The organism is Nonomuraea sp. NPDC048881, from assembly GCF_040649795.1.
GTDB lineage: Bacteria > Actinomycetota > Actinomycetes > Streptosporangiales > Streptosporangiaceae > Nonomuraea.
The window spans coordinates 510,943-618,854 of the sequence record NZ_JBEZGC010000002.1 but is presented as its reverse complement, the minus strand read 5'-3'; the positions used below and the strand labels follow the sequence as shown (position 1 = coordinate 618,854).

The following is a 107,912-nucleotide window of genomic DNA, read 5'->3' as shown; positions in this document are numbered from 1 at the left end:
CCAGCCGAGACAGAGCGCCACGAAAGCACCGAGCAGCATGAACGGCCCGAAGGGGAACTGGGTGTGCCGGTCGCCCCGCCCGGTGAGCAGCAGCGCGACCGCGTACAGCGCGCCGAGCACCTGCCCGGCGAACGCGGCGGCCACCCACGTCTGCCAGCTCATCGCCGCCGCCGCCATGCCGATGAGCCCGGCCAGCTTGACGTCGCCGAGGCCCATCGCGGCCGGCCTGGCGAACCACAACAGGCCGTAGACGGCCGCCAGCGCCGCCGCGCCGAGCAGCGCGCGCGGCAGCTCCCCGGTGGGGAGCAGGGTCAGTGCGATGATCGGGTACGCGGGCAGCGTGATCGCGTCGGGCAGCAGGGTGGTACGCCAGTCGATGACCGCCAGCGCCGTGCCGGCCAGCGCGAGACCCGTGTACGGCGGCCCGGCGAGCCAGGCGGTCAGCGCCGTCACGGCGGCGGTCAGCAGTTCCACGCCCGGCGGCCACGGCGGCGGGGACGCGAGGTCGTCGTAGGCGTCGGCCAGCGCCCTGACCTGGTGTCCGGCGACCAGACCGAGCAGCGCCATCAGTGCGACCACGAGCAGACCCTAATGCGGCGGCCCGGCGGCCGTCCCGGGATCGCGGCGGGCGGCCCGGGTATGGCGTGCGCCAAGAGCGAACCCGCGTCCCGGCGGGCTTTCGCGCCCCGGACGGAGGGCCGCGACGCACGCCGGCGGTCATGGGTTCGGGGGCGATCCCCCAAGGAACTTTGATCGTCCGGGACGGGGTGGCACGCGGCTCCGGGGGTGGTCAGGAACTTACTTTCTGTCGTGGCCCCCCGGAAGAGTGACCGAGAGGAAGACCCATGTTCCGTGGCATCCTGGCCGGCGGCCTCGCGCTGAGCGCCGCAAGCCTCATCATGACCGGCCCCGCCGCGTACGCCGACCTGCAGGCCCCTTACGCGCGGGCCGCGGCGATCGTCGACGCCGACGGCGAGCTGAACAACGGCAAGAACATCCTCAAGACGTGGCGGGCCTCGACCGGCCGCTACTGCGTGATGGTCGACAGGCACGTCACCACGTCCGCCGCGGTGATCCAGATCACCCCGCGGGCGCCCCGCCGCCTGCCGTTCATCGCCTACCGGAACTCGTCGGCGACCTGCCACGAGTCCAACACCATCACCGTCGGCGTCTACGACACCAGCACCGGCCGGCTCGCCGACGGCGGCTTCGACCTGACCATCTCCTGACCGAGAACCGAGGGAGCACCCATATGAACATCATCCGGCGCGCTGCCGGCGTCGCGCTCGTCGCGGCGGCCGTCCTGACGCCCGCGGCGGCGTACGCGGACACGCCCTACGCCCAGGCCTCGGCCACCGTCAGGGCGGACGGCGTGGTGACCGCCAGCAAGAACGTCGAGGAGGTCAGGCGCATGTTCCGCGGGACGTACTGCGTGATCCTCAGCGACGACGTCGACTACGACGGCGACCTGGCGATCCACGTGACGCCGACGGGCCGGTCCAGCTACCCGCGCTCGCTGTCGGTGCAGCGCGGGGCGGCGATCTGCGGCGGCCACTACCGGGCGGTCGCGGTCTACAGCCAGCTCGCCGACGGCGTGGCGGCCGACACCGGGTTCTACCTGACCGTCTCCTGACGACGTCAGCTCCTGACGACGTCAGCTCCTGAGGACGTCCGGCGAACGCCCCCGGCCGGTGACGACACCGGCCGGGGGCGTCGGCTTGTTCGGCTCGCGGGAGAAGCGGTGTTCAGCCTTCTCCGCGGGAGGAGCGATGTTCAGCTGCTTCGGCGGGAGAACCAGCGGCGGCGGGGCGGGGCGGGCTCCATCCTGGCGACGGTGACGCCGCCGAGCTGGTCGACGGTGCCGGACTCGACCGCGGCCAGCGCCTTCAGCACCTCGCCCTCGATCACGAACTGCACCGGCCCGGCCACGTCGACCACGACCGCGGCGGCCTCCTCGTGCACGGCCGCCCGGCAGACCTGGAGCGTGCCGGTCTGGATGGGGCGGGCGTCCTTGCGCCATCTGGTCAGCGCGTCGGTGCCGGTGAAGGCGAGCACCGCGTGCCTGCCGTCCTGGCCGACGAGCTTGGGCAGCGCCATCTCGCTCTCCTTCTCCTGGCGCAGCCCGTGCTCACCGACCTCGGACTCGGTCAGCAGGGCGACCACCGGCACCAGCAGCCGCGCACCGCTCAGGGCGGTCAGCACGTCGGCGGGGCCGCACGCGCCCGACTCGTAGGCGGCCAGGGCGGCGGCCACGGCGGGGGCGGCGCTGCCGTCGTCGTCGGGGTCGAGTGGCTGTGGGATGGTCGGCACAACGAACGAGACTACCCGCGGGCGCCACCGCCCCCGTTCCTGGAGCCACCCTGAAGGCGTTCCCGCGACGCTCGTCAGCGTTCCTGGGATGCTCGGCGGTGTTCTGTCGGGGTTCCGGCGGCGTTCCGGCGGCGTTCCGGCGGGGTTCTGTCGGGGCGGGCTGCTAGACAGGTGCGGTGCGGATCTCTCGGCTCCCCCTCGACGAGCAGACTGCGGCTGTGCGGGCCGTGCTGGAGACCGACCCGGTGCTGGTGCGGGTGCTCGGCGGAGCCCGCTCGCTCGGCCTGCCCGGCTGGTGGCTGGCGGCGGGCGCGGTCGTCCAGGCGATCTGGAACCACGTGACCGGACGTCCGGCGGGCTACGGCGTCAAAGACTACGACCTGATCTATCACGATCCGTCCGACCTGTCGTGGGAGGCGGAGGACCGCGCGATCAGGGCCGGGCGGGAGCTGTTCGGCGACGTGCCGGTGGAGATCTGCAACGAGGCCCGCGTCCATCTGTGGTACGAGCGCCGCTTCGGCGTGCCGTGCCCGCCCTACGACAGCTCCGAGGCCGCGATCGACTCCTTCCCCAGCACCACGAGCGCGATCGGCGTCCGGCTCACCCCGTCGGGGGCGTGGCGGGTCTACGCCCCCTATGGCGTGGCCGACGCCTTCAACCTCGTGCTGCGTCCCAACCCCCGGCAGGCGCCGCGCGAGGTCTACGAGGCCAAGGCGGCGCGCTGCGCCGAAGCCTGGCCCGAGCTGACCGTGCTGCCCTGGTGCGAGCCAGGGCCTGCCGGTCGCCTCGGCTGACCGGTCAGCCGAGGCCCGGCCGGTCAGCCGAGGTCGGCGATGGCGGCGACCGGTCCGCCGCCCGACGGCCCCTGGTGCACGGCGGCCACCGAGACGAACACCGCGGGGTCGCCGGTGACCGAGGCCGCCACCCCGCCGACGGCCGCCTTGATCTGCCGGTGCCAGTGCACGTCGGAGTCGTCCAGCATGATGTTGCGCCGCCCGCGCACCCGCCCCGACGGGTCGGCCTCGCACTTCATGAACACGTTGACCAGCCGCCCGCCGAGGTCGGCGGGGTGGGGGCGGTCCGGCAGCGGCAGCCCGGAGTCCCTGATGGCCGCCCAGATGCCGTCGGCGTCGAGCGCGTCCTGCATGACGCTGTGCCCGATGCGGTAGCGCCCGCCGATGCCGCGCACGTTCCCCACCAGCACGATCTGCGCCCGGTCCAGCTCCACCCCCGACGAGCACGACGCCACCGACGAGTACAGCGACAGGTCCTTGTGGATCTGGTCGGCCCGCGGCATGTCGATCTCGCCGAGCGCGACGGCGATGCCGAGCGCGGTGGTGGAGTTGGACAGGTCCATCGACGGGCCGGTCTCCTCGATGGCGGTGTCCTGGCCGCGGCTCCTGGCCTCGGTGATGGTGGCCAGGGTGAGCAGCGGCGTCTTGGTCTGGACGTAGTGCACGTCGCGCGGATCGTCGATACCGGCGATCTTCATGGCCTCCCGCACCCCGGCGGCCACCTTCTCCACCATCGCCGGACGGCCGATGTCCTCGGGCAGGATCACCTCGCTCATCGCCACGCCCACCGAAAGGCGCGGCTCGTCGCTCATCGGCGCGTCCGCCGTGGTGGCGAAGACGGTGGCGTGCGGGCTGAGGACGCCGTCGGTGCCGCCCGACCACACCAGCGGCACGCTCTCGGGGGACGGGTGACCGTGCTCGGCCAGGACCTCGCGGAAGGCCCGGTCTGCCAGGATGCGCGTGTAGTCGTTGACGCCGCCGTTGCCCTCGGTCTTGCCGATCACCGCGAGCACCCGGCGCGCCTCGATCACCCCGTCCTCGATGAGCCGGGACAGCCCGGAGGCGTCGGTCACGCTCTCGATCGGCACCTTGCGCACTTCAATCGGGTCCGGCATGCGTTGCCCCTTCTCCAGTACCGGCTTCCCCACCGTCGCGACGCTAGCCGAGCGGCCCGGCGGGGTTCATGGGCAATGTCTGCCCATGAACGGCCGCGGCGATGTCAAGGTGCGCTGGCCGGTCAAGCTCTCGGCGGAACCTCGAAGCGCACAAAAGGAGCGAAGGTAGTGTTCCCGGATGTGATTCGCGAAGCCCACGTCAACGGCATCAAGCTCGTCTACCGCGAGGAGGGCGACCCCGCCGCTCCGCCGCTGGTCCTCCTCCACGGCAGGACCGCGAACCACAACGACTGGAACGGCATCACCCAGCACTTCGCCGCCCGTCACCACGTCCTCGCCCCCGACCTGCGCGGCCACGGGGCCAGCGACCGTCCGGGCGAGTACGCGGTGGACACGATGGCCGAGGACGTCGTGGCGCTCCTCGACCACCTGGGCCTCGACCGCGTCCGGCTGGTCGGGCACTCGCTCGGCGGCATGGTCTCCTACCACGTGGCCATGCGCCACCCCGAGCGGGTCGAGCGGCTGGTGCTGGAGGACGTCACGGCGCCGTACCCGGTCGAAGGACGGCAGCCGCTCGTGGAGGACGACTCCACCGGCTTCGACTGGCGGATGATGCACCAGACCGAGCCGTACATCGTCGATCCCGACCCGGCGCTGGCCGCCGAGCTGGGGAAGATCACGGCACCCACGCTGGTGCTGTCGGGCGGACGGCTGAGCCCGTTCGACGCCCCCGGGCTGGCCCGCCTGATCCCCGGCGCCGAGCTGGTCACGATCGAGGCCGGGCACCTCGTCCACGTCACCGAACGGGCCGCCTTCCTGGCCGCGGTGGACGCCTTCCTGGACAGGTGAGCCCAGGCAGGCCATGGCCTCTATGCTGGTCGTCCCCCCACGATTCACGGAGACCCGCTGTGTCCAGCCCCCCATCGGCCCCCCGTCCCGGCATGACCCCGGAGCGGGTCGAGATGTTCAGCGACGCGGTCTTCGCGATCGCGATCACGCTGCTCGTCCTGGAGATCCCCCGCCCGGCGGAGGACGGCTTCCGTGACCTCGCGGGCTTCCTGAGCCATCACCAGGGCTCGTTCGCGGCGTTCGCGCTGGCCTTTCTCATGTTGTGGTTCAGCTGGCGGGCCCACCACACGCTCTTCGACCAGCTCCACCGGGTCTCCCAGCCGGTCCTGCTGCTGCACGTGCCGCTGCTGCTGTGCTCGGCGTTCCTGCCGTACACGATGAACCTGTGGAGCGAGATGTCGGCGGCCGACATCGACGTCCAGGCGTCCAAGGGCCTGGCGCTGGCGCTGTTCGCGGGGACCGAGGCGCTCCTGATGTTCTGCCAGGGCGCGCTGTTCACGCTGGCCCTGTCGCAGGGGCTGCTCAACGCCCACGCGAGCAGGCGGCGCATGGCCACCTCGGCCTGGGTGTACTGGGGCTGCGGGGTGTTGTGGGCGGTCAGCGCGGTCCTGGCGTTCGGCGTCGGCGAGGACTCCACGTTCCTGTGGATGGCCACGCCGCTCGTGGTCGCGATCATCGTGCTCGTTCGCAGGCGGCTCGCCCCCGGCGTGGTTCAGCCGGATGTCACGGGGCAAACGTGACCTCAATGTCACAAAGATCCGCCAAGGTGAAAAGGTGCGAACGAGGCTCAGCGATCACGTAAGGGAACGACTGGGCACGTTCGGTCTCATGGCGCCCTCGATCGTGCAGTGCGCGGTGGGCGCGGCGCTGGCCTGGATCGTCGCCGTCGACCTGCTCGGGCACGCCCGGCCGTTCTTCGCCCCGATCTCCGTGCTGATCTGCGTCGGCGTGGGGCTCGGCCAGCGGCTGCGGCGCGTCGCCGAGCTGGTGGTCGGCGTGAGCCTCGGCGTCGGCGTCGGCGACCTGCTGGTGTCCTGGATCGGCTCGGGTCCCTGGCAGCTCGCGCTGGTCGTCGGGCTGGCCATGGCCGTCGCGCTGCTGCTCAACGGCGGGGCGCTGTTCGTCGCGCAGGCGGGCTCGTCGGCGGTGCTGGTGGCCACGCTGCTGCCCGGCGAGAACGCCGGCGGCCTCGACCGCATGGCCGACGCCCTCACCGGGGGCGTCATCGGCGTCGCGGCGGTCGCGCTGATGCCCGCCAGCCCGTTCACGATCGCGGCCAAACACCTGTCGGGGGTGCTGGACGCGCTGTCCACCGTCCTGGAGCAGGCGGCGGAGGCGATCGAGAAGCGGGACGTCGACCTGGCCGCCGAGGCGCTGGAGGAGGCGCGGACGACGCAGGCCGCCGTCGAGGAGTTCGCGATGGCGCTGGAGACCAGCAAGGAGATCACCATGATCTCGCCGCTGCACTGGCATCGCCGGGCCGCCCTGGCCCGGTACGAGACCGCCGCCGTCCCCGTCGACCTGGCCCTGCGCAACGCGCGGGTGATGGTCCGCCGCACGCTGGCCGCGCTGGGCGAGGCGAGCCCGCCGCCCACGGCGCTGGCCGAGGCGATGCGGGAGGTCTCGGAGGCGGCGCTGCTGCTGCAGCTGGAGCTGGCCGCCGGACGCGATCCCCTGCTGGCGCGGCAGGCGCTGCTCGCGGTGGCCGGCCGGGAACGGCCCGAGCGGCTGGGCTTCTCGGCGCACGTCATCATCGCGCAGCTGCGGTCGATCGCGGTGGACCTGTTGCAGGCCACGGGCCTGGAGCACGAGCAGGCCAGCCAGGCGCTCACCCCGCTCGACGAACCCCAGAGCAGCTAGCACCCCCGCGCACGCCGAAGGCGGGCACCCGTACGGGCGCCCGCCTTCGCGGTCCTGCGGTTACGCGGTTCGCGCTTTCGCGGTTCCGCGGTTCCGCGGGGAGGTCAGACCGTCTGGAGCGCGGCCTCGGCCTCCAGGGTCGCGGCGGTGGCGTTGATCACGGCGGCCACCCGCAGCGCCTCCTGGACCTGCTCACGCGGCATCCCCGCGCCCCGCAGCACCTGCTCGTGCGACTCCAGGCAGCGGCCGCAGCCGTTGATCGCCGAGACCGCCAGGCACCACAGCTCGAAGTCCGTCTTGTCCACGCCCGGGTTCCCGATCACGGTCATCCGGAGCCTGGCCGGCAGCGTCGCGTACGTCTCGTCGCCGATCAGGTGGGTGGCGCGGTAGTAGACGTTGTTCATCGCCATGATCGACGCGGCCGCCTTGGCGGCGGTGAACGCCTCGGCCGACAGGTGGTCGGCGGCGTCCTGCGAGAGCTCGGCGATGACCCGCGCCGACCTGGTGGCCAGGGCGCACGCCAGGACGGCGCCCCAGAGCTGCTGGTCGGTCAACGACGAGGTGGTCGTGACCGAGCCCAGGTTGAGCCTGGTGTCCTTGGCGTAGTCGGGCAGGAGCGACTTCAGGGTGTCGACGCTCACTGGGCCAGCAGCTTCTGGGCGTCGAGGCCGGCCTCGCCCTTGTTCCAGTTGCACGGGCACAGCTCGTCGGACTGCAGGGCGTCGAGGACCCGCAGGACCTCCTTGACGTTGCGGCCCACGGAACCGGCGGTCACCATCGAGAACTGGATCTCGTTGTTCTGGTCGACGATGAACGTGGCGCGCTGGGCGACGCCGTCCTGGCCGAGCACGCCGCAGGCCTGCGACAGCTCGCGCTTGATGTCGCTCAGCATCGGGAAGGGCAGGTCGCGCAGGTCCTCGTGGTTCTTGCGCCAGGCGTGGTGCACGAACTCGGAGTCGATCGAGACGCCGAGCACCTGGGCGTCACGGTCGGCGAACTCGCCGTTGAGACGGCCGAACTCGGCGATCTCGGTCGGGCAGACGAACGTGAAGTCCTTCGGCCAGAAGAACACCACGCGCCACTTGCCCTCGTAGGTCTTGTGGTTGATCTCAGCGAACGCCTTGTCGGGGTCGAGGTCGACACAGGCCGTGAGTTCGTACTCGGGGAAGCGGTCACCGACGGTGAGCAAGTTCCTACTCCTTCGGAGGAAGTGCGGGTCAGGGCACCTACGTTGCCGCACCTAGCATTGATTCGAGAAATCGAGTAGTTGGACCAATCTGAGAGGTGATTCCTATCAGTGAGCCCATGCCCACCCTCGCTCAGCTGCGTTCCTTCCTCGCTGTGGCCGAGCATCTCCACTTCAGGGAGGCGGCGACGGCACTGAAGATGAGCCAACCCACCCTCTCCGGAAATATCGCCTCATTGGAGGAGATATTGGACACACAGCTGCTGGAGCGGACCACCCGCAAGGTGCTGCTCACCTCCGCCGGCGAGCGCGTGGCCGAGCACGCCTGGCGGGTGCTGGCCGCCGTGGAGGACCTGATGGGCGAGGCCGCCCAGAACCGCGAGCCCTTCAGCGGCCCGGCCCACCTCGGCGTGATCCCCACCGTGGCGCCGTACGTGCTGCCCGCGCTGCTGCCCATGTTCGCCCAGCGCTTCCCGCAGCTCAAGCTGACCGTCCACGAGGCCAAGACGGACACGATCCTGGAGGAGGTCCGCGAGGGACGGCTCGACCTGGTCCTGCTCGCCCTGCCGACGGACGTGGGCGGCCTGGTGGAGACGCCGCTCTACGACGAGGACTTCCTGCTGGCCCTCCCCCACGACCACCCCCTGGCCGCGGACCCCGCGCCGCTCGACCGCGACGCGCTCAAGGGCCTGGACATCGTGCTCCTCAACCAGGGCCACTGCCTGCGCGAACAGGCCATAGACGTGTGCCGCGAGGTGGGCGCGCGGGCCACCGCGACCACGTACGCGACCAGCCTGCCGACGCTGGTGCAGCTCGTGGCGGGCGGCCTCGGCGTGACGCTGCTGCCGGAGTCGGCCGTGCCGGTGGAGACCGGCAAGCGGGTACGCCTGGCGCTGCGCCGCTTCGCCGCCCCCGCCCCCGGCCGCACGATCGGCCTGGCCTACCGCGCCTCCTCGGCCCGCGCGGCCGAGTACGACCAGCTCGCCAAGGCCGTCCGCACCGCCATCCGCCAACGCCGCCTCCCGGTCAAGCTCACCTCGTGAACGGGGTCAGCGGGGGACGAGGTGGAAGAAGGAGCCGTCGGAGGGGGTGTGGGCGGGGTCGGAGAGGTCGTCCAGGCGGGTGGCCGCCTCCGGCGGGAGGGTGAGGTCGAAGGCGGCCAGGTTCTCCCGCAGCTGCCGCACCGAACGCGGCCCGAGCAGCACCGACGTGACGCCGGGACGTCCGGCGACCCAGGCCAGGGCGACCGCGGCCGGGTCGGCCCCCAGCTCCGCCGCGACCTCGGCCAGCCCCTCGGCGACGGCCAGGTTGCGGTCGTTGAGCAGCGACTGCGCCCAGCGGGCCGCGCCGGGCATCGCGGCGCCGAGCAGGCGGCCCATGCGGCTGTCCGGGTCGGGGATCTCGCCGCGCCGGTAGCGGCCGGTCAGGACGCCGCCGCCGAGCGCGCCGTACACCACCGTGCCGAGGCCGAACCGGGCGCAGGCGGGCAGGATCTCGGCCTCGACGACCCGCTGGAGCAGCGAGTACTGCGGTTGCAGGCTCACGAACGGCGTGCCGCCCACCCGCTCGGCGGCCCACTGCGCCTCGACGATCTGCGCGGCGGTGAAGTTGGAGCAGCCGAGGTAGCGCACCTTGCCCGAACGGACGAAGCCGTCGAGGGTGGCCATCGTCTCCTCGATCGGCGTGCCCGGGTCCCACTGGTGGCACTGGTAGAGGTCGATGTAGTCGGTGCCCAGGCGGCGCAGGCTGGCCTCCAGGGCGCGGGTGAGGTGCCGCCTGGACAGGCCCCGCCCCTCCGGGCCGACCGGCATGGCGCCCTTGGTGGCCAGCACGACCCACTCGCGCCTGCCGCGCAGCGCCCGGCCGACGATCTCCTCGGTCTCGCCCCGGTGGTAGAGGTCGGCGGTGTCGATGAAGTTGCCGCCCGCGTCGAGGTAGGCGTCGATGACGCGGCCCGCCTCGGCGGCGTCGCCCGCGGCCAGGCCGTGCTCGGTGCCGAAGTTCATGGTGCCGAGGCAGGCGCGGGAGACGCGCAGCCCGGAACGTCCCATGGTCTGGAAGTGCACGAAGATACCCCTAGAATCGGAATGGCTGTTCCGCTTGGATGCGGGGAACGATACGGAACAAGGGTTCCGGATGTCAACGCGATGATGTCGACGCGAGGAGGGCCCATGCGTGCCGACGCCCGGCGCAACCGCGCCCGTGTGCTGGAGGCGGCCGAGGTCGTGCTGGCCCGCGACGGGCTCGACGCCTCGATGCGCGAGATCGCCGCGCTGGCCGGCGTGGGCGTGGGGACGATCTACCGCCAGTTCCCCACCAAGGAGGCTCTGTACGCGGCGATCGTGGCCGACCGGCAGGAGCGGCTGGCCGAGATGGCCGAAGAGCTGGCCGGCGCCGCCGACGCCGGAGCGGCCTTCTTCGAGTTCTTCGACCGCATCGTGGCCTACTCGACGGTCAAGAAGATCCTGGTGGACGCCCTGGCCAGTGCCGGCATCGACGCCAAGGCGGGCGCGCCCGACATCAGGGGCGCGATCGGCGCGCTGCTGGAGCGGGCGCAGCGGGCGGGGGCGGTGCGCGAGGACGTGGGCATGGCGGAGCTGCTCGCCCTGCTCAGCGCCGCCTGCCTGGCGGCGCAGCACCACAACTGGAGCGACGACCTGCGGGCCAGGGCCCTGGCCGTGCTGTTCGACGGCCTGCGCCGGGCTACCCCTGCGACAGGCGCTTGAGCCGGGTCACCGCCTCGTCGATGACCTCGTCCTTCTTGCAGAACGCGAAGCGGACGAAGTGTCGGCCGCGTTCGGGGTGCTCGTAGAAGACCTGCGTGGGGATGGCCACCACCCCGGCCAGCTCGGGCAGGCGGCGGGTGAGCTCCAGGCCGTCGGTGAAGCCCAGCGGCCGGATGTCGGTCTGCACGAAGTACGTGCCCGCCGGCCCGAACACCTCGAAGCCCGCCGCCGCCAGCCCGTCCATCAGCCGGTCGCGCTTGTCCTGGAGCCCGGCGCGCAACGCGGCCACCCACTCCAGCTCGGTGCGCAGCCCGTACGCCACCGCGAGCTGCCAGGGCGCGCTCGCGGTGAAGGTGAGGAACTGCTTGACCGTCGAGACCGCCCGCACCAGCTCGGGCGGCGCGCACACCCAGCCGGTCTTCCAGCCCGTGACCGAGAACGTCTTGCCCGCCGAGGAGATCATGACCGTGCGCTCGCGCATGCCGGGCAGCGTGGCCAGCGGGACGTGCTCGACGCCGTCGAAGGTGAGGTGCTCGTAGACCTCGTCGGTGATCGCGATCAGGCCGTGCTCCTGGCACAGCTCGGCGATGACCGTCAGCTCGTCCCTGGTGAAGACCGTCCCCGTCGGGTTGTGCGGTGAGTTGACCAGGATCGCCCGGGTACGCGGCGTGACGGCGGCACGCAGCTCGTCGGGGTCGAAGGTGAAGCGGCCGTCCACCGGACGCAGCGTCACCGCCGCGAGCCTGGCCTGGGCCAGCGCGATCGAGGCCGCGTAGGAGTCGTAGTACGGCTCGAACGCGATCACCTCGTCGCCCGGCTCGCACAGCGCCAGCACGCTCGCCGCGATGGCCTCGGTGGCGCCCACGGTGACCAGCACCTCGCCCGCCGGGTCGTAGTCGAGCCGGTAGTGGGCCATCCGGTGCTCCGAGACCGCCTGCCGGAGCTCCAGCACGCCAGGCCCCGGCGGGTACTGGTTGGCGCCCGAGGTGATCGCCTGCACGGCGCGGTCGAGCATGGCGGCCGGGCCGTCGGTGTCAGGGAAGCCCTGTCCGAGGTTGATGGACCCGGTCTGCACGGCGAGCGCGCTCATCTCGGCGAAAATCGTCGTGCCGAAGGCGCGCATCCTGGAAACAAGTGGTTCGGTCACGCCCCCACACTATTAGTCTCGTCTCGTGATCATCCGGGTCGTGCTAGCCCTCGCCCTGAGCGTTCCCCTCGTCACGCCTGCCACGCCTCCTCCCGTGGAGTCCGCGCCCTGCCCGGTCGCCGTGCCGGAGCACACCGTCTGCGGGTTCCTGCTGGTCCCCGAGCGCCGCGACACGCCGGGCCGGACCATCAAGGTCGGGTACGCCGTGCACACCTCGACGGCCGCCGGCCGCAAACCTGATCCGATCGTCTACATGGGCGGCGGGCCGGCGTCGTCGTCGTTGCAGCTCACCGGGTTCCTGAGCCAGATGTTCCCCGACCGCGACGTGGTGACGATCGAGCAGCGCGGCGGGAAGTACTCCCGTCCGGTGCTGGGCTGCCCCGAGACGGCCGAGGCGCTGCTCGGACGGCTGCGCAGGCCGCCCGCCGACGTGGGCGCGGCGGCCCGGCGCTGCCGCGCCCGCCTCCAGGAGCAGGGCATCGACCTGCGCGGCTACAACACCAAGGAGATCGCCGCCGACGTGGTCGCCCTGCGCCAGGCGCTCGGCCATCCCTCCTGGAACCTGTTCGGCGTCAGCTACTCCACCCGCGTCATGGCCGACGTCGCCGCGGCCGACCCGCAGGGCGTGCGCTCGGTCGTGCTGGACTCGTTCCTGCCCGAGTCCGTGGCCTGGTACGACGACGCCGACCGCAACCTGAGTGACACCGTGGCCGCGCTCGGCGTGGGCGACGCCTTCGACCGGGTGGTGGCCGGGCTCAACCGCTCCCCCGCCCGGGTGCCGACCACCGATCCGCTGCTCGGCCGGCCGTTCACGGCGACGATGTCCGGCGACGACGTGGCCACCGTCCTGGCCGAGGCGCTGCACGAGGCGGACGTGTCGGCCGTGGCGCCCGCGCTGGTCGGCGGGCTGGCCGAGGGGCACGACGAACTGCTGCGGCCGCTGGCCGACGCGGTGGGCGAGGGGCTGGTGTCGCACGAGTTCGGGCTGTACCACGCGGTGCAGTGCCAGGACGAGGTGCCGTTCAACACCTTCACCACCAAATCCCGACTTTTCACGGTAAACGCGGACAAAGCGGTGTGTGATGCGTGGCAACTTCCCCAATCCGCCCCCGTGAACGCCGTCCCCAAGGCCCCTGTCTACGTCGTCGGCGGCGATCGGGACCCCACCACCCCCGCCAGGACGGCCGGGCCCGCCGCCAGGGCCATCCCCGGCGCCCGGTTCGAGACGTTCCGCGGCAGCCACGCCGTCTTCCTCAGCAGCGCGTGCGCCAGGAAGCACATCGCCGAGTTCGTCGAGTCCCCAGGCGGCGTGTCGCCGAAGCCGTGCGAGCCCGACCCGGGCTTGCCGCCCACGCTCCGGCTCGCCGACACGCACGTCACCGGCGCGCCGTACCGGATCTCGCAGGCGCCCTGGCTGGCCGCGCCCTTCGCGCTGTTCGCCCTCGTCTCGCTCGTCCAGCTCGCCGCGGGCGCGCTGCGCGGCAGGTCGGTGACCGCCTTCGCGGGGCTGGCCGGCGTGGCGTCCGCCGGGCTGACCGGCCAGGCCGTCTACGGTATGGCGAGCAGGAACGAGACGGCCCTGGCCGTCGGCGTCCCCGCCTCGGTCGGCGGCCTGTACACGTGGATCGCGGTGGCCTCGGCCGTGCTGAGCGTCGCGGCCCTGTTCCACGCACGGCGGTGGCCGCACATCGTGGCGGCGGTCACCGGCGCCGGATTCCTCGTATGGTGGTTCACCTGGTTCCTGTGACGCGCATCCGTGAGCTGGACGCCCTCCGCGGCTTCGCGGTGGGCGGCATCATGCTGGTCAACACCTGGCAGCACGCGAGCCACGAGCCCTACACCGGCATCGACCGCACGATCGAGGCGCTGTTCCAGAGCCGCTTCTACCCGATCTTCTCGCTGCTGTTCGGCATCAGCTTCGTGCTGTTCCTCGACCGTTCGGGAAGCCGCTGGGCGTTGGCCCGCCGGCTGGCCTGGCTGGCCTGCTTCGGCCTGCTCCAGCACACCTTCTACGAGGGCGAGGTGCTGACCGACTACGCCCTCTACGGCCTGGTGGTGCTGCTGCCCGCCTCGTTCCTGCCGGGCGGCCTGCCGGTGCTGGCGCTCGGCGTCGTGGCGACCGTCTGGGCCACATGGCACGGCGCGGGCCCGTCGCTCATCCCCGGGCTGTTCCTGGTCGGCATGGGGCTGATGCGGCTGCGCCCGCCGCGGAGCCTGCTAGCCCCCGTGTTCGCGGCCTCGGCGCTGACCTCCCTGGTGCTGACGGCCACCTGGGCGGGCGTCGCGGAGGCGCCGGGGGCGGGCGACTGGACCGTCTACAGCGTGGCCGCGCTGTCGGGGGCGGCGGCGTACGCCAGTGGGCTGCTGCTGGCGCTGCGGCCGTGGTCGTCGGCCCTGCTGGAGCCGCTGGGCCGGATGGCGCTGACGAACTACGTCACCGGCACGGCGGTGATCGCGCTGTGCACGGTCCCGCTGAAGACCGGCGCCACCCGCTGGCCGGTGCTCGCGGTGGCGCTGACGACCGTGGTGGCGCAGACGTTGTTCAGCGGCTGGTGGCTCACCAGATTTCGGTACGGCCCACTTGAGTGGATCTGGCGGTGCCTGACCTGGTTTCGACTGGTGCCCAACCGGTTAGAGTCGGGCCGTGACCACAATCGCCCTCTGCCAGATTCCGGTCTCTCCTGACCCGGCCACCAACCTCAAGAGGGCCAGGGAGGCGCTCGCCCGCGCCGAGGGGGCCGACCTGGCGATCTTCCCCGAGGCCACGCTCACCCGTTACGGCAGGCGCGTCACCGAGCTGGCCGAGCCGCTCGACGGGCCGTTCGTGTCGGGGCTGGCGGAGGCGGCCCGCACCCACGGCCTGGCGGTGATCGCCGGCGTGTTCGAGCCGGGCGAGGGCCCGGCCGGCGCGAAGGTGCACAACACGGCCGTGGCGATCGGCCCCGACGGCGGGATCAAGGCCGCCTACCGGAAGATCCACCTGTTCGACTCCTTCGGCTCCAAGGAGTCCGACCTGGTGGCGCCGGGCGCCGAGCCGGCCGTGGTCGAGCTGGCCGGGCTGCGCGTCGGGCTGGTCACCTGCTACGACATCCGCTTCCCCGAGCTGACCAGGGCGCTGGTCGACAAGGGCGCCGACCTGTTCGCGGTGATCGCCGCCTGGGGGTCGGGCCCGCTGAAGGAGGACCATTGGGTCACGCTGGTCCGCGCACGGGCCCTGGAGAACACGATGTGGACGGCCGCCGTCGGCCAGGCGCCCAACCCGGAGGAGTCGAAGGACGGGTTCGGCGTGGGGCGCAGCATGCTGGTCGACCCGCTCGGAGTGGTCCGGGCCGACCTCGGCACCGGTCCGGGGGTCCAGCTCGTCCGCCTCGACACCGAATGGACGGCCACCGCCAGGGCCATGCTCCCGTGTCTGGATCACCGGGTGCTCAAGGGTCAACCGACCGTAAAGTAGAGCCATGAGCGGAACGCAGATGCAGAAGGTCGTGCCGCCGCGTCTGCTCGTGCCGTACCTGTCGGGCAAGCGCACGGTGATCTCCGGCTACGTCTACCGGGTCCAGGACTGCGTCAGGCTGACCACGCCGGCGGCCCTCTACTACGGCCTCGACCTGTCCTTCGACGGCTCGGAGCTGTTCCCCGAGGTGCCCGAGCTCTACCTGATGCGCTGGCACGCCCGCGACGTCGACACCTACGCGGTGCCCTACGGCCCGCACATGGGAGGCGACTGGAGCGACGTGCCGCCGTTCGCCGGCAACGGGTTCACCACCTCGCCCGACCACGTGGTGCCGCAGTTCCACACCGTCCCGATGCCGATCCCGGCGGGGGCGGAGATCGTCCACGTCACCGACGAGGGCGAGCGGCCCTTCGCCGGCTACGACGGCCTGACCTGGCGGCCCGCCGCATGAGCGAGGAGATCACGCCGGTCGCCTCCGGCTTCGTGGCCCGGTTCGGCGAGCGTACGCTGCCGGCCGCGCTCGGCCCCGACAACGACCAGGTGGTGCTGTTCAGCGAGGTGGAGCTCGACGGCTTCGAGCCCGCCTCGGGCTACTGGCGGCGGGTGGTGGCCAGGTCGCGGCTGGAGTGGCTGGTGCTCGTCCGCACCGTCGGCGCCTTCGGCGGCGAGCCGTGCATCGTCCTCGACGAGGACGACGACGGCCTGCACATCGCCTACACCGGCCACAGCGGCATGAAGGCCGAGGCGCTCGGCTACTGGATGGTCGACCACGGCGCGTACGAGGTGGTCGTGCCGCGCGAGGAGGTCTTCTCCATCCGCGTCGAACGCATCCCCGTGCCGTAGGAGGTCAGCCCAGGGCGCGGTAGCGGGCCAGGCGGGCCGCCAGGCGGTCGGCCGGCGGCGCCTCCAGCAGCTTGGCGATCTCGTGCTCCAGCGCCCGCCCCACGCGCTCACAGAACTGCCTGGGCTCGTAGGCGGCGTCCGGCAGCTCGGGGATCACCCGGTCGACGATGCCGTCGCGCCGCAGGTCGGTGGCCCGGATGTGCTGGGCCTGGGCGATCTCGGGGGCGAAGTCGACCGACCGGTAGAGGATGGCCGAGGCGCCCTCCGGCGGCAGCGGCGACAACCAGGCGTGCTGCGCGCACAACACCCGGTCGGCCGGCAGCAGCGCCAGCGCCGCCCCGCCCGCGCCCTCGCCGAGCAGCAGGCACACGGTCGGCGCGTCGAGGGTGACCAGCTCGGCCAGGCAGCGGGCGATCTCGGCGGCCAGCCCGCCCTCCTCGGCCGACTTCGACAGGTCGGCCCCCGCGGTGTCGACCACGGTGACCAGCGGCAGCCCCAGCTCGGCCGCCAGGCGCATGCCGCGCCTGGCCACCCTGAGCCCGGCCGGGCCGAGCGGCGAGCGCCGGCGCTGTCTTCGCCGGTCCTGGCCGAGCACCACGGCGGGCGCCGACCCGAACCTGGCCAGCGCCAGCACGAGCCCCGGCTCGTTCTCGCCGGCGCCGCTGCCGCTGAGCGGCGTCACGTCGGTGGCGGCCAGCTTGAGCAGCGTGCGCACGCCCGGACGGTCGTCGCGGCGCGAGCGGGTGATCGCCTCCCACGCCTCCACCGGCCGCAGGTCCTCCGCGGGCGGCTCGCCCGCCTCGACGCCGGTACGCGCGGCGCACAGCACGGAAAGGGCCCTGATCGCGACCCGGCGGGCGTCGTCGGCCGACACGACGGCGTCGACCAGGCCGTGCTCGTAGAAGTTCTCGGCCACCTGGACGCCCTCGGGAAAGGGGTAACCGTGCAGCGCCTCGAACACCCGCGGCCCGAGGAACCCGATCAGCGCCCCCGGCTCGGCCGCCGTGACGTGCCCGAGCGAGCCCCAGGAGGCCAGCACGCCGCCCGTCGTCGGGTGGCGCAGGTAGACGACGTACGGCAGCCCGGCCGCGCGGTGCTCCTGCACCGCGACGGTGATCCGGACCATCTGGACGAACGCCAGCGCCCCCTCCTGCATCCGGGTGCCGCCCGAGGCCGGGGCGGCCAGCAGCGGCAGCCGCTCACGCGTGGCGCGCTCGACCGCGGCCGCGATGCGGGTGGCCGCGGCGACCCCGACCGACCCCGCCATGAAGGAGAACTCGCAGACCACGACGGCGACTCTGCGGCCGTCGAGCAGCCCCTCGCCGGTGATCACCGACTCGTCGTAGCCGGACTTCACGCGGGCCGCGGCCAGCTCCTCGGCATAGGAGGAGCCGGGCTCCGCCGGATCGGCGGGCGGCGCGTCCCACGACTTCCACGACCCCCTGTCGAGGACCGCTTCGATCAGTGTGCGCGCGTCCGGACGGCTCACTATCGCTCCTAACGATCAACCGATGATGCCATGGTGACGCACGAGGGTACATGCCGGAGCCGGGAATTGCCGATCATCCCTCCCGCTCTTCGAGCCAGGCGAGCACGGCCTCGCCGTCCTGGCCGAGCGCGGGGGGCGCGGTGTGCTCGGCCGCGGGCAGGCCGTCGAAGCGCAGCGGCGGCCCGGGAAGCTCGATCGGGCCCAGCACGGGGTGGTCCACCTGGACCAGGAGGCCCTGGGAGCGGGTCTGCTCCCAGGCGTAGACCTCGTCGATCGACCTGATCGCGCCCGCGGGCACGCCGGCCTCGCCCAGCCTGGCCAGCCAGTGGGCGCGGTCGTGGTCGGCCAGGGCCTTCTCCATGTCGGCGATCAGCTCGTCCCGGTGTGCGAATCTCTGCCTGTTGGTCGCATATTTCGCCACATCAGGGTCGATGTCGAGTAGCTTGGCGACCTTCTTCCACTGGCCGTCGTTCGCCACGGCGATCTGCAGCATGCCGTCGGCGCAGCGGAAGGCGCCGTAGGGCGCGATGGAGGCGTGGTGGTTGCCGTTGGCGCCGGGGACCTGGCCGCCGACCGTCCAGGCCGTGCCGTGGTAGGAGTGGACGCCCGTGACCGCGGCCAGCAGGGACGTGCGCACCACCCGGCCCCGGCCGGTGCGCTCGCGCTCGTACAGGGCCGCCGCCACGCCGTACGCGCCGTGGATGCCGGCCAGCAGGTCGGCGATCGAGGCGCCCACCCGGTACGGCTCCTCGCGCGAGGGACCGGTCAGCGACATCAGCCCCGCCTCGCCCTGGGCGATCACGTCGTAGCCCGGCCGGCCGCCCTCGGGCCCGTCGTGGCCGAACCCGGTGATCGACAGGACGACCAGGCGCGGGTTGAGCTCGTGCAGGCGCTCGACGGGGAAGCCGAGCCGGTCGAGCACGCCGGTGCGGAAGTTCTCGATCAGCACGTCGCTCTGCCGGACGAGCCGCTCGATGAGCTGCCTGCCCTCGGCGGACTTGAGATCGACCGCGATGGACTGCTTGTTGCGGTTGGCCGCCAGGAAGTAGGTCGAGATGTCGTGGTCGGGCCCCACGAAGGGCGGCCCCCATCCGCGCGAGTCGTCACCCCCGTCCGGATGCTCCACCTTGATCACCCGGGCGCCCAGGTCGCCGAGCATCTGCGCGGCGTGCGGCCCCGCCAGGGCCCTGGACAGATCGAGGACGACGACGTCGCCGAGGGGTCCGAGCAAGGTCAACCTCCAGCTTGCGTTGGGCCGGAAGAATATTCTCTCAGGCGGCCGTCCACCATCGCCTACCCTGGTCCGGTGAAATCCCTGGCCCGCCGCATCCAGGCCCTGCCGCCCTCCTGCGGGCCCGTCCGCCTGGTGGCCGTCGACGGCCCGGCAGGCTCGGGCAAGACCACGTTCGCCGGCCGGCTCGGCGCGGCGCTCGGCTGCCAGGTGATCCACAGCGACGACTTCCCCGTCCACTGGGACGACGGCCCCGGCGCCTGGTTCCGGCTGCTGGACGAGCAGGTCCTGCAACCGCTGCGGCACGGCCGCCCGGCCGGTTTCCGCCGGTACGACTGGGTGCGCGAGCGCTACGCCGACCAGGTCTCCGTGCCGGCCGCGCCCGTGCTGGTCGTCGAGGGCGTCGGCACCGCCCGCCGGTCGGCCGCCCGCCTGCTGGCCTTCACCGTCTGGGTGGAGGCCCCCGAGGCCGTGCGGCTGCGGCGCGTCCTCGACCGCGACGGCCCCGAGCTCGAACCCCGGTGGCGGCAGTGGTTCGCCGCCGAACGGGCCTGGTTCGCCGCCGACCGCACCCGCGAGCGCGCCGACCTCGTCGTCGAGACGTGAACCGGGTCGCCCTCCCGCCCGACTGAGCAGGGTGACGGAAGGACGACATGACAGATGAGCTGCTCGTCGTACGCGCCCAGCTGGGCGAGCGCGCGGCGATCGCCGAACTCGTACGCCGCTGGCACACCCCGGTCTGGACCTACGTCCGGCGCATGCTGGACGCCGAGCGGGCCGACGACGTCGCCCAGGAGATCTGGGCGACCGTCGTGCGCGGCCTGCCCCGGCTGCGCGCGCCCGGACGGTTCGCGCCCTGGCTGTTCACCATCGCCCGCCGGGCGGTCACCGACCGCCTGCGCGAGGAGTACGCGCGGGCGGAGAGCGCGGCCGAGCCGGAACCGGTGACCGAGGACCCCGCCGAGGCCGTCGTCGACCGCGCCGGCCTGCTCGCCGCCCTGTCCGCCCTGCCCCCTCCCGAGCGGGAGATCCTCGTCCTGCACTACCTGGAGGACCTGCCGGTCGAGGAGTGCGCCCAGATCTGCGGCATCCCCGCCGGAACCGTCAAGTCCAGACTCAGCCGCGCCCGCCGCCTCCTGCGCGACCACCTGAAGGAGATCGACCATGACCGATGAGCCGCGCCTGACCGCCGACCAGATCATCGAGCGCCTCGAACCGTCGCTGTCGCCGTGGCGGCGCGTGCGCGCGCTGACCGCCCTGCTCGCCGGGGCCGCCGGGACGGTCTTCGTCTGCGCCCTGTGGTGGACCGAGCCCGGCCCGCTGCCCGGCCGCACCCACCTGGCCTTCGCCGCCCTCACCGCGTTCTGCCTGGCCTGGGCCTGCTACGGCGGCTGGCTGAGCACGCGCAGAACGCCGCTGTTCGCCCGCGACCGGGTGATCGCCGGCTGGATCGCCCTGGCGGCGGCCCTGCTCACCACCGCGCTCGTCGCCGCCGTGGCCACCGGCGCGCTGGCGCTCGGGCTGGCGTTCGTGGCGGTGAGCGCCGTGCTGACCGGGCAGGCCCACGCGCGGCGGGCGCGGCTGCTGCGGCTCAAGCGGGATCTAGGTGGGTGACGTCGTTGAACGCCACCACCTCGAACCCTCCGCCCGCGGCCCGCCAGACCGACACCGACGCGTTCAGCACCGGCGCGAACCGCAGGACGTCGGCCAGGTCGGCGTCGTCCCGCCCGGCCATGACGTGGCGCAGGCCCAGCACCACCGAGTCGTGAGCGACGATCAGCACCCGCCGCCCGTCCGCCGCCGCGCGCAGCCCGTGCAGGAAGTCCTTCAGCCGGGCCACCACGTCGGCCAGCGACTCGCCGCCGGGCGGGCGGTAGGCGTAGGGGCCCTCGGCCCGCATCCGCCGCACCTCGCCGGGGAACCGCTCGCCGATGGCGGCCAGGTTGAACCGGGCGAAATCGCCCGACTCCTGGTCTCTGAGCCGCTCGTCCACGGTGACCGGCAGCGCGCCGGCGCCCCAGGTCTCGTGGGCGGCCTTCCAGGTGTCGAGGGCCCGCAGGTAGGGGGAGCACCACACCTCCTCGGGCGCCTCGCCGGCGGGCAGCCCGGCCAGCATCCGGCCGAGCGCCCGCGCCTGCAGCAGGCCGAGATCGGTCAGCGTCACCTCGTGGTCGCCCCGCTCGTAGACCAGTGGCCGGTCGCCGGCCTGCGCGTGCGCCAGGTTCGCCTGGCTCTCCCCGTGGCGTACGGCGACGATCCGCGAAGGTCCCATGGCCGCCATCCTCGCATCCGGACGCCGTACCTCGCCGAAGCCGCCGGAGCGGGCCGTCGTAGGGTGATCCTCATGACTGAAGTCGCATTGCTCGGGACCGGGCTCATGGGCGCTCCCATGGCCCGCAACCTGCTCAGGGCCGGCCTGCCGGTCAGGGTGTGGAACCGCACGCGGGACAAGGCCGAGCCGCTGGCGGCCGACGGCGCCGTCGTCGCCGGCTCCCCCGCCGAGGCGGTCGAGGGCGCCGACGTGATCGTCACGATGCTCAGCGACGGCGACGCCGTGCACGACGCGATGACCGCCGCCGCGCCCGCGCTGCGCCCCGGCCAGGTGTGGGCGCAGATGAGCACGGTCGGCGTGGCGGCGGTCGGCCGCCTGGCCGCCCTGGCCGCCGAGCACGGGCTGACCTTCGCCGACGCGCCCGTCCAGGGCACCAGGCAGCCGGCCGAGCAGGGCACGCTGCTCATCCTGGCGGCCGCCCCCGAGCCGGCCCGGCAGGCGCTCGCCCCGGTGTTCGACGCCGTCGGCGCGCGCACCCTGTGGCTCGGCGAGGACGGCGCCCAGGGCACCGGCACCAGGCTCAAGATGGCCGCCGTCAGCTACGCCATCTCGATGACCGGCATCGTGGCCGAGGCCCTGGCCCTGGCCAAGGGGCTCGGCGTCGACCCCGGCCTGGTGCGCGAGGTGATCACCGGCGGCCCGCTGGACAACGTCTACTTCCAGGCCAAGTCGAAGGCCATCTTGGAGGGCGACCTGGAGCCGTCCTTCACCGTGCACAACGCCGAGAAGGACACCCGGCTGATCACCGAGGCGGGCGAGTCGGCCGGGGTGCGGCTGGACATGGTGGCGGCGGCCGGCGAGCGCCTGCGCCGCGCCGAGGCGCAGGGGCACGGCGACCAGGACATGGTGGCCACCTACTTCGCCAGCTTCGACGAGGAGTAGCCCCCGCCGGTTCCCTACAGTTCGTCCACCTCCGCGAACGTCCTGCCGCCGGACAGCCTCGGGTAGCCGGGGCCGCGGTCGAAGAAGCGGTCAGTGGGCGGGCGGAGGCGGGCGCGGAGCTCGGCGGTGCCGCGTTCGTCGATGCGGTCGCCGTCCAGGACCACGCCGTAGTCGCCCAGGGCGCCGGCGATCGAGACCTTGCCGTCGCGGACGTCGGCCGCCACCGCCCGCGGGTCGCGGTCGTAGGGGGAGCCCCAGCCGCCGCCGCCCGTGGTGCGGACGCGGATCAGGTCGCCGGCCTGGACGGGGTGGTCGTCCACCAGGCCGTCCATCTCCTTGCCGGCGATCTCCACCCGGAACGGACGCCCGGCCAGGCCGCCGTTGACGCCCCAGCACGACAGGATCGACCGGTCGGCGATCGACATGTACGACGCGTCCCTGAGCATCCTGATGTGCTTGTCGTAGCCCAGGCCGCCGCGGAACATGCCGGGGCCGCCCGAGTCGCAGGCCAGCCCCAGCCGCTCCACCCGGAACGGCCAGCGCGCCTCGGCGAACTCGACCGGGATGTTGCGCGAGTCGGGGACGATGTGGATGGTGTCCTCGCCGTCGGCGTACCAGCGGCCGCCCGAGCCGCCGCCCAGCACCTCGCGCATCAGGTACGGCGTGCCGTCGGCGTCGCTGCCGTAGACGCCGGTGTAGCGGATGGTCTCCTGGTCGGCGGGCATGCGTCCGCCGGTGGCCTTGGCCAGCACCCCGGCCAGCACGCCGAGCAGGCGCAGGATGACGAACGTGCGGGCGTTGGTGGGCGCCGGGAAGACCGGGGTGAGCAGCGTGCCCTTCTCCGGGAAGACCATCCTGATCAGCGGCACGACGCCCTCGTTGACGTCGAGCTCGGCCATGCGCTCGGGCGTGTCGGCGAGGTTGCGCAGCACCGGCGCCAGCCACTTCTTCAGGAAGACGCCGTCGGCGTAGTCGCCCGCGTGGTTGATCGGGCCCTTGGCCTGGGGCGAGGTGCCGGTGAAGTCGATGGTGAGCGGCGCGTCGGCGGCGTGGTCGACGGTGAGCGTGATGCGCTGGGCGTGCAGGCGGGGCTCGTCGACGCCGTCGTGCTCGGCGTAGTCCTCCCAGACGTACGTGCCTTCGGGGATCTTGGCGAGCAGCTCCCTGCGGAAGGTCTCGGTGGTCTTGGAGACGATCGCGTCGAAGCACTCCTCGACGGCCTGCCTGCCGTACCGGTCGAACAGCTCGCCGAGGCGGCGGGCGCCCATGAGGCAGGCCGAGCACTCGGCGTCGAGGTCGCCGGCCAGGGAGTCGGGCATGCGGGAGTTGCGGGTCATGATGCGCAGCGCGGTCTCGTTCGGCACGCCCTGGTCCCACAGCTTGATCGGCGGGATCATCAGGCCCTCCTCGTACACCGAGCGGGCGTGCGAGGGCATCGAGCCGGGCACCGCGCCGCCGATGTCGTCGTGGTGGCCGAACGCCTGCACGAAGGCCACCACGGCCCCGTCGTGGAAGACCGGCACGGTGACGCACAGGTCGGGCAGGTGGCCGATGCCGCCCTCGGACAGGTAGACGTCGTTGTGGAAGTAGACGTCGCCGGGCTTCATCGTCTCGATCGGGAAGTCGCGCACGATCGGCTGGACGAGCGCGCTGTAGGAGCGGCCGGTGAGCTTGCGCAGCCGGGCGTCGTGGATGCCGGCGCGGAAGTCGTGCGCGTCGCGGATCATCGGGGAGCGGGCCGTGCGGGCGATGGCCGTCTCGACCTCCCGCTCGACGGAGGCCAGCGTGCCCTCGACGATCTCCACCAGGATCGGATCAATCACGTCGGATCTCCACATTTCCGTATTCGTCCACCTTCGCGGTGAAGCCCGGGTGCACGGGGATCGTCGATCCGTACTCCTCGATGACCGCCGGGCCCTGGACGGTGGCCCCCGGCCCGAGCGCGGCCCGCTGGTGGATCGGCGTGTCGCGGGTCTCCTCGAAGTGCACAGGACGGACCGACGTGGCCCCCTCCCCCGGCTTGCCGAGCCGCCGGATCGCCGGACGGGTGATGGGACCGATGCCCGAGACGCGCAGGTTGACCCATTCGACGCCGTGGCGCGGGTCGTCGCGGTAGGCGTACCCGTACAACTTCTCGTGGGCGTCGTGGAAGGCGTCGATCACCGTGCGCTTCCAGTCGTCGTCGAGCGGGCCCGCCGGGGCCGCGACGCGCACCTCGAACGCCTGCCCGTAGTAGCGCAGGTCGGCGCTGCGCACGTGGACCGGGTCGTCGAAGCCCTCGCGGTCGAGCGCCTCGGCGGCCTGGCCCTCCAGCTCCTGGAAGATCTGCGCGGCGGTCTTGAGTGCGAGGTCGCGGGTGACGTACGTGCGCACGTAGTCGTTCTTGACGTCGACGGTGAGCAGGCCGAACGCCGAGACGTTGCCCGGGTCGCGCGGGACGACGACGGCGGGCAGGCCCAGGATGTCGATCAGGCGGCAGGCCAGCAGCGGCCCCGACCCGCCGAACGTCACCAGCGGGAAGTCCCGTACGTCCAGGCCGCGCTTGACGGTGAGCTGCCGGATCGCGTTGCTCTGGTTGAACGCGCTGATCTCCAGGATGCCGGTCGCGGTGCGCTCGGGGCTGAGCCCGAGCTTGTCGGCCAGCGCCTCGACGCCCTGGCGGGCGGCGTCGGCGTCGAGCGGGATCTCGCCGCCCAGCAGGTGGGGCGGGATGCGGCCGAGGAACACGTGCGCGTCGGTGACCGTGACCTCCGAGCCGCCCTTGCCGTAGCACAGGGGCCCCGGATCGGCGCCGGCCGAGCGGGGGCCGACCTTCAGCGTGCCCTCGGGCGAGATCCAGGCCACCGAGCCGCCGCCCGCGCCGACCGTGACGATGTCGATCATCGGGATCTTGCACGGGTAACGGCCGACCGTGCCCTCGGTCGTCAGGGACGGCTCGCCGTCGATCACCACGGCCACGTCGGTCGAGGTGCCGCCGCCGTCGAGGGTGATCACCGACGGGTGCCCGGCCGTGGAGGCGATCAGCGCCGCGCCGAGCGCGCCCGCCGCCGGGCCCGACAGCACGGTGGTGATCGGCTGGTTGACGACCTCGCGCGCCGACAGCACGCCGCCGTTGGACTTCATCACCGAGAACGGCATGCCGAGCCGGTTGGACAGGCCGGCGATGTAGCCGCGCACGGCGGGCTTGACCGCGGCGTCCACCAGGGTGGTGATCGAGCGCTCGTACTCGCGGTACTCGCGCAGCACGTCGCTGGAGAGCGAGATCACCGCCTCCGGGTGCTCGCGCCAGAGGATCTCGCGCATGCGGCGCTCGTGCTCGGGGTTGGCGTAGGAGTGCAGGAAGCACACGCCGACCGCGGTGATCCCCTTCGACCTGAGCCAGCGCGCGGCCTCGACGGCCTGCTCCTCGGAGAACGGCCGCACCTCGTTGCCGAGGTGGTCGAGCCGGCCGCCGACCGTCCTGACGAGGTGCACGGGGACGATCCGCGGCGGTTTGACCCAGAAGTAGGAGTTGCCGTAGCCGTCCGGCACACTCTGCCTGGCGATCTCCAGGATGAACTCGAAGCCCTCGGTGGTGATGAACCCGAGGTTGCCGATGCGGTCTTCGAGCAGCTGGTTCGTCGCGACGGTGGTGCCGTGGACGATGGAGGCGACGTCGAGCTCGCCCAGCTTCCCGATGCCCGCGACGAACCCGTCGGCCGGGTTCGCGGGCGTCGAGGGGGTCTTGGTGGTGACGATCTCACCGGTCTGCTCGTCCACCGCCACGACGTCGGTGAACGTGCCCCCGGTGTCCACTCCGATTCGGACGCTACGCATGGCTCCTCAGCTTCGGCGACGGCCGAGAACTTCGTCGATGACCCGGGGCGCGTTCTGGGTGCCGACGTAGGCCGCCAGGCGCACCACCAGCTCTTGGGATTTTGCCAGTTCGGCCTCGACTCTGGCCTTCCCCGACTGGCCGGCCTGCACGCCGAAATAAGCGCCCATGATCGTGCCCACCACCCCGGCCACGCCCGCGAACAACGCGGCGAACTCCTTGGTGGCGAACACCGCGGCGCCGAAGGCGATCAGGATCGCGACGATGCCCGCCACGACGACCAGGAAACCGTACCGCCATCGCGTGGCGTCGGCCTGGGCGGCCGTCACGTCGTCCTGTGTCAGCATCGCGTCGAGCGTCGGTGGATTGTCGGTGACCACAGTTCCTCCTGATAGTCCAGGGGAGAAATGTCCCACGAGGTCATGGAACAAGCCAAGCCGCTAAGCTGGCCTCCTGTGACCGAACTGTCTGCCTTGTCAGCCGTGCCATCCGGAGCCCGGGACGCCGTGCTGAAGTTCTACTTCGGCCCCATGGACTGCGGGAAGTCCACTCTGGCGCTCCAGATGAACTACAACCACGGCCGCCAGGGGCGGCGCGGACTGGTCCTGACCAAGCACGACCGCTCCGGCGGCCCGAAGGTCACCAGCCGGATCGGGCTGGGCCTTGAGGCGATCGAGGTGGAGGACTCCCTCGACCTCGTCGGCCTGGTCACCGCGCACGAGCGCATCGACTACCTGATCTGCGACGAGGCCTGCTTCTACACGGTCGAGCAGATCGAGCAGCTCGCCGACCTGGTGGACGAGCACGGCATCGACGTCTACGCCTTCGGGCTGGCCTCCGACTTCAGATCGGTCATGTTCCCCGGCGCGCAGCGGCTGTTCGAGCTGGCCGACGAGGTGTGCCGGCTGCAGGTCGAGGTGTTGTGCTGGTGCGGACGCCCCGGGCAGCTCAACGCGCGCGTGGTGGGCGGGGTGCTGGCGCGGACGGGCGAGCAGGTCGTGATCGGCGACACCGACGCCTCGCCGGTGCGCTACCAGGTGCTCTGCCGCCGCCACCACCGCTCCGGCCAGCTCGGCGAGGGCGGCGCCCCGGCCTGACCCGCGTGCCTTGAGCCGTGGGCTTCACACCAGCCTGACCCGCGTGGCTCACACCAGCCGGTCGAGGGCGGCGCGGAACAGGCGGCGCTCGTCCTCCGGCAGGGTGGACAGGAAGGCGCGCTCGGCCTCCTCCACGGCCGGCACCGCGAGGCGCATGGTCTCGCGGCCGTGCTCGGTCAGCTCCACCGCGTTCTTGCGGCGGTCGCCCGGATGCGGCCGCCGCGCCACCAGCCGCTTGCCCTCCAGCGCGTCGACCATGGCGACCATCGTCGTGCGGTCGATGCCGAGCCGCTGGGCCGCCTCCTGCTGCGACAGCGGCTCGGGGGCGTCGATCACCGACAGCACCCCGAGCTCCCGCCCGTCGATCCCGTAGGGCGCGAGCGCCGGGCCGGTGAACTCGGCCAGGCGCAGCGCGGCATGCTTGAGCAGGTAACCAAGGCGGCGGCTCGACACCTTCCGATTGTCGCACCGCCGCGGGCGGGGCCGTTCAGACCGCGCAGTAGCCGTCGTCGTCGCATCCGTCGGCCGGCGGGGCGAGCTGGGTGATCGGCGTCTGGCCGGTACGCTCGGCGACCTCGTCGATCGCCGCCGCGAAGGCGTCCTCGGGCTGCGCGCCCGACACCGCGAACTTGCCCTCGAACAGGAACAGCGGCACCCCGCTGACACCCAGCGCGCCGGCCCTGGCGAGATGCTCGCGCACCTGCTCGGCGCCCTCGCCGGTGTCCTGGACGCCGACCTCGCCGGCCAGGCGGCTCAGCACGCCGGGGTCGCCGACGTTCGCGCCCTCGCCGAAGTACGCGCGGAACAGCCGGTCGGCCATCTCCTTGCCGAGCCCCTGGGCGGTGGCGGCCTCGATGAGCCGGTGGGCCTCGAAGGTATTGGCGTTGACGGCCCGCTCGTAGTCCATCTCCAGGCCCTCTTCGACGGCGACGGCCTTGACCCGCTCGGTCATCTGCCGCGCGCCCGGCCCGAACTTGCGCTCAAGGGCCGGGATCAGCGGCTCGCCCTCGACGGGGGCGTCGGGGTTGAGCTGGAACGGGCGCATGGTCACCTCGATCGTGCCGCCCTTGGCACGGAAACGCTCTGCGGCGCGGGCGAACCTGACGTGCCCGATGTAACACCAGGGGCACACGACATCGGAGAAAATCTCGACTTTCACCCCATCGACAACCACGCGGCCCGCACGACGATTCCGCCGGCCGCGGGTCACCCGGCGGCCAGCTCCTCCAGCCGGTACGGCAGGTAGGCCGAGTCGTCCACCAGGGCGGACGCGCCGCGCCACCAGCCGAACCACTCGCCGCTGCGCCACATCCAGTCGACCCGCTCGATGGCGGCCACCACGTCGCCGACGGTCCCCCACCGCTCGCCCAGCTCCTCGCGGGTGACGCCGTGGCGGACGGCCCAGGCCCGCAGCACGCCCGCGGCGGCGGCCGGGATCTCGCGGGCGTACGGGTCGGGCTTCTCGCCGGGCAGCCGGTGGGGCCCGAGCCCGGCGGCCACCCCCCAGCTCCACTGGGCCTCGGCGGGCCTGGAGTAACGCAGCGACTGGAAGTCGAGGTTGGACCCCAGCGCGTCGTCGGGACGGCGGGCGACGACCGCGTCGAGCCGGCCGCCCGCGTCGAAGTGCACCACGAGCCGCTGACCCGGCCTGACCCCCGGCGGCAGCTCGAAGCGGTCCTCGGCCTGCCAGGAATTGAGGTCGACCTCGGCGACGGGCCGGCCCCAGAGCTGGTCGGCGGCGTCGTCGGCGATCCAGGCGGCCAGCATCTCCAGCGCGGTCAGGTCGGTCCACGGCTCGATCGCGACGGCCGTGCGCAACACCTCGTCGGGCGGCGGCAGCTTGCCGCCCCTGGGCCGCGTCCACCAGCCGGCGCCCAGCTCGCGGGCGCCGACGAGGAGCGCGGCGATGGCGGCCAGTTCGGCCGATCGGCGGGTGAGCGACGCGCCGAGCGCGAGCCCGAGCGCGCGGTCGGTCCGCTGGTCGCCGAACACCGGCCGCACCTCGGCGACCAGCGACTCGGCGGTGGGGCGTTCCTCCCCCAGCAGGTCGCGTACGATGCGCCTGGCTTCGTTCCGTGCGTCTTCAGCGTGTGCCTGCCGCATACCGCCACGCTACGCCGGGAGATCCTTTTCCGCGAGGGTCGTCGTGGCGCGTCCCTCAGCCGCGCCGGCCGGCTGTGTCGCGGCCGAGCAGCCGGCCCACGGCGACGCCGGCGAGCGCGGCGGCCGCGCCCATGCCGAAGGCGGCCAGCAACGCCCACGAGCGGGTCTCGGCGGGCCGCGCGGGCGGCCGTTCGTAGACCGCCGGGGCGGCCGGTGCGGCCTCCGGTGCGGTCTGGGCCGCCGGGACCGGGGGCGGGGCGCTGAGGTGGCCCTCGACGGCGGAGAAGAACTCGCCCGCCGTGCGTTTCGCGACCGAGCCGAGCATGCGCTGCCCGACGCCGCCGATCATCCCGCCGATCACCGCGTCGGCGTCGTAGTCCACCCGGGTGCCGCCGTCGATCTCGCTCAGCCGTACCAGGACGGTGGCCTCGACCGTGCCCGGCGCGCCCTGGCCGCGCGCCCGCAGCGTGAAGCTCTCGGGCGCGCGCGGCTCGGCCAGCGCGACCTCCCCCTGGTAGACGCCCTTGATGGACGCCACGCCCGCGTTGACCGTCATCCTGTAGGTGTCCGGCCCGGTCTCCTCCAGGCGCTCGCAGCCCGGGATGGTGCGCACGAGCACCGCCGGGTCCTGAAGCGCGGCCCACACTCGATCTCGCTGTACGCCGATCACGGCGCTGCCCGCCACCTTCATGCGGCCACTCTAGGCACCGGTGACCGGCTGGTTAAGGGCAAGACCTGCCAGTCGGGCGACGCGTCGCGCTGATCAGGGCTGGCAAGATGGTGCTCCATGTGCTGGGGGCGTGGAACGGTCAGGGGCGGGGCCGGGCGTGGCGGGCTGGGGCCGGCCGTGCTCGCCGGGGTGCTGGTGGCGCTGGCCGCCGGGTGTGCCACAGGCGACACCACAGGCGACACCGGCGGGGCCGTGACCGGGCCGTCGGCGAAGCCGTCCGCGACCGGCGTCCCCACGTCCCGGCCCAGTCCGCAGGGCCCGCCGGGGGCGCTGCCGCGCGCCGGCGAGGTGGGCCCGATCAGGGGCGAGAACGGCCTGCCCCCGGTGATCAGCTCGATCCCCACCAAGCGCAAGGTCGTCTTCCTGACCATCGACGACGGCTGGGAGCAGGACCCCGGCTTCGTCAAGCTGGTACGCGACCGGCGCGTCCCCATCACCGCCTTCGCCATGCGCGACGCGGTCGAGGCCAAGGGCAGCCCCGACCCGGCCGGCGGCCCCGGCCGCTACGTGGGCGCCGGCAAGTGGGGGTACTTCCGGCAGCTCCGCGACGTCCACGTGCCCGTCGAGAACCACACCCTCACCCATCCCGACCTGCGCCGCCTGGCCCTCGACGGGCAGCGCCGCGAGATCTGCGGCGCGGCCCAGGTGGTCGGCAAGGAGATCGGCACCCGGCCGGCGTTGTTCCGGCCGCCGTTCGGCAGCTACAACACCGACACGCTGCGGGCCGCCCGGCGGTGCGGGGTGAAGGCCGTGCTGCTGTGGACCGCCACCGTGCAGCCGGGTGGCAAGATCGCCTACCAGGTGCCCGACAAGCGCCTGCGTCCGGGCGACATCCTGCTCCTGCACTTCCGGCCCAACCTGGCGGCCGACTTCCGGGTGCTGATCGACAAGATCAAGCGGCGCGGCTTCGAGCTGGGCAATCTGCGGGCCTACCTCGACGCCGCGGGCGGGGTCCGCCGGGCGGGGTAGTGCGCAATCCGCCCGGCGGGTGACGCGCCGGGACGTACCCGTACGGGATCCTCGAAAAGTAGGCAGAACCGGGGGATGTGACCAACGTCGCATCGCGATGCTCTACGGCCTGTAGTACTACTACAGGTAGAAGTACTACAGCTTGTAGAGCTATGAGCGGGTGGGGATTGATGGACGCGCTTGACCTGGCACGGTGGCAGTTCGGGGTCACCACCGTGTACCACTTCTTGTTCGTGCCCCTGACCATCGGTCTGGGCATCTTCGTCGCGGGCCTCCAGACGGCCTGGCACCGCACGGGCAAGGAGCACTACCTCAAGCTCACGAAGTTCTTCGGGAAGCTGTTCCTGATCAACTTCGCCATGGGCGTGGTGACCGGCATCGTGCAGGAATTCCAGTTCGGCATGAACTGGAGTGAGTACTCCACGTTCGTCGGTGACGTCTTCGGCGCCCCGCTGGCCATGGAGGCGCTGCTGGCCTTCTTCATGGAGTCCACGTTCCTCGGCCTGTGGATCTTCGGCTGGGACCGGCTGCCGAAGAAGGCGCACCTGGCCAGCATCTGGGCCGCCGCGATCGGCTCCAACCTGTCGGCCTACTTCATCCTCGCCGCCAACGCCTGGATGAAGCACCCGGTCGGCTACGAGGTCGTGGACGGCAAGGCCAGGATGACCGACCTGTGGGCGGTGCTGACCAACTCCACGGCGGTCGCGCAGGTGCCGCACGTCATCGGGGCCGCGTTCATCGTGGCGGGCGGGTTCGTGCTGGCGGTCAGCGGCTACTGGCTGCTGCGGACGCGCGCGCCGATGTGGCGCAGCGCCGCCCGCGGCGCGCTGGTCATGACGGCGATCGCGGGGGCGGTCGTCGCGGGCACCGGCGACATGTCGGCCAAGCTCATGTACGAGCAGCAGCCCATGAAGCTGGCCGCGGCCGAGGGCCTGGAGCGCGACACCGCGGGCGCGGCCTTCTCCCTCGCGCCCGGCATCGAGATCCCCAAGGTGCTCAGCTTCCTGGCCACCAACGACCTCAACGCCACCGTCCAGGGCACCGAGGACCTGCAGAAGCGCTTCGAGCAGCAGTTCGGCCCCGGCGACTACCGGCCCGACCCGACGATCGTGTTCTGGTCGTTCCGCGTGATGATCGTGTTCGGCATGGCCACCGCGGGGCTCGCGCTGCTCGGCCTCTGGCTGACCCGGCGCAGGCGCGAGGTGCCGTCCTGGCTGGCGCGGGCGCTGCTGCTGGCGCTGCCGCTGCCGTTCGCGGCGGTGATCGCGGGCTGGCTGCTGAGTGAGATCGGCCGGCAGCCCTGGACGGTCGCCGGCGAGCTGCTGACCGCCTCAAGCGTCTCGCCCGGCGTGACCCTGGCCGAGGTCGCCATCTCGCTGACCGTCTTCACACTCCTGTACGGCGGCCTGGCCGTGGCCGAGGTCGTCCTGCTGGCCAAGCACGTGCGCAAGGGCGTCGAGGAGCGGCAGCCCGCTCCCGAGGCGCAGCCGCTCGAACCGTCGCTGATGTACTAGAGGGACCAGACCATGATCAACCTGTGGTTCGTCATCATCGCCTTCCTCTGGACCGGGTACTTCGTCCTCGAAGGCTTCGACTTCGGCGTCGGCCTGCTGGCGCCGCTCCTCAGCAGGAACGCCGCCGAGCAGCGTCAGAGCCTGCAGACCATCGGCCCGGTCTGGGACGGCAACGAGGTGTGGCTGATCACGGCCGTCGGCGCCATGTTCGCCGCCTTCCCCGCCTGGTACTCCGGCCTGTTCAGCGCGTTCTACCTGCCCGTCACGCTCATCCTGGTCGGCCTGATCGTGCGCGGCGTCGGGCTGGAGTGGCGCGGCAAGGTCGCCAACCCGATCTGGTGCGACCTCGGCATCCTGGTCGGCAGCGGCCTCCCGGCGTTCCTGTGGGGCGCGATCTTCGCCGACGTGCTGTTCGACAGCGGCCCGGCGGCCCTGCTCGGCGGCGCGTTCACGCTGACGCTCTGCGTGCTGCACGGCGCGGTCTTCCTCGCGCTGCGCACCACCGGCCCGGTGCGCCGCCGGGCCAGGACCGCCGCCATGGCCGCGGCGGCGGTGGCCATCCCGGTGGCCGTGCTGGCCCTGTCGAACCTGGGCTCGCTGCCCGCCCTGGCCGCCATGGCCGCGCTGGCCGCCGCGGCGGCGCTGATCTGGCGGCGCAGGGAGGGCTGGGCGTTCGGCGCGACCGCCGCGGGCATCGTGCTGGCCACGCTGGCGGTCTTCATGGAGCTGCGCGTCGCGCCGCTGCCCGGGCTGACCCTGGCGACGGCCGCCTCGGGGCCGTACACGCTGACGATGCTGAGCTGGATCGGGCTGATCACGCTGCCGTTCGTGCTGGTCTACCAGGGCTGGACGTACTGGGTGTTCCGCAAGCGGGTCATGCTCACGGCGGCGTAGGGCGCCTCAGCCGACCGTGCGCATCTGGTTCGTGCGGTGGTCCTTCAGGTGGAGGTCGCCGCCGAGCCGCTCCTTCAGCAGCTCCAGCACCTTGCGGCTGGACAGCACGGTCCACAGGTTGCCGACCAGGTGCGGGTTGTACTCGGGGGCGGCGTCCATCCAGGCGTCCTTGCCGGACTGGCTGGCGAACGTCGTGACGAAGAACTGGCCGTCGGCGGTCCGGCAGTAGCCCGTACGGATCTCGGCGGCGTCGACCTGCATGCGCGGCTTGCAGCCGACCTTGGCGGCGAGCTGCTCGACCGTCTGGGGCGCCGCCGCCCGCGGGGCGTTCCGGCCGGCCGCCGCCGGGCCTCCGGAGCCGCCGCCGGCGGAGCAGGCGGCGACCAGCCCGGCCAGCAGCGCGAGGACGGCCAGACGTGGAAGTGTCGTCATGTGCGGAGATACGCACGGCCTCCCGCGCCGGTTCAGCGCAGGACGGCGCAGCCCCGGGCGCGCAGCAGATCGAGCACCGGCGGGTCGTCGTAGAGCTTGTTCCAGCGCAGGTCGAGCTTGCGCAGGCCGGTCAGCTCGGCGACCGCGGCGGGCAGCTCGCGCAGCCGGTTGTTGCGCAGGTCGAGATGGGTGAGGCCGGACGGCAGCGCCGGCAGCTCGCTCAGATGGTTGTCGCGCAGGTCGAGCACGCGCAGCTCGGTCAGCGCCGCGAGGGCGGCGGGCAGCCGGGTCAGCCGGTTGCCCTGCAGGTGCAGCTCGCTCAGCCGGCCGAGCCCGCCGACGGTCTCGGGCAGCGTCTCCAGCCGGTTGTTGTACAGGCGCAGCTCCACCAGCGACGCCATCGACCCGAGCGCGTCCGGGAGCCTGGTCAGCCGGTTGTCGGTGAGGTTGAGGTAGGCCAGCCGGTCGAGGCGGCCGAGCGCGGCCGGGACGTCGGTGAACCCGTTGTCGCTCAGGTAGAGGTAGTCGGTGAGCGGCAGGTCGCCGACCTCGGGCGGGATCGAGGCGAGCCGGTTGTGGCCGAGGTCGAGCATGCGCAGCCGGGCCAGGCCGCCGATGGCCGCGGGGATCTCGGTGAGGGCGTTCTCGGCGAGGTTGAGGGATTCGAGCCCGGTCAGCTTCCACAGCCCGGCGGGCACGGAGGTCAGCCGGTTGCCGCCGAGCGCGAGGTGGCGCAGGCGCGGGCCGAGGTCGCCGGTCAGGCGCTCGATCCGGTTGCCGTAGAGGAAGAGGGTCTCCAGGCCGGGCGGGCAGTCGGGGACCTCGCTCAGCTCGTTGCCGTCGAGGTGCAGGGCGCGCAGCGCGGCCAGGCCGGACAGGCGGGGCAGCTCGCGCAGCCGGTTGCCGTCGAGCCGCAGCTCCTCCAGCGCGGCCAGCCCGGCCACCCGGGCGGGCACGTGCGTGATCTCGTTCCAGGCCAGGTCGATCGTGCGCACGTCGTCGGGCACGTCGGGGAAGCGGGTCAGGCCGGCGCCGGGAGCGAGCATGGCGCCGATCATCGCATACGCAGCCCGAACAGGTCGGACGGCGAGATGGGCATGCGGTCGATCTCGATGCCCTCGGCGTCCTCGATCGCCGAGGCGATGACCGCCGACACCGGGATCACGCCGGCCTCGCCCGCGCCCTTGATGCCGAGCGGGTTGAGCGGCGAGGGCGTCTCCAGGTGGGCGGTCTCGATCGGGGGGATCTCGGTGGCGTACGGCATGAGGAAGTCCATGAAGGAGGCGTTGACGAGCTGGCCGTGGACGTCGTACTCCATGCGCTCGTACAGGGCGCCGCCGATGCCCTGGGCCACTCCCCCGTGGATCTGGCCCTCCACGATCATCGGGTTGATCAGCCGGCCGCAGTCGTGCACGACGGCGTACCTGACGACCCTGATCTCGGCGGTGTCCGGGTCGGTCTCGACGATGGCCGCGTGCATGCCGGAGGCGAACGTGGACCGGATCGGCGAGTAGAACTCCCGCCCCTCCAGGCCCGGCTCGTCGCCCTCGGCCACCGGCGGGCGGGCTGGGTCGGCCGCGCCGGAGAACTGGGTCGCCCTGGCCGTCTCCTCGTCGAAGGCGTACCGCAGCGGGTTGGCCAGCACCGCCACCGTCGAGAGCGGGATCGCGGCGGTCGGCGCGCCCACGACGTGCACCAGGCCGTCGTCGATCTCCAGGTCGGCCGGGTCGGCCTCCAGGGCGTCGGCCGCGATGCGCAGCGCCTTCTCCTTGACCTTCCGGCAGGCCAGGGCGATGGCGTTGCCGCTCATGACGGCCGCGCGGGAGGCGAAGGTGCCCACCGCGTACCCGAACCTGCGGGTGTCGCCGGTGACCACGCTGACGCGTTCGATGGGCACGCCCAGCTCGGCGGCGGCGATCTGGGCGAAGGCGGTCTCGTGCCCCTGCCCCTGGGAGGTCAGGCCGGTCGAGACGTGCACCCGGCCGTCGGAGGTGATCTGCACGTGCCCGCCCTCGTACGGGCCGACGCCCGTGCCCTCGACGTAGCAGCCGATGCCGATCCCCCGGCCCGGCCGCCGCTCGAAGGAGTCCCAGCCGATCAGCTCCTTGATCATGCGGAGCATCTCCGGGTAGTTCCCGCTGTCGTAGATGAGCGGGCGGCCGTCCTGGAACGTCATCCCCTGGTCGTAGGGGAACTCCTCGGGCCGGATGAGGTTGGCCGCGCGCACCTGCGTGCGGTCCTTGCCCAGGTAGCGGGCGATCTTGTCCATGGTCCGCTCCATGCAGAACACGCCCTGCGGCCGGCCGGCCCCCCGGTACGGCGTGACCTGCACGGTGTTGGTGTAGACCGCGGTGAACTCGACCCGGTAGGCCCCCGGCTTGTACGGCCCCAGCAACTGCGTGGAGGTGACGATGGGCACGATGATCCCGTACGGCGTGTAGGCGCCGTGGTCGTGCAGGATCGTCACGTCCAGGCCCAGGACGCGGCCGTCGTCGTCGAAGCCGACGCGCACGTGGTGGATCTGGGCGCGTTCGTGCGCGGAGGAGATGAAGTGCTCCCTGCGGTCCTCGGTCCACTTGACTTCGCGGCCGAGCGTCATCGCGGCCCACGGCACCAGGATCTCCTCCGGCCACGGGTGCACGATCTTGACGCCGAAGCCGCCGCCGACGTCCGGGGCGATCACCTCGACCTGCGGCAGCGGCAGCCCGAGCGCGGCGGCGACGGCCATGCGCACGCTGGTGGAGGTCTGGGTGCTGGAGTGGACGCGCAGGTCGCGGCCGTCCCAGCGGGCGTGCACGCCGCGCCCCTCCAGCGGCATGCTGGCGCTGCGCTCGATGTCGAGCCGGAAGGCCAGCGTGTGCGGCGCGCTCTCGACGGCCTCGCGCGCGCCCCTGCCGTCGGCCCCCGGCACCTCCTGGACGAGGTGCGCCCCTACGTTCCCCGGCACGTCCTCGTGCACGAGCTGGGCGCCCTGCACCGCCTCGGCCAGGCCGACGACCGGCTTGAGCGGCTCGTAGGCGACCTCGATGAGCGCGCAGGCGTCCTCGGCGGCGTACCGGTCGGCGGCCACGACCATGACCACGGGCTCGCCGACGTGCCGGACGACCTCCCTGGCCAGCGGGTACGCCGTGCGCCCGTGGGTGAGCGCCGGGTGCGGGATCAGCAGCGGCAGCGGCCGGCCCACCCGCTCGGGCAGGTCCTCCCAGGTGTAGATCGCGACCAGGCCCGGCACGTCGAGCGCGGCGGACACGTCGATGTCGCCGACGCGGGCGTGGGCGTGGGGTGACCGGACGAACGCGGCGGCGAGCGCGTCGCGGCCCAGGTCGTCGAGGAAGCGGCCCTGGCCGGTGAGCAGCCTCGGGTCCTCCCGCCGCCGCACCGGCTCACCGAACATCCTGGTCGTCATGACTCCCCCAGCAAGCTCACGACTCCTCCGCCAGCAGCTCGGCGGCGCGGTGGACGGCCTTGACGATGTTCTGGTAGCCGGTGCACCGGCACAGGTTGCCGGACACGCCTTCGAGCACCTCCTCGTGGGTGGGCGCCGGGTTCTCGGCCAGCAGGGCGGTCACCGTGCACAGGAAGCCCGGGGTGCAGAAGCCGCACTGCAGGCCGTGGCACTCGGCGAAGGCCCGCTGCACCGGTGAGAGCCCGTCCGGGCCGGCCAGGCCCTCGACGGTGGTGATCTCGTGCCCGTCCACGGTGACCGCGAAGGTCAGGCACGATCGGACCGGCTCGCCGTCGAGCAGCACCGTGCAGCAGCCGCAGACGCCGTGCTCGCAGCCGACGTGCGTGCCGGTCAGGCCGAGGTCGTGGCGCAGGCAGTCGGACAGCAGGCGGCGTCCGGGGACGCTGACCCGCCTCGCCGTGCCGTTCACGGTCAGCGTGATCTCATGTTCCACCGGTCGCCGTCCCCTCCCGTGCCGCCTCGCGCAGGGCCCGTTCGGCCAGCACGCCCACCAGGTGCCGCCGGTAGGCGGCGGTGGCGTGGATGTCCCCTTCGGGGTCGGTCCCGTCCCGCACGGTCCGCGCGACGGCCGGCCAGTCGACGCTCGCGGCCGGCCGGTGGCCGCACGCGCCGGTCACGTCCATCGGGACGGGGACCGGGCCCACGCCGACGCAGGCGACCCTGGCCGCGGCGACGCGCAGGTCGTCGTCGAGCGTGACCACGGCGCAGACGCCGGCCAGGGCGTAGTCGCCGTGCCGCCGGGACACCTCCTCGAACGCCGTCCCGGCGCGTCCGCCGAGCGCCGGGAAGTAGGCCGACACGGCCAGCTCGTCCGGCCGGACGCCGGACTCCATGGGCCCGACGAAGAACTCCCGCGCCGGCACGTCCCGCTCGGCGATGCCCGCGGGGGTCCACCGGGCCAGCCGCACCGAGCCGCCCAGGACGGCCAGCACCGCGGGCAGCTCGGCGGCGGGATCGGCGTGCACCAGGCTCCCGACGACCGTGCCCCGGTTGCGGATCACGGGGTGGGCGACCAGCCGCAGCGCCTTCGTCAGCAGCGGGTGCGCGCCGGACCGGGCCACCCGCGAGTGCCGGGCCAGCGCGCCCACCCGCACCCCGTCGCCGCCCGCTTCCACCGTGTCCAGGGCGGTCAGGCGGTTGATGTCGACGATGTGCTCGGGCGCGGCCAGCCGCATGTTGAGCATGGGGATCAGGCTCTGGCCGCCGGCCAGCACCTTCCCGTGCACCTCGGCGAGCGTCCGCAGCGCCGCCTCCAGGTCGCGGGGGGCGTGGTGGGTGAACGGCGGCGGCTTCACCCGGCCTCGCCCGGGGCCGGTCTCCGGGCCGGCCCCGGTGGGCGCCCGGCTATGACGCGCAGCAGGTGGTAGCCGCCCACCACCACGACGGTGCCGAGCGCGATGCCCTCCAGGGAGAATTCTCCGCCGATCATGTGCGTCACCGGTCCGATCGCCAGGATGATGCCCGCGCCGATCGGGACCATGTTCACCGGGTCGGCGAAATCCACCCGGTTCTCGATCCAGATCTTGGCGCCGAGTAGTCCGATCATGCCGTACAGGATGACGGTGACGCCGCCGAGCACGCCGCCCGGCGTGGCGGCGACCAGCGCCCCGAACTTCGGGCACAGGCCGAACAGGATCGCGATCAGGCCGGCGATGTAGTAGGCGGCCGTGGAGTAGACCTTGGTGGCCGCCATGACGCCGATGTTCTCGGCGTAGGTGGTGGTGGGCGAGCCGCCGACCGCGCTGGTGACGACGGTGGCGGCGCCGTCGGCGATGATCGCCCGGCCGATGTAGGGGTCGACGTCGGTGCCGGTCATCTCGCCGACGGCCTTGACGTGGCCGACGTTCTCGGCGATGAGCGCGATCACCGCGGGCAGCACGAGCAGCACGGCGGAGAACCGGAAGTCGGGCGCGTGGAAGTCCGGCAGCCCGAACCAGTCGGCCTTGGCGACGGCGTCGAAGCTGACCCGGTCGTGCGGGAAGGCCGTGGCCACGCAGTACGTGCCCTCGGCCGGGCAGGCGGCGCCGGCCGCGTCGCGCAGGTTCTGGCCGGGCAGCACGGAGGTGACCGGCCCCGCCATCCGGTCCAGCACCCAGGACAGCGCGAACCCGGTGACCAGCCCGATGAGCACTCCGACGCGCCCGGCGAACCCCTTGAACGCCACGATCACCACGAACGTCACCAGCATCGTGATCAGCGCCACCCACTGGTCCTGCCCCCAGTAGACGTCCGCGACCACGTACGCCAGCCCGAACCCGATGAGCATCACCACCGCGCCGGTGACGACGGGCGGGAAGACCCGGTGGATGATCTGCACCCCGAGCACGTGCACGGCCAGCCCCGCCAGCGCCAGCACGAGCCCGGCGACCAGGATCGAGCCCGTCACGATGGCGTCGGCGACGCTCTGGTCGGTGCTGACGGCGGCCCTGATGGCGAACACGCCGCCGACGAACGACGCGCTGGTGCCCAGGTAGCTGGGCACCTTGCCCTTCACGATCAGCAGGAACATGATCGTCGCGACGCCGGACATCATCACGGCGACGTTCGGGTCGAGCCCCATCACCAGCGGGAACACGAACGTGGCGCCGAACATCGCGATCACGTGCTGGGCGCCGAAGCCGATCATGCGCGGCCAGCTCAGCCGCTCGTCGGGCCTGACCACCTCGCCGGGCGCCAGATGCCTGCCGTCACCGTGTCTGGTCCATCCGAAAACCATCTGCGCCCTCTCTTCCGGGCCGGCGACCGTGCCTTTGCGGGCACATTAGGACCGCTGGGATGCGGCTACACGGGCATGATCTGCCAAATATCCCGCGGTCACCAGAGCGAACCTCCGTACGGGGAAGTCGCCGGCCGGTCAGAGAGGGGGTTATCGGCCTGTTTCGGGCACCGGTTCGCGGCGCGTGGCGCGCAGCAGGTGGTAGCCGACGAGCAGCACGATCGTGCCGAGCGCGATGCCGCTGAGGGAGAACGTGCTGGTGATCGGGAAGGCGACCGGCCCGATGGCGATGATGATGCCCGCGCCCACCGGGACCAGGTTGACCGGGTCGGACAGGTTCACCTTGTTCTCGATCCAGATGCGGGCGCCGAGCAGGCCGATCATGCCGTACAGGATGGTCGTGACGCCGCCGAGCACGCCGTCGGGGGTCGCGGCCACGAGCGCGCCGAACTTGGGGCACAGGCCGAACAGGATCGCGATGACCGCGGCGATGTAGTAGGCGGCCGTGGAGTAGACCTTGGTGGCCGCCATGACGCCGATGTTCTCGGCGTACGTGGTGGTGGCCGGGCCGCCGACCGAGGTGGCGACCACGGTGCCGACGCCGTCGGCCATGATGGCGCGGCCCATGTAGCCGTCGACGTCCGCGCCGGTCATCTCGCCGACGGCCTTGACGTGGCCGACGTTCTCGGCGATGAGCGCGATCACGACCGGCAGCACCAGCACGATCGCCGATACCTCGAACACCGGCCCGTGCAGCGACGGCAGGCCGATCCAGTCGGCGTCGGCGACGCCCTGGAGGTTGACGCGGAAGTGCTCGGTCACCTTGCCGGTGGCGTCGGGGGCCAGGATCTTGCCGCCCACCACGTCCCAGACCCACGACAGCACGAACCCGAAGACCAGGCCGAGCAGCACGCCGATGCGGCCGAGGAAGCCCTTGAAGACCCCGATGAACACGAACGTGGCCGCCATCGTGAGCAGCGCCACCCACGGGTCCTTGGGCCAGTAGACGTCGGCCGCGACGTAGGCCATGCCGAAGCCGATCAGCATCACCACGCCGCCGGTGACGATCGGCGGGAAGACGCGGTGGATGATCCGCACGCCGAGCAGGTGGATGGCCAGCCCGCAGCCGGCCAGCACGACGCCGACGGCCAGCAGCGCGCCGGTGACGGTCGCGTCGCCGCCCCCGGCCGCCCTGATCGCCACCACGGCCCCCACGAAGGACGCGCTCGACCCGACGTAGCTGGGGATCTTGCCCTTGACGATGAGCAGGAACAGGATCGTCGCGACGCCGGACATCATCACGGCCAGGTTCGCGTCGAGCCCCATGACCAGCGGGAACACGAACGTCGCGCCGAACATGGCGATGACGTGCTGGGCGCCGATGCCGACCATCCGGGGCCAGGAGAGCCGCTCGTCAGGCTTGACGACCTCTCCCGGCGTCAGATGTTTCCCGTCGCCGTGCAGCTTCCACCCGAACACCGCGAACCCACCTCAATCTTCCGCCTGACCAGCGGCGACGTCTTCCGAAGTATGTCGGAGAGCACAATAAGGGGTGTCACGACCATCCGGATACGGTGGGCCGTTATTGCACGTGGATCGTGAACCCGTCGCCGCTCACCACCTGGCCGGTACGGATCTTCGCCGTCTTCCGCAGCTCGACCTCGCCGTCGACCTGGACCAGGCCCTCGGCGATGAGGTGTTTGGCCATGCCGCCGGTCTCGGTGACCCCGCAGTACTTCAGCAGGTCGCACAGCGGGATGTACTCGGAACGCAGTTCGAAATCCAGATCCACGAGCCCCAAGCCTAGATGCCGCGCATGCGCAGCACGTGCAGGGCCAGGGTCAGGTTGAGCCGCAGGTGGGGGTCGTCGGTGAAGTTGCCGAGCAGGCGTTCCAGCTTCCCGATCCGGTAGCGCAGCGTGTTGTAGTGGAAGTGCAGCCGGCGGGCGGTCTCGGCGACGTTGAGGTTGGTCTCCAGGAGCACCTGCAGCGTGCGCCGCAGGTCGGCGTTCTCGGCGTCCTCGTCCCAGGCCAGCGGGCCCAGCGTCTCGCGGACGAACGCGTGCAGCTCGCCGGTGTCGTTCACCAGCGACAGCAGCCGGTAGACGCCGAGCTGGTCGAAGTGCGCGACCGCGCCCGGCCCGTGCAGCTGCCGGCCCACCCGGGCCGCCTTCATCGCCTGCGCGTACGCCTCCGGCAGCGTCCCGGCCCCCGGGCTCGGCCGCGAGGTGCCGGTCGAGAACGTCGCGGGCGGCACGTCGGCGAACGCCGAGGCGGCGTCCTTGGCCACCCTGGCGGCGTCGAGCGAGGCGTCCACGACGGCGACGACCTCGTGCGAGAACCCGGCCACCGCGCCGCGCGGGTCGTGCCGCCGCACGGCCGCCGTCCAGCAGGACACCAGCCGGTCCTGGGCGCTGCGCTCGTCGCCGTCGGGGTCGAGCTCGGCCACCAGCACGATCACCGGGCGCGCCAGGTCCCAGCCGAACGCCCTGGCCCTGGCGTCGACCCGCTCGGGCGTGCCGGCCCGGCCGGTGAGCACGTCGCGCAGGAAGTCGGCCCGGTACTTGCTCTCGACCGCGTTGACCGCCTCCTGCCGGGTCACGACCAGCGCGGCGACGGTGGCGGCGCGTTCGAGGATGCCGATGTCGCTGTCCCGGATCGCGCCGGTGGCGCTGTAGGCGACGATCCGGCCGTGGTGGTGGCCGCCGGCCAGCACGGGCGCCGAGGCGAACGCCCTGCCGCGGCCCGGCGTGTCGGCGGTTCGCGCGGGCGGCGGGCCCTCACGGGAGATCGACTCGCGCAGGGCGGCGACGTGCTCGGCCGCCCCGGCGGTGGCCAGGACCTGGCCGGAGCCGTCCACGGCGGCCACGGCCACGTCGAGGAGCTGGGCCACCTCGGCGGCGACCTCGTCGAGCCCGCCGCCGGCCAGCACCACGTGGACCAGCGCCCGGTGCGCCTCCTCGGCGCGGGCCAGCACGGCGGCCTGGCGGTTGAGTATGTCGGTGAGCACCTGGTTGAGGATGTCGTCGAAGCCGACGTCGTTGGGCAGCAGGATGAGCGGGAAGCCGAGCCGGTCGGCCTGCTCGGTCATCTCGGCGGGCAGCTCGTCCACGTACCGGCCGAGTTTGATCGCCAGCGCGGCCAGGCCGCGTTCGTCCAGGTCGGCGACCAGGCGGCCGAGCGACTGCGGCGTGTTGCGCAGCGGGTAGCCGGTGGTCAGCAGCAGCTCGTGCGGCTTGACCCAGGCCAGGATGTCGGGCACCTCCATGACGTTGAGCCGCTGCACGATGCGCCCGAGCCCGCTCTCCCCCGCGATCAGCCTGGCCTCGGCCAGCGTCGAGACGCCGAGCACCTCCCCGACCGAGACGCCGTGGATGATCGTTCCGGTGCTGGCCAGACGCACGGGGGGCTCCATGTGGTGATTGTGACTCCCCAGATGGTCTGTCAGGAAGAGCCAACCTTCCCGCTGACTGTTGGCAAATTTCTCCGTACGGAGGGTTCTCCGGCCGTTCTACGGTCAGGACCAGGGTCCGATGGGAGGTTCGGTGACCGTCAGTACTCATGCGCGGCGTGCCCGGGTCCGCGTGACGGGCGCGGCCAGCACCGCCGTGCGTCCCGTGCTGGAGGCCCCGCGCAGCCCGGCCCGGGTGCTCGCGGCGTTCTCCGCGGGGATATACCTGGAGGTCAGGACCGACTGCGAGCCTTCGGTGATCGCCCTCATCACCGGCGAGGCGGCCCGGCTGCCCAACTCGGTGTTGCTGGCCACGCCACTGCCGAAGGTCACCGTGGGTGACGACGCCGCCGTCGGCGACCGCGGCATCGAGCTGGGCTCGCTGAGCCTCGGCGTGCGCCGCTGGTGGGACCCGGCTCCGGCGCTGGGCCCGGTCGACCCGCTGAGCCTGGCCGACGTCGTCCTGGACGGCCCCGGACGGCCCGGCCTGGCCGGGAACGACGCCGTCGAGCTGTTGGCGCGCAGTTGCGCGCAGGCCCGGCTGCTGGGCGCGGTGACGGCGGCGGAACGGCTCGTGGGGCTCGGTCCCGGGCTCACGCCGAGCGGCGACGACGTGCTGGCCGGGCTGCTGGTGACGCTGAGGCACCTCGGCACGGCGACCGGCACGCGGCGGGCGGTCTGGCTGGCCGACTGGCTGGCGGCGACCGTCACCTACGACGCGCGCACCCGTACGACGCCGATCTCGGCGACGTTGCTGCACTGCGCGGCCAGGGGCGAGGCCAGCCCTGAGGTGACCGGCGTGCTGCGCGGCATCGCGGGCAGGCAGGCGCTCGAACCGGCGCTGCGGCGCCTGCACCGGCTCGGCCACACCTCGGGCGCCGACCTCGCCCAGGGCATCTCGATCGGGCTCGCCTCGGTCCGGGCGTTGAGCGGGCGCCCGTGAGCGACGACCTGATCCAGCTGAGAAAAGGGACGTACCACGACTCCGTCACCTTGATGCGAATAAGTCGTGCGCTGACCGAAATGCCGGGCGTGGAGGTGGCGATGGTGGCCATGGCCACCGAGCTCAACCTCGCCATCGTCCGCGACCTCGGCTTCGAGCCCCCGCCCGCGGGCCCCGGCGACCTGCTCATCGCCCTGCGCGGCGCCGACCCCGCGCGGGCCGTCGAGGAGCTGGACGCCCGGCTGACCGCGCGGGCGGCCACCACCGCCGCCGCCACCGCCACCAAGGCCGCCACGGTGTCCGGGGAGCAGCCGCCGCTCACCACCTACTCGGCCGCCAGGACGCCGGCCGACCTGGTCCTGGTGTCCGTGCCCGGCGAGCACGCCTTCTGCGAGGCCCGCGACGCCGTCGAGGCCGGACTGCCGGTGATGATCTTCAGCGACGGCGTGCCGCCGGCCCAGGAGCGGTGGCTCAAGGAGCTGGCCGAGGAGCGCGGCGTCCTGGTCATGGGGCCCGACTGCGGCACCGCCTCGATCGCGGGCGTCGGGCTGGGCTTCGCCAACGTGCTGCGGCCGGGGCCGGTCGGCCTGGTCGCCGCCTCCGGCACGGGCGCCCAGCAGGTGTCCTGCCTGCTCGACTGGGCGGAGGCCGGGATCAGCCACATCCTCGGCGTGGGCGGCAGGGACCTGTCGGCCGAGGTCGGCGGGCTGGCCACGATGCGCGCCCTGCGGCTGCTCGACGACGATCCGGCCACCGAGCTGATCGTGCTGGTCGGCAAGCCGCCCGGTCCCGGCGTGGCGGGGGCCGTCCGGGAGGTGGCGGCCGGGCTGCGCACGCCGGTGGTGGAGGCGGTGCTGCCGGAGACCGACCTCACCGAGGCGGCCGGGCGGGCGCTGCGGGCGCTGGGCCGCGGCGTGCCCGGATGGCCGTCGTGGCCGGGGGCGCTGCGCGGGGAGCCGCGCAGTGTCAGGGGGCTGTACGCGGGCGGCACGCTGTGCGCGGAGGCCGCCGTCCTGGCCGGGCCCGGCGAGTTCACCGACTTCGGGGACGACGCCTACACCAGGGGCAGGGCGCATCCGATGATCGATCCGACGCTGCGCCTGGAGGCCCTGTCGCGGGTCCGGGCGGACGAGGTGGTGCTCATGGACGTCGTGCTCGGCCACGCCGCCGACCCCGACCCGGCGGCCTCGCTCGCGCCGGCGGTCGCCCGTACGCCGGCCACCGTCGTGGTGGCGCTGGTCGGCAGCGCGGGCGATCCCCAGGACCTGCACCGGCAGGCCGCGGCGCTGCGCGAGGCCGGGGCCGCCGTGTTCGTCTCCAACGCCGAGGCCGCCCGCCACGCCCGGAGCCTCCTGTGACCCCGCCCGCCGTGCCGCCACCCGCACTGACGCGCGCCGTGCCCCCGCCCGCCGTGCCCCCGTTCGCCGTGCCCCCGTTCGCCGTTCGTCGCCTTGCCGGGAGGGTGTCGTGAGCCTGTTGTCGGGGCCGCCGCGGGTGATCACCGTCGGCGCTGGGCTGCTCGACGAGGCGCTGGCGGCCCAGGCCGTGCCGACGACGCCGGTGGCCTGGCGGCCGCCGCTGCCCGGCACCGCCGACGCCCTGGCCAAGGTGCTGGCCGACCCGCGCAGGACGGCCGCCAACGAGCTGGCCGTGCGCAGGCTGACGAGCGCGCGGCCGTACCTGGTGGGCCTGCGGCGGGCCGCCGAGGTGCTGCCCGCGGGGACGTTCCTGCACGCCGGGCCGCCGATCGAGTGGGACCGCGCCTCGGGCCCGATGCGCGGCGCGCTGATCGGCGCGATGTTGCTGGAGGGCCTGGCGGGCGACGAGCGGGAGGCCGAGGCCGGGCTGGCGGCGGGCGCGGTCGCGCTGCGGCCCTGCCACGAGCACGCCACGGTGGGCCCGATGGCGGGCGTGGTGAGCCCGTCGATGTGGCTGCTGGAGGTACGCGACGAGGAGCACGGCGGCACCGCCTACTGCTCGCTCAACGAGGGCCTGGGCAAGGTGCTCAGGTACGGCGCGTACGGCCCCGAGGTGCTCGACCGGCTGCGCTGGATGGAGGAGGTGCTCGGCCCGGTCCTCGCCGCGACGCTGGCCCGTACCGGCCCGATCGACCTGCGCTCGCTGATCGCGCAGGCCCTGCAGATGGGCGACGAGCTGCACAACCGCAACCGCGCGGCCACCTCGCTGCTGCTGCGCGAGCTGGCCCCGGCCCTGGTGGAGGCGGCGCCCGAGCAGGCGGCGCAGGTGCTGCGCTTCGTCAACGGCAACGACCACTTCTTCCTCAACGCGGGCATGGCCGCGGGCAAGGTGAGCACGGACGCCGCCCGCGACATCCCCGGCTCCTCGCTGGTCGTGGCCATGGCCAGGAACGGCACCGACTTCGGCGTGCAGGTCTCCGGGCTCGGCGGACGCTGGTTCACCGGCCCGGCCGGGGTGCCGGACGGCCTCTACCTCGGCGCGTACGGCCCCCAGGACGCCAACCCCGACATCGGCGACTCCACGATCACCGAGACCTCCGGGCTGGGCGGCTTCGCGATGGCCGCCGCGCCCGCGATCGTGCGCTTCGTCGGCGGCGAGGTGGCCGACGCGGTCCGGGCCACCCGCTCGATGTACGAGATCACGCTGGCCGAGCATCCCGCGTACCAGATTCCCGGGCTCGGATTCCGCGGCACGCCCGTCGGCATCGACGTGACGCTCGTCGCCAGGACGGGCATTCTGCCGGTCGTCAACACCGGCATCGCGGGGCGCGTGGCGGGCACCGGCCAGGTCGGCGCGGGGCTGGTGGAGCCGCCCGCACAGGCGTTCACCAGCGCGTTGATCGCACTCGCCGCTGAGTAAGTGATCAGTTTGAAAAGCCGTATATCTGCAGGTCAGAGCGGCTGTAAAGGCTCTTCGCCTTCCATTACCGATTTTCCGCCGATATCGTGGCGAACCTCATAATCTGCAAGTAGCGCATGGCGCACGGTGGCGCGTACGGCGATCCACCGCTCGAAGCGGTCACGCTCTGATGTGACGGATGAGGCTGAATGGGGGCGGCAAGATGGCAGCCGACCGCTTGCTCGGCGGGCCCGGCCCGGACCAGGGTGCGCCGGGGGGTGACCCGCAGAGCCAGGGGCGTCTGGTCGGCAGGCGTTACCGGTTGATGTCGCCGGTCGGCCGGGGCGGCATGGGCATGGTGTGGCACGCCCATGACGTGCTGCTCGACCGGGACGTCGCGGTCAAGGAGCTGATCCTGCCGTACGGGCTGGATCAGGCGGGCAAGCAGATGGCCCACCGGCGCATGCTGCGCGAGGCCAGGTCGGCGGCCCGGCTGACGCATCCTGGCATCGTCACCGTCCACGACGTCGTCGAGGAGGACGGCCGGCCGTGGATCGTGATGGAGCTGGTCCGCGCCTGGTCGCTGGAGCAGGCCGTGCGGCAGAGCGGCCCGCTGCCGGTGATCCAGGCCGCCGAGATCGGCATCCGCGTGCTCGACGCGCTCCGGCACGCGCACGCGGCCGGCATCCTGCACCGCGACGTCAAGCCGGGCAACGTGCTGCTGACCTCCGACCGCGTGGTGCTGACCGACTTCGGCATCGCCGCCATCGAGGGCGACGTGACGATCACGCAGACCGGGCTGCTCATGGGCTCGCCCGCGTACGTGCCGCCGGAGCGGCTGTCCGGGCAGCCGACCGGGCAGGCGGCCGACCTGTGGTCCTTCGGCGCGACCCTGTACGCGGCCGTGGAGGGGCGGCCGCCGTACGAAGGGCCGGACGCGATCGCGGTGCTGGGCGCGGTGCTCACCCAGGAGCCGATCAGGCCGCAGCGGGCCGGGGCGCTGCTGCCGGTGATCGAGGGCCTGCTGCGCAAGAACCCGGCCGAGCGGCTCACCGCGGAGCAGGTCGCCGACCTGCTGGAAGCGGTGCTGCGCGCCCACGGCTCGGCCCGTCCGCGGCCGCCCGAGACGCTGCCGGCCGAGTCGGACCAGACGCCGCTGGGGATGTTGCCGCCGCTGGAGCACCCGTCCGGGCCGATGCCCTCGCGCATCGTGGAGACCCCTTCGGGGCCGGTGCGGGTGCCGTACGACCCGCTGGCCGGACCGGCGGGCGGGTACGCGATGCCGCCCTACGACGGCCTGTCGAGCCCGTCGGGCAGCCATCGCACCGACCGGCTGCCGTCCCCGGCCGGCGGCTTCGACGCCTTCGGCGGCCCGTCCGGCCCGCACCGGATGGAACCGCCCGCCGCGGACCTCGACGACCTCGACGACCTCGGCGCGCCCGTCCCGCCCGCGCCGCAGCCGATCCTGCCGCTGACGACGGACAGCAGGGCGGCCGCCGTCCCGGCCCCGTGGCCGCTGGCCTCGGCCGACGAACTGCGCGAGCACTCGCGTGACCTGTCGCACGACATCAGCCACAGCCGCCTGGCGACCCTGCCCGGCTCCGGCGCCGGGTCGCGCTCCGGCCCGTCGGGCACCGGCGCCACCCGGACCGGTTCCAGCCGGACCGGTTCCTCGCGCATCGGCGCCACCCGGACCGGGCCGGCGCGCAGCGGCCCCTCGCGCGGCGGTTCTTCGCGGGCGGGCACCAGCCGCCGCAGGGTCCAGGAGGGCGACGGCCCCTGGATGCGCGGCGGCCGGCCCACGCCGTTGCTGATCGCCGGTGCGGTCGCGGGCGTGGCCGTGGTGATCGGCGCGATCGTGGTCATCCTGTCCGGCGGCCCGCCGCAGGTCTCGCCCGGCACGCAGTCGGCCGCCGCCACCAGCCAGGCGCCGCGGAAGACCGGGCCGTCGCCGGTGCCCGACGGCTACAAGGAGCACACCCCGCCCGGCTTCGCGGCGGCGGTCCCGGACGGCTGGAAGCTGGCCGCCTCGGGGGACGCGGCCACCTTCACCGGCCCCAAGGACTCCGGCACCCGGATCGTCGTCGAGCAGGCCGCCCCGCAGGCCGACGGGCTCGCCGAGCTGAGCCGGCGCGAGGCCGACGGCGGCGTGGAGGGCTACATCCAGGTGCAGCTCCAGGCCACCGACTACCGCGGCTGGAAGGCCGCCGACTGGGAGTACACCTACACCTCCAAGGACGGCGTCCCGATGCACGCCCTGACCCGGTACGTCACGCTCGACGACAAGACCGCCTTCACGATCTCGTTCGACATGCCCGAGCTGAAGTGGGACGACCAGGCCGAGGCCCGCAAGACGTTCCTGGACACCTTCCGCCAGACCACCTGACCCATATTGCACTGATCATTCCAAAACGTGCTAGCGTGCTCGTCATGGCACGACCACGGACGTTCGAGGAGGACCGCGCCGTCGAGGCCGCCATGCGCGCGTTCTGGGACGCGGGCTACGAAGGCACCTCGACCCAGGACCTGTGCGAGGCCACCGGCCTCGGCCGCAGCAGCATCTACAACACCTTCGCGAACAAGCGCGACCTCTACGAGCGGGCCCTGCGCCGCTACCAGGAGGAGCGCACGTCCGCGCTGATCGAGCTCATGGCCTCCGACCGGCCCGCCGTGGAGAAGATCAGGACCGTGCTGTGGCAGGCGGTCGACCCCGAGGCCGGCGACCCGGCTGGCTGCCTGGCGGTCAACGCCCTGGTGGAGCTGGCTCCGCACGACCCGGAGATCGCCGTCCTGCTGCGCCGCGACGGCGAGCGGCGGGTGGAGGCGATGCGCGGCGCGATCGAGCGCGGGCAGGCCCTCGGCGAGATCGGCGCGGACAAGGACGCCCTGGCCCTCGCGCACTTCGTCGTGGCCACGGTCAGCGGCCTGCGCGTCGCGGCCCGGGGCGGGGCGGGCCGGGCGGTGCTCGCATCCATCGCGACGACGGCGCTGACCGCTTTCTGACCTTTCCTGCGCCTCCATCACTTTTCGTGCCCGAATTTTGTACTGAGCGTTCTAAAATTGAGGGAGTTCTCATGCCGCTGGCGGTGTTCATCCTGGGGCTGGCGATCTTCGCCCAGGGCACCTCGGAGCTCATGCTGGCCGGACTGCTGCCGGAGATGGCCGCCGACCTCGGCGTGTCCGTCCCCGACGCGGGGCTGCTGATCTCGGCGTTCGCGATCGGGATGCTGGTGGGGGCGCCGGTCCTGGCCGTCGTGACGATGCGCTGGCCGCGCCGGACGGCGCTGCTGACGTTCATGGCGGTCTTCGCGCTGACCCACGTCGCCGGGGCCCTGACCACCAGCTACGGCCTGCTGTTCGCCACCCGCGTGGCGGGCGCCTTCGTCTACGCCGGGTTCTGGGCGGTCGCGGCGTCCACGGCGGTCGGCCTGGTGCCGCCGAACGCCAGGGGGAAGGCGATGAGCATCGTGGCGGGCGGGCTGACCGTGGCCACCGTCGTCGGGCTGTCCCTCGGCACGGTCATCGGCCAGCACCTCGGCTGGCGCGCCGCGTTCTGGGCCGTGGCCGCGCTGTCGGCGCTGGCGGCCCTGGGCGTGCTGGCGACGATCCCCGGCGGCCGTCCCGAGCGGGAGGCCGCGCCGGGCGTCGCCGAGCAGCTGCGCTCGATGCTGAGCCCGCGCCTGTGGCTCGCCTTCGCCACCACCGCCCTGGCGACCGGCGGCCTGCTGGTCTCCTTCAGCTACCTGAGCGCCATGCTCGTGGACACGACCGGCCTGCGGGCCGCCTGGGTGCCCGCCGTCCTGGCGCTGTACGGCGTCGGCGCGGTGATCGGCATCACGATCGGCGGGCGCACCGCCGACACGCGCCCCTTCCCGACCCTGTACGCGGGCATCGCCGGGCTGGTCGTGACCTCGGTCCTGCTGGCTCTGGCCGCGCCGGTCGCGGTGCTGGCCGTGCCGCTGGTCCTGTTGCTCGGCGGGTTCGGCTTCGCCACCAACCCGACGCTGAACACCCGCGTCTTCACCCTGGCCAAGGACGCCCCCACGATGGCCGCCGCGATGAACGTCTGCGCCTTCAACGTCGGCATCACCGTCGGCCCGTGGCTCGGCGGGCTGGCCATCGGGGCGGGTGCCGGATACCCGTCCGTCGGCTGGATCGGCGCCGTGCTCGGCGCGGCGGCGCTGGGCGTGGTGGCCCTGTCCGCCCGTCCGGGCCGGGAGCCGGTCGCCGCGGCCCACCGGGCCGAAGCCGTCCCGAGGGCGTGAGGTACGGTCCTGGCCATGGAACTGGCGAGCATCCACTTCTATCCCGTCAAGTCCACCGCCGGGCACGACGTCCATGAGGCCGACGTGCAGCCGTGGGGGCTGGCCGGCGACCGGCGTTACCTGGTGACCGACGGCCAGGGCGGCATGCTGACCGCCCGCGAGCACCCCAGGCTGCTGGCCTGCGTGGCCCAGCTCGACGGCGACATCCTCACCCTGACCGGCCCGCACGCGCCCCCGCTGCGGGTCACCCCGACTTCCACCATGACCACCGTGGACGTCTGGCGCACACCCGTGGAGCTCACCGACTGCGGCGACGACGCGGCGCGCTGGCTGTCGGACCTGATCGGCCGCCCGGCGCGGCTGGCCTGGCTCGACGACCCGGCCCGACGTCCCGTCAACCCCGAGTACGGCCTGCCCGGCGACCGGGTGAGCCTGGCCGACGGCTACCCCCTGCTGCTGACCACGACCGCCTCACTCGGCCGGCTCAACGACTGGATCGCCGAGACGGCGGCCGAACGCGGCGAGGAGGTCCCCGAGCCGCTGCCCATGCACCGCTTCCGGCCCAGCGTGGTGATCGACGGGGCGGAGCGGCCGTTCGCCGAGGACGAGTGGAAGCGGCTGCGCATCGGCGCGGTCGCCTTCCGGGTGACCAAGGGCTGCGACCGCTGCGTGCTGACCACGATCGACACCGCGACGTACACCAAGGGCAAGGAGCCCATCAGGACGCTGTCCCGCCACCGCAAGTGGGACGGCAAGGTCTGGTTCGGCATCAACCTGATCCCGGACGCCCCCGGCACGATCACCGTGGGGGATTCCGTCACCATCCTCTGAAAAAGACACCTTTCCCAATAGAAATGGATGCCTGTCCTCTTTGGGGGGATGTCGGGGGCTATGCGAGACTTCACAGGTGACCAGCGCCCCCACGAAACCCCCCGTCTCCCTGCCTGACCTCGTCAGCGTCCAGCGTCGAACCCTGGTCGTCCTGTCCGCCGCGCAGATCGTGGGCGGCGTCGGGGTGGCCGTCGGCCTGGCGCTCAGCTCGGTGGTCGTGGACGAGCTGTCCGGCTCGACCGTGATCAGCGGGTTCGCCGGAACCGCGACCGTGCTCGGGGCGGCGCTGCTCGCGCTGCCGACCGCGCGGCTGTCGAGCCTGGGGGGCCGCCGGGTGGGCCTGTCGCTGACCTACCTGGCGGCGCTGGCGGGCTGCGCGCTCTCGGTGGCCGCGATCAGCCTGGGCAACTGGCCGCTGCTGCTGGCCGGGCTGGTGCTGGTCGGCGGCGGCAGCGCGGGCAGCCTGGCGGCCCGCTACTCGGCCACCGACCTGTCGCCGCAGGGCCACTCGGCCCGGCACCTGTCGCTGGTGGTGTGGGCCTCGACCGTCGGCTCGGTCGCCGGGCCCAACCTGGCCGAGCCCGCCGACCGGATGGGGATCGAGGCCGGGCTGGCGGCCAAGGCGGGGCCGTTCGCGTTCGCGGCGCTGGCGTTCGCCGTGGCGCTGGTGATCATCATCGGCGGCCTGCGCCCGGACCCGCTCAAGCTGGCCCGCACGCTGGACGGCGCCCCCGAGCCCGGCCCCGGCCGTCACCGCACGATCAGGACGGGCCTGCGCACGCTGCGCGAGACCCCCATGGCCCGCCGCGCGCTCGTCATGATCGCGGTGGCCCACACCGCGATGGTCTCGATCATGTCGATGACGCCCGTGAAGCTCCACCACGACGGCTCGAACCTGAACGTCATCGGCCTGGTGATCAGCCTGCACATCGCCGGCATGTACATGTTCTCGCCGGTCGTCGGCTGGCTGGCCGACCGGGCGGGCAAGGTGCCGGTGCTGGTGCTCGGGTCGGCGCTGCTGCTGGCCGCGGCCGTCCTGGCGGGCACGGCGGGGCACCGGGTGTGGCAGGTGACGACGGCCCTGGTCGTGCTCGGGCTCGGCTGGTCGTGCGGGCTGGTCGCCGGGTCGGCGCTGGTCACCGAGTCGGTGCCGATCGACCGCCGGCCCGCCGTGCAGGGCCTGTCCGACCTGCTGATGAACGTCTGCGGCGCCACCGGGACGATCATCGCGGGCGCCATCGTGGGCATCCTGTCCTACGGCGTGCTCGGCCTGGTCGTCGGCGTCATGGTCACGCTGGCCGGGCTCTGGCTGGTCTCGGCCCGGTACCGCGACAGACCGGCCTGAACGGTCACTTGGCGTCGGCGTAGCACCCCACGGCCACCGTCTCCATCGGGAAGCGCACCGGGGTCGAGCCGAACAGCAGCCTGCTCGCCTCCGCGGCCGCCGCCGTCACCGCCGCGGTGACCTCCTCGGCCTGCTCCAGCGGGCAGTGCACCATGACCTCGTCGTGCTGGAAGAACACCAGCCTGGCGGGCTCGGGCAGCAGCCCGCGCAGCACCGCCAGCAGCGCCAGCGCCCATTCGGCGGCCGTGCCCTGCACCACGAAGTTCCTGGTGAACCTGCCCCGGTCGCGGGCCGCCCGGCCGCCCTCCGGGCCGGACACCAGCTCCTTCCACCGCCCGGACGGCGGCGGGCTGGTCCGCCCGAGCCACGACCGCACCAGCCGCCCCTCCTCCCCGGCCTTGGCCGCGTCCTCCACGAACTGGTACGCCTTGGGGAAGCGCTGGCGCATGACGGCCAGCAGCTTGGAGGCGTCGCCGCTGGTGCCGCCGTACATGGCGGACAGCATGGCGATCTTGGCGTTCCCGCGCTCGCCGCCGAACGACTGGGCCAGCGCCGAGTACAGGTCGATCTCCCCCGCCGCCCTGGCCAGCCCGCCGTCGCCGGCCATCGCGGCCAGCACCCTCGGCTCCAGCTGGGCCGCGTCGGCGACGACCAGCGTCCATCCCGCGTCGGCCACCACGACCCGGCGCATCACCTTGGGGATCTGCAGCGCGCCGCCGCCACTGGTCGCCCACCGGCCGGACACCACGCCGCCGACGACGTACTCGGGCCGGAAGCGCCCGCCGCGCACCCACTGATCGGCCCACACCCAGCCGTGGAAGCTGTAGAGCCGGGCCAGCTCCTTGTAGGCCAGCAGCGGCGCGACGGCGGGATGGTCGATCTTCTTCAGCTCCCACGACCGGGTCGTCTTCAGCGCCACCCCCGCCCCCTTGAACGCCTTGACCAGCTGCTGCACCGAGTCGGGGTTGACCGGCCGCCCGAAGGCCGCCGCCACCTCGTCGGCCAGCGCCTGCAGCTTGGCCGGGCGCATGCCGTGCACGGGCCGCGGGCCGAGCAGGTCGGTGAGCAGCGCGTCGTGCACGTCCAGGCGCCAGGGCATGCCCTCGTGCGACATCTCGGCCGCGACCAGCGCGCCCGCGGACTCGGCGGCGACCAGCAGCCGGAAGCGGCCGGGCTCGGGCAGCGCCTCGATCCGGCGGAGCTGGTCGGCCAGCACCTCGGCCACCGCCTCGGCACCCAGCGGCTCCGGCGCGAACAACGTGCCGGGCACGCTGGGCTGGTCGTCGGGCACCGGCAGGCCGTGCAGCCGGGCGTGGGCGGCCCGCGCCGAGCGCGGCTCGCCGTAGCGGCCCTCGTGGGCGAGCAGCAACCCCTCGGTGAGCGCGAGGTCGTGGCAGCGCGCGACCCGCACGCCCTGCTCCAGCAGCTGAGGGTACGTCTCCCGCGTGTCGGCCCAGACCCACCGCGGCCCGCCCCCGGACTCCAGCTCCCGCACCGCGGACGCCGGGTCGGCCGCGCGCCGGGCCGTTCCTCCGACGGGGAGCACCGTCTCCCCCGCTACCACGACATACACGCACATAAGGGTGCCAAACGGCTACGACAAATCGATGTGCACCTCGTCCTCCAACGGCGGCCGGAGCTCCTGCTCCAGGCAGCCGGTGGCGGCGAAACAGCGCAGGGTCAGCCGGTCGGGCGTGACCGACACGTGCAGGAACTGCTTGAAGAACGGCGGCTGGTCCCAGTCGGACAGCTCCGACAGGAAGCGGTGGAACACCTTGTCCACCGGCAGCCTGAACGGCCACGGCCAGGCGCCGAGCAGCCGCGCCGCCCAGCGCATCCGCCGGGTCACCGTGACCGCGCCCTCGACCGGCCGGGCCGGACGGTTGCCGATCCGGCTGGACATGATGCACACCGCCTCGTCGGGGGTGAGGCAGAGCCACTTCATCCGCAGGCGGCGGGCGTAGAGCTGGCTGTAGAAGGACAGCGAGTCGCCGCGCAGCGGGTAGCACTTGAAGTCGTCCTCGGCCACGCCGGCGACGTCCACCCTGCCGATGATGTGGGTGGCGTGCATGAAGGCGCCGCCGCCGCCGGTCACGATGTACTGGATCACCCGGTCGCCCACCTTGACCGGATAGCGCTGGTAGTTGTGCACGTCTCCGCCGATGGCCGCGACGTACCGGTGGGCCGGGTCGCGCACGATGTCATCGATCGTGCCGCCTTCCTCCAGCGGTGACGGCTTGTGCACGTTGCCGGTGTAGATGGGCTTCCCGGTCACCAGGATCTTCGGCCGCGGGTCGAGCGAGACGCGGCGCAGCCAGGCCGTCTGGGCCTTGTCGATCACGTTCTTGATGCCGGTGTCCACACCCACGACCAGCAGGCTGTCGCTCTCGATCGCCCAGTACGGCGCCGGCTGCGCGGCCTGCTGTGCCGGCCGTCCCCGGAGCTCGCGCGCCTCGGCCAGCCTGCCCTCGTCGATCGTCTCCGGCCTGCGCCACAGCAGCCCGCGCAGCCCGCGGTCCGGCTTCGGCTTGAGCGGCGGGGCGTCGCAGAAGACCCGCATGAAGCCGCCGAGCCCGTCGTACCAGTCGTGGTTGCCGGGGATCGCGTAGATCGGCGCCTCGTAGTCCTTGTACGGGCGGAAGAACTTGTTCCCGTACTCGTTGCCCGACCCCGTCGGGTAGATGACGTCGCTGGCGATGACCGCGAACGAGGTGTCCTGCCCGAGCCTCAGCATCCCGGGGACGACGGCGTACTGGGAGGCGTCGCCCTCGCCGGTGTCGCCCAGAATCAGGAAATTGAAATTTCCCCCGACGCCGGGCTTGATGCGAAATTCCGGATCTATCCCGCGGGCTTCCTGAGCCGCGATCCACCGTTTCCGCACCTCCCCCGAAGGATCACCGAACAAGGTCGCCAGGATCTCGTTCCTGGACAACCAGAGCGTGCGTAAATTCAGCCAGGTGAATCCGCCCTTGTCCGGTCTGAGCTGGGCGAACGTCCCCGGTTGCGCACAGGACCAGCCGGCCCCCGCCTCCGACACCCGTGACGAATGCTGCTTCCCGCGCTCGGCCGCGACTTCCACCATGACCACATCTTTACCGGCATCCACCATTCGCGCACACTCCACGCTCCGTACTCCCGGAAACACAGATGGTGCGGCATGGTGTAACCTCACGTCCCCAAGCAAGCCCTTGGGACGCGGAGGTGGGCTCCCATGAACCGGAACGGCCCGGACGACGCGACCAGGATGGGCCGCCCCGACGCGGCGGCCGTGCAGGCGTTACTCGCCTACGCCCTCACCCTCCCCCGCCGGGGCGGCCGGGGCGTCGACCGGGCGCTCGAGGCCGTCGCCCAGAGCCGGGCGCTGGCCGCCCGCTCCCCCGCCGAGCACACCGGCCTGCTGGCCCACTGCCTGCGCACCACGGCCAGGCTGCTGCTCGACCGCTCCCGCGCCACCGAGGCGCTGCCCATGGCGCAGGAGGCCGTGGCGCTCAGCCGCGGGCTGGACGGCGGCCACCTCGCGGTCTCCCTCTACCGGCTGGCCGAGGCGTACGAGGCCCTCCACCGCTACAGCGACGCCGCCGAGACGCTGGCGGAGGCCGATCAGATCCCCGGCGGCGACTGAGGGACCAGCACCCCCGGGTTGAGGATCCCCGCCGGGTCCAGCCGGTCCTTGACGGCCTGGAGCACGCCCACGCCCAGCGGGCCCAGCTCCGCGCCGTAGGCGTCCCGGTGGTCGCGGCCCACCCCGTGGTGGTGCGAGATCGTCCCGCCGGCCTCGACGATCGCCGCGTTCACCGCCTCCTTGGCCCGCTCCCACTGCTCGACCGGGTCGCCCTGCTGCGGGGTCACGACAGTGAAGTACAGCGAGGCGCCGGTCTCGTACACGTGCGAGACGTGGCACATGACCAGCGGCGAGCCGAGCGCGCCGAGCAGGGCCAGCCGGACGGCGTCGTACAGGCGCGGCAGGTTCGACCAGAACCCGGCCGTCTCCAGGGTCTCCACGGTGGCGCCCGCGCCGAGCAGCGAGTCGCGCAGGTACGGCGCGGAGAAGCGGCCGTGCTCCCACGCCTGGCCGGGCTCGGGCCCCAGCGGCTCGCCGCCGTGCCGGGCCAGGACCGCGGCGGCCGCGGCGTGCCGGTGGCCGATCCAGTCGCCCTCGACGCCGAGGATCACCAGGCAGCCGGAGCCGCCGCCGCCGATCGCGTCCGGCCGGGCCAGGCCGATCATGGTCTCGGTCTCGTCGGAGAGCCGCAGCACGGTGGGAAGCGGGCCTTCCTGGGCGAGTGACCGCACGGCGGCCGTCCCCGCTCGGAACGACTCGAACCGCCAGCCCTCGTAGCGGCGCTCGGCCGGCCGCCTGCGCACCCGCAGGCGCAGCGACGTGATGACGCCGAACGCCCCCTCCGAGCCCAGGACGAGCTGGCGCAGATCGGGCCCGGCCGCGGACTTGGGCGCGCGGCCCAGCTCCAGCGTCCCGGACGGCGTCGCCAGGGTGAGGCCGACGACCATGTCGTCGAAGCGCCCGTACCCGGCCGAGGCCTGGCCGCTGGAGCGGGCCGCGGCGAAGCCGCCGAGGGTGGCGTACTCGAAGGACTGGGGGAAGTGCCCCAGCGTGAGGCCGTGCTCGGCGAGCAGCCGCTCGGCTTCGGGGGCGCGCACGCCCGGCTCGAAGTCGGCCACCATCGACTCGGCGTCCACCGAGCGCAGCCGGTCGAGCCGGCCCAGGTCGAGCGCGATCACGCCGGTGAAGCCGGCCCGCGCGGCCACGAGCCCGCCGACGACGGAGGTGCCGCCGCCGAACGGCACGACCGCGACCCGCTCGGCCGCGCACAGCCGCAGCAGCTCCTCCACCTCCTCGTGCGAGCCGGGCAGCACGACCGCGTCGGGAGCGTCGGAGCCGTCTCCCGCGCGCATCCGCAGCAGGTCGGGCGTGGACTTGCCGCGCGTGTGCCGGAGCCTGGCCTCGTGGGAGGTCAGCACGTGCGCGGGCCCGGTGACGGCCGCGAGCGCGGCCAGCACCGGCTCGGGCAGCGCGACCGGCGGCAGCCGGACCTCCTCGATGGCGGCGGCCGGGGTCTCGGGCGCGCGCACGCCGAGCAGGTCGTGCAGCAGCTTGCGGATCTGTTCGGGCAGCTCGCGGGCCTTGGCGGGGTCGCCCCAGCCACACCACAGCATGGGTTCACCGGTCACGCATACACTGTGACACATGACGTCGAACCGTCACAATGAGGGTGTGCTGGACGCGGCCCGCGCCTGCGTGCTGGCCTACGGCGTGCGCAGGACCACGCTCACGGACGTGGCCAGGCGGGCGGGCGTGTCGCGGATGACGATCTACCGCCGCTGGCCGGACGTGCGCTCGCTGGTCGCGGACCTGATGACGCGGGAGTGGGTCGCGGTCGTGTCGGGGCTCGACCTGTCCGATCCGGTGCCCGCGATCGTGGCGGGCGTGCGCGGGCTGCGCGGGCACCCGCTCTGGCGCAAGATCGTGGAGGCGGACCCCGAGCTGCTGCTGCCGTACCTGCTGGACCGGCGGGGGGCGAGCCACGAGGCGGTGCTGGCCCTGCTGGAGCCGGCCGTCGGCGGGCCGGCCAGGGCGCGGGCCGTGCTGCTGGTCGCCCAGTCGTTCCTGCTGTCGGCCCCCACGATGCTCGACCCCGTGACGCTCGACGACCTGGACGCCGAACTCGCCGCCCTGCTGGAGGCCTACCTTGGATAGCTCGCTGAACGCCCGCAGAAGGACGTACGAACTGGGCGTGGTCGCCGACGGGCGGCGGCTGGACGTGCTGGTGGTGGGGCTCGGCGCGACGGGAGCCGGCGCGGCCCTCGACGCCGCCTCCCGCGGGTTGAGCGTAGCGGCGGTCGACGCGCACGACCTGGCCTTCGGCACGTCGAGGTGGAGCTCCAAGATGGTCCACGGCGGGCTGCGCTACCTGGCCAAGGGCCAGGTGGACGTGGCCTACGAGAGCGCGGTCGAGCGCGGCATCCTGCTCAGGACGACGGCTCCGCACCTGGTCAAGGCCCATCCGTACCTGCTGCCGCTGACGCCGGCGGTCTCCCCTCGGCAGGCCGCCCTGGTGATGACCGGCTACCGGCTCGGCGACGGGCTGCGGACCGCGGCGCGCACGCCGCGCCGCCTGCTGCCCGGCCCCACGCGGCTCGGCGCGGCGCGCGCCCACACGCTCGCGCCGGTGCTGGCGCGCGACGGCCTGCGCGGCGGCCTGCTGTCGTGGGACGGCCGGCTGCTCGACGACGCCCGCCTGGTCGTGGCGCTGGCCAGGACCGCCGCCGGGCACGGCGCCCGCGTCCTGACCCGCTGCCGCGCCCTGCGGCTCACGGACGAGGGCGCCGAGGTGCGCGACGAGCTGACCGGCGAGCGGTTCACCATCCGGGCCAGAGCGGTGGTCAACGCGACGGGCGTGTGGGCCGGGCAGCTCGACCCGGCGGTGCGGCTGCGGCCGTCCCGGGGCAGCCATCTCGTGCTCGACGCCGGGACGCTGCCGGGGCTGATCGCCGGCATGCACGTGCCCATTCCCGGAGAGAGCAACCGATTCGCGCTCGTACTCCCCCAGGGCGACGGCCGCGTCTACGTCGGACTGACCGACGAGCCGCTGGACGGGCCGGTGCCCGACGTCCCCGAGGTGCCCGCCGAGGACGTCACGGCGCTCCTGGAGGTGCTGAACGGCATTCTGGAGGCTCCGGTGACCCCTGAGGCGGTCGCGGGCGCGTACGCGGGCCTGAGGCCGCTCCTGGCCGCGGACGGCCGCACGGCGGACCTCTCGCGCCGGCACGCGGTGCTGTCGGACGGCGGCGTGGTCACGGTCGTCGGGGGCAAACTCACCACATACCGGCGAATGGCCGAGGACGCCATCGACCGGGCTGTCTCCCTCAAAGACCTCAGCGCCGGACCGAGCCGGACGAAGCACATCCCCCTGGTCGGCGCGGGCCCGCAGCCGGACGGGGTGCCGCCCCGGCTGGCCGAGCGGTACGGCAGCGAGGCCGCGGCGGCGTACGAGCTGGTCAAGGCCCACCCCGAGGAGGTCGGGCTCGGCCTGACCAAGGGCGACCTGCTCTGGTCGGTCCGGCACGAGGGCGCGCTCGACGAGGCCGACCTGCTGGACCGCAGGACCAGGATCGGCCTGGTCGCCGCCGACCGCGACCGGGCGCTGCCCGCGACACGCGACGTGCTCGGGACCAGGTGACCCCGGCCCCGAACCCCGCCGATGCGTTAGGTTATCCTTACCTAATTCTTCGGGAAGGGGGAGGCGTTGGCGAGGGGATGCGAGCATCCGGCGGGCTGCCACACGGGAGCCATGCCCACCCTGGCCAGCGCCACCGTGGGAGCCAGGCTCTGGCTGCTCGTCGAGTACGCCGGGCCGTGGCCCTCCCACCTGGAAAGCTTGCAACTTCCTGAAGAAATCTCCGAACTCGTGCGCAGAGCGCTCGAACGCGGTATCAGGCCCCAGCTCATCAGGCGGCCGGGCAAGCGAACCCGCCAGCGGGACCAGGGGATCCGTGTGCTATTGGCCTACGCGGCGGGCGACCGCCCCTGGTTGGCCGGCGGCGTCGTCGCAGGTCCGGACGATCTTGACCTGGACGCCTTCGTGGCCGGAGTGCTCCCGGAGTCCTGCATACTTGAAGACGAGCCGGTATTTCTGGTCTGCACGCACGCCAAGCGCAATGCGTGCTGCGCCCGCATTGGACTACCCCTCGCTCGGTCGCTGGCCGAATCTTTGCCGGACAGAGTGTGGGAAACGTCACACGTTGGCGGCGATCGCTACGCCGCCAACCTCGTGTGCTTGCCACACGGAATTTTCTACGGCAGCATGTCTCAGGCTGCTGCACTGGCAGCGGCTAACGCGTACCGGTCGGGCGAGATCATTCTCGACCGTCTCCGGGGGCGCGCAGGCATCCCTGAGCCATTGCAAGCCGTCGAGCATTTTGCCCGAGCCCATACGGGAGAGTGCTCCGTCGGCGCAGTGGCCGTGGAATCCTCCAGGTCGGACGGCGACGTCACCGAAGCAGTCGTGCGCTGCGGAGACGTCCGGTTCCAGGTTGTGGTTGAGCCATCGGCGTTCACAGCGCCGTGTGGTACGGCTTGCGCCGAGACGATCACCACCTACCGGCTGGTTTCGCTGGACAGGCTCACGCCTGTGCGGTACGCCACGCCCGCCCTCGCCTGACTAGGGAACATCACGGCCCGTCCTTGCGTTGGAACAGTGACGCCAAAAGCGTCCAATGCGGCTCAATTACCGAAATACCTCTCACGAAGGTGGTTTTCTCATGTCTCAGGTACGTCGGCAGCTCGCCCGCCCGCGCCCCAGCTGGGGTTGGCAGGATGATGCCGCGTGCCGGGGTGAGGATCTCGTGCTCTTCTTCGGCCCCGACGGGGAGCGGCAGCCCGAGCGTGACGTACGTGAGCGGAAGGCCAAGGCGATCTGCGCCGGGTGCCCTGTCCGCAACGAGTGCCTAGACTACGCGCTGTCCCGGCCGGAGAAGTACGGCACGTGGGGCGGTCTCAACGAGGACGAGCGCGCCAGCGAGCGTCGCCGTCGCATGCGCCGCGCCGCCAGCGCCGGCATCTCCGCCGCCTGACACACCTCGGCAGCATCAACGATCATCGCGTGATCACTCAGTTGTCCCGATGAACCGGAGCCTGGCCTTCCATGTCCAGGCTCTGGCGAACCCGGTCGGGGCAACTGCCTGATCAGGCCCGAGATCGTCATCCCGCACAAAGCATCGCCCGGCCACCCCCGCCCGACCCAGGGCAGGGGTGGTCGTCGCGTTTCCCGTCGTGCGCGCCTTTCGTCCGGGCATGTACGTAGATAACCGGGCTCTCGCGTGTCCGATTCCTCCGCGAGCGTCCCTGAAGGTCGTCTCCTGTTCGGAATGCCGTCATGTGCCGCCTCTAGCGTGCCCGCCATGAGACGCATCACCACCCTGACGTGCGCGGCGGCCCTGGCGCTCGCCCTCGCCGCCCCGGCCACCGCCGCCCTGGCCGACCCCGCCCGGCCCGGCGACCGCGGACCCGCCGCGTTCGGCCGCGCCACGCTGACCGGCTTCGCCGCGCTGCCCGCGCAGACCTACGTGCCCGGCAGCGAGCCGTCGGGCTCCCTCCTCGGCGCCGCGCCGGTCAACGGCGTCACCCCGCCCTTCCCCGGCCAGCCCGTGCAGGGCTTCAGCGGCATCGCCCGCCGCCACGACGGCACCTTCGACGTGCTGTCCGACAACGGCTTCGGCAACAAGGCCAACAGCGCCGACTTCCTCCTGCGCGTGCACCGCGTCAAGCCGGACTTCGCCGCCAGGACGGTCGAGGTGCTCGGCGGCTTCAACCTGACCGACCCGCGGGGGCTCGTCCCGTTCGCCCTGACCCGCCAGGACCGTACGCTGACGGGCTCCGACTTCGACGTCGAGTCGATCGTGCGCGCGACCGACGGCACGTACTGGATCGGCGACGAGTTCGGGCCGTTCCTGCTGCACTTCGACCGCAAGGGCCGGCTGCTCGACGCCCCGATCGAGCTGCCCGGCGTCAAGGCCCCCGAGAACCCCTGGCTGAACGGCGCCCAGCCCAATCTGGCCAGCTCCAAGGGCTTCGAGGGCATGGCCAGGTCGGTGGACGGCCGCCGGCTCTACCCGCTGCTCGAAGGCACGGTGAACGGCGACCCCGCGGGCACTCTGCGGATGAACGAGTTCGACCTGCGCAAGCGCGCATACACCGGGCGCACGTGGACGTACCGGCTGGAGGACCCCGCGCACTCCATCGGCGACGCCGTCGCCGTGGACGCGAACCGATTCCTGATCATCGAGCGGGACAACCTCCAGGGCGACGCGGCCAAGGTCAAGCGCGTCTACCTGGCCGACACGCGCGACCGCGACCACGACGGCGCCCTGGACAAGACGCAGGTGGCCGACCTGCTCGACCTGGCCGACCCGCGCGGCCTCGGCGGCGCGCCCGGCACGTTCCGGTTCCCGTTCCAGACCATCGAGGACGTCGTCGTCCTCGACGACCGCACCCTGGGCCTGCTGGACGACAACAACTTCCCCTTCTCCAGCGGCCGCACGCCGGGCCGTCCCGACGACAACGAGTTCATCACCGTCCGGCTCTCGCGCGGCCTTCAGGCCGATCCGCGAATTCTCCGGTAGAAGCATGTAGAGAAGCGTGGGACGGCTCCGACCTCCTGCTGACAAGAGCCCGCAGAAGGAGTTCGACATGCAGTCCACGGTTCAGACCGTCACCTCGGCCGACGGCACCCGCATCGCGTTCGAGAGCAGCGGCGAGGGCCACCCGGTGATCCTGGTGGGCGGCGCCTTCAACGACCGCACCACCGTCGCCGCCCTCGCCGCCGCGCTCGCCCCCGGTTTCCACGCGATCGCCCACGACCGCCGCGGCCGGGGCGGCAGCGGCGACGCGCCCGCCTACGCCGTCGAGCGCGAGATCGAGGACCTCGCCGCGCTGATCGAGCACGCGGGCGGCTCGGCGAGCGTCTTCGGCCACTCCTCCGGCGCCATCCTCGCGCTGGAGGCCGCCGCGTACGGGCTGCCGATCGCCCGCCTGGCCGTCTACGAGCCGCCGTACGTCGTGGACGGCGCGCGCACCGCGCCCGGCGGCGACTTCGCCGAGCGGCTGCGCGCCCTCGTCGAGGGCGATCGCCGCGACGAGGCCGTGGCGCTGTTCCTGACCGAGGGCGCCGACGTGCCCGCGGAGGTGGTGGCGGGCATGCGGTCGGAGCCCGTGTGGGGCTGGTTCACCAGCCTGGCGCACACGCTCGCCTACGACGCCGCCGTGTGCGGTCCGGGGCAGTCACTGCCGGTCGAGCGGCTGTACGGCATCACCGTGCCCACCCTGGCGATCGGCGGCGACCAGTCCCCGAAGTGGATGCTGGACGCCGTGCGGGCCGTCGCCGACGCCGTGCCGGGCGCCCGGCACGTGGTGCTGCCCGGCGAGGACCACGGCGTGCTCGGCCGGCCGGAGGCGCTGCTGCCGACGCTGACGGACTTCCTGTCCTGAGCGGATCCGTCCAGAATGAAACGATCCTGAGCGGGATCATTCGCTTCCGGGGGGTTTGCCGAGGGCGTCGCGGAGCTCCGCCGCCGCCTCCGGGGTCAGCAGGGGGTGGGAGTAGAGGTCGAGCAGGGTGAGCGCGAGCAGGTGGGCGCCCTCGGGGCTGAACACGTCCACGCCGAGGCCGCGGGAGACGTGCTTGTGCAGCACGCCGACCGACAGCGACATGGCCGTGGACACGGTCGCGCGCGCCCTGCGCCCGGCGAACGGCTCGTCGGTGCGGGTCTCGTCGAGCTCCGCCAGCCACCGCTCGCTCAGCTCGGCGATGCCGTCGAACAGCGGCGCCGCCCAGCCCTCGGCCAGCGCCCGCGCCACGTACAGCCGGTAGGGCGCCAGCGCGTCGAGCGCCGCGGCCACGGGGTTGCGCCCGGCGGGCACGGCGCCGGCGCGGACGTCGTCGTCGATCCGCCGGACGAGCCTGATCAGGTGTTCGTCGCACGCCTCGCGCAACGCCTGCTTGGAGCCGTAATGGTGGCGCAGCAGCCCCGGGGACACCCCGGCGGTCCCGGCGATGGCGCGGGTCGTGGCCCCCTCGAAGCCGTGCTCGCCGAAGTGCAGCAGCGCCGCCTCCCTGATGCGGGCGCGCGCGGTGAGGTCTTCGGGCTCGGTCATGCGGTACGGCTCCCGTCCGGACGTGCGGATCGTGACGACCCTACACGCGGGCGCACGAAGCGGACGGCGATAAGGTGCCCTGCATGCCGGATTCAGCGCTCGTGACCGCGGACGACCTCGACCAGGCCGTCGCCCTCGCCGTCGACACGCTGCGGGACGCGCCGCCGCAGGCGTGGGAGGCGAAGGCGGGCTCACTGGAGTGGACCTGCTGGGAGACCGTCGAGCACCTCGCCGACGACCTGTTCGCCTACGCCGCCCAGCTCGGGCTCAGCGTGCCGCCGCTGGACACGTACGTGCCCTTCGTGCTGGAGCGGCGCAGGCCCGGCGGCCCCAACAACACCATCCACGCCGACCGCGCGGCCGGGCCCACCGGGCTGCTGCAGGTGCTCCAGACCTCCGGCGCGCTGCTGTCGGCCATGGTCCGCACCGCGCCGCCGCAGGCGCGCGGTCATCACATCTTCGGCATGGCGGACGCGTCGGCGACCGCCGCGATGGGCCTGGTGGAAACGCTCGTGCATATGCACGACGTGTCCGAGGGGCTGGGACTGGCCTGGGAGCCGCCCGCCGACCTGTGCTCGCGGGTGCTGGCCCGCCTGTTCCCCGACGTCCCCGTGGACACCGCCCCCTGGGCCACGCTGCTGTGGGCGACCGGCCGCGGCGAGCTGCCCGGACGGCCGCGCCTGACCCGGTGGCGCTGGTACAACGAACCCCGCTGATCAGACGGGGGATCAGACCGGGTGCTCAGACGATCAGGTCGTCGAACTCGCCGTCCTTGGCCCCCAGGACGAACGCGCTGATCTCGGCCTGCGTGTAGACCAGCGCGGGGCCGTCGGGGAACCGGGAGTTGCGCATGGCGATCTCACCCGTGGGCAGGCCCGCGACCTCGACGCAGTTGCCGTTGGGATTGCTTCGCCTGCTCTTGCGCCACACGACGGGGAGGTGACCGGCGGGCGTTCCGTTCCGGAACTCGTGCATGGGGGAAGCTCCTAGCGATCTTACGGATGCACGTGCATCCGCGTTTGCGCTGACCATACGACAGCACGACAGACTCCATATACCGGATGACCAAAAATCCGACTATGGAGTGGATCACAGGAGTTTCAGCAGCTCATCCGGAAATGAGCTGTTCCAGAAAGCGCCGTGTCTGCTTCGGCTCCAGGGCCTGGATGCTCAGCCGGTCCATGACCTCCATGTAGTGGTCGGAGTCGGCCGGCTTGTCCAGATAGAGGGCGCTGGTGAGCTGCTCCATGTAGACCACGTCGGGCAGCTCGCGCTCGGGGAAACGCAGGATGCTGAACGAACCGCCGGCCGCCGCGTGCCCGCCGCTCTCGAACGGCATCACCTGGACGGTGACGTTGCGCTCCTCCGTGGCGTCGAGCAGGTGGCGGATCTGCTCCCGCATGACGCCGGCCCCGCCGAGCCCCCGCCGCAGGACGGCCTCGTCGATCACGGCCCACAGCTTGAGCCCGCTCTCCAGCCGCTTCTGCCGGGTGGTGCGCAGGGTGACGCGGCGGTCGAGCTCGGGGTCGAGCGCCTTCTCGTTGCCGAGCCGGATCACGGCCTTGGCGTACGCGGGCGTCTGCAGCAGGCCGGGGACGAACTGGTTCTCGAACGTGCGGATGGCCGAGGCGGCCCCCTCCAGCCCGATGTAGACCTCGAACCAGCCGGGCAGCAGGTCGCCGTACTTGTGCCACCAGCCCGGCGCGTTGGCCTGCCGGGCCAGGGCGAGCAGCGGCTCGCGGTCGTCCGGGGCGGTGACGCCGTAGAGGGTGAGCAGGTCGGCGACGTCCCGTTGTTTGAAACTGACCTGACCGAGCTCAAGTCGGCTGATCTTCGCATGAGATGCGCGAATGGAGTACCCGGCATCCTCCCGGGAGATACCCTTCTCGGTACGGAGCCTGCGCAGTTGCGTACCCAGCAGGATCCGCAGCACCGTCGGGCTTCCCGGCGTGTAGCTGAGAAGCTTTCCCTCCGCGCTCTGTGCGCTCACTCGACCGCTCCTAGATCATCTGCACGTGCAGATGGTATTCGCATCGGTAAAACACGAAAAGTCTTGCATCACTACCCACACCCCGTAAAGATGGGCACTGGATCACCAGACCGCGCTTCGGGGGCCAGAATGACGACTTTCGACGCTCGGCCGCAAGCCGCCATCGGTTCCGGGCCACCAGGGTGGCTCGCCACCATTCTGGTGGATGGGCGCGCCGGAGAGTGCGACGCGGTGTTCCCCTTCCACGAGCGCACCGCGTTCGAACCGGCCTGCGTGGCGATGGCCCGGCGGTTCGTGGACCAGACGCTCACCTCGTGGGCCGCCGCCGACCTGGCCTACGACGTGCAACTGGTGGTCTCCGAGCTGGTCACGAACGCGATGCGGCACGGCGGCGGAGCCGTGCAGCTCCGGCTGCTCTTCCGCCGGCCCGAGCTGGCCTGCGTGGTGACCGACCACAGCCAGACCGTCCCGGTGGCGGCGCCGGCCGACGTGTTCGCCGAATTCGGGCGCGGGCTTCGGCTGGTCGACGCGCTCTGCAGCGCGTGGGGCTGGTTCGCCCCCGGCGGCTCGCGGAAGCTGGTCTGGGCGGTCCTGTCCGCATAGACACCGGTACGAGCGGCGCCGTCCGGTGAGGGTCACCGCCGCTCCAGGAGGTCGAGCACGTCGTCGTCGGTGAGCTGGTCGAAGTGTTCGTACCACTGGCCGACCGCCCTGAAGTCGATCGGGGTCAGCAGCACCACCACCTCGTCGGCCTCCGCACGCATCATCTCGACGGTCTCCTCCGCGCCGACCGGCACGGCCAGCGTCACCCTGGCGGGGCGGGCCGCGGCCACCGCGCGCAGGGCGGCCCGTGCCGTCACGCCCGTGGCCAGGCCGTCGTCCACGACGATCACCTCACGTCCGGCCAGCGGCGGCAGCGGCCGGTCGCCCCGGTAGGCCCGCACCCGCCTGGCCAGCTCGTGCCGCTCCCGCTCGACCACGTCGGCCACGTCCTCGGGCGTCAGGCCCAGCCGGTCGAGCATCGTCAGGTCGAACACCGGCTCGCCGCCCTCGGCGATCGCCCCCACGCCCAGCTCGGGAGCGGGCGGGTAGCCGATCTTCCGGGTGACGAGCACGTCCAGCTCGCCGCCGAGCCGGCGGACGACCGGCACGGCCACGGCGACCCCGCCGCGCGGCAACGCCAGCACGACGGGGTCGCGCACCTCCGGCAGCCGCTCGGCCAGCAACGCCCCGGCCTCGGCCCGATCCGCGAACACCCGCATGACCTGTGCATACCCGCACGACCGGCTCTACTCGCCTTCCTCCCGCACCAGCCAGGAGGAAGGCGAGAAAGCCGGCCGGGGACGGTCAGGGGCGGTAGCGGCTGGAGCGGCGCATCTCCTTGTGGATGATCTTCCACTTGTTCTGCTGCTCCTTACGCAGCCGCGCATCGGTGCGGGACGCCATCCAGGCGGCCTCGCGCTGCAGCTTGCGCCAGCTCTGCAACCGGCGTTCGGGCAGCTCGCCGTTCTCCATGGCGTCCAGGACGGCGCAGCCCGGCTCGCTGACGTGCCCGCAGTCGGCGAAGCGGCACCGCTCGGCCAGCTGCTCGATGTCGGCGAAGACGAGGTCGACGCCCTCGCCGATGTCGTAGAGGCCGATCCGGCGGATGCCCGGGGTGTCGATGATCAGGCCGCCGCCGGGCAGCGGGATCAGCTCCCGGTGGACGGTGGTGTGCCGCCCGCGCCCGTCGGCCGCGCGCACTTGCTGGGTGTCCATTACGCCGGTCTCGGCCAGCGCGTTGACCAGGGTGGACTTGCCCGCGCCGGAAGGCCCGAGCACGACCGCCGTACGCGAGCCGTGCAGGTAGCTCGCGGCCAGCGAGACCCCCTCCCCCAGCACCGAGGAGACGGCGTGCACGTCGACGCCCGGCGCGGCGGCGCGCACGTCGGCCATCAGCTCGTCGAGGCCCGCCTCGAACAGGTCGGACTTGGTCACCAGCACGACGGGCGTGCCGCCGGACTCCCAGGCCAGCGCCACCAGGCGCTCGATGCGGCCGAGGTCGGCGAAGTCGGTCGAGTGCATGGACGGCTCGGCCACGAAGACGACGTCGACGTTGGCCGCGAGCACCTGGCCCTGGCCGTCGCCGGACAGGCCGCCGGTCGAGTGGCGGCTCACGCCGCCCCGGATGAACGCGGTGGTCCTGGAGAGCACCTGGTCGAGCTCGTACCGGCCTTCGGGCAGCCATCTGAGCGCGACCCAGTCGCCGACGCACGGCAGGGCCACCGGGTCGTCGGCGGAGGAACGGCGCACGCGGGCGCCGTAGCGGACGTGGTGCTGACCGTCGGCGGCGATCACCTCGGCGGCGCCGCGGTCGACGCGGGCCACCCGCGCCGGGACGGTGTCAGCAGGAAGCTCGGCGGCGCGCAGATCGGTCCAGCCGAGCAGGGAAAGGTCGTAAGACAAGACGGTGAAACCTTTGATCGAGAAGGAAACGGGCAGCTCAGACGAGGGCCCGGAGGTAGACGGACGACAGGCGGAACAGAACGACCCGCATAGCCCTCACCTCCTCGATCAGTTACGAATGCGACTCTAACCACCCTGTCCCGGCAGATGCAATCGCATTATGTTCGGCGATCCGTTGAACCCCGCCAGGGCGGCCGAGCGTACTCCCTCCCGACGGACGCGAGAAAGGGGAATGATGCGGATCAGCACGTATCCCCCGCCCTCGGCCGAGGGGACGGCCCCGGTGGGCAAGCCGCGCCTACGCCATCTGATCCGGCGGGTGCGACCGGACGACGAGGTGGTCGTGTCCGCGCTCTACCGGGAGTACCACCGGCCGCTGCTGGCCTTCGTGGTACGGCTGACGGCGGGCGACCGGCAGTGGGCGGAAGACGTGGTGCAGGAGACGATGATCCGGGCCTGGCGCAGCGCGGAGCGGCTGGACCCCGACTCGGTCTCGCTCATGCCCTGGCTCGCCACGGTGGCCAGACGCATCGTGATCGACGACCGGCGGCGCAGGGAGGCGCGCCCGCCGGAGTCGGGCGACGGGGCGCTGGACTGCGTGCCGGTGCCGGACGAACTGGAGGGGCTGCTGCGCCAGGTGGTCGTGTCGGAGGCGCTGAAGGCGTTGTCACCGGCGCATCGCGAGATCCTGAACGAGACGATCCTGCGGGACCGGTCGGTCAACGACGCCGCCGCCGCGCTCGGCATCCCGGTGGGCACCGTGAAGTCGCGGGTCTACTACGCGGTCCGCGCGCTGCGGGTCGCGCTGGAGGAGCGGGGGGTGACGGCGTGACCTCGCAAGTCGAGCACACCGACGTGGGCGCCTACGCCCTCGGCCTGCTGGAGGAGGACGACCGGCTGGCCTTCGAGTCCCACCTGCGCACCTGCCCCTCCTGCCGCTTCGAGCTGTCGGACCTGGCGGGGGTCGCGAGCGTGCTGCACGGCATCGGCCCCCTGGAGGACGCCGGCCCTCCTCCCCGTGAGGGGCAGGCCGGCGTGGTCGACCTGCTCCAGCGCAAGAAGGCGGCCGACCGGCGGGCCCGCAGGGGGACGTTCCTGCTCGGGATGGCCGCGGCGGTCGCCCTGGTGGCCGGCGGGCTGACCGTCGGCACGCAGCTCACCGGCGGCGGCGACCCGCCGCAGGCGATGGCGGGACGCGCCGACCACATGGGCCCGGCCGAGCAGTTCTACGCCGACGGCACGCCGATCGCGGGCAAGGGCGTCGGCGGGGTGTCGGGCGGGCTGGTGGTGGAGTCGAAGGGCTGGGGCACGCACGCCGCGCTCAAGCTGTCGGGGGTGAAGGGGCCGCTGGAGTGCGAGCTGGTGTCGGTGGGCAAGTCGGGCGAGCGGCGGGTGATGACCGGATGGTCGGTGCCGGCGCCGGGTTACGGCGTGCCGGGCTCGCCGGCCCCGCTCTACATGCACGGCGGCAGCGCCACGCCGCTGGCGGAGATCGACCGCTTCGAGGTGGTCACCAGGACGGGGACGACCCTGCTCACCGTCAGGACCTGAGGTCGCGGACCCGCGCGAGGCCCTTCCGCCGCGGGCGGGAGGGCCTCGCCGCGTTCAGGCGGACGCGCGGTCGGCGGTGACGACGGCGTCGAGCAGGCCAGGGAACGCCTGGTCGAACTCGGCCCTGCGCAGGGTGTTCAGGCGGGAGGTGCCGGCGTAGTGCTGCCGGATGAGGCCGGCCTCGCGCAGCACCCGGAAGTGGTGGGTGGCGGTGGACTTGCTCACCGAGATGTCGAACCCGCCGCAGCTGATGTCGCCGGCGGCGGTGGCGAGCTGGGTGACGATGCTGCGCCGGACCGGGTCGACGAGGGCTTCGAGAACCCGTTGCAGGGTGACTTCGCGCAGGTCGGGGTGGTCCGGGGTGCGGTCGGCGTCCATGGGTCCATAGTACGACATCCATCGAAGTTTGACGGCAGTCGTACTTCGGCGGTTGAATGGCGGCCTCTGACGCGGAAGGACGATGTGATGACCAGGACGGTGCTGTTCCACGAGCTCGGCGGGCCCGAGGTGCTGGAGCTGGCGGACGTGGCGGCCGGCGAGCCGGGGCCCGGCGAGGTGCGGATCCGGGTGGACGCGATCGGCCTCAACCGGGCCGAGGCGCTGTTCCGCAGCGGCCACTACATCGAGCCCGTACGGAGTTTCCCCGCCCGGCTGGGCACCGAGGCCGCCGGGGTGGTCGAGGCGGTGGGCGCGGGCGTCACCGGGTTGCGGGCCGGGCAGCCGGTGAGCACGGTGCCGGCGTTCTCGCAGAACGACTACGGCGTGTACGCCGGGCGGGCGGTCGTGCCGGCGGCTGCGGTGCTGCCCCGTCCGGAGGGGGTGGACCCCGTGGAGGGCGCGGCCGTGTGGATGCCGTACGTGACGGCCTACGGCGCGCTGGTGGAGGTGGGCGGGATGCGTCCCGGGGACACGGTGGTGCTGAACGCCGCCTCCAGCAGCGTGGGCCTGGCCGCCATCCGGGTCGCCGACCGCATGGGCGCCACGCCGATCGCGCTCACCCGCACCGCGGCCAAGAAGGAGGCCCTGCTGAAGGAGGGCGCGGCCGAGGTGATCGTCACCGGGGAGGAGGACGTGACCGAGCGGGTGCTGGCGGCCACGGGCGGGCGCGGCGCGGAGTTCGTCTTCGACGCCGTGGCCGGGCCGGGCGTGACGGACCTGGCCAGAGTGGTCGCCCCCGAGGGGCTGCTGCTGGTGTACGGCGCGCTGAGCGGCGAGCCGACGCCCTATCCGGGGATCGACCTCGGCATGCCGGCGCTGAACATGCGGACGTACACGATGCACGAGACGACGCGGGTGCCCGAGCGGCTGCGGCGGGCGGCGGCGTTCGTGGCGTCGGGGCTGCGCTCGGGGGCCTTCCGGGCGGTGGTGGACCGCACGTTCGACCTGGAGGAGATCGTGCGGGCCCACCGGCGCCTGGAGTCGAACGCGCAGTTCGGCAAGATCGTGGTGACGGTCCGGCACTGACCGTCCGGCCGCCCGCCGCGAGGGGCGGGACGGGCCGGACGGGCGGGCCGCTGGATCAGGACAGGCCGGGGGCCGGGAACTGGGCGGTCAGCTCGCTGACCTCGTGGTGGACGCGGGTGATGACGTCCTCGGCGTCGCCCTTGGCCAGGGCCGTGACGACCTCGTCCATCCAGGCGCCGATCTGCCGCATCTCGGCCTCGCCCATGCCGCGCGAGGTGACCGACGGGGTGCCGATGCGGATGCCCGACGGGTCGAACGGCTTGCGGGTGTCGAACGGCACCGCGTTGTAGTTGGTCTCCAGACCGGCCCGGTCGAGCGCCTGGGCGGCGGGCTTGCCGCCGATGCCCTTGGGCGTCAGGTCGAGCAGGATCAGGTGGTTGTCGGTGCCGCCGGAGACCAGGTCGAAGCCCCGGCTGGACAGCTCCTCGGCCAGCGCCTTGGCGTTGGCGACGACCTGGTGGGCGTAGTCGCGGAAGGACGGCTGGGCGGCCTCGTGCAGCGCGACGGCGATGGCGGCGGTGGTGTGGTTGTGGGGGCCGCCCTGGAGGCCGGGGAAGACGGCCTTGTTGAGCGCGGTGGCGTGCTCGTCGCTGGTGGCCATGAGCATGGCGCCGCGCGGGCCGCGCAGCGTCTTGTGGGTGGTCGTGGAGATCACGTCGGCGTGGCCCACCGGGGACGGGTGGGCGCCGCCCGCGACCAGGCCGGCGATGTGCGCGATGTCGGCCGCGAGCACGGCGCCGACCTCGCGGGCGATGGAGGCGAAGCCCTCGAAGTCGATCGTGCGCGGGATCGCGGTGCCGCCGCAGAAGATCAGCTTCGGCCGGTGCTCCAGGGCCAGCTCGCGGACCTCGTCGAGGTCGACGCGGCCGGTGTCGCGGCGCACGCCGTAACGGACCGGGTTGAACCACTTGCCGGTGGCCGAGACCGACCAGCCGTGGGTCAGGTGGCCGCCGAAGGGCAGGCCCATGCCGAGCACGGTGTCGCCGGGCTGCAGGAAGGCCAGGTAGACGGCCAGGTTGGCGGGCGAGCCCGAGTACGGCTGGACGTTGGCGTGGTTGACGCCGAACACGGCCTTGGCCCGCTCGATCGCCAGCGTCTCGATCTGGTCGATGACCTGCTGGCCCTCGTAGTAGCGCTTGCCCGCGTAGCCCTCGGAGTACTTGTTGGTCAGCACCGTGCCGGTCGCTTCGAGCACGGCCTTGGACACGTAGTTCTCGGACGCGATCAGCTTGACGGTGTCGGCCTGGCGGCGCTCCTCCGCCTTGATGAGCTCGGCGAGCTGCGGGTCGGCGCTAGCAAGAGAACTCATGACTCCCCTGTCATCATTGACAATTGGCGAAGACCCAGGCGCTCGGCCTCCGCTCCCGGTTGATTCGCTCCCTGGTGGTCGATCCCACCGAATGCGCCAGTCGCGTCGCCCTAGACGATAGCGGATGCGCAACCGGCCGCTCGTCCCGCTACTTGGTCCGGCTCACGCCCGGCCAGAGCCGGTCGACCTCGGCGTTGAGGATGGCTCCGATGAGCACGGCCAGGGCGGTGATGTACAGCCACAGCAGCAGCGCGATCGGGGCGGCCAGGGAGCCGTAGACCGACACCGGCGAGAACCAGGCCGCCAGCACCGCCCGCAGCACGGCGGCGCACACGATCCACAGGAACAGGGCCAGGATCGCGCCGGGCAGCTCCCGGTACCACTTGGTCCGCACCGGCACGCTGACGTGGTAGAGCACGGTGAGGAACAGCACCGAGCCGCTGATCACGACGGGCCAGTAGAGGATGTCGATGAGGATGCCGTACTCGCCGGGGAGGGCATCCTTGAGCAGGGTGGGGCCGATGACCAGGATCGGCATGACGATGATGCCGATGATCAGGCCGACGACGTAGAGGCCGAACGACATCAGCCGGGTGCGGATGATGCCGCGCTCCTCCCCCAACCCGTACGCGACCGAGATGAGGTCGACGTAGACGTAGAGCGCCCGCGAGCCCGACCACAGCGACAGCAGGAAGCCCAGCGAGATGATGGACACCTTGTTGGCGTCGTCCCTGAGCACGTCGGTGATGAGCGGGTTGATCACCTTCTTGACGGCGTCGTCGGTGAACAGCAGCCCGGCCTGCTCGATCACCCAGCTCTTGACCTCGGTGACGACGCCGCCGCCGAGCCAGGTGCCGAGCTTGCCCAGCACGCCGATCAGGCCCAGCACGAACGGCGGCAGCGACAGCAGCGCGAAGAACGCGGCCTCGCCGGCCAGGCCGGTGACCCGGTAGTTGACACCGGCGTTCGTGGCCGCGCGCACGATCGCCCACGACTTGGTGTCGAGCACCCAGTTCAGCCTGGCCCGGGCGTTCGAGGCGAGCCGCCTCCTGGACCGGGAAGGCGCATTGGTGGACGTCATGGCACCCAACGGTATTTCGCAGTGACTCTCCGGGACAGCTTACGTCCCGGCTCCTGCCCTAGTCGTTGTCCACGATGCGCGCGCCCAGCGGGAGGAGGGAGACGGGGATCAGCTTGAGGTTCGCGATGCCCATGGGGATGCCGATGATGGAGATGAACAGGGGGATCGAGGTGACCACGTGCCCGATCGCCAGCCAGATGCCCGCGACCACGCACCAGATGACGTTGCCGATGAGGGAGAAGACGCCGGCGTCTGGATCGCGCACGACCGTACGGCCGAACGGCCACAGAGCGTAGGCGGCGATCCTGAACGAGGCGATGCCGAACGGGATGGTGACGATGAGGATGCAGCAGATGATCCCGGCCACGGCGTAGCCGATCGCCAGCCAGATGCCGGCGAACACGAGCCAGATGACGTTCAGAATGGTCCGCATGCTCACAGCATGTCACCGGCCGTGCCGCCGACGTCATCCGGTACGACCCTGAACTTACCCTGACCTGGGCGGCCGCCCGCTCCCCGGCGGCCCAGCGAACGCCTGGGCGATCTCCATCCAGGCGCGGGCGGGCTCGCCGGCCGGCTCCAGGGCGGTGTCCGACAGGTGCACGCGCTGGGTGACGAGCAGGCAGAAGTCGAGCATCGGGCCGCGTACGGCGGCGGGCGCGTCCGCGGGGCCGGCGGTCCACAGGTCGCCGCCGGGGGTGGTGAGCTCGACGCGTACCGGCCCGGCGGGCTCGGGCAGGCCGCGGGCGGCGAAGCTGTAGGGCCGGGCGCGGACGCCGAGCAGGGCCACGTGCCGCAGCCGTTCGGTGGGCTCCCGGGCGACGCCGAGCGCGTCGGCCACGTCCTGGCCGTGGGCCCAGGTCTCCATCAGGCGCGCGGTGACGAAGGACGCCCCCGACATCGCCGGCCCGAACCACGGCACCCGCACGCGCGCGCCGAGCGTCGCGAACGCCTCCAGCGACCGGGCGCGGGACGCGCGGAACCAGGCGTGCAGCTCCCCCGGCGGCAGGCCGCGCGCGGCCTCGGCGAGCTCGTCAACCGAGCCGGCCCGCGCGGCCAGGGCACGGAAGCCGTCGGGGTCGGTGACCGACACCACGGCGGCGTCGTCGAACCAGGCCAGGTGGCTCACCTGGTCGCGCACCGCCCAGCCCGCGGCGGGCGTGGGCGTCTCCCAGTCGGCGGGGCGCAGCGGCGCCAGCAACGCCTCCAGGGAATCGCTCTCGGCCCGGAGGTCGGCCAGCAGTCCGGCCATGAGGTCCACGCGCGCCAGCCTAACCCGAACAACGTTCTGGGAGAATAATGCAGACGTGATCTGCGAGAGCTGCAAGGACAAGCGTCACGACGACTGCCGCGGCGGCTCCTGGTGCGACTGCCAGCACCAGAGCGAGGAGCGGCCGCAGGAGTCGCCGCTCGACTGGCCGCGCCAGGGTTAGGGGCCCGCGGAGTCCAGACTCTGGACCCCATCTTGGACATCCGGGATCTCCGGAGTATCTTCAAGGTATGCCAGCGGACCCCATGCTCGTCGGTCGACGCCACGTCGACCTTCAGCGTGTCCGCAGTGCCATCTGTTGCGACGCCCGCTAACTCATCTTCTTTACCGCAGAGCGCGTCGCACCCACCTGAACCCCTGCACTCGACGACGAGGCAGGAGGAACGCTGCGCGCGCCCACAAAACGAAGGACGCGCAATGAGCACCCCTGCCAGCCGGCATCACAAGCGCCCGCGCGGCGAGGGCCAATGGGCCCTCGGTTACCGGGAACCGCTGAACAAGAACGAAGAGAACAAGAAGAACGACGACGGGCTCAACGTCCGCCAGCGCATCATCGACGTCTACGCCAAGCGCGGCTTCGACTCGATCGACCCCGCCGACCTGCGCGGCCGGATGCGCTGGTACGGCCTCTACACCCAGCGCAAGCCCGGCATCGACGGCGGCAAGACCGCGATCCTGGAGCCGGAGGAGCTCGACGACCGCTACTTCATGCTCCGCGTGCGCATCGACGGCGGCCAGCTCGACCTGCGCCAGCTCCGCACGATCGCCGACATCGCCAACGAGTACGCGCGCGGCACGGCCGACCTCACCGACCGGCAGAACATCCAGCTCCACTGGATCGAGATCGAGTCGGTGCCCGACATCTGGGAGCGCCTGGAGGCCGTCGGCCTGTCCACCACCGAGGCGTGCGGCGACACCCCGCGGGTGATCCTGGGCTGCCCGCTGGCCGGCATCGACGCCGAGGAGGTGCTGGACGCCACCGACGACATCCAGTCGATCAACCGGCAGTTCATCGGCAACCCCGAGTACTCCAACCTGCCGCGCAAGTTCAAGAGCGCGCTGAGCGGCTGCCCGGCCCACTGCACGGTGCACGAGATCAACGACGTCGCCTTCGTCGGCGTCGTCAACGAGCACGGCGAGGCGGGCTACGACCTGTGGGTCGGCGGCGGCCTGTCCACCAACCCGATGCTGGCCAAGCGCCTCGGCGTCTTCGTCAGCCCCGACCGCGTCGACGACGTGTACGCGGGCGTGATCGGCATCTTCCGCGACTACGGCTACCGGCGGCTGCGGCACAGGGCCCGGCTGAAGTTCCTGGTCAACGACTGGGGCGTGGAGAAGTTCCGCGAGGTGCTGGAGACCGAGTACGTCAAGGAGAGCCTGCCCGACGGCCCGGCGCCCACCCTGCCGCGCGGCAGCCGCCGCGACCACGTGGGCGTCTACCCGCAGAAGGACGGCAACTTCTACGTGGGCTTCGCGCCCAAGGTGGGCCGTCTCGACGGCGACAAGCTCCACGTGATCGCCGACATCGCCGAGCGGCACGGCTCCGGCCGGGTGCGCACCACCGTCGAGCAGAAGATGGTCGTCCTCGACGTCGCGCCGGACCGGGTGGAGTCCATCGTGGCCGAGCTGGAGGCCAACGACCTGCAGGTCAACCCCTCCACGTTCCGCCGCCAGACGATGGCCTGCACCGGCATCGAGTACTGCAAGCTCGCCATCGTCGAGACCAAGGCCACCGCCGCGCACCTGATCGACGAGCTGGAGCGGCGGCTGCCCGACTTCGAGCAGCCGCTCACCATCAACGTCAACGGCTGCCCCAACTCCTGCGCCCGCATCCAGGTCGCCGACATCGGCCTGAAGGGCCAGCTCGTCGTGGACGAGAACGGCGACCAGGTCGAGGGCTACCAGATCCACCTGGGCGGCTCGCTCGGCGTGAACTCCGGCTTCGGCCGCAAGGTGCGCGGACTGAAGACCACCGCCAAGGCCCTGCCCGACTACGTCGAGCGCGTGGTGAGCAACTACGACGCCCAGAAGAAGGAGGGCGAGTCCTTCGCCGACTGGGTGCAGCGCGCGGACGAGGCGGACCTGAAATGACCACGCGAGCGGTCCCCTTCCACTGCCCGTACTGCGGTGACGAGGACCTGGAGCCCTACGAGGGGGACGGCGGCTGGTACTGCCGCGCCTGCGCCCGCGCCTTCAAGCTGAAGTTTCTCGGAATCGGAGTGAAGATATGACGCTCGTCGACATCGAGGTGGGTTTGCGAGATCAGCGTGGCACGCTCGACCTGCAGGACATCGTCGAGTCCGCCGCCACGTTCCTTGAGGGCGCCCCGGCCCGGGAGATCATCCGGTGGGCCGCGGCGACGTTCGGCGACCGGTTGTGCCTGACGTCCTCCATGAGCGACGCCTTGCTCATCGACCTGGTGAGCCGCGTCAAACCGGGCGTGGACGTGCTGTTCATCGACACCGGCTACCACTTCGCCGAGACGATCGGCACCCGGGACGCCGTGCGGCAGGTCTATGACGTCAACGTGATCGACATCAAGCCGTCCAGGACGGTCCAGGAGCAGGATCGCGACCTCGGGCCGCGCCTGTTCGGCCGCAACCCCGACCTGTGCTGCTACCTGCGCAAGGTCGAGCCGCTCAACCGGGCGCTGGAGCCGTACCTGGCGTGGATCTCCGGCATCCGCCGGGACGAGTCGTCCAGCCGTACGGACACCAAGGTCGTCGAGTGGGACGCCAAGCGCCAGATGGTGAAGGTCAACCCGATCGCCGCCTGGACGCAGGAGGACGTCGACAACTACATCGCCGACAACGGCGTGCTGATCAACCCCCTGCATTACGACAACTACCCCTCGATCGGCTGCGCGCCGTGCACGCGCCAGGTCGCCGAGGGCGAGGACCCGCGCAGCGGCCGCTGGGCGGGGCTGGGGAAGGTCGAATGCGGCATTCACCTGTGATCCCCGGCAGGGGCCGCGTCCCGTTGGCAGACGGGCCGGCCCCCGGGCGCGTGCCACTGGTGGCGGTCGCGCACGGGTCGCGCGACCCGCGTGCCGCCGCCACCGTGGCCGCGCTGCTGGACCGGGTGCGCCTGGCGCGTCCTGAGCTGCCGGTGCGGGTGGCCTACCTCGACCACTGCGCGCCCACGCTGGGTCAGGCGCTCGACGGGCTGAGCGAGGCCGTGGTGCTGCCGCTGCTGCTCACCGAGGCCTACCACAGCCGGGTCGATCTGCCCGCCGCGCTCAACGAGGCCCGCGCGCGCGATCCGCGCCTGCGGGTCCGCTACGGCACGACGCTCGGGCCGCACCCGCTGCTGCTGCCGGCGCTGGAGCGGCGTTTGGCGGAGGCGGGCGTGCCGGCCGGCGACCCGGAGACGGCGGTCGTGCTGGTCTCGGCCGGGTCGAGCGACGCCAGGGCCAACGAGGTGATCGCCGGCATGGCCCGCGCCTGGCGGCGCGCCGGCTGGTGGACGGTGACCGCGGCCTACGCCTCGGCCGCCGGGCCGACGCCCGGGGAGGCCGTCGCGCGGCTTCGGGCGGCGGGCGCGCCGCGGGTGGCCGTCGCCCCCTACCTGCTGGCTCCCGGCTTCTTCGCCGACCGAATCCGCCGGACCACCGCCCCGGCCGTCTGCGCCGACGTGCTCGGCCCGGCGCCCGAGCTGGTGGACGTGCTGCTGGAGCGGTACGAGTCGGCCCTGCGCGAGCGCCTGCCCGTGGCCGGCTGAGCCCTCAGCACCGAACTCTCAGCACCGGGCGCTCAGCACTGGGCCGTGATCGCGCCGGTCCTCGGATCGACGCTGACCACGTCGGGCCGGCACGCGCGGGTGCGGGCGTCCACCAGCGTCAGCCGCCAGTCGGCGGGGTAGGAGGCGGTCCAGGCCAGCAGCTCGTCGGCGCGCTCGGCGGTCATCGTGCCGGTGCCCGCGTCCGCGGCCTTCACCACGGCGGCGCTCAGCTCGTTCACGCCGTCGCGGGCCGTGGCGTCGCCGAACCAGCCGGGCGGCTGCCGGACCGTGGGCCCGCACGCGCCGGTGGCGACCAGGTCGCCGTTGAGCCAGACCAGCCCGTAGCCGCCCGACGGGCAGGTGAGGGCGAAGGACACCTTCCCGGCCTTCGACTCGAAGGTGAACGTCTCCCGCCTGCCGCCCTGGGTGTAGCCGTGGAAGAGCGGCGGCCGGGGCCGGGCGCGCGCCGGCGCGGGCTGGGCCAGGGCGCCGGCCCACACGTCCCCGGCGGCGGGGGTGGACACGGGAACGGGCCGGGCGTCCACGGTGAGCACCGTGACGGCCGTGACCGTCAGGGCCGCCGCCGCCACCGAGGCCGCCGCCCGGCCCCGGCGCCGCCGGATGCGGCGGGCGCGGGCGTCCACGTCGGCCAGCCGCACCCCGCCCGGGGGCGCGTCGGCGGTGTCGTGTTCGAGCAGGTCACGCAGGTCACGCAGGTCACGCAGTCGCTGTTCCGTCATCGTCAGCTCCCCGTCTCCGCCGCGGCCCTGGCCGCGGGGTCGAGCCGCAGCTTGGCCAGCGCGCGGCTGGCCTGGCTGCGTACGGTGGACACCGAACAGCCCACGATCTCGGCGATGGCCTCGTCGGGCAGGTCCTCGAAGTACCGCAGCACGACCACGGCCCGCTGCTTGGCCGGGAGCGCGGCCAGGGCGGCCCTGAGCGCGTCCCGGGTGCCGAGCCCGGCCGTGTCGTCCGCTTCCTGGGGGCGGTCCGGGAGCTCGCCCGTGGCCACCTCGCCCCGCCAGCGCCGCCGCCACCAGGAGGCGTGCGTGTTGGTCAGGATGCGGTAGACGTACGGGTCGGGGTTCGCGCCGACCCGCCGCCAGGCCAGCCAGGCTCTGGCCAGCGCGGTCTGCGTCAGGTCTTCGGCCGTGGCCCAGTCGCGGCACAGCAGGTACGCCGTCCTGAGCAGGCGGGCCGAGCGCTGCTCGACGTATCGCTCGAAGTCGGCACGATCCCGCATCGAGGGGTCCTCACTGTCCGGTGATGTTCACCGATCACTACGCCGAAGACCCCCGCCCGCGTTGCACGGCCTCAGTAACCCCCATGGTCGCGGCGGCGGTCGCGGCGCTCGCGCTCCAGGGCGCGGTGCTCGTCGCGGATCTGCCGGCCGACCTCGCGGGCGTCGTCGCGCATCTGGCGGCCGACCTCGCGCCAGTCGTCGCCGTGCAGCGCCCGCCAGTGCTCCCGCCAGGCGGCCAGGCCGCGCTTGACCGGCTGGGCGCGGGAGTCGCCGAGCACCTTGACGTCGCCCATCACGGCGTAGGCGCGCACCCGGATCACCGGCACGTTCATGCCGGGGGCCGCCTCCAGCACGTCGACCTTCTTGTCGCCCATCACGGCGACGCCGTCGAGGTCGACGTTCACGCCGTCGGGCACGATGATCTTGACGTCGCCCATCACGGACACCGCCGTGACGTCGACCACGTCCGTGCGCACCTCGGCCTCGCGCAGGTCGAGCAGCACGTCGCCCATGACGGCGACCGCGCCGAGCTCCTGCTCGATGCGCCAGGTGCCGCGCCGCTTGGTGTCGCCCATGATGCCGACGAACCAGCGCCGCTTGCCGCCCTCGCGGGCCGGGGCGGGCGTGGGCGCGGGCCCGCGGCCCACGGGCAGGTCCTGGGTGAGCAGGGCGAGCTCGGCGTGCGTGGTCGCGGTGTAGGCGGCCTCGGTACGGTCGGTCAGCTCGGCGAGCGTGAGCCGGCCCTCGACCGAGGCGACACGGAGCTGTTCCACGACGGCCTCGCGCTCGGCGTCCGACGCGCGCACCTCACCCGGATCTGTCATAGACGCAACATATCGCGTCTTGGGCCGGTTGGGGCTCCTCCCCTGGGAGGAACATCCGTACACCCTTGGATGGGTCCCGGGGCCCACGGACCGCCCGTCAGCGTGCTCCGGCGACCGCGGGCTGCGAAGACGCTAGGGTCCTGTCATGCATGAGGAACAGCTCTATCGCGCGGCGTTGAACGGCGAGACCGAGACCGTGGGCAAGCTGCTCACCGGCGGCGCCGACCCCAACAAGGCCAGCGAGGGCGAGGAGGCCGGGCTGCCGCTCTGCGCGGCCGCCGCCTGGGACCGCGTCGAGGTGGCCGAGGCGCTGCTGGCGGCCGGGGCCGACGTCAACGGCCGCGAGGCCGGCGGCTGGACGGCGCTGCTCTGGGCCGCCGCCAACGGCCACGCCGCGACCGCGGGCGTGCTGATCGAGGCGGGGGCCGAGGTCGACGCGGCCAACGACGACGGCGACACGCCGCTCACGCTGGCGGCCAGGCGCGGGGCACTGGGCGTGGTCCAGACGCTGCTGGAGGCGGGCGCCGACCACGAGAAGTTCGACGGCGACGGCGACAGCCCGCTCGACATCGCGGCCGACTGGGTGGGCGTGCACCTGGAGTCCGCGCTGCTCGACCAGATCGCCCAGGAGGGCTGGGAGTACGTCGTCGGCCGCCAGTACGCCAAGGACGGCACCGAGCTGGTCACCGTGGCCGGCCGCTCCCCCGACGGCTCGCAGACCGAGCAGGTGCAGGCCCAGCGGGGCCACGCCGCCGTGGCGACCGTCCTGGAGGACGCGGCGGGCGTCCACACGCCGGTCGACCAGCTCGTCGCCAGGGCCGTCGCCCACCGCGACGTCGACGAGGACGCCGAGACCTGGTGGATCGTGGCCGACTCGCTCGGCCGGCGGGCCGACGACGAGACCTACGAGGCCCTGTCCCGGCTGTGCGTGAGCGAGGACGCGCGCGAGCGGGAGTTCGGGGTCGACGCGATCGCCCAGTTCGGGTTCGCCGACGGCGAGAAGCCCTACCTCGACCGCACGCTGGCGCTGCTGCAGAAGATGGTGACCACCGAGGGCAACCCGCAGGTGCTGCGCTCGGTGCTGGCCGCGCTGGGGCACCAGGGCGACCCGCGCGCGCTGCCCGCCGTGCTCGACATCATCGGCCGGCCGGGCCACAAGCGCACGATGACGGACGCCATCGCGCTGGCCGACGTCCTGCCCGCCGACCACGAGGAGGGCCTGTCGCTGCTCATCGAGATGTCCCGGGACGAGGAGGCCGAGATCCGCGACTGGGCCACGGCCGGGCTGGCCGGGCTGTCGGCGGACACGCCCCGCATCCGGGAGGCGCTGGCCGACCGGCTGGCCGACGCCGACCTGCGCACGGTGGCCGAGGCGGCGCGGGGGCTCGCGGCGCGCGGCGACGAGCGGGCCGAGCAGGGCGTCAGGCGGGTGCTGGAGGAGAGCGACGACGACTACGCCAGAGACCTCGTCACGGGGATCGGCGGGGAGTGACCCTGTCGCCCCCGGCGGCCGCCCGCTGGGCGGGGCCGCCGGGGGCCGGGGTTCTGGCCCTGGAGCAGGGGCCGCCCGCCCACCCGGTCAGTCCGACAGGGCGGTGCGGAGCTGGTTCAGCACGGCGCGCAGGATGCGGGAGACGTGCATCTGCGAGATGCCGAACTCGGCGGCGATCTCCGACTGGGTCATGTTGCCGTAGAAGCGCATCAGCAGGATGTTGCGCTCGCGCGACGGCAGGGCGTCGATGAGCGGCTTGACGGAGTACTTGCCGAGCAGCGTGTCCAGCGACTCGTCCTGCGAGGGCAGGAAGTCGCCGAGGTCGGCGCCGTCGTTGTCGCCGCCTACGGGGGCGTCCAGCGACAGGGCGCTGTAGGCGGTGGAGGCGTCCAGGGTGAGCAGGACGTCCTCCTCGGTGATGTTCATGTGCGCGGCGAGCTCGGAGACGGTGGGCGAGTGGCCGAGCGTCTGGGTGAGGTCGGCCGTGGCCTTGTTGAGCTCCAGCCGGCGCTCCTGGTAGACGCGCGGCACCTTGACGGCCCAGGTGCGGTCGCGGAAGTGCCGCTTGACCTCGCCGACCATCGTGATCATGGCGTAGCCGCGGAACTCGTGGCCGAGCTCGGGGTCGAAGCCGTTGATCGCCTTCATCAGGCCGACGTAGGCGGCCTGGCGCAGGTCCTCCATCGGCTCGCGCTGGTGGCGGTAGCGACGGGTGACCTCGGTGACGAGGGAGTCGTACATGGTGACGACGCGCTCACGGATGCGGGCCTTGTGCTCGTCCGAGGCTTCCGGCCTGTTCATCTCAGCCAGAAGCTGTTCGGCGGTCATTTCGTCGAGTGCGATATCCAGGACGGCCATCTGAGTAGCTCCATATGCCCGAAGGCGGCCCCGTCCATGGAAAAAAGCCCAGGCAGAGGCACGCCACGTTTGAACGTGAGTTGAAGCCCTCTGCTGGACTTCGGATCAAAGGATTCCCTATGGATCCCGATTTATCACCCTATATTAGGTCACAGATCGATCACAGCTTACCAGCTCACGGTCCCGACAGGGCGGGAGCCGAGGTCAGGAGGTCGCGGGCCAGCGCGAGGTCGCCCGTCAGCTCGGCGGGGAAGGCGTCCGGCTCGCCCCTGCCGCCCAGCAGGAAGCAGAACGCGACCACGTCCGCCGTCAGGTGGGCGTCCGGCGTGCCGGGGGCGGTGTCGGCGACGCCGAGCGGGATGCGCCAGTCGCCGCCGCCCGCGCCGGTGAGGGTGAGGCGCAGGGTGCGGCCGGAGCCGTCCAGGCCGGACAGGAGCATCGTCCAGGGCAGCAGGCGGGCGCACAGGTCGGCCGTGGGGCGGATGTGCTCGGGCACCGGGTCGGGCAGGCGCACCCCGGCCGCCGTGGCGGCGTCGGCGGCGTGCACCCACGTCTCCAGGCTCCTGGCCAGGACGTGGTCGCGCACGACCGTCTCCATGCCGTCCACCGTGGCCGGGGTGGCCGGGTCGAGGCCGCCCAGGTGGCGGCAGAGGGCGTCGGCCTGGGCCCGCCAGTCGCGCCTGGTCTGCTCGGGGCTGCGGGCCCGCTCGTACGCCTGCACGTCCGCCGTGCGGCCGGCCGCGTCCCGGGCGGCCAGCGGCGGGCCGAGCACGGGCGCGCCGACGGAGGCGGCCAGCAGGCCGTCCTTGGCGGCCAGGTGGGCCACGAGCTCCTGGAGCGTCCAGCCCTCGACGATGACGCGCGCCCAGTCGTCGTCCGCGGCCGAGGCCAGCAGCGCGTCCATGGCGGCGACGCGGCCGGCGTACGGCAGCGCCCAGCCGGCGGTCGGCGCCGCGGGGCGGCGGCGGGCCCTGGCCCCGGCCAGGAGCTGCGGACGCAGGGAACGGACCGGCACCGCCGGGTCCTCCATCAACGTGTCCAGATACAGGCGCTCGACAGGATCCATCACGCTTCTTCCTCCGCCAGGGCGTCGGCCAGGCGCCGCAGCGCCAGCCGGATGCGCGACTTGGCCGTTCCCTCGGGCACGCCCAGCTCCTCGCTCACCTGCCGGTACGTCCGGCCGCCGAAGTAGGCCAGCTCCACCGGCCGGCGCAGCCCCTCGGGCAACGACGTCACCGCCTGCCGCACGCGCTCGGCCTCCTCGGCGGCCAGCACGGCCTCCTCCAGCCTGGCGGGCTCGCGTTCGAACAGCCGCGGCCCGAGCGCGGAGACGCGGCGGCGCTCCTCGGCGCGCACGTGGTCGACCGCGCGGCGGTGGGCGATCGTGGCCAGCCAGGCGCGCAGCGGGCCGCGTCCGGGGTCGTAGGCCAGCGGGCGCTCCCAGAACACCAGGAACACCTCCTGCGTGATGTCCTCGGCGATCACGCGGTCCCTGGTGACCCGTAAGGAGAGCCCGAAGATCAGTGCGGACAGCCGATCGTAGACCTCCCCCAGCGCCGACTCGTCGCCGCCGACCACCCGCTGGTGCAGCAGGCGGTCGTCGTACGGTGCCTCCACTGGCACCACACTCCCGTGGTCCGGACCGAGGCGGGCGGGTGCGCCGCGACCCGAGCATGTCACCATTCGCCGGAAATGTTGAGGCGGACGCCCCCCGCCACCCGCTCCGCGGCCCCGCGATAGTGTCGAACGGACGACGACCGGAGGGATCACCCGCCATGGCCACCACCCGCACCGCCACCACGCAATGGAAGGGCGCCCTGCTCGACGGCTCGGGCACCGTCTCGCTCGACAGCTCGGGCGTGGGCACGTTCGAGGTCTCCTGGCCCTCCAGGGCCGAGGCCGCGGGCGGCCGCACCTCCCCCGAGGAGCTCATCGCCGCCGCCCACTCCTCCTGCTTCTCCATGGCCCTGTCGCACGCCCTGGCCGGCGCCGGCACGCCGCCGGAGTCGCTGCGCACGAGCGCGGACGTGACGTTCCAGCCGGGCGAGGGCATCACGGGCATCGTGCTCACCGTGCAGGGGCACGTTCCGGGCATCTCGGCCGAGCAGTTCCAGGAGGCCGCCGCGACCGCCAAGGCGAACTGCCCGGTCAGCAAGGCGTTGGCGGGCACCACGATCACCCTGAAAGCCGAACTCCTCTAACAGGAACGCATTCGCGTGCGACAATTGGGTCACATGCGCGAGGTCTGGCCGGGCGAACCCTATCCACTCGGCGGCACCTGGGACGGCGTCGGCACCAGCTTTGCCGTGTTCTCCGAGGTCGCCGAGCGGGTCGAGCTGTGCCTTTTTCACGACGACGACAGCGAGGAGCGGGTGCCGCTCCCGGAGGTCGACGGCTTCGTCTGGCACGGCTACCTGCCGGGGATCCAGCCGGGCCAGCGGTACGGCTACCGCGTCCACGGGCCGTACGAGCCGTCGCAGGGGCGTCGCTGCGACCCCTCCAAGCTGCTGCTCGACCCCTACGCCAAGGCCATCGACGGCGAGCTGACCTGGAACGAGGCGCTGTTCCCCTACTACTTCACCGATCCGTCGGTGCGCAACAGGGAGGACAGCGCCCCGTACATGCCGAAGAACGTGGTGATCAACCCGTTCTTCGAATGGGGCAACGACCGGCCGCCGCGCATCCCGTACCACGAGACGGTGATCTACGAGGCGCACGTGCGGGGGCTGACCATGCGCCACCCGGGCGTGCCGGAGGACCTGCGCGGCACGTACGCCGGGGTCGGGCATCCGGCGATCATCGAGCACCTGCTGTCCATCGGGGTGACGGCGGTCGAGCTCATGCCGGTGCACCACTACGTGCCCGAGCACTTCCTGGTGGCCCGGGGGCTGACCAACTACTGGGGCTACAACACGATGGCCTACCTGGCCCCCCACGGCCGCTACTCCGGCTCCGGCACCCGCGGCCAGCAGGTGCTGGAGTTCAAGGCGATGGTGCGGGCGCTGCACGAGGCGGGCATCGAGGTCATCCTCGACGTGGTCTACAACCACACCGCCGAGGGCGACCACATGGGCCCCACGCTGGGCTTCCGGGGCATCGACAACGTCAACTACTACCGCCTGCACGACGGCGACCGGCGGTACTACCTCGACTACACCGGGTGCGGCAACTCGCTCAACGTGCGCTCGCCGCACGCGCTGCAGCTCATCATGGACTCGCTGCGCTACTGGGTGCTGGAGATGCACGTCGACGGCTTCCGCTTCGACCTGGCCTCGGCCCTGGCCAGGGAGCTGCACGACGTCGACCGGCTGAGCGCGTTCTTCGACCTCATCCAGCAGGACCCGGTGATCTCGCAGGTGAAGCTGATCGCCGAGCCCTGGGACGTCGGGCCGGGCGGCTACCAGGTCGGCAACTTCCCGCCGCTCTGGACGGAGTGGAACGGCAAGTACCGCGACATCGTGCGCGACTTCTGGCGGGGCACCAACTCCGCGCTCCCCGAGTTCGCCTCCCGCCTGACCGGCTCGGCCGACCTGTACGAGTCCTCCGGCCGCCGCCCGGTGGCCTCGATCAACTTCGTCACCTGCCACGACGGCTTCACCCTGACCGACCTGGTCTCCTACGATCACAAGCACAACGAGGCCAACGCCGAGGAGAACCGCGACGGCACCAACGACAACCGGTCCTGGAACTGCGGCGCCGAGGGCCCGGTGGAGGACCCGCACATCGTCGCCCTCCGCCGCCGCCAGCGCCGCAACTTCCTGACCACGCTGTTCCTGTCGCAGGGCGTGCCGATGCTCTCCCACGGCGACGAGATCGGCCGCACCCAGCGGGGCAACAACAACGCCTACTGCCAGGACAACGAGCTGGCCTGGATCGACTGGTCGATGCTGCACGCCGAGTCCGACCTGCTGGAGTTCGTCAAGACGCTGTCGAAGCTGCGCCGCGAGCACCCGGTCTTCCAGCGCCGCCGCTTCTTCCACGGCCGCCACCCCGACAACGGCAAGCGCGACCTGGTCTGGCTGACCCCGGGCGGCAAGGAGATGACGGCCGGCGACTGGCACACCGGCTACGCCAAGTCGCTGATGGTCTACCTCAACGGCGAGGCCATCACCGAGCCGGGCCCGCGCGGCGAGCGGATCGTGGACGACTCCTTCCTCCTGCTCATCAACGCCCACCACGAGAACCTGTCGTTCACGCTTCCGGGGCCGGAGTTCGGGGCCGAGTGGCTGCCGGTGCTCGACACCTGTCACGACGTGGTGGAGGAGGCGTTCGGCGACGAGCGGTGGCGGGCGGGCGACCTGGTGGCGGTGACCGGCCGGTCCTTCCAGGTCCTGCGGCTGCCCAGGGAACCGCAGACGCCCTAGCTCCATCGACCACCTGGCTGTATTGACCCGCCGGGCCGTCAGAAGACGCGGGCGATGCCGGCCGTGACGAGGAGCAGCGCGAACGTGGTCACCCCGGCCACGCCGTGCAGGACCACGGCGAGCACCGGGAAGCCGGTGGCCCGGCGCTGGTGGCGTCCGCCGCCGAGCCAGCGGGTGAACATCGTGAAGCCCAGCAGCGCGGCCACGGTGAGCCCGCAGAGGGCGAGCCAGGCCAGCGGGGCGCGGCCGGTCAGCAGGTAGGCCACCCAGCAGGCCAGCGACGCGGCCGCGAGCGCCGGATGGGACAGCAGCAGCGTCACCGGGAAGCGGGTGACCTTGGCCTCCTGGCGGCGCAGGCCGCCGGCCGAGAGCCAGCGGTAGAGCAGGTAGATCCCGATCAGTGCGGCGATCGTCCATGTGACGGCGGTGAGCAGGCCCATGTCCCCTCCCGGCGAGGCTCTGCCGCCACCGTATGCAGACTCCAGGCCTTTCGTCCTTCAGTTACTCAAAAGTGCTGTCAGCCGCAAAACCCCCGGGGACGGTTTGTCGGTGGGGTGTGCCAAGGTAGAGGAGTGCGGCGCATCTATCCCGACTTTCAAGACAATCCGGACATCCCGCAGGCTTACGCCTACCCCGAGGGGCGGCCCTGGCTGCGGCTCAACATGGTCTCCAGCGCCGACGGCGCGGCGTGGCTGCAGGGGCGCTCGGGCGGGCTGTCGAGCAGGGGCGACAAGCGCATCTTCGCCATCCTGCGCGGGTTGTCCGACGTGATCGTCGCGGGGGCGGCGACCGTCCGCACCGAGGGCTACGGCCCGGTCAAGCCGCGGGCCTCCTGGTCGTCGATCCGGGCCGGGCGTCCCGACGTGCCGCCGATCGCGGTGATCACCCGCAGCCTCGACCTCGACCTCGACGGCGAGCTGTTCACCGACGCGACCAACCCGACGATCGTGATCACCTGCGAGTCCGCGCCCGCCGAGCGCCGCAAGCTGGCCGGCCGGCGGTCCGACCTGATCATCGCCGGCGACGACGGCGTCGACATGCGGCTGGCCGTGCGTGAGCTGCACGAGCGCGGCCTGACCCGCGTCCTGTGCGAGGGCGGCCCGCGCATCAACGCGCAGCTGTCCGCCGACGACCTCATCGACGAGTTGTGCCTGTCGGTGAGTCCCATGCTGGTCGCGGGCGGCGCGGCCCGCATACTGAACGGCGTGGCCGCGCAGGTCCCGCTTGACCTCCGCCAGGTCCTGGAAGAGGAGGGGGTCCTCTTCTGCAGATACACGAGGGAGCAGAGCCCATGACCGAGCAGCCCGTCGAAGAGCCGGAGCCGGTGCCCAACCTCCCGGTCCGGCCGCCCGTGCCGCCGATGCTGGCCAAGCCGGTCAAGGCCATGCCCAAGCAGGACGGCACCCTGTTCTACGAGCCCAAGTGGGACGGCTTCCGCTGCATCGTGTTCAGGGACGGCGACGAGGTCTACCTCGGCAGCCGCAACGAGCGTCCGTTCACCCGCTACTTCCCCGAGCTGGTCGAGGCGGTCAAGGCCGAGCTGCCCGGCAAGGTGGTGATCGACGGCGAGATCGTGCTGCCCCGGGGGGCGCAGCTCGACTTCGACGCCCTCCAGCAGCGCATCCATCCAGCCGCCTCGCGGGTCAAGCTGCTCTCGGAGCAGACGCCGGCCCAGTTCATCGCCTTCGACCTGCTGGCCGTGGGCGACGAGTCGCTGATGGAGGAGCCGTTCGCCGAGCGGCGGCGGCGGCTGGAGGAGCTGTTCCCGCACCAGGGCGGGTCCGTCCGGCTGACGCCGGTCACCACCGCCGACGAGCAGGCGCGCGAATGGTTCGACGCCTTCGAGGGGGCGGGCCTCGACGGCATCATCGTCAAGCCGGGCGACCAGCCGTACGTGCCCGACAAGCGCACGATGTTCAAGGTCAAGCACGAGCGCACGGCCGACGTGGTGATCTGCGGCTACCGCGAGCACAAGACCGGGCCCATCGTCGGCTCGCTGCTGCTCGGCCTCTTCGGCGACGACGGCCGGCTGCATCACGTGGGCGTGGCGGCCTCGTTCCCCATGGCGCGTCGGGCCGAGCTGGTGGAGGAGCTCAAGCCGTACCTGGCGGAGCTGAGCGAGCACCCGTGGGGCCACTGGGCCGAACAGGCCACGGCCAACGCCGGGCAGCCGGCGGCGGGGCCCGCGACCGGCGGGCAGCGGGTGCCAGGCGCGGTGTCGCGGTGGAACGCCAAGAAGGACCTGTCGTTCATCCCGCTCCGGCCCGAGCTGGTGATCGAGGTGGCCTACGACCAGATGGAGGGCGACCGGTTCCGGCACACGGCGCACTTCCGGCGGTGGCGGCCCGACCGCACGCCCGAGTCGTGCACGTACGAGCAGCTGGAACGGCCGGTCAGCTACGACCTCGACGACATCCTCGCCCGTTAGGGGGCAAAGCGGTCTAGTCTCTCCCTTATGACCACCGGTGATGAGCTCAAGGCGGCCGTGTCCGCGCGGCGCGACCTCGGCCCCGACTTCGAGGACGCCCTGGTGGAGTCGTTCCTCGACAAGGTGGGCCAGGAGGTCGACCGGCGGGTCGACGAGCGCCTGGCCGGCACGGCCCCGCGCGCCAAGGCGCCCGCCAGGGGGTCCGACGGCCAGCGGCTGGCGCTGGCGATCGTCTCGCTCTCGCTGGGCACGCTGTCCACGGTGGCGCTCGCCTTCGCGGGAGGCGGACGGGCGATGGCGCTGATCCCGATCTGGGTCGGAATCATCATCGTGAACGTCGTCTTCAACGGCTCCCGCGAGAAGTAGCCCCCTCCGGGGGGCTTCCGGGTCAGGTCAGCCAGATGAGGCCGGCGAAGCGGCCGCTGGGCTGTTCGCGGCGGTGGGAGTAGAGCTCGGCGGACTCGATGGTGCAACGCGCGTCGTGCCGCACGTCGGCGACGCCCGCCGCCCTGAGCTGGGACTCGATCCCGGCCCGCAGGTCGAGCGCCGGGGTCCCCCACGACGTCGTCGACCACGTCGGCGGCACCTTCGAGGCCACCTGCCCGCGCAGGTCCTCGGGCACCTCGTAGCAGCGGCCGCAGGCGCCGGGGCCGATCAGCGCCACCATCCGGCCCGGCCGGGCGCCCTTGGCCGCCATGGCCTCGACCAGGGCGGTGGCCACGCCCGCCTCGGTGCCGGGACGTCCGGAGTGGGCGGCGCCGACCATGCGCGCCTCGGGGTCGGCCACCAGCACGGCCGGGCAGTCGGCGCCCAGCGAGGCCAGCGCCAGGCGCGGCTCGGTGGTGAACACGCCGTCGAGCGGCGGCGGGTCGTCGCCGAACGGCTCGCTCACGTAGGCGACGTCGGCGCTGTGGACCTGGCGCATGTAGACGACGGCGCGCACGCCCAGCTCGGCCGCCAGGCTCTCGCGGTTGGCCCGTACGGCCGCCGGGTCGTCGCCGACCATGCCGCCGAGGTTGCGTGAGCCGTACGGCGGGGCGCTGACCCCTCCGTGGCGGTCGGTGACGACGGCGTGCACTCCGGGGGCCAGCAGCATGCCCCGATCCTATCCGGGCTGCGGCGAGAAGCCGGGGCTGCCCGGGGAGTCGCCGGGCTGCGGCGAGGAGCCGGGCTGAGGGGAGGAGCCGGGGCCGCCTGGGGAGGAGCCGTGCAGGATGGCGCCGGGCGGGCGGCCGAGCTCCAGGTACATGTTCACCTCGTCGAAGCGCCATTCGCCCACCTCGACCACGTTCGGCAGCCGCCCCCACTCGCGGAACCCGAGGCTCTGGTACAGCGCGATCGCGCCGTGGTTGTTGCCGCGCGCCCGCAGCGTGAGCGTCTCGATGCCGGCGGCGCGGGCGTCGTCCGCGAGACCGGACACGACCACCCGGCCGAGCCCGAGCCCGCGTGCCTGCGGGTGGGCCATGACCTTGCCGATCTCGCCGGAGTGCCGGAAGACCGCCTCCTGGCCGCGCCGCCACAGGCCCATGGCCTGCACCGTGCCGTCGACCGTGGCGAGGGCGAGCCGCCCCTCGCCCTTCCTGGCCATCGCGAGCGTGGACTCCACCCAGGGGTCGGTCTCGTCCCTGGTGGGCGGCGCGAGGTAGCCGACCGCGCCGCCCAGCTCGACGACGGCGTGCAGCACGCGGTGGACGGCGGCGAGCAGGGGCTCGTCGGCGGTTTCCGGCCAGGTCAGGTCGATTTTCACGGAAGACCATTATGCCCCGATCCATCCGGGACTGGCCCGCATATGGCAAGCAAGCATATGCTTGGGCGCGTGCCTGATTACCGCAATCTCATCGGCGGCGAGCTGGTCCCCGCGGACCGGACGATGGACACCGTCAACCCCGCCACGGGCGAGGCGTGGGCCCGGATCCCGGCCAGTGGCGCGCCCGAGGCCGAGGCCGCCGTGGCGGCGGCGCGGGCGGCCTTCCCCGCCTGGTCGGCCATGCCCGCCCTGGGCCGGGCGCACTTCCTGCGCAAGGTGTCGGAGGTGTTCACCCGGCACGCCGAGGAACTGGCCCGGCTGGAGACCCGCGACAACGGCCGCATCCTGCGCGACACGCTCAAGAAGGACCTGCCGGGCATGGCGTACCTGTGGCAGCTGGCCGCCGGGCAGTGCCTGGAGGCGGTCAAGGGCGACACCGTCCTGCTCGGGCCCGACACGCTCGGGCTGACACGGCGCGAGCCGTACGGGGTGGCGGTCTGCATCATCCCCTGGAACTCCCCCATTTCCACCTTCTCCGCCAAGGCGGCCTACGCCCTTGCCGCCGGGAACACGGTGATCGTCAAGCCCGCCGAGCAGGCCGGCGCGTCGGTGCTGCGGCTGGGCGAGCTGCTGGCCGAGGTGTTCCCGCCGGGCGTGCTGAACATCGTCAGCGGGCTCGGCGAGGAGGTCGGCGACGCGCTCGTCCGGCACCGGGACGTCGGCAAGATCAGCCTCACCGGCTCCACGGCCACCGGCCAGGCCATCACCCGGGCCTCGGCGGACGCGCTGAAGCCGCTGACGTTCGAGCTGGGCGGCAAGTCGCCCAACATCGTCTTCCCGGACGCCGACCTGGATGCCGCCGCGCAGGGCGTCACCGTGAACTCCGTCTACACCGGCAACGCCGGGCAGGTGTGCGTGGCCGGCTCGCGCATCCTCGTCCACCGGTCGATCTGGGACGACCTGCTCGGGCGGATCAGGCACATCTGCGCCGGCCTGGTCCTGGACGACCCTCTCGACCTGGCCACGACCATGGGCCCGATCGTGTCGGCCGGGCAGTTCGAGCGGGTGCGCTCGTACCTGGAGACGGCCGAGAAGGAGGGGGCCGAGCTGGTCTTCGGCGGGCGGTCGGGGGCCGAGGTGGTGCCCGGCCTGCCGGGAGGCTACTGGGTGGCGCCCACGCTCTACACGACCGAGGACAACGGCCTGCGCATCTGCCAGGAGGAGATCTTCGGGCCGGTGGCGGTGGCCATCCCGTTCGAGAGCGACGAGCAGGCGCTGGAGATCGCCAACGACTCGCCGTACGGGCTGGCGGCCGGGGTGTGGACGCGGGATCTCGGACGGGCGCACCGGTTCGTGCGGGATCTGCAGAGCGGCACCGTGTGGGTGAACACCTACCGCCAGATGCCTCCGGGCCTGCCGTTCGGCGGCGTGAAGGACAGCGGGTACGGCCACGATTCCGTCGTGGAGTACACCCGGGAAAAGGCGGCCATCATCCAGATTTAGTTAGATAGATTCCCTCCATGAGCGAGGGGATCAACGACCAGTCCGAGCTGACCGAGCTGTCCGAGGCAGCCGCCCAGTCGCGCGCGTCCGTGCTGCGCAGCCGAGCCGAATCGTACATCGCGCTGTCGCGGCACGAGGCCGCCATCGCCGATCTGACCGAGTCGATAACGCTGGTCCCGGACAACGCCCGCGCCTGGCGGCTGCGCGGCGAGAGCCATCGGGTCATCGAGCGGTACGAGGCCGCTCTGGCCGACTTCGACGAGTCGTTGAGACTGGAACCCGACAGCGCGTACGCGCTGGGCTCGCGCGGGCAGGCGTACGCGGCGCTCGGCCGGCTGGAGGAGGCGATGGACGACTTCGACCACGCGCTCACCCTCGCCCCCGAGTCCCTGTGGATCCTGGAGGCCAAGGCCGACGCCCTGGTGGACATGGACCGGCTGGACGAGGCCCTGGACGAGCACGCCAAGATCATCGCGTTGAACGAGGAGCTGGCGTACTCGTGGGTGGCGCGCGGTGACCTGTACCAGCGCATGCACCTCTACAGCGAGGCCATCGCCGACTACACCAGGGCCCTGGAGGCCGACCCCGACCACGTGCGGGCGCTCAGCCGGCGCGGCGAGGCGCTGCGCATGACCGACCGCTACCAGGAGGCGCTGGCCGACCTGAACCGAGCGGTCGAGCTCGACCCCGACAACGACCGCGCGTTCGGCAGCCGGGGCGCGGTGCTGAGCGAGATGGGCGACAACGAGGCCGCGCTGCGCGACCTGGACCGCGCCATCGAGCTGGACCCTGAGTACATCTGGGCCTACCGGGTGCGCGGCGAGATCTTCCAGGAGATGGAGCGGCACGAGGAGGCGGTGAACGACTTCACGCTGGCCCTGCGCCTGGAGTTCGGCGACGACTAGGCCGTCGCGAGCGGCGGGCCGCCCCGGAGGGCGGCCCGCCGTTGTGATGGCATCTCTTTGACAGCGCCTTCGGTCAGAGCGCCAGCAGGGCGTTCACCGGCAGGCGGCTGTCGGACAGCGGCCGTACGGCGATGCGCAGCAGGGCCAGCGCGTTGTCGTCGCCGGCGATGCGGTTGGCGCTGAGCCCGCCGCACGCCTGGCAGTGGTGGATGATCAGCCACTCCCCGTCCGGCCTGACGGTGACGCTGAGCGCCGCCATCGGGCCCCGGCAGCCCGCCCGCCGGTCCCCCGGGATCCGGTGGTCGACGTGCAGGCTGGTCAGGCAGTGCGGGCAGTGGTTGCGGTGCGCCGTGCCGGGCGCGTCCATCGGTACGTCCAGCCGGCAGCCGACGCAGCGGAACGCGTCGCCGCGCTCGTCACGTCGCACGGCCTTGGGCTGTTGCGGCCTGGCCCGGCCAGGGTTCCTCCTGGGCATGTCACAGGTCGCCGAACGCTTCGAGCGGGAACGGCGGCTGCGCGAGCGGGCGTACGGCCATGCGCATGAGGATGAGCTGGTTGTCGTCCCCGCAGATCGGGTTGGACGTCAGCTCGCCGCAGCGCGAGCAGCGATGGATGATCATCCAGTCGCCGGTGCGGAGGACCGCGATGGAGATCGGGTTCATCCGCGACCGGCACTCCGACGGGCCGCCCTCCACCCGGTCGAGCACGTGCAACGAGTGCAGGCAGCTCGGGCAGTGGTTACGGCGGACGCCGCCGGGCGCGTACGCGGCGACGGTCAGGCCGCAGCGGACGCAGGCGAAGGTGTCGGTGCTGATGATGGAACGAGGTTTGCCGTTGGCAGACAACCTGGGTTCTCCTTGCCGGATTTGTCGTGAAAAAAGGCAGCAAGGGAGCGCCGAGCGGGCCTCACAGGCACGCTGGTGCCACAGGCGGTCCGGCCCATTGAGGCCAGGACTTCAGATGCTCGTCCTCAGGCCCTGGAACACAGGGAGGCGAGCACACCCGTGGCACGAGAGAGGCGCGCTGGGCGCCGTGCCGGTCATCAACCCACCTCCACAAGTCGCACCGAACAGGACGATTGCCAGGCTAACCACCCCCTCCGGCCGCGCGCCAACGGTTTTTCGCGGGCCCTGGAGATCGACCGAATATCGTTCTAGTGTTCGTCCATGGGGATCGGGCTGACCGAGGAACACCGGGCGCTGGCGGCCTCCGTGCGGGGGCTGGCGGGCCGTACCGTCGAGCACCGGGCGCTGGCCGGGCAGGGGCTGCTGGGGCTGCACCTGCCGGAGGAGCACGGCGGGCAGGGGTACGGGCTGGTCGAGTTGTGCGTGGCGCTGGAGGTGCTGGGCGAGCTGCGGGTGGCGGGGCCGTACCTGCCGGGTGTGCTGGCCTCGGCGGCGCTCGCCCGGTCCGGGAGACCGCCCGCGCCCGGCCTGCTGCGCGGGCTGGCCGACGGGTCGCTGACGGCGGCCGTCGCGCTCGGGCCGCTCGCTCTCGGGTCGGCCGGGGCCGACCTGTTCCTCGTTCCGCACGGTGACGGGTGGGCGCTGCTCGACCGGGCCGGCGTGCGCGCCGAGCCCGCCGAGGGCGTCGACCTGGACCGGGACCTGTGCACGGTCACGGCCGTCACGGGCCGCGACGTCCCGCCGGAGCGTCTGCTGGGGCCGGTGCCGGTGCGGGAGCTGGCCGCGGTGCTGCTGAGCGCCGACGCGTGCGGCACCGCCGCCTGGGCGGTCGGCACGGCCGCCGCCCACGCCAAGGTACGCGAGCAGTTCGGCCGCCCGATCGGCCAGTTCCAGGGCGTCAAGCACCGGGTGGCGGCCGCTCTGGTCGCCTTGGAGCAGGCCCGCGCCGCCGTCTGGGACGCCGCCCGCGCCTTGGACACCCCACCCACGGACGGGCCGGGCGCGTCCGGCGCGTCTCGCGGGCCCGGCGAACCCGGCGGGCTCGGCGGGCCCGGCGGGCTCGGTCAGCCCGGCGGGCTCGGTGACGACGTGCGGCTGGCCGTCGGGGTGGCGGCGGTGCTGGGGCCGGACGCGGCGGTGCGCTGCGCGGCCGACGCCATCCAGGTGCTCGGCGGCATCGGTTACACCTTCGAGCACGACGCCCACCGCCACTACCGCCGCGCCCTGTCCGGCCGCATGCTCGCCGGCGACCCGGGGCCGTGGGCCGAGCAGGTCGCCGAGCTGGCGCTCGCGGGCGCCCGCCGCGCGATGGAGCCCGACCTGCCCGAGGAGTCCGTCCCGCTCAGGGAGGCGATCAGGGCGGAGGCCGAGTCGTTGCGGCGCGAGGAGCCGCTCGCCCGGCTGGGCCGGTTCGCGCGGGAGGGCTGGATCATGCCCTACCTGCCCAGGCCGTGGGGCCGCGCGGCCACGCCGCTGGAACAGGTGATCATCCACCAGGAGTTCCGCGACCTCAAGCGTCCCAACCTGGGGATCGCCGCCTGGGCGGTCCCGTCCATCGTCACGTACGGCACCCCCGAGCAGCGGGACCGTTTCCTGCCCAGGACGTTCACCGGCGAGCTCGTGTGGTGCCAGCTGTTCAGCGAGCCGGGCGCCGGATCCGACCTGGCCGGCCTGTCCACCAGGGCCGCCCGCGTGGCGGGCGGCTGGTCGCTGACCGGCCAGAAGATCTGGACGTCCCTCGCCCAGTACGCCCACTGGGGCATCTGCCTGGCCCGCACCTCCCCCGGCAGACCCAAGCACGAGGGGATCACGTACTTCCTGGTGGACATGTCCGCCCCCGGCGTCACGGTCAGGCCGCTCAAGGAGATCAACGGGGACGAGATCTTCAACGAGGTCTTCCTCGACGACGTCTTCGTCCCGGACGACCTGGTGGTGGGCGAGGTGGACGGCGGCTGGCGGGTGGCCCGCGACACGCTCTCCCACGAGCGGGTCGCGCTCGGCGACTCCTGGGGGCCCGGCTCCCGGCACACCGACATGATCCGGCTGGTCGGGACCCTGCCGCCGCTGCGGCAGTCGCAACGCGAGCAGGCGGGCCGCCTGTGGGCCGAGGGCCAGGCGATCTCGGCGCTCGGGCTGCGCGTGACGCTGTCCAGGCTGGCCGGGGCCGACCCGGGGCCCGCCTCCAGCGTGCGCAAGCTGCTCGGCATGCGGCACGCGCAGGCGGTCTCGGAGTTCTGCTGGTCGCTGGCGCCGTCCGACCGCCACTGGAACCGCGTGATCCTGACCACCCGGGCCTTCACCATCGGCGGCGGCACCACGGAGGTGCAGCTCAACATCATCGCCGAGCGCGCGCTGGGCCTTCCCCGCGATCCGTGACGCCCGCCCGCACGCACCTGATCTCGGCCGACATCGCCAGGTGACGGGCGGCGAGCCCGGGCATGGCGGTCACCCCGAAGGCGGTCCGGTCCACGCGGGCGGCGACCACGACGGTGAAGCCGTTCGCGGTCACGTCGCAGCGCTCAAGGGTGAGGGTGAGCGGGCGCGCGACGCCGGTGACGGTGAGCGTGCCGGTCAGCGTCCCGTCGCCGGTGGGCCCACCGGCGAAGGTGATGAGGGGGTGGCGGTCGGCGTCGAGGAAGCGGGGCGAGCGCACGGTCTCGTCGCGCCGGTGGTTGCCGGTGTGGAAGCCGGCGGCGTCGATCTCCACGCGCACGCGGGAGTCGGCGAGCGGTTCGGCGACGTCCACGGTGCCGCCTCTGACGTCGAAGGTGCCGCGGGCGCGGGCGAGGCCGTACAGGTGCCGGGTGGTGAAGTGGATCGCGGAGTTCTCGGTGTCGATCTCGTAGCGGCCCAGCGGGGGGAGGTTCGTCATGGGTTCCATTGCACGGCGGCGGGGTGGCCGTGCGGCAGAGCGGGCCGTCGCTGGTGGGGGCGACGATCGGCGGGAGCGCATGCGACTTTCGTATGGTTTCCCACTTACCCGATATTTACGGCATGCGGGGATGTCGTAGCGTTTGCGGCATGGGTGCAGGGGCGTGTCGCCGTTCCCGCGTGCTGGACGTGGTCATCGCGGGCGGATTCGCGCTGCTGGACACCGGCTCGACGCTGCTCGGGCTGTCGTGGTGGCCCGAGCGTCCGGGTCCGCTCGCCTGGGCGCTGCTGGCGGTCCAGGCGGCCGCGTGCCTGTCGCTGGTGGCCCGCCGCCGGGCGCCACTGACGGTCCTGGGCGTGCTGGGGACGTACACGCTGGTGGTGACGTTGCTGATCTCGCCGGCCGGGGTGCTGGTCCCGGCCGGGCAGGAGAACGTGTGGGCGCCGTTCGCGACGATCGCGGCGGCGTACGGACCGCTCTACGACCGCAGGGACCGGCGGATCGCCGTCGCCGCGCTGGCCGCGTACACGATGGTGATCGCGCGGGTGTGGGACCCGTCGGCAGGGGTGCTGGTCGACGGGGTGCTGCGCACGGCCGTCGGCCCGCTGCTCGCGCTCTACCTCGACGGACGGCGGCGGGTGCTCAGGATGCTGGTCGAACGCGCCGAACGGGCCGAACGCGAGCGGCACCTGCTGGCCGAGCAGGCCCGCGCCGAGGAGCGCGCCCGGCTGGCCGGCGAGATGCACGACGTCGTCACCCACCGGGTGAGCCTCATGGTGCTGCAGGCCGGCGCGCTGCGGGTCACCGCGGCCGACGAGCACACCCGGCAGACCGCCGAGGAGCTGCGGGCCGCGGGCTGCCAGGTGCTCGACGAGCTGCGGGACCTGATCGGCGTCCTGCGCACCGCGCCGGAGCCGGACGTGCCGCCGTCGGCGGCCGACTTCGCCGCGCTGGTCGCCGAGTCCGCCTCCGTGGGCACCCCGGCCGAGTTGGTCGAGGAGGGCGACCGGGCGCTGGCCTCGCCGGTGGTGGGGCGCACGGCGTACCGGATCGTGCGCGAGGCGCTGACCAACGTGCGCAAGCACGCGCCGGGCGCGCGGGTGGAGGTGCGGATCGAGTACGGCCAGGCGCGGGTGCGGCTCACGGTGCGCAACACGCCGCCGACCGGCCTGCCCGGCGGTCCCCTGGCCGGCACCGGCTCCGGCCTCGGCATCGCCGACCTGCGGCGGCGGGTCGAGGTCGTGCACGGCACGCTGCGCGCCGGGCCGGCCCCCGACGGCGGGTTCACCGTCGAGGCCGTTCTCCCGGCGTACGTGGCGACATGATCAGGGTCGTGGTCGTGGACGACGAGCCGATGGTCTGCCGTTTCCTGCGCACCATCCTCGGCTCGGCGCCTGACATCGAGGTCGTGGACGAGGCCCACGACGGCGCCGCCGGCGTCGAGGCGGTCGTGCGCAGCCGTCCGGACGTCGTGCTGATGGACCTGCGCATGCCCCGCGTGGACGGGCTCACCGCGATCGAACGCCTGGCTGAGCTACCCCGGCCGCCGGTCGTCGTGGTGCTGACGACGTTCGACGCCGACGAGTACGTCCTGCGCGCCCTGCGCGCGGGGGCCGCCGGCTTCCTGGTCAAGTCCACGCCGCCGGAGGACCTGATCGGGCTCGTCCGAGTGGCCGCCGAGGGGCACACCGTGCTGTCGCCCATCGCCGCCCGCAGGCTGGTGGCGGCCTCGGCCGCCGCGGACCCGGCCCGCGCCCGCGCCCGCGAGCTGCTGGAGTCGCTGACCGGACGCGAGCGCGAGGTGCTGGCCTGCCTCGGCGAGGGCCTGTCGAACGCGCAGATCGCCGCCCGCCTCCACCTGGCCGAACCCACCGTCAAGGGGTACGTGTCGCGCCTGCTGGACAAGCTGGGCTGCCACAACCGCACCCAGGCGGGCCTCATCGCCCACGACGCGGGCCTGACCCGGTAGGCGCCGCGGGCGGCGGGTTCGGCGGCGGGTTCGGCGGCGGGTTCGGCGGCGGGTTCGGCGGCGGGTTTGGCGGCGGGTTCGGCGGCGGGTTTGGCGGCGGAGCAGCGAGGTAGGTGATAAGCCGCAAAGGGGGACAAAAGCCATGAGTAATCCGCAACAGCCCGAACTTCGCCGGTCGGGTAAGTCCGGCGCGAACTCGAAATCCGCCGACGCCGTGCCGGAGTCCAAGAGCGGCGGCAAGCGGGCCGGCCGTCCGCACGGCAGCGACAAGGGACACAAGGGCGGCGGCAAGGGCGGCGGCGTGCCTCCGGGCCAGCACCCGCCGTATCCGGGGTGAGCGGGATGAAGGGCAGCCTGCAGTTCATCGGCAACGCGACCACGCTGATCCGCTACAACGGCTTCACGCTGCTGACGGATCCCAACTTCCTGCACCGCGGCCAGCGGGCGTACCTGGGCTACGGCCTGAGCTCGCGCCGGCTGAAGGACCCGGCCATCGACGTGTCGGACCTGCCGCCCATCGACGCGGTGGTGCTGTCGCACCTGCACGGGGACCACTGGGACCGGGTGACGGAGAAGGGCCTGGACAAGGGCACCCAGATCATCACCACCCGGCAGGCGGCGCGCACGCTGCGCCGCCGCGGCTTCGGCCGCAGCACGGGCCTGGAGGTGTGGGAGCAGCACGAGCTGAGCGGCCCGCAGGGCAGCGTGACCGTCACCGCCCTGCCCGCCAGGCACGCGCCCGGCCCCGCCGAGACGCTGCTGCCGCCGGTGATCGGGACGATGCTGGAGTTCCGCGGCCCCGAGGGCCTGGTGGAGCTGCGCCTGCACATCAGCGGCGACACCCTGCTCGACCGCCGTCTGGAGGCGATCCCGCGTCGCTTCCCGGAGGTCGACCTCGCGCTCGTGCACCTGGGCGGCACCCGCCTGCTCGGCACCCTGCTGGTCACCATGGACGGCGAGCAGGGCGCGACCTGGGTCGACCTGATCAACCCGCACACCGTGGTGCCGGTGCACTACGACGACTACGGCGTCTTCAGCTCACCGCTGGACGACTTCCGGCACCACATCGAGCAGGTGGGCCTGGCCGACCGGGTGGTCTACCTGGAACGCGGCGAGACCCGCGAACTGGCGCCGCACCACCTCGTGCGCCGCTGACCGCTCGCTCCACACCCGTCCGGGCCCCGCACCCGCCCGGACGGGCACCCGTCCGGAGCCGCACCTCTCCGCGGCCCGCACCCGCACCCGCACCCGTCCGAACCTGCACCCGTCCGAACCCGCACCCGTCCGAACCTGCACCTGTCCGAACCTGCACCCGTCCGAGGCGCGGCACCCGACCGAGGCCGTTTCGGGACGGGTGCTTCGGCGTTTGGCCTGGGATGAAGTTTCTTCTACCCGGATGGGGAATCCCCTACCGGGGGCGGAAGTTTACATATCCGATTTCTCCCCCAGCGGGAGGTACCGGAGTTACCTTCGATCTCGGCCGCACCTCCTGTGCCGCCGCACGGCCGGGCCGTCGGGTCCCGTCCCAGGCGCCGGGTCCGGCCGTGCGGCCCACAGCCGCCGCCCTGTTCAGGAGAGCTTGGCCAGCTTCTCCGACGTCCGCTTGAACGCCTTGCCGGTCCACTTGTAGGTCTGGCGGACGAGCAGGTCGGGGCAGCACCGGGGAGCCTTGTCGCTGACCACCTTGCCGCTCAGGCGCACCTCGCCGTTCTGGACGGCGACGGTCTGGGTCTTGAAGTACCGGTTCTTGCCGAGCGTGCCGATCAGCCGCGGGGCCGAACGCCGGGACGCGCCGTCGTAGACGAAGGCCAGCACCGGGTTGCCCGCCGTGGGGCTCGGGCAGGACGAGGTGACGACGGTGTCGGGACGCCCGTCCCGCGTGAGGTCGCCGACGGCGGCGACCCGGGCACGGACGACGTACCACTTGTCCTTCGGCCCCGGCTTGGGGCAGTGCAGCGCCCGCTCCACGACGGGCGCCCAGTCGATGCCCTGGAACGGGTCGGTCGCCGCCGGGCCGGTCGCGGCGAAGGCGGCGCCCGTGGCGAGGATCGGCGCCAGTGAGGTCGACAGGGCGACGGTCGACGCCCAGACGCGGAGTCGGCGGGCCATCGGGCTGCTCTTGTGCGTGGCGCTTGAGTTCATGACCGTTTCGATGCGGGAAACGCCTGACAAGTTCGGCCCGAACCGCGTGACTTACGGCGTCATGCCGTCCGGAGCGTCTTGTCCGTCATGCCATCCGGTGCGTTTCGCCAGGCGGAAGGGGTGCAGGGGTTTGTGGGGACTCGACCACATTTTCGGAAGCGTCGTCCCAGCGTTACGCGCGACACGCCCAGACCTGCGGCTCGCATCCTGTACCAGCTCACGATCGCCACCACCGTTATCGATCTGAGATGTTCGCTTATGTCTCCACCTCGCCCCCTGCCCAGGCAGCCGCCTGGCCGAGGCCGGAACGGAAGGACACCTCACATGCGCCCAGCCACCCGAGCAGCCCTCACCACCCTCGCCGTCGCGTGCTGCACCTTCAGCTCGCTGCCGGCCTGGGCGGCGCCGGCCGGGAACGCGCCGTCGTGCGTGACCGTCTGGCAGAACACCGGGACCATCACCAAGACCGGCTACGCCCGCAACGACTGCGGCTACCGGCTCCGACTGAAGATCATCTGGGCGCGTGGGACGGACGGCGCCTGCCAGACCGTGGACCCCGGCGAGACCATCTACTCGCGCGTGCCGCGCGGCGTGCGCACCTTCGACGGAGCCGACACCTGCTGACCGGCTCCCGCGAAAAGGCCGGCCCCACGACGGGGGCCGGCCTTTCGGGTTGCCGACACCGAAGGTCAGCCGTCGGTGACCGGGACTCCCGCCGCGCCCGGCAGGTGAGTGATCACTTCTCCTCCGGCGCGTTCCTGGCCTTGCTGGGCTGGACGCGCTTGGGCTCGCCCGGCATCTTCGGGTAGTTGGGCGGGTAGGGCAGGTCGCCGCGGTCGTCGGCGGCGTACATCTCCAGCAGGGGCTCGATCGAGTACGCCCGGTCGTCGATGGCCGCGTGCACGTCGCCCAGCTTGGCGTAGCGGGCCGGGACGGTGCGGATGTCGAAGTCGCGCGGGTCGGCGTCGGCCAGCTCGTCCCAGGTCAGCGGGGTCGAGACGGGGGCGTGCGGCTGGGCCCGGACGGAGTAGGCGCTGGCGACGGTGCGGTCTCTGGCGTTCTGGTTGAAGTCGATGAAGACGCGGTCGCCGCGCTCCTCCTTCCACCACGCGGTGGTCACCAGGTCGGGATCGCGGGCCTCGACCGCCCTGGCCAGCGCGATGCCGGCGTGACGCACCTGGACGAAGTCCCAGCGGGGCTCGATGCGCACCGCGATGTGCACCCCGCGGTTGCCCGAGGTCTTGACGAACCCCGCCATGCCCAGCTCGTCGAGCACCTCGCGGGTGCGCTCGGCGGCCCGGCGCGCGGCGTCGAACTCCAGGCCGGGCTGCGGGTCGAGGTCGATGCGCAGCTCGTCGGGGTGCTCGACGTCGGCGGCCCGCACCTGCCAGGGGTGGAAGTCGATGGTGCCCAGGTTGGCGCAGTAGGCGATCGCGGCGACCTCGGTGACCCGGAGCGAGTCGGCGGTGCGGCCGCTGGGGAAGGTGACCGTGACCGACTGCAGCCACTCGGGATGCCTGGGCGGCATGCGCTTCTGGTAGATGGCCTCGGTCTGGACGCCGTCGGGATGGCGCTTGATGTTGGTCGGCCGGTCTCTGAGCGCGCGCAGGGCCCCTTCGCCGACGCTCACGTAGTACTCGACCAGCTCCCGCTTTGTCGCCCCGATCTCCGGGAAGTAGACCTTGTCGGGATTGGTGACCTTGACGGTCCGCTCCCCCACCTTGAGCTCTATGAACGGCGATGCCATGCCACCGAACCTACTCCCCCGCACCGACAGAACAGCCGACGACAGAGCCGACAAACAGGGCCGACGACAGGGCCGACGTGAGAGGTGGGCCCGTCCCGGAGCCGCGTCGGTGGCGGGACCGGGGCTCGACGGGACGGACCTAAGATCATCCATCGCCGTTCCGGGCGCTGGCGCGCCACCCGGCCGGCCATCTCGGGTCGCCAGCGGCGCCAGCACGGGCGTGGGCTGTGCCGCTACGGCGAGCCGCGGACGATCTCACCCCTTGGCAGGAGGCGATGACACCCCCTTACCGACAAAGACGCGAATTCGGCCGAGAAAGGATGCTTCACCCTGCGGAGATCTCTTTTTGCCGGATCTCGTAGTCTGGACGCATGGACAAGGTGGTCAAGAGCGAGGCCGAATGGCGGGCCAGGCTCTCTCCTGAGGAGTTCCACGTGCTCAGGGAGGCCGGGACCGAGCGCCCGTTCACGGGGGAGTACGTCGACACCAAGACCGAGGGCGTGTACTCGTGCCGCGCCTGCGGCGCCGAGCTGTTCCGGTCCGACACGAAGTTCGAGTCGCACTGTGGATGGCCGAGCTTCTTCGAGCCGTCGGGGTCGGAGGCGGTGAGACTGATCGAGGACAACAGTCACGGCATGGTGCGCACGGAGGTGCGCTGCGCCCGCTGCGACTCCCACCTCGGTCACGTCTTCCACGGCGAGGGTTATCCGACGCCGACCGACGACCGTTACTGCATCAACTCGGTCTCGCTGAGGCTCGAACCCAAGGGGTGATCGATCAGCGACAGAGCGTACCGATCGTCCACAGGGGGTAGGGGCCTGCTTGTGGGCCGTGTCCATCTTCGCCACCGCTGGGTGACGATTGAGACGATCGGGCGTGTCGTGACTCAGCGGTGTGAGGTGTGCTCGAAGACGAGGGTCCGGGTGCGCTAGCCCGCCTCGGGGGCTCTCGCGGTTTCCCGGCGCGCGTCAGTTCGGCCGGGGGTACGTGACACGGCAGCTGTGATCGGACGGGCCCAGGATGTTGGCGAGGACGGGGTTCCCGTTCTCGCCGAACTCCGCCTGCACGAACACGATCGGACGCTTCACGCCGTTCGCCCTGAGGTACTCCAGGCCGCGTTTGCACAGCGTGATGGCCGCGGCGGAGTTGTCGGCGCTGTCCGGTAAGTTCGTGTAAATGCGCAGATATCCGCCTACGGTGCGGATGTCCTTGAGGTGTTTCATCGCCTTGTCGCCCCGCCCCCAACGGGCGCGGAAGTACTCGGCGGCCTCCCGGTCGGTGTGCCGCGACGGTCCGTCGGCCTTGTAACCGGCCGAGTCGCCGCCCTTGGCCGCGCCCGGGTCGTCGGCCTCGGGCAGGCTGACCTGGGCGTCGCCGGTCTCGGTCTTTCCCGTGACGGTGTCCGGCTTGCCCTGGACGGCGTCCGGCTTCGCGGCGGGGTCGGCGGCGCCGGTCCGGGCGGGCGTCCCTGAGCCGGCGGGGTCGGCGGCGGCCGGCGTGCTCGGCCGGGCCTGGCCCTTCGGCAGCTCGCGCGCCTCCGCGGCGCCCTTGCCGCTGGCCGGCGCCCGTCCCGGGTTCGCCGGGACGCCGCCCTCGGCCGCCGGGTCCTGCCGGGCCGTGGCGCCGTCCGCGCCGGCCGGGGCTCCGGAGGCGGCGACCGTCCCGCCGAACGCGCCGTTCAGGCCGAGCAGCAGCGCCACTCCCCCGGCCAGCGCCACCGCGCCCGCGGCCAGGCCCCGTGTTCCCGCACGCCCGCGCCGCCGCCGCCCACGCCGCCCGCGTCCCGCACGCGCCTCCGCCGGGCCGCCGGTCACCCGCGCGTGACCCGCACGTGCCTCTGCCCGGCCGCCGGTGCGAGGCTCCGCCCGGTCGCCGGGTTGCTGGGCGGACGGTGTCGTGTCCCGTAACGCCGCATGACGGCCTGGCGCGCGCCGGCGCCCGGGGCCCTGACCTTCCGCGGACTGTTCCACCCGGCCCTCCTAGCCCCTGCGTGGACCGTGCCACCGACGTCACGCCACCGAAAGGGAATTCACCCTCGATTGTGACAAAGGGGATAGATCACTTCAGGGAGATCGTCAAGTTGGCCCCGACGTTCCTCGCCGCCCCGGGCCGCCCCGGGCCACCGTGACCGCTAGGGCAGGGCCGCGACGAGCTCCTGCACCGGCTTGCGGGCGCCCGTGTAGAACGGGATCTCCACGCGGGTGTGGCGGCGGGCCTGCGCGCCGCGCAGCGTGCGCATCAGGTCGACGATGCGGTGGAGCTCGTCGGCCTCGAACGCCAGCATCCACTCGTAGTCGTTGAGCGAGAAGCAGGCCACGGTGTTGGCCCGCACGTCGGGGTAGTCGCGGGCCATCCGGCCGTGCTCGGCCAGCATCGCCCGCCGCTCGGAGTCCTCCAGCAGGTACCACTCGTAGGAGCGGACGAACGGGTAGACGCTGACGTACGCCCGCGGCTCCTCCTCGGCCAGGAAGGCCGGGATGTGGGACTTGTTGAACTCGGCCGGCCGGTGGAGCGCCATGGCCGACCAGACCGGCCTGCTGTGCCGGCCGAGGCCGGTGCGGCGGAACCGGGAGTAGACGTCCTGGAGGTCCTCGGGCGTGGGAGCGTGCCACCAGAACATGTAGTCGGCGTCGGCACGGAAGCCGGCGACGTCGTAGACCCCCCTGGTCACGACGTCCTTGCCGGCCGCCTGTGCGAGCAGCTCCTCGACCTCGTCGGCCATGTTCTCCCGGTTGCCCGGGACCTGCTCGGTCACCTGGAAGACCGACCACATGGTGTAACGGATCACCTGGTTGAGATCGCGGGCCT

General features: G+C 72.6%; 117 protein-coding genes (2 of these 117 only partly in view). 62 read left to right on the top strand and 55 right to left on the bottom strand.

The genetic code is table 11. The features are described 5' to 3' along the window. Window positions 1–579, bottom strand: the 5' portion of a protein-coding gene (locus AB0C33_RS08475; protein ID WP_358284962.1) for an A24 family peptidase. The gene continues 3 nt to the left of window position 1, outside the view; only the first 579 of its 582 coding nucleotides appear in the window; the start codon lies at window positions 577–579; its stop codon lies beyond the left edge, outside the window. Window positions 580–845: 266 nt separating this feature from the next. On the opposite strand from AB0C33_RS08475, the gene AB0C33_RS08470 reads away from it, so the two are divergent. Beyond that, on the top strand, window positions 846–1,229 hold the full coding sequence (locus tag AB0C33_RS08470) for a hypothetical protein (protein WP_352363953.1): 384 nt from the start codon (window positions 846–848) through the stop codon (window positions 1,227–1,229). A gap of 23 nt (window positions 1,230–1,252) precedes the next feature. After that, on the top strand, window positions 1,253–1,633 hold the full coding sequence (locus tag AB0C33_RS08465; protein ID WP_358284960.1) for a hypothetical protein: 381 nt from the start codon (window positions 1,253–1,255) through the stop codon (window positions 1,631–1,633). 140 nt (window positions 1,634–1,773) lie between these two features. On the opposite strand, the gene AB0C33_RS08460 is transcribed toward AB0C33_RS08465, so the two are convergent. Continuing rightward, window positions 1,774–2,310 carry an SseB family protein gene (locus tag AB0C33_RS08460; RefSeq protein WP_358284958.1) on the bottom strand — a complete coding sequence of 179 codons (537 nt, stop codon included), beginning with the start codon at window positions 2,308–2,310 and terminating at the stop codon, window positions 1,774–1,776. A gap of 218 nt (window positions 2,311–2,528) precedes the next feature. On the opposite strand from AB0C33_RS08460, the gene AB0C33_RS08455 reads away from it, so the two are divergent. Further along, the gene (locus AB0C33_RS08455) at window positions 2,529–3,104 is read left to right on the top strand and encodes a nucleotidyltransferase family protein (protein WP_358284956.1); all 576 of its coding nucleotides are present in this window, start codon (window positions 2,529–2,531) and stop codon (window positions 3,102–3,104) included. 23 nt (window positions 3,105–3,127) lie between these two features. Here the strand turns inward: AB0C33_RS08455 and AB0C33_RS08450 are convergent, their stop codons facing one another. After that, on the bottom strand, window positions 3,128–4,219 hold the full coding sequence (locus AB0C33_RS08450; RefSeq protein WP_358284954.1) for a ring-opening amidohydrolase: 1,092 nt from the start codon (window positions 4,217–4,219) through the stop codon (window positions 3,128–3,130). Window positions 4,220–4,399: 180 nt separating this feature from the next. Here AB0C33_RS08450 and AB0C33_RS08445 point away from each other — a divergent pair, with 180 nt between their 5' ends. From AB0C33_RS08445 to AB0C33_RS08435, 3 genes are all read left to right on the top strand, one after another. Next, entirely contained in the window at window positions 4,400–5,068 is a 669-nt protein-coding gene (locus AB0C33_RS08445; RefSeq protein ID WP_358284952.1) for an alpha/beta fold hydrolase, read from the top strand. Between the two features lie 59 nt (window positions 5,069–5,127). Beyond that, a complete protein-coding gene (locus AB0C33_RS08440) occupies window positions 5,128–5,808 on the top strand; it encodes a TMEM175 family protein (protein ID WP_358284950.1) in 681 nt (226 codons plus the stop codon). Between the two features lie 88 nt (window positions 5,809–5,896). Continuing rightward, on the top strand, window positions 5,897–6,928 hold the full coding sequence (locus tag AB0C33_RS08435; protein ID WP_358284948.1) for an FUSC family protein: 1,032 nt from the start codon (window positions 5,897–5,899) through the stop codon (window positions 6,926–6,928). Between the two features lie 104 nt (window positions 6,929–7,032). Here AB0C33_RS08435 and AB0C33_RS08430 read toward each other — a convergent pair whose 3' ends face one another. Continuing rightward, window positions 7,033–7,569, bottom strand: a complete 537-nt coding sequence (locus tag AB0C33_RS08430) for a carboxymuconolactone decarboxylase family protein (RefSeq protein WP_358284946.1) — start codon at window positions 7,567–7,569, stop codon at window positions 7,033–7,035. After that, window positions 7,566–8,117, bottom strand: coding sequence for a peroxiredoxin (locus tag AB0C33_RS08425; RefSeq protein WP_357964755.1), 552 nt, complete (start codon window positions 8,115–8,117; stop codon window positions 7,566–7,568). Before AB0C33_RS08425 ends, AB0C33_RS08430 begins: the two co-directional genes overlap by 4 nt. Window positions 8,118–8,233: 116 nt before the next feature. On the opposite strand from AB0C33_RS08425, the gene AB0C33_RS08420 reads away from it, so the two are divergent. Then, on the top strand, window positions 8,234–9,157 hold the full coding sequence (locus AB0C33_RS08420) for a LysR substrate-binding domain-containing protein (protein WP_358284944.1): 924 nt from the start codon (window positions 8,234–8,236) through the stop codon (window positions 9,155–9,157). Between the two features lie 6 nt (window positions 9,158–9,163). On the opposite strand, the gene AB0C33_RS08415 is transcribed toward AB0C33_RS08420, so the two are convergent. After that, window positions 9,164–10,180 (bottom strand): aldo/keto reductase, encoded by a 1,017-nt coding sequence (locus tag AB0C33_RS08415; protein WP_358284941.1) that lies wholly within the window; start codon window positions 10,178–10,180, stop codon window positions 9,164–9,166. Between the two features lie 105 nt (window positions 10,181–10,285). Here AB0C33_RS08415 and AB0C33_RS08410 point away from each other — a divergent pair, with 105 nt between their 5' ends. Next, window positions 10,286–10,840, top strand: a complete 555-nt coding sequence (locus tag AB0C33_RS08410; RefSeq protein WP_358284939.1) for a helix-turn-helix domain-containing protein — start codon at window positions 10,286–10,288, stop codon at window positions 10,838–10,840. Here AB0C33_RS08410 and AB0C33_RS08405 read toward each other — a convergent pair. Continuing rightward, the gene (locus AB0C33_RS08405) at window positions 10,818–11,987 is read right to left on the bottom strand and encodes a pyridoxal phosphate-dependent aminotransferase (protein ID WP_352363926.1); all 1,170 of its coding nucleotides are present in this window, start codon (window positions 11,985–11,987) and stop codon (window positions 10,818–10,820) included. The two genes, AB0C33_RS08410 and AB0C33_RS08405, sit on opposite strands and share 23 nt — an antisense overlap. Before the next feature lie 25 nt (window positions 11,988–12,012). Here AB0C33_RS08405 and AB0C33_RS08400 point away from each other — a divergent pair, with 25 nt between their 5' ends. The 5 genes from AB0C33_RS08400 to AB0C33_RS08380 are packed head-to-tail and all read left to right on the top strand — an operon-like array spanning window position 12,013 to window position 16,284. Then, complete coding sequence (locus tag AB0C33_RS08400; RefSeq protein WP_358284937.1) at window positions 12,013–13,734, top strand: alpha/beta hydrolase; 1,722 nt, start codon at window positions 12,013–12,015, stop codon at window positions 13,732–13,734. Continuing rightward, window positions 13,731–14,672, top strand: coding sequence for a DUF418 domain-containing protein (locus AB0C33_RS08395; protein WP_358284935.1), 942 nt, complete (start codon window positions 13,731–13,733; stop codon window positions 14,670–14,672). The genes AB0C33_RS08400 and AB0C33_RS08395 overlap by 4 nt, the downstream gene beginning before the upstream one ends. After that, the gene (locus AB0C33_RS08390) at window positions 14,632–15,441 is read left to right on the top strand and encodes a carbon-nitrogen hydrolase family protein (protein ID WP_358284933.1); all 810 of its coding nucleotides are present in this window, start codon (window positions 14,632–14,634) and stop codon (window positions 15,439–15,441) included. The genes AB0C33_RS08395 and AB0C33_RS08390 overlap by 41 nt, the downstream gene beginning before the upstream one ends. A 4-nt stretch (window positions 15,442–15,445) precedes the next feature. Next, a complete protein-coding gene (locus tag AB0C33_RS08385) occupies window positions 15,446–15,892 on the top strand; it encodes a hypothetical protein (RefSeq protein ID WP_358284931.1) in 447 nt (148 codons plus the stop codon). Then, window positions 15,889–16,284 carry a hypothetical protein gene (locus AB0C33_RS08380; RefSeq protein ID WP_352363918.1) on the top strand — a complete coding sequence of 132 codons (396 nt, stop codon included), beginning with the start codon at window positions 15,889–15,891 and terminating at the stop codon, window positions 16,282–16,284. The genes AB0C33_RS08385 and AB0C33_RS08380 overlap by 4 nt, the downstream gene beginning before the upstream one ends. Before the next feature lie 4 nt (window positions 16,285–16,288). On the opposite strand, the gene AB0C33_RS08375 is transcribed toward AB0C33_RS08380, so the two are convergent. Together AB0C33_RS08375 and AB0C33_RS08370 are read right to left on the bottom strand one after the other, a co-directional pair. After that, window positions 16,289–17,773 carry a carboxyl transferase domain-containing protein gene (locus AB0C33_RS08375; protein WP_358284928.1) on the bottom strand — a complete coding sequence of 495 codons (1,485 nt, stop codon included), beginning with the start codon at window positions 17,771–17,773 and terminating at the stop codon, window positions 16,289–16,291. A 73-nt stretch (window positions 17,774–17,846) separates the two neighbouring features. Next, window positions 17,847–19,004 carry a CoA transferase gene (locus tag AB0C33_RS08370; protein WP_358284925.1) on the bottom strand — a complete coding sequence of 386 codons (1,158 nt, stop codon included), beginning with the start codon at window positions 19,002–19,004 and terminating at the stop codon, window positions 17,847–17,849. A gap of 75 nt (window positions 19,005–19,079) precedes the next feature. Here AB0C33_RS08370 and AB0C33_RS08365 point away from each other — a divergent pair, with 75 nt between their 5' ends. Genes AB0C33_RS08365 through AB0C33_RS08355 form a run of 3 tightly spaced genes read left to right on the top strand, consistent with a single transcriptional unit; the run spans window position 19,080 to window position 20,618 of the window. Next, the gene (locus AB0C33_RS08365) at window positions 19,080–19,610 is read left to right on the top strand and encodes an AAA family ATPase (RefSeq protein WP_358284922.1); all 531 of its coding nucleotides are present in this window, start codon (window positions 19,080–19,082) and stop codon (window positions 19,608–19,610) included. 47 nt (window positions 19,611–19,657) lie between these two features. Further along, on the top strand, window positions 19,658–20,179 hold the full coding sequence (locus AB0C33_RS08360) for a sigma-70 family RNA polymerase sigma factor (RefSeq protein WP_358284919.1): 522 nt from the start codon (window positions 19,658–19,660) through the stop codon (window positions 20,177–20,179). Continuing rightward, window positions 20,169–20,618, top strand: a complete 450-nt coding sequence (locus AB0C33_RS08355; RefSeq protein ID WP_358284917.1) for a hypothetical protein — start codon at window positions 20,169–20,171, stop codon at window positions 20,616–20,618. Before AB0C33_RS08360 ends, AB0C33_RS08355 begins: the two co-directional genes overlap by 11 nt. On the opposite strand, the gene AB0C33_RS08350 is transcribed toward AB0C33_RS08355, so the two are convergent. Then, window positions 20,596–21,276, bottom strand: a complete 681-nt coding sequence (locus AB0C33_RS08350) for a histidine phosphatase family protein (protein WP_358284914.1) — start codon at window positions 21,274–21,276, stop codon at window positions 20,596–20,598. The genes AB0C33_RS08355 and AB0C33_RS08350 overlap by 23 nt on opposite strands. Before the next feature lie 72 nt (window positions 21,277–21,348). Between AB0C33_RS08350 and AB0C33_RS08345 the strand changes: the two genes are divergently transcribed. Then, entirely contained in the window at window positions 21,349–22,218 is an 870-nt protein-coding gene (locus AB0C33_RS08345) for an NAD(P)-dependent oxidoreductase (RefSeq protein ID WP_358284911.1), read from the top strand. 14 nt (window positions 22,219–22,232) lie between these two features. Here AB0C33_RS08345 and AB0C33_RS08340 read toward each other — a convergent pair whose 3' ends face one another. Genes AB0C33_RS08340 through AB0C33_RS08330 form a run of 3 tightly spaced genes read right to left on the bottom strand, consistent with a single transcriptional unit; the run spans window position 22,233 to window position 26,379 of the window. Then, window positions 22,233–24,041 carry a hydantoinase B/oxoprolinase family protein gene (locus AB0C33_RS08340; RefSeq protein ID WP_358284909.1) on the bottom strand — a complete coding sequence of 603 codons (1,809 nt, stop codon included), beginning with the start codon at window positions 24,039–24,041 and terminating at the stop codon, window positions 22,233–22,235. Further along, window positions 24,034–26,034, bottom strand: coding sequence for a hydantoinase/oxoprolinase family protein (locus tag AB0C33_RS08335; protein WP_358284907.1), 2,001 nt, complete (start codon window positions 26,032–26,034; stop codon window positions 24,034–24,036). The genes AB0C33_RS08340 and AB0C33_RS08335 overlap by 8 nt, the downstream gene beginning before the upstream one ends. Window positions 26,035–26,040: 6 nt before the next feature. Further along, entirely contained in the window at window positions 26,041–26,379 is a 339-nt protein-coding gene (locus tag AB0C33_RS08330; RefSeq protein WP_352363898.1) for a hypothetical protein, read from the bottom strand. Window positions 26,380–26,514: 135 nt separating this feature from the next. Here AB0C33_RS08330 and AB0C33_RS08325 point away from each other — a divergent pair, with 135 nt between their 5' ends. Next, complete coding sequence (locus tag AB0C33_RS08325; RefSeq protein WP_352363896.1) at window positions 26,515–27,129, top strand: thymidine kinase; 615 nt, start codon at window positions 26,515–26,517, stop codon at window positions 27,127–27,129. Between the two features lie 48 nt (window positions 27,130–27,177). Here AB0C33_RS08325 and AB0C33_RS08320 read toward each other — a convergent pair whose 3' ends face one another. From AB0C33_RS08320 to AB0C33_RS08305, 4 genes are read right to left on the bottom strand one after another with little or no spacing between them, the layout of a single operon-like run. Then, window positions 27,178–27,582, bottom strand: a complete 405-nt coding sequence (locus tag AB0C33_RS08320) for a MarR family transcriptional regulator (RefSeq protein WP_358284905.1) — start codon at window positions 27,580–27,582, stop codon at window positions 27,178–27,180. 34 nt (window positions 27,583–27,616) lie between these two features. Next, window positions 27,617–28,288: a DsbA family oxidoreductase gene (locus AB0C33_RS08315; RefSeq protein ID WP_358284902.1), complete on the bottom strand. Its 672-nt coding sequence runs from the start codon at window positions 28,286–28,288 to the stop codon at window positions 27,617–27,619. 47 nt (window positions 28,289–28,335) lie between these two features. Then, complete coding sequence (locus tag AB0C33_RS08310) at window positions 28,336–29,232, bottom strand: hypothetical protein (protein ID WP_358284900.1); 897 nt, start codon at window positions 29,230–29,232, stop codon at window positions 28,336–28,338. Window positions 29,233–29,287: 55 nt separating this feature from the next. Further along, the gene (locus AB0C33_RS08305) at window positions 29,288–29,923 is read right to left on the bottom strand and encodes a carbon monoxide dehydrogenase subunit G (protein ID WP_358284899.1); all 636 of its coding nucleotides are present in this window, start codon (window positions 29,921–29,923) and stop codon (window positions 29,288–29,290) included. A gap of 96 nt (window positions 29,924–30,019) precedes the next feature. On the opposite strand from AB0C33_RS08305, the gene AB0C33_RS08300 reads away from it, so the two are divergent. The 3 genes from AB0C33_RS08300 to cydB all read left to right on the top strand — a co-directional run bounded on the left by AB0C33_RS08300 (window position 30,020) and on the right by cydB (window position 33,339). After that, entirely contained in the window at window positions 30,020–30,931 is a 912-nt protein-coding gene (locus AB0C33_RS08300) for a polysaccharide deacetylase family protein (protein ID WP_358284897.1), read from the top strand. Window positions 30,932–31,101: 170 nt separating this feature from the next. Next, on the top strand, window positions 31,102–32,445 hold the full coding sequence (locus AB0C33_RS08295) for a cytochrome ubiquinol oxidase subunit I (RefSeq protein ID WP_358284895.1): 1,344 nt from the start codon (window positions 31,102–31,104) through the stop codon (window positions 32,443–32,445). Between the two features lie 12 nt (window positions 32,446–32,457). Then, window positions 32,458–33,339: a cytochrome d ubiquinol oxidase subunit II gene (gene cydB, locus AB0C33_RS08290; RefSeq protein ID WP_358284893.1), complete on the top strand. Its 882-nt coding sequence runs from the start codon at window positions 32,458–32,460 to the stop codon at window positions 33,337–33,339. A 6-nt stretch (window positions 33,340–33,345) separates the two neighbouring features. On the opposite strand, the gene AB0C33_RS08285 is transcribed toward cydB, so the two are convergent. From AB0C33_RS08285 to AB0C33_RS08245, 9 genes are all read right to left on the bottom strand, one after another. After that, window positions 33,346–33,771: a hypothetical protein gene (locus AB0C33_RS08285; protein WP_358284891.1), complete on the bottom strand. Its 426-nt coding sequence runs from the start codon at window positions 33,769–33,771 to the stop codon at window positions 33,346–33,348. 32 nt (window positions 33,772–33,803) lie between these two features. Next, window positions 33,804–34,817 (bottom strand): leucine-rich repeat domain-containing protein, encoded by a 1,014-nt coding sequence (locus AB0C33_RS08280; RefSeq protein WP_358284889.1) that lies wholly within the window; start codon window positions 34,815–34,817, stop codon window positions 33,804–33,806. Between the two features lie 8 nt (window positions 34,818–34,825). Further along, window positions 34,826–37,177 (bottom strand): aerobic carbon-monoxide dehydrogenase large subunit, encoded by a 2,352-nt coding sequence (cutA, locus tag AB0C33_RS08275; protein WP_358284886.1) that lies wholly within the window; start codon window positions 37,175–37,177, stop codon window positions 34,826–34,828. A 16-nt stretch (window positions 37,178–37,193) separates the two neighbouring features. After that, window positions 37,194–37,670, bottom strand: coding sequence for a (2Fe-2S)-binding protein (locus AB0C33_RS08270; protein ID WP_358284884.1), 477 nt, complete (start codon window positions 37,668–37,670; stop codon window positions 37,194–37,196). After that, entirely contained in the window at window positions 37,660–38,532 is an 873-nt protein-coding gene (locus AB0C33_RS08265; RefSeq protein ID WP_358284882.1) for an FAD binding domain-containing protein, read from the bottom strand. The genes AB0C33_RS08270 and AB0C33_RS08265 overlap by 11 nt, the downstream gene beginning before the upstream one ends. After that, entirely contained in the window at window positions 38,529–39,953 is a 1,425-nt protein-coding gene (locus AB0C33_RS08260) for a solute carrier family 23 protein (protein WP_358284880.1), read from the bottom strand. The genes AB0C33_RS08265 and AB0C33_RS08260 overlap by 4 nt, the downstream gene beginning before the upstream one ends. A gap of 150 nt (window positions 39,954–40,103) precedes the next feature. Then, window positions 40,104–41,432 (bottom strand): solute carrier family 23 protein, encoded by a 1,329-nt coding sequence (locus AB0C33_RS08255; protein WP_358284878.1) that lies wholly within the window; start codon window positions 41,430–41,432, stop codon window positions 40,104–40,106. Window positions 41,433–41,535: 103 nt separating this feature from the next. Next, on the bottom strand, window positions 41,536–41,745 hold the full coding sequence (locus AB0C33_RS08250; protein ID WP_352363868.1) for an RNA-binding S4 domain-containing protein: 210 nt from the start codon (window positions 41,743–41,745) through the stop codon (window positions 41,536–41,538). An 11-nt stretch (window positions 41,746–41,756) separates the two neighbouring features. Next, window positions 41,757–43,367 carry a PucR family transcriptional regulator ligand-binding domain-containing protein gene (locus AB0C33_RS08245; protein ID WP_358284876.1) on the bottom strand — a complete coding sequence of 537 codons (1,611 nt, stop codon included), beginning with the start codon at window positions 43,365–43,367 and terminating at the stop codon, window positions 41,757–41,759. A 130-nt stretch (window positions 43,368–43,497) separates the two neighbouring features. Between AB0C33_RS08245 and AB0C33_RS08240 the strand changes: the two genes are divergently transcribed. From AB0C33_RS08240 to AB0C33_RS08205, 8 genes are all read left to right on the top strand, one after another. Beyond that, complete coding sequence (locus tag AB0C33_RS08240; RefSeq protein WP_358284873.1) at window positions 43,498–44,346, top strand: DUF2877 domain-containing protein; 849 nt, start codon at window positions 43,498–43,500, stop codon at window positions 44,344–44,346. Next, window positions 44,343–45,704, top strand: coding sequence for an FdrA family protein (locus tag AB0C33_RS08235; protein ID WP_358284871.1), 1,362 nt, complete (start codon window positions 44,343–44,345; stop codon window positions 45,702–45,704). The genes AB0C33_RS08240 and AB0C33_RS08235 overlap by 4 nt, the downstream gene beginning before the upstream one ends. A 109-nt stretch (window positions 45,705–45,813) precedes the next feature. Continuing rightward, a complete protein-coding gene (locus AB0C33_RS08230) occupies window positions 45,814–47,184 on the top strand; it encodes a DUF1116 domain-containing protein (RefSeq protein WP_358284869.1) in 1,371 nt (456 codons plus the stop codon). 202 nt (window positions 47,185–47,386) lie between these two features. After that, entirely contained in the window at window positions 47,387–49,549 is a 2,163-nt protein-coding gene (locus AB0C33_RS08225; RefSeq protein WP_358284867.1) for a protein kinase, read from the top strand. Window positions 49,550–49,593: 44 nt separating this feature from the next. Next, complete coding sequence (locus tag AB0C33_RS08220; RefSeq protein WP_358284865.1) at window positions 49,594–50,166, top strand: TetR/AcrR family transcriptional regulator; 573 nt, start codon at window positions 49,594–49,596, stop codon at window positions 50,164–50,166. Between the two features lie 71 nt (window positions 50,167–50,237). Further along, on the top strand, window positions 50,238–51,428 hold the full coding sequence (locus AB0C33_RS08215) for a Cmx/CmrA family chloramphenicol efflux MFS transporter (RefSeq protein ID WP_358284863.1): 1,191 nt from the start codon (window positions 50,238–50,240) through the stop codon (window positions 51,426–51,428). 15 nt (window positions 51,429–51,443) lie between these two features. After that, window positions 51,444–52,259, top strand: a complete 816-nt coding sequence (locus AB0C33_RS08210) for an MOSC N-terminal beta barrel domain-containing protein (protein WP_358284861.1) — start codon at window positions 51,444–51,446, stop codon at window positions 52,257–52,259. A 76-nt stretch (window positions 52,260–52,335) separates the two neighbouring features. Beyond that, window positions 52,336–53,604 (top strand): MFS transporter, encoded by a 1,269-nt coding sequence (locus AB0C33_RS08205; protein WP_358284859.1) that lies wholly within the window; start codon window positions 52,336–52,338, stop codon window positions 53,602–53,604. Between the two features lie 4 nt (window positions 53,605–53,608). Here the strand turns inward: AB0C33_RS08205 and AB0C33_RS08200 are convergent, their stop codons facing one another. Both AB0C33_RS08200 and AB0C33_RS08195 read right to left on the bottom strand, forming a co-directional pair. Beyond that, the gene (locus AB0C33_RS08200) at window positions 53,609–55,183 is read right to left on the bottom strand and encodes a bifunctional 3'-5' exonuclease/DNA polymerase (protein ID WP_358284857.1); all 1,575 of its coding nucleotides are present in this window, start codon (window positions 55,181–55,183) and stop codon (window positions 53,609–53,611) included. Between the two features lie 15 nt (window positions 55,184–55,198). Beyond that, window positions 55,199–56,686 carry a metallophosphoesterase gene (locus AB0C33_RS08195; protein ID WP_358284855.1) on the bottom strand — a complete coding sequence of 496 codons (1,488 nt, stop codon included), beginning with the start codon at window positions 56,684–56,686 and terminating at the stop codon, window positions 55,199–55,201. A gap of 129 nt (window positions 56,687–56,815) precedes the next feature. On the opposite strand from AB0C33_RS08195, the gene AB0C33_RS08190 reads away from it, so the two are divergent. Then, window positions 56,816–57,226, top strand: coding sequence for a hypothetical protein (locus AB0C33_RS08190; protein ID WP_358284852.1), 411 nt, complete (start codon window positions 56,816–56,818; stop codon window positions 57,224–57,226). Here the strand turns inward: AB0C33_RS08190 and AB0C33_RS08185 are convergent. Then, on the bottom strand, window positions 57,205–58,779 hold the full coding sequence (locus AB0C33_RS08185) for an FAD-binding oxidoreductase (protein ID WP_358285972.1): 1,575 nt from the start codon (window positions 58,777–58,779) through the stop codon (window positions 57,205–57,207). The genes AB0C33_RS08190 and AB0C33_RS08185 overlap by 22 nt on opposite strands. 31 nt (window positions 58,780–58,810) lie before the next feature. Here AB0C33_RS08185 and AB0C33_RS08180 point away from each other — a divergent pair, with 31 nt between their 5' ends. The 6 genes from AB0C33_RS08180 (at window position 58,811) to AB0C33_RS08155 (ending at window position 64,609) form a co-directional block, all read left to right on the top strand. Beyond that, on the top strand, window positions 58,811–59,320 hold the full coding sequence (locus tag AB0C33_RS08180; protein ID WP_352363842.1) for a helix-turn-helix domain-containing protein: 510 nt from the start codon (window positions 58,811–58,813) through the stop codon (window positions 59,318–59,320). Then, complete coding sequence (locus tag AB0C33_RS08175) at window positions 59,313–60,803, top strand: glycerol-3-phosphate dehydrogenase/oxidase (protein WP_358284849.1); 1,491 nt, start codon at window positions 59,313–59,315, stop codon at window positions 60,801–60,803. The genes AB0C33_RS08180 and AB0C33_RS08175 overlap by 8 nt, the downstream gene beginning before the upstream one ends. Window positions 60,804–60,914: 111 nt before the next feature. After that, a complete protein-coding gene (locus AB0C33_RS08170; protein ID WP_358284847.1) occupies window positions 60,915–61,784 on the top strand; it encodes a sucrase ferredoxin in 870 nt (289 codons plus the stop codon). Window positions 61,785–61,884: 100 nt separating this feature from the next. Beyond that, entirely contained in the window at window positions 61,885–62,196 is a 312-nt protein-coding gene (locus tag AB0C33_RS08165) for a WhiB family transcriptional regulator (protein ID WP_125634885.1), read from the top strand. A gap of 327 nt (window positions 62,197–62,523) precedes the next feature. Then, window positions 62,524–63,744, top strand: a complete 1,221-nt coding sequence (locus tag AB0C33_RS08160; protein ID WP_358284845.1) for an esterase-like activity of phytase family protein — start codon at window positions 62,524–62,526, stop codon at window positions 63,742–63,744. 67 nt (window positions 63,745–63,811) lie between these two features. Further along, on the top strand, window positions 63,812–64,609 hold the full coding sequence (locus tag AB0C33_RS08155) for an alpha/beta hydrolase (RefSeq protein WP_358284843.1): 798 nt from the start codon (window positions 63,812–63,814) through the stop codon (window positions 64,607–64,609). 36 nt (window positions 64,610–64,645) lie between these two features. Here the strand turns inward: AB0C33_RS08155 and AB0C33_RS08150 are convergent, their stop codons facing one another. Then, window positions 64,646–65,275 (bottom strand): TetR/AcrR family transcriptional regulator, encoded by a 630-nt coding sequence (locus AB0C33_RS08150; RefSeq protein ID WP_358284842.1) that lies wholly within the window; start codon window positions 65,273–65,275, stop codon window positions 64,646–64,648. Window positions 65,276–65,358: 83 nt separating this feature from the next. Between AB0C33_RS08150 and AB0C33_RS08145 the strand changes: the two genes are divergently transcribed. Then, entirely contained in the window at window positions 65,359–65,991 is a 633-nt protein-coding gene (locus AB0C33_RS08145; protein WP_358284841.1) for a maleylpyruvate isomerase N-terminal domain-containing protein, read from the top strand. 25 nt (window positions 65,992–66,016) lie between these two features. Here AB0C33_RS08145 and AB0C33_RS08140 read toward each other — a convergent pair whose 3' ends face one another. Both AB0C33_RS08140 and AB0C33_RS08135 read right to left on the bottom strand, forming a co-directional pair. Beyond that, on the bottom strand, window positions 66,017–66,250 hold the full coding sequence (locus AB0C33_RS08140) for a DUF397 domain-containing protein (protein ID WP_352327185.1): 234 nt from the start codon (window positions 66,248–66,250) through the stop codon (window positions 66,017–66,019). 133 nt (window positions 66,251–66,383) lie between these two features. Continuing rightward, on the bottom strand, window positions 66,384–67,265 hold the full coding sequence (locus tag AB0C33_RS08135) for a helix-turn-helix transcriptional regulator (RefSeq protein ID WP_358284839.1): 882 nt from the start codon (window positions 67,263–67,265) through the stop codon (window positions 66,384–66,386). Between the two features lie 231 nt (window positions 67,266–67,496). On the opposite strand from AB0C33_RS08135, the gene AB0C33_RS08130 reads away from it, so the two are divergent. Continuing rightward, a complete protein-coding gene (locus tag AB0C33_RS08130) occupies window positions 67,497–67,868 on the top strand; it encodes an ATP-binding protein (protein ID WP_358284837.1) in 372 nt (123 codons plus the stop codon). Between the two features lie 32 nt (window positions 67,869–67,900). Here AB0C33_RS08130 and AB0C33_RS08125 read toward each other — a convergent pair whose 3' ends face one another. Together AB0C33_RS08125 and rsgA are read right to left on the bottom strand one after the other, a co-directional pair. Further along, window positions 67,901–68,527 (bottom strand): phosphoribosyltransferase family protein, encoded by a 627-nt coding sequence (locus AB0C33_RS08125; protein ID WP_358284834.1) that lies wholly within the window; start codon window positions 68,525–68,527, stop codon window positions 67,901–67,903. A gap of 85 nt (window positions 68,528–68,612) precedes the next feature. After that, window positions 68,613–69,710, bottom strand: a complete 1,098-nt coding sequence (gene rsgA, locus AB0C33_RS08120) for a ribosome small subunit-dependent GTPase A (protein WP_358284832.1) — start codon at window positions 69,708–69,710, stop codon at window positions 68,613–68,615. Window positions 69,711–70,053: 343 nt separating this feature from the next. On the opposite strand from rsgA, the gene AB0C33_RS08115 reads away from it, so the two are divergent. Together AB0C33_RS08115 and AB0C33_RS08110 are read left to right on the top strand one after the other, a co-directional pair. Continuing rightward, on the top strand, window positions 70,054–70,542 hold the full coding sequence (locus AB0C33_RS08115) for a sigma-70 family RNA polymerase sigma factor (protein WP_358285969.1): 489 nt from the start codon (window positions 70,054–70,056) through the stop codon (window positions 70,540–70,542). Further along, window positions 70,539–71,261, top strand: a complete 723-nt coding sequence (locus AB0C33_RS08110) for a zf-HC2 domain-containing protein (RefSeq protein ID WP_358284830.1) — start codon at window positions 70,539–70,541, stop codon at window positions 71,259–71,261. Before AB0C33_RS08115 ends, AB0C33_RS08110 begins: the two co-directional genes overlap by 4 nt. A 54-nt stretch (window positions 71,262–71,315) precedes the next feature. Here AB0C33_RS08110 and AB0C33_RS08105 read toward each other — a convergent pair whose 3' ends face one another. After that, a complete protein-coding gene (locus AB0C33_RS08105) occupies window positions 71,316–71,639 on the bottom strand; it encodes a helix-turn-helix domain-containing protein (protein WP_358284828.1) in 324 nt (107 codons plus the stop codon). Between the two features lie 87 nt (window positions 71,640–71,726). On the opposite strand from AB0C33_RS08105, the gene AB0C33_RS08100 reads away from it, so the two are divergent. After that, on the top strand, window positions 71,727–72,725 hold the full coding sequence (locus tag AB0C33_RS08100; RefSeq protein WP_358284826.1) for a zinc-dependent alcohol dehydrogenase family protein: 999 nt from the start codon (window positions 71,727–71,729) through the stop codon (window positions 72,723–72,725). Window positions 72,726–72,780: 55 nt separating this feature from the next. Here AB0C33_RS08100 and glyA read toward each other — a convergent pair whose 3' ends face one another. The 4 genes from glyA to AB0C33_RS08080 all read right to left on the bottom strand — a co-directional run bounded on the left by glyA (window position 72,781) and on the right by AB0C33_RS08080 (window position 76,367). Further along, complete coding sequence (gene glyA, locus AB0C33_RS08095; RefSeq protein ID WP_352328178.1) at window positions 72,781–74,034, bottom strand: serine hydroxymethyltransferase; 1,254 nt, start codon at window positions 74,032–74,034, stop codon at window positions 72,781–72,783. 148 nt (window positions 74,035–74,182) lie between these two features. Beyond that, window positions 74,183–75,115 carry a YihY/virulence factor BrkB family protein gene (locus tag AB0C33_RS08090; RefSeq protein WP_358284824.1) on the bottom strand — a complete coding sequence of 311 codons (933 nt, stop codon included), beginning with the start codon at window positions 75,113–75,115 and terminating at the stop codon, window positions 74,183–74,185. Window positions 75,116–75,173: 58 nt separating this feature from the next. Then, the gene (locus tag AB0C33_RS08085; protein ID WP_352363810.1) at window positions 75,174–75,548 is read right to left on the bottom strand and encodes a YccF domain-containing protein; all 375 of its coding nucleotides are present in this window, start codon (window positions 75,546–75,548) and stop codon (window positions 75,174–75,176) included. Between the two features lie 54 nt (window positions 75,549–75,602). Continuing rightward, complete coding sequence (locus AB0C33_RS08080) at window positions 75,603–76,367, bottom strand: TIGR03084 family metal-binding protein (RefSeq protein ID WP_358285967.1); 765 nt, start codon at window positions 76,365–76,367, stop codon at window positions 75,603–75,605. Window positions 76,368–76,422: 55 nt separating this feature from the next. Here AB0C33_RS08080 and AB0C33_RS08075 point away from each other — a divergent pair, with 55 nt between their 5' ends. The 6 genes from AB0C33_RS08075 (at window position 76,423) to AB0C33_RS08050 (ending at window position 80,105) form a co-directional block, all read left to right on the top strand. Continuing rightward, window positions 76,423–76,548, top strand: coding sequence for a hypothetical protein (locus AB0C33_RS08075; protein WP_352328175.1), 126 nt, complete (start codon window positions 76,423–76,425; stop codon window positions 76,546–76,548). 67 nt (window positions 76,549–76,615) lie between these two features. Further along, window positions 76,616–76,699: a putative leader peptide gene (locus AB0C33_RS08070; protein ID WP_311132608.1), complete on the top strand. Its 84-nt coding sequence runs from the start codon at window positions 76,616–76,618 to the stop codon at window positions 76,697–76,699. A gap of 103 nt (window positions 76,700–76,802) precedes the next feature. Then, window positions 76,803–78,476 carry a nitrite/sulfite reductase gene (locus AB0C33_RS08065; RefSeq protein ID WP_358284822.1) on the top strand — a complete coding sequence of 558 codons (1,674 nt, stop codon included), beginning with the start codon at window positions 76,803–76,805 and terminating at the stop codon, window positions 78,474–78,476. Further along, window positions 78,473–78,616, top strand: coding sequence for an Insertion element protein (locus AB0C33_RS08060; protein WP_103955276.1), 144 nt, complete (start codon window positions 78,473–78,475; stop codon window positions 78,614–78,616). The genes AB0C33_RS08065 and AB0C33_RS08060 overlap by 4 nt, the downstream gene beginning before the upstream one ends. Further along, the gene (locus AB0C33_RS08055; protein ID WP_358284820.1) at window positions 78,613–79,341 is read left to right on the top strand and encodes a phosphoadenylyl-sulfate reductase; all 729 of its coding nucleotides are present in this window, start codon (window positions 78,613–78,615) and stop codon (window positions 79,339–79,341) included. The genes AB0C33_RS08060 and AB0C33_RS08055 overlap by 4 nt, the downstream gene beginning before the upstream one ends. A 59-nt stretch (window positions 79,342–79,400) precedes the next feature. Then, window positions 79,401–80,105 carry a sirohydrochlorin chelatase gene (locus AB0C33_RS08050; protein WP_358284818.1) on the top strand — a complete coding sequence of 235 codons (705 nt, stop codon included), beginning with the start codon at window positions 79,401–79,403 and terminating at the stop codon, window positions 80,103–80,105. 32 nt (window positions 80,106–80,137) lie between these two features. Here AB0C33_RS08050 and AB0C33_RS08045 read toward each other — a convergent pair whose 3' ends face one another. The 3 genes from AB0C33_RS08045 to AB0C33_RS08035 form a co-directional block, all read right to left on the bottom strand. Continuing rightward, window positions 80,138–80,845 carry a hypothetical protein gene (locus AB0C33_RS08045; RefSeq protein WP_358284815.1) on the bottom strand — a complete coding sequence of 236 codons (708 nt, stop codon included), beginning with the start codon at window positions 80,843–80,845 and terminating at the stop codon, window positions 80,138–80,140. A gap of 2 nt (window positions 80,846–80,847) precedes the next feature. Then, window positions 80,848–81,348, bottom strand: a complete 501-nt coding sequence (locus AB0C33_RS08040) for a SigE family RNA polymerase sigma factor (RefSeq protein ID WP_352363802.1) — start codon at window positions 81,346–81,348, stop codon at window positions 80,848–80,850. A 71-nt stretch (window positions 81,349–81,419) separates the two neighbouring features. Further along, window positions 81,420–82,172, bottom strand: coding sequence for a DUF1707 domain-containing protein (locus AB0C33_RS08035; protein WP_358284813.1), 753 nt, complete (start codon window positions 82,170–82,172; stop codon window positions 81,420–81,422). A gap of 145 nt (window positions 82,173–82,317) precedes the next feature. On the opposite strand from AB0C33_RS08035, the gene AB0C33_RS08030 reads away from it, so the two are divergent. Then, on the top strand, window positions 82,318–83,664 hold the full coding sequence (locus tag AB0C33_RS08030; protein ID WP_358284811.1) for an ankyrin repeat domain-containing protein: 1,347 nt from the start codon (window positions 82,318–82,320) through the stop codon (window positions 83,662–83,664). Window positions 83,665–83,751: 87 nt separating this feature from the next. Here AB0C33_RS08030 and AB0C33_RS08025 read toward each other — a convergent pair whose 3' ends face one another. From AB0C33_RS08025 to AB0C33_RS08015, 3 genes are all read right to left on the bottom strand, one after another. After that, entirely contained in the window at window positions 83,752–84,522 is a 771-nt protein-coding gene (locus AB0C33_RS08025) for a SigB/SigF/SigG family RNA polymerase sigma factor (RefSeq protein WP_358284809.1), read from the bottom strand. A 175-nt stretch (window positions 84,523–84,697) separates the two neighbouring features. Further along, complete coding sequence (locus AB0C33_RS08020; RefSeq protein WP_358284807.1) at window positions 84,698–85,588, bottom strand: maleylpyruvate isomerase family mycothiol-dependent enzyme; 891 nt, start codon at window positions 85,586–85,588, stop codon at window positions 84,698–84,700. Beyond that, window positions 85,588–86,139 carry a sigma-70 family RNA polymerase sigma factor gene (locus AB0C33_RS08015; protein ID WP_358284805.1) on the bottom strand — a complete coding sequence of 184 codons (552 nt, stop codon included), beginning with the start codon at window positions 86,137–86,139 and terminating at the stop codon, window positions 85,588–85,590. The genes AB0C33_RS08020 and AB0C33_RS08015 overlap by 1 nt, the downstream gene beginning before the upstream one ends. Window positions 86,140–86,297: 158 nt before the next feature. Between AB0C33_RS08015 and AB0C33_RS08010 the strand changes: the two genes are divergently transcribed. Then, a complete protein-coding gene (locus AB0C33_RS08010) occupies window positions 86,298–86,723 on the top strand; it encodes an OsmC family protein (protein WP_358284802.1) in 426 nt (141 codons plus the stop codon). A gap of 33 nt (window positions 86,724–86,756) precedes the next feature. Continuing rightward, a complete protein-coding gene (gene glgX / locus AB0C33_RS08005; protein WP_358284800.1) occupies window positions 86,757–88,886 on the top strand; it encodes a glycogen debranching protein GlgX in 2,130 nt (709 codons plus the stop codon). Window positions 88,887–88,924: 38 nt separating this feature from the next. On the opposite strand, the gene AB0C33_RS08000 is transcribed toward glgX, so the two are convergent. Continuing rightward, window positions 88,925–89,326 (bottom strand): hypothetical protein, encoded by a 402-nt coding sequence (locus tag AB0C33_RS08000; RefSeq protein WP_358284798.1) that lies wholly within the window; start codon window positions 89,324–89,326, stop codon window positions 88,925–88,927. A 132-nt stretch (window positions 89,327–89,458) separates the two neighbouring features. Between AB0C33_RS08000 and AB0C33_RS07995 the strand changes: the two genes are divergently transcribed. From AB0C33_RS07995 to AB0C33_RS07985, 3 genes are read left to right on the top strand one after another with little or no spacing between them, the layout of a single operon-like run. Then, entirely contained in the window at window positions 89,459–90,181 is a 723-nt protein-coding gene (locus AB0C33_RS07995; protein WP_358284796.1) for a pyrimidine reductase family protein, read from the top strand. Then, a complete protein-coding gene (locus AB0C33_RS07990) occupies window positions 90,178–91,314 on the top strand; it encodes an ATP-dependent DNA ligase (protein ID WP_358284794.1) in 1,137 nt (378 codons plus the stop codon). Before AB0C33_RS07995 ends, AB0C33_RS07990 begins: the two co-directional genes overlap by 4 nt. A gap of 27 nt (window positions 91,315–91,341) precedes the next feature. Further along, window positions 91,342–91,680 (top strand): hypothetical protein, encoded by a 339-nt coding sequence (locus tag AB0C33_RS07985; protein WP_357964915.1) that lies wholly within the window; start codon window positions 91,342–91,344, stop codon window positions 91,678–91,680. A gap of 22 nt (window positions 91,681–91,702) precedes the next feature. On the opposite strand, the gene pgeF is transcribed toward AB0C33_RS07985, so the two are convergent. After that, a complete protein-coding gene (gene pgeF, locus AB0C33_RS07980) occupies window positions 91,703–92,410 on the bottom strand; it encodes a peptidoglycan editing factor PgeF (protein WP_358284792.1) in 708 nt (235 codons plus the stop codon). Between the two features lie 9 nt (window positions 92,411–92,419). Continuing rightward, on the bottom strand, window positions 92,420–93,061 hold the full coding sequence (locus AB0C33_RS07975; RefSeq protein ID WP_358284790.1) for a GNAT family N-acetyltransferase: 642 nt from the start codon (window positions 93,059–93,061) through the stop codon (window positions 92,420–92,422). Between the two features lie 69 nt (window positions 93,062–93,130). Here AB0C33_RS07975 and AB0C33_RS07970 point away from each other — a divergent pair, with 69 nt between their 5' ends. Together AB0C33_RS07970 and AB0C33_RS07965 are read left to right on the top strand one after the other, a co-directional pair. Further along, window positions 93,131–94,564, top strand: a complete 1,434-nt coding sequence (locus AB0C33_RS07970; protein WP_358284788.1) for an aldehyde dehydrogenase family protein — start codon at window positions 93,131–93,133, stop codon at window positions 94,562–94,564. Window positions 94,565–94,581: 17 nt separating this feature from the next. Continuing rightward, window positions 94,582–95,469, top strand: a complete 888-nt coding sequence (locus AB0C33_RS07965) for a tetratricopeptide repeat protein (protein WP_358284786.1) — start codon at window positions 94,582–94,584, stop codon at window positions 95,467–95,469. 73 nt (window positions 95,470–95,542) lie between these two features. On the opposite strand, the gene AB0C33_RS07960 is transcribed toward AB0C33_RS07965, so the two are convergent. Beyond that, window positions 95,543–95,944 (bottom strand): RNHCP domain-containing protein, encoded by a 402-nt coding sequence (locus AB0C33_RS07960; RefSeq protein WP_352365635.1) that lies wholly within the window; start codon window positions 95,942–95,944, stop codon window positions 95,543–95,545. Between the two features lies 1 nt (window position 95,945). After that, window positions 95,946–96,314, bottom strand: a complete 369-nt coding sequence (locus AB0C33_RS07955) for an RNHCP domain-containing protein (protein ID WP_352325680.1) — start codon at window positions 96,312–96,314, stop codon at window positions 95,946–95,948. A gap of 321 nt (window positions 96,315–96,635) precedes the next feature. On the opposite strand from AB0C33_RS07955, the gene AB0C33_RS07950 reads away from it, so the two are divergent. Further along, on the top strand, window positions 96,636–98,750 hold the full coding sequence (locus AB0C33_RS07950; RefSeq protein WP_358284784.1) for an acyl-CoA dehydrogenase: 2,115 nt from the start codon (window positions 96,636–96,638) through the stop codon (window positions 98,748–98,750). Here AB0C33_RS07950 and AB0C33_RS07945 read toward each other — a convergent pair. Beyond that, window positions 98,710–99,246 carry a YceI family protein gene (locus tag AB0C33_RS07945; protein ID WP_358284782.1) on the bottom strand — a complete coding sequence of 179 codons (537 nt, stop codon included), beginning with the start codon at window positions 99,244–99,246 and terminating at the stop codon, window positions 98,710–98,712. The two genes, AB0C33_RS07950 and AB0C33_RS07945, sit on opposite strands and share 41 nt — an antisense overlap. Window positions 99,247–99,395: 149 nt before the next feature. Between AB0C33_RS07945 and AB0C33_RS07940 the strand changes: the two genes are divergently transcribed. The 4 genes from AB0C33_RS07940 to AB0C33_RS07925 all read left to right on the top strand — a co-directional run bounded on the left by AB0C33_RS07940 (window position 99,396) and on the right by AB0C33_RS07925 (window position 102,370). Further along, window positions 99,396–100,571: a histidine kinase gene (locus AB0C33_RS07940; RefSeq protein ID WP_358284780.1), complete on the top strand. Its 1,176-nt coding sequence runs from the start codon at window positions 99,396–99,398 to the stop codon at window positions 100,569–100,571. Then, the gene (locus AB0C33_RS07935; protein ID WP_358284778.1) at window positions 100,568–101,215 is read left to right on the top strand and encodes a response regulator transcription factor; all 648 of its coding nucleotides are present in this window, start codon (window positions 100,568–100,570) and stop codon (window positions 101,213–101,215) included. The genes AB0C33_RS07940 and AB0C33_RS07935 overlap by 4 nt, the downstream gene beginning before the upstream one ends. A 142-nt stretch (window positions 101,216–101,357) precedes the next feature. Continuing rightward, window positions 101,358–101,552, top strand: a complete 195-nt coding sequence (locus AB0C33_RS07930; protein WP_358284776.1) for a hypothetical protein — start codon at window positions 101,358–101,360, stop codon at window positions 101,550–101,552. A gap of 5 nt (window positions 101,553–101,557) precedes the next feature. Then, the gene (locus AB0C33_RS07925; protein ID WP_358284774.1) at window positions 101,558–102,370 is read left to right on the top strand and encodes an MBL fold metallo-hydrolase; all 813 of its coding nucleotides are present in this window, start codon (window positions 101,558–101,560) and stop codon (window positions 102,368–102,370) included. Window positions 102,371–102,784: 414 nt separating this feature from the next. On the opposite strand, the gene AB0C33_RS07920 is transcribed toward AB0C33_RS07925, so the two are convergent. Then, window positions 102,785–103,324, bottom strand: coding sequence for a hypothetical protein (locus AB0C33_RS07920; protein WP_358284772.1), 540 nt, complete (start codon window positions 103,322–103,324; stop codon window positions 102,785–102,787). Between the two features lie 357 nt (window positions 103,325–103,681). Here AB0C33_RS07920 and AB0C33_RS07915 point away from each other — a divergent pair, with 357 nt between their 5' ends. Beyond that, window positions 103,682–103,981, top strand: a complete 300-nt coding sequence (locus AB0C33_RS07915) for a hypothetical protein (protein WP_358284770.1) — start codon at window positions 103,682–103,684, stop codon at window positions 103,979–103,981. 112 nt (window positions 103,982–104,093) lie between these two features. Here AB0C33_RS07915 and ligD read toward each other — a convergent pair whose 3' ends face one another. Further along, on the bottom strand, window positions 104,094–105,104 hold the full coding sequence (gene ligD / locus AB0C33_RS07910) for a non-homologous end-joining DNA ligase (RefSeq protein ID WP_358284768.1): 1,011 nt from the start codon (window positions 105,102–105,104) through the stop codon (window positions 104,094–104,096). Between the two features lie 371 nt (window positions 105,105–105,475). On the opposite strand from ligD, the gene msrB reads away from it, so the two are divergent. Further along, window positions 105,476–105,877, top strand: a complete 402-nt coding sequence (gene msrB, locus AB0C33_RS07905; RefSeq protein WP_352325044.1) for a peptide-methionine (R)-S-oxide reductase MsrB — start codon at window positions 105,476–105,478, stop codon at window positions 105,875–105,877. A 195-nt stretch (window positions 105,878–106,072) separates the two neighbouring features. On the opposite strand, the gene AB0C33_RS07900 is transcribed toward msrB, so the two are convergent. Both AB0C33_RS07900 and hemQ read right to left on the bottom strand, forming a co-directional pair. Next, entirely contained in the window at window positions 106,073–106,918 is an 846-nt protein-coding gene (locus AB0C33_RS07900; protein ID WP_358284766.1) for a hypothetical protein, read from the bottom strand. Between the two features lie 317 nt (window positions 106,919–107,235). After that, on the bottom strand, window positions 107,236–107,912 hold the 3' portion of the coding sequence (gene hemQ, locus AB0C33_RS07895; RefSeq protein WP_352365611.1) for a hydrogen peroxide-dependent heme synthase. It continues 25 nt past the right edge of the window; 677 of the gene's 702 nt are visible here — the last part of the coding sequence; the start codon falls outside the window, past its right edge — the gene reads right to left on this strand; the stop codon is at window positions 107,236–107,238.

What these genes read in the sequence shown, in the direction of transcription:
- AB0C33_RS08055 (WP_358284820.1), top strand. Translation starts at nt 78,613, where the DNA reads ATGACGCTCGTCGACATCGAGGTGGGTTTGCGAGATCAGCGTGGCACG.
- AB0C33_RS08010 (WP_358284802.1), top strand. Translation starts at nt 86,298, where the DNA reads ATGGCCACCACCCGCACCGCCACCACGCAATGGAAGGGCGCCCTGCTC.
- AB0C33_RS08310 (WP_358284900.1), bottom strand. Translation starts at nt 29,232, where the DNA reads ATGCGGCAGGCACACGCTGAAGACGCACGGAACGAAGCCAGGCGCATC.
- AB0C33_RS08280 (WP_358284889.1), bottom strand. Translation starts at nt 34,817, where the DNA reads ATGCTCGCTCCCGGCGCCGGCCTGACCCGCTTCCCCGACGTGCCCGAC.
- AB0C33_RS08080 (WP_358285967.1), bottom strand. Translation starts at nt 76,367, where the DNA reads ATGGCCGGACTGCTGGCCGACCTCCGGGCCGAGAGCGATTCCCTGGAG.
- AB0C33_RS08435 (WP_358284948.1), top strand. Translation starts at nt 5,897, where the DNA reads ATGGCGCCCTCGATCGTGCAGTGCGCGGTGGGCGCGGCGCTGGCCTGG.
- AB0C33_RS08030 (WP_358284811.1), top strand. Translation starts at nt 82,318, where the DNA reads ATGCATGAGGAACAGCTCTATCGCGCGGCGTTGAACGGCGAGACCGAG.
- AB0C33_RS08170 (WP_358284847.1), top strand. Translation starts at nt 60,915, where the DNA reads ATGCCCACCCTGGCCAGCGCCACCGTGGGAGCCAGGCTCTGGCTGCTC.
- AB0C33_RS08470 (WP_352363953.1), top strand. Translation starts at nt 846, where the DNA reads ATGTTCCGTGGCATCCTGGCCGGCGGCCTCGCGCTGAGCGCCGCAAGC.
- AB0C33_RS08225 (WP_358284867.1), top strand. Translation starts at nt 47,387, where the DNA reads ATGGCAGCCGACCGCTTGCTCGGCGGGCCCGGCCCGGACCAGGGTGCG.
- AB0C33_RS08450 (WP_358284954.1), bottom strand. Translation starts at nt 4,219, where the DNA reads ATGCCGGACCCGATTGAAGTGCGCAAGGTGCCGATCGAGAGCGTGACC.
- AB0C33_RS08360 (WP_358284919.1), top strand. Translation starts at nt 19,658, where the DNA reads ATGACAGATGAGCTGCTCGTCGTACGCGCCCAGCTGGGCGAGCGCGCG.
- AB0C33_RS08085 (WP_352363810.1), bottom strand. Translation starts at nt 75,548, where the DNA reads ATGCGGACCATTCTGAACGTCATCTGGCTCGTGTTCGCCGGCATCTGG.
- AB0C33_RS08125 (WP_358284834.1), bottom strand. Translation starts at nt 68,527, where the DNA reads ATGCGGGTGTTCGCGGATCGGGCCGAGGCCGGGGCGTTGCTGGCCGAG.
- AB0C33_RS08045 (WP_358284815.1), bottom strand. Translation starts at nt 80,845, where the DNA reads ATGACGGAACAGCGACTGCGTGACCTGCGTGACCTGCGTGACCTGCTC.
- AB0C33_RS08060 (WP_103955276.1), top strand. Translation starts at nt 78,473, where the DNA reads ATGACCACGCGAGCGGTCCCCTTCCACTGCCCGTACTGCGGTGACGAG.
- AB0C33_RS07925 (WP_358284774.1), top strand. Translation starts at nt 101,558, where the DNA reads ATGAAGGGCAGCCTGCAGTTCATCGGCAACGCGACCACGCTGATCCGC.
- AB0C33_RS08210 (WP_358284861.1), top strand. Translation starts at nt 51,444, where the DNA reads ATGGAACTGGCGAGCATCCACTTCTATCCCGTCAAGTCCACCGCCGGG.
- AB0C33_RS08355 (WP_358284917.1), top strand. Translation starts at nt 20,169, where the DNA reads ATGACCGATGAGCCGCGCCTGACCGCCGACCAGATCATCGAGCGCCTC.
- AB0C33_RS08195 (WP_358284855.1), bottom strand. Translation starts at nt 56,686, where the DNA reads ATGGTGGAAGTCGCGGCCGAGCGCGGGAAGCAGCATTCGTCACGGGTG.
- AB0C33_RS08020 (WP_358284807.1), bottom strand. Translation starts at nt 85,588, where the DNA reads ATGGATCCTGTCGAGCGCCTGTATCTGGACACGTTGATGGAGGACCCG.
- AB0C33_RS08150 (WP_358284842.1), bottom strand. Translation starts at nt 65,275, where the DNA reads ATGACCGAGCCCGAAGACCTCACCGCGCGCGCCCGCATCAGGGAGGCG.
- msrB (WP_352325044.1), top strand. Translation starts at nt 105,476, where the DNA reads ATGGACAAGGTGGTCAAGAGCGAGGCCGAATGGCGGGCCAGGCTCTCT.
- pgeF (WP_358284792.1), bottom strand. Translation starts at nt 92,410, where the DNA reads ATGCTGCTGGCCCCCGGAGTGCACGCCGTCGTCACCGACCGCCACGGA.
- AB0C33_RS08420 (WP_358284944.1), top strand. Translation starts at nt 8,234, where the DNA reads ATGCCCACCCTCGCTCAGCTGCGTTCCTTCCTCGCTGTGGCCGAGCAT.
- AB0C33_RS07935 (WP_358284778.1), top strand. Translation starts at nt 100,568, where the DNA reads ATGATCAGGGTCGTGGTCGTGGACGACGAGCCGATGGTCTGCCGTTTC.
- AB0C33_RS08035 (WP_358284813.1), bottom strand. Translation starts at nt 82,172, where the DNA reads ATGACAGATCCGGGTGAGGTGCGCGCGTCGGACGCCGAGCGCGAGGCC.
- AB0C33_RS07945 (WP_358284782.1), bottom strand. Translation starts at nt 99,246, where the DNA reads ATGACGAACCTCCCCCCGCTGGGCCGCTACGAGATCGACACCGAGAAC.
- AB0C33_RS07950 (WP_358284784.1), top strand. Translation starts at nt 96,636, where the DNA reads ATGGGGATCGGGCTGACCGAGGAACACCGGGCGCTGGCGGCCTCCGTG.
- AB0C33_RS08155 (WP_358284843.1), top strand. Translation starts at nt 63,812, where the DNA reads ATGCAGTCCACGGTTCAGACCGTCACCTCGGCCGACGGCACCCGCATC.
- AB0C33_RS07940 (WP_358284780.1), top strand. Translation starts at nt 99,396, where the DNA reads ATGGGTGCAGGGGCGTGTCGCCGTTCCCGCGTGCTGGACGTGGTCATC.
- AB0C33_RS07920 (WP_358284772.1), bottom strand. Translation starts at nt 103,324, where the DNA reads ATGGCCCGCCGACTCCGCGTCTGGGCGTCGACCGTCGCCCTGTCGACC.
- AB0C33_RS08295 (WP_358284895.1), top strand. Translation starts at nt 31,102, where the DNA reads ATGGACGCGCTTGACCTGGCACGGTGGCAGTTCGGGGTCACCACCGTG.
- AB0C33_RS08160 (WP_358284845.1), top strand. Translation starts at nt 62,524, where the DNA reads ATGAGACGCATCACCACCCTGACGTGCGCGGCGGCCCTGGCGCTCGCC.
- AB0C33_RS08100 (WP_358284826.1), top strand. Translation starts at nt 71,727, where the DNA reads ATGACCAGGACGGTGCTGTTCCACGAGCTCGGCGGGCCCGAGGTGCTG.
- AB0C33_RS08070 (WP_311132608.1), top strand. Translation starts at nt 76,616, where the DNA reads ATGCCAGCGGACCCCATGCTCGTCGGTCGACGCCACGTCGACCTTCAG.
- AB0C33_RS08065 (WP_358284822.1), top strand. Translation starts at nt 76,803, where the DNA reads ATGAGCACCCCTGCCAGCCGGCATCACAAGCGCCCGCGCGGCGAGGGC.
- glyA (WP_352328178.1), bottom strand. Translation starts at nt 74,034, where the DNA reads ATGAGTTCTCTTGCTAGCGCCGACCCGCAGCTCGCCGAGCTCATCAAG.
- ligD (WP_358284768.1), bottom strand. Translation starts at nt 105,104, where the DNA reads ATGGCATCGCCGTTCATAGAGCTCAAGGTGGGGGAGCGGACCGTCAAG.
- AB0C33_RS08185 (WP_358285972.1), bottom strand. Translation starts at nt 58,779, where the DNA reads ATGCTGTGGTGTGGCTGGGGCGACCCCGCCAAGGCCCGCGAGCTGCCC.
- AB0C33_RS08345 (WP_358284911.1), top strand. Translation starts at nt 21,349, where the DNA reads ATGACTGAAGTCGCATTGCTCGGGACCGGGCTCATGGGCGCTCCCATG.
- AB0C33_RS08180 (WP_352363842.1), top strand. Translation starts at nt 58,811, where the DNA reads ATGACGTCGAACCGTCACAATGAGGGTGTGCTGGACGCGGCCCGCGCC.
- AB0C33_RS08245 (WP_358284876.1), bottom strand. Translation starts at nt 43,367, where the DNA reads ATGGAGCCCCCCGTGCGTCTGGCCAGCACCGGAACGATCATCCACGGC.
- AB0C33_RS08090 (WP_358284824.1), bottom strand. Translation starts at nt 75,115, where the DNA reads ATGACGTCCACCAATGCGCCTTCCCGGTCCAGGAGGCGGCTCGCCTCG.
- cydB (WP_358284893.1), top strand. Translation starts at nt 32,458, where the DNA reads ATGATCAACCTGTGGTTCGTCATCATCGCCTTCCTCTGGACCGGGTAC.
- AB0C33_RS08025 (WP_358284809.1), bottom strand. Translation starts at nt 84,522, where the DNA reads ATGGCCGTCCTGGATATCGCACTCGACGAAATGACCGCCGAACAGCTT.
- AB0C33_RS08260 (WP_358284880.1), bottom strand. Translation starts at nt 39,953, where the DNA reads ATGGTTTTCGGATGGACCAGACACGGTGACGGCAGGCATCTGGCGCCC.
- AB0C33_RS08165 (WP_125634885.1), top strand. Translation starts at nt 61,885, where the DNA reads ATGTCTCAGGTACGTCGGCAGCTCGCCCGCCCGCGCCCCAGCTGGGGT.
- glgX (WP_358284800.1), top strand. Translation starts at nt 86,757, where the DNA reads ATGCGCGAGGTCTGGCCGGGCGAACCCTATCCACTCGGCGGCACCTGG.
- AB0C33_RS08285 (WP_358284891.1), bottom strand. Translation starts at nt 33,771, where the DNA reads ATGACGACACTTCCACGTCTGGCCGTCCTCGCGCTGCTGGCCGGGCTG.
- AB0C33_RS08465 (WP_358284960.1), top strand. Translation starts at nt 1,253, where the DNA reads ATGAACATCATCCGGCGCGCTGCCGGCGTCGCGCTCGTCGCGGCGGCC.
- AB0C33_RS08335 (WP_358284907.1), bottom strand. Translation starts at nt 26,034, where the DNA reads ATGCGTAGCGTCCGAATCGGAGTGGACACCGGGGGCACGTTCACCGAC.
- AB0C33_RS07965 (WP_358284786.1), top strand. Translation starts at nt 94,582, where the DNA reads ATGAGCGAGGGGATCAACGACCAGTCCGAGCTGACCGAGCTGTCCGAG.
- AB0C33_RS08380 (WP_352363918.1), top strand. Translation starts at nt 15,889, where the DNA reads ATGAGCGAGGAGATCACGCCGGTCGCCTCCGGCTTCGTGGCCCGGTTC.
- AB0C33_RS08140 (WP_352327185.1), bottom strand. Translation starts at nt 66,250, where the DNA reads ATGCACGAGTTCCGGAACGGAACGCCCGCCGGTCACCTCCCCGTCGTG.
- AB0C33_RS08385 (WP_358284931.1), top strand. Translation starts at nt 15,446, where the DNA reads ATGAGCGGAACGCAGATGCAGAAGGTCGTGCCGCCGCGTCTGCTCGTG.
- AB0C33_RS08330 (WP_352363898.1), bottom strand. Translation starts at nt 26,379, where the DNA reads ATGCTGACACAGGACGACGTGACGGCCGCCCAGGCCGACGCCACGCGA.
- AB0C33_RS07985 (WP_357964915.1), top strand. Translation starts at nt 91,342, where the DNA reads ATGACCACCGGTGATGAGCTCAAGGCGGCCGTGTCCGCGCGGCGCGAC.
- AB0C33_RS08220 (WP_358284865.1), top strand. Translation starts at nt 49,594, where the DNA reads ATGGCACGACCACGGACGTTCGAGGAGGACCGCGCCGTCGAGGCCGCC.
- AB0C33_RS07990 (WP_358284794.1), top strand. Translation starts at nt 90,178, where the DNA reads ATGACCGAGCAGCCCGTCGAAGAGCCGGAGCCGGTGCCCAACCTCCCG.
- AB0C33_RS08300 (WP_358284897.1), top strand. Translation starts at nt 30,020, where the DNA reads ATGTGCTGGGGGCGTGGAACGGTCAGGGGCGGGGCCGGGCGTGGCGGG.
- AB0C33_RS08190 (WP_358284852.1), top strand. Translation starts at nt 56,816, where the DNA reads ATGAACCGGAACGGCCCGGACGACGCGACCAGGATGGGCCGCCCCGAC.
- AB0C33_RS08200 (WP_358284857.1), bottom strand. Translation starts at nt 55,183, where the DNA reads ATGTGCGTGTATGTCGTGGTAGCGGGGGAGACGGTGCTCCCCGTCGGA.
- AB0C33_RS07930 (WP_358284776.1), top strand. Translation starts at nt 101,358, where the DNA reads ATGAGTAATCCGCAACAGCCCGAACTTCGCCGGTCGGGTAAGTCCGGC.
- AB0C33_RS08215 (WP_358284863.1), top strand. Translation starts at nt 50,238, where the DNA reads ATGCCGCTGGCGGTGTTCATCCTGGGGCTGGCGATCTTCGCCCAGGGC.
- AB0C33_RS08305 (WP_358284899.1), bottom strand. Translation starts at nt 29,923, where the DNA reads ATGAAGGTGGCGGGCAGCGCCGTGATCGGCGTACAGCGAGATCGAGTG.
- AB0C33_RS08105 (WP_358284828.1), bottom strand. Translation starts at nt 71,639, where the DNA reads ATGGACGCCGACCGCACCCCGGACCACCCCGACCTGCGCGAAGTCACC.
- AB0C33_RS07915 (WP_358284770.1), top strand. Translation starts at nt 103,682, where the DNA reads ATGCGCCCAGCCACCCGAGCAGCCCTCACCACCCTCGCCGTCGCGTGC.
- AB0C33_RS08040 (WP_352363802.1), bottom strand. Translation starts at nt 81,348, where the DNA reads ATGCGGGATCGTGCCGACTTCGAGCGATACGTCGAGCAGCGCTCGGCC.
- AB0C33_RS08000 (WP_358284798.1), bottom strand. Translation starts at nt 89,326, where the DNA reads ATGGGCCTGCTCACCGCCGTCACATGGACGATCGCCGCACTGATCGGG.
- cutA (WP_358284886.1), bottom strand. Translation starts at nt 37,177, where the DNA reads ATGACGACCAGGATGTTCGGTGAGCCGGTGCGGCGGCGGGAGGACCCG.
- AB0C33_RS08410 (WP_358284939.1), top strand. Translation starts at nt 10,286, where the DNA reads ATGCGTGCCGACGCCCGGCGCAACCGCGCCCGTGTGCTGGAGGCGGCC.
- AB0C33_RS08350 (WP_358284914.1), bottom strand. Translation starts at nt 21,276, where the DNA reads ATGGGACCTTCGCGGATCGTCGCCGTACGCCACGGGGAGAGCCAGGCG.
- AB0C33_RS07960 (WP_352365635.1), bottom strand. Translation starts at nt 95,944, where the DNA reads ATGCCCAGGAGGAACCCTGGCCGGGCCAGGCCGCAACAGCCCAAGGCC.
- AB0C33_RS08145 (WP_358284841.1), top strand. Translation starts at nt 65,359, where the DNA reads ATGCCGGATTCAGCGCTCGTGACCGCGGACGACCTCGACCAGGCCGTC.